The 115,343-nt window shown below is 57.9% G+C and carries 107 protein-coding genes, 1 tRNA gene and 1 CRISPR repeat array (2 of these 109 only partly in view); of the genes, 89 read left to right on the top strand and 19 right to left on the bottom strand.

Annotated elements, in window-relative coordinates:
• From MTP38_RS12430 to MTP38_RS12390, 9 genes are all read left to right on the top strand, one after another.
• Positions 1-44: the 3' end of an accessory gene regulator B family protein gene (locus tag MTP38_RS12430; protein WP_249233738.1), read on the top strand. It extends 580 nt beyond the left edge of the window; 44 of the gene's 624 nt are visible here — the last part of the coding sequence; its start codon lies off the left edge, out of view; its stop codon occupies positions 42-44.
• Between the two features lie 244 nt (positions 45-288).
• The gene (locus MTP38_RS12425) at positions 289-723 is read left to right on the top strand and encodes a sigma-70 family RNA polymerase sigma factor (protein WP_207676742.1); all 435 of its coding nucleotides are present in this window, start codon (positions 289-291) and stop codon (positions 721-723) included.
• Between the two features lie 254 nt (positions 724-977).
• Complete coding sequence (locus tag MTP38_RS12420) at positions 978-1,304, top strand: helix-turn-helix domain-containing protein (protein ID WP_207676741.1); 327 nt, start codon at positions 978-980, stop codon at positions 1,302-1,304.
• A gap of 507 nt (positions 1,305-1,811) precedes the next feature.
• The gene (locus MTP38_RS12415) at positions 1,812-2,057 is read left to right on the top strand and encodes a hypothetical protein (RefSeq protein WP_207676740.1); all 246 of its coding nucleotides are present in this window, start codon (positions 1,812-1,814) and stop codon (positions 2,055-2,057) included.
• Complete coding sequence (locus tag MTP38_RS12410) at positions 2,035-3,093, top strand: hypothetical protein (protein WP_207676739.1); 1,059 nt, start codon at positions 2,035-2,037, stop codon at positions 3,091-3,093. Before MTP38_RS12415 ends, MTP38_RS12410 begins: the two co-directional genes overlap by 23 nt.
• The gene (locus MTP38_RS12405; protein WP_207676738.1) at positions 3,090-3,887 is read left to right on the top strand and encodes a DUF6551 family protein; all 798 of its coding nucleotides are present in this window, start codon (positions 3,090-3,092) and stop codon (positions 3,885-3,887) included. Before MTP38_RS12410 ends, MTP38_RS12405 begins: the two co-directional genes overlap by 4 nt.
• Before the next feature lie 82 nt (positions 3,888-3,969).
• A complete protein-coding gene (locus MTP38_RS12400; protein WP_429966217.1) occupies positions 3,970-4,374 on the top strand; it encodes a type II toxin-antitoxin system PemK/MazF family toxin in 405 nt (134 codons plus the stop codon).
• A complete protein-coding gene (locus tag MTP38_RS12395) occupies positions 4,367-4,591 on the top strand; it encodes a hypothetical protein (protein WP_158387305.1) in 225 nt (74 codons plus the stop codon). Before MTP38_RS12400 ends, MTP38_RS12395 begins: the two co-directional genes overlap by 8 nt.
• Before the next feature lie 107 nt (positions 4,592-4,698).
• Positions 4,699-6,177, top strand: a complete 1,479-nt coding sequence (locus MTP38_RS12390) for a site-specific integrase (RefSeq protein WP_207676737.1) — start codon at positions 4,699-4,701, stop codon at positions 6,175-6,177.
• A 40-nt stretch (positions 6,178-6,217) separates the two neighbouring features.
• Here the strand turns inward: MTP38_RS12390 and MTP38_RS12385 are convergent.
• Together MTP38_RS12385 and MTP38_RS12380 are read right to left on the bottom strand one after the other, a co-directional pair.
• Positions 6,218-6,293, bottom strand: a tRNA-Ile gene (locus MTP38_RS12385).
• 258 nt (positions 6,294-6,551) lie between these two features.
• Positions 6,552-6,971, bottom strand: coding sequence for a hypothetical protein (locus tag MTP38_RS12380; protein WP_227620120.1), 420 nt, complete (start codon positions 6,969-6,971; stop codon positions 6,552-6,554).
• Between the two features lie 134 nt (positions 6,972-7,105).
• Here MTP38_RS12380 and MTP38_RS12375 point away from each other — a divergent pair, with 134 nt between their 5' ends.
• The 6 genes from MTP38_RS12375 to MTP38_RS12350 all read left to right on the top strand — a co-directional run bounded on the left by MTP38_RS12375 (position 7,106) and on the right by MTP38_RS12350 (position 12,560).
• The gene (locus tag MTP38_RS12375) at positions 7,106-7,600 is read left to right on the top strand and encodes a conjugal transfer protein TraD (RefSeq protein ID WP_249233737.1); all 495 of its coding nucleotides are present in this window, start codon (positions 7,106-7,108) and stop codon (positions 7,598-7,600) included.
• Positions 7,597-8,865: a glycoside hydrolase family 10 protein gene (locus tag MTP38_RS12370; protein WP_249233736.1), complete on the top strand. Its 1,269-nt coding sequence runs from the start codon at positions 7,597-7,599 to the stop codon at positions 8,863-8,865. The genes MTP38_RS12375 and MTP38_RS12370 overlap by 4 nt, the downstream gene beginning before the upstream one ends.
• An 84-nt stretch (positions 8,866-8,949) precedes the next feature.
• Positions 8,950-9,483: a hypothetical protein gene (locus MTP38_RS12365; RefSeq protein WP_249233735.1), complete on the top strand. Its 534-nt coding sequence runs from the start codon at positions 8,950-8,952 to the stop codon at positions 9,481-9,483.
• Positions 9,480-10,403 (top strand): DMT family transporter, encoded by a 924-nt coding sequence (locus MTP38_RS12360; protein ID WP_249233734.1) that lies wholly within the window; start codon positions 9,480-9,482, stop codon positions 10,401-10,403. Before MTP38_RS12365 ends, MTP38_RS12360 begins: the two co-directional genes overlap by 4 nt.
• Positions 10,385-10,933 carry a M48 family metallopeptidase gene (locus MTP38_RS12355; RefSeq protein ID WP_249233733.1) on the top strand — a complete coding sequence of 183 codons (549 nt, stop codon included), beginning with the start codon at positions 10,385-10,387 and terminating at the stop codon, positions 10,931-10,933. The genes MTP38_RS12360 and MTP38_RS12355 overlap by 19 nt, the downstream gene beginning before the upstream one ends.
• A gap of 133 nt (positions 10,934-11,066) precedes the next feature.
• A complete protein-coding gene (locus tag MTP38_RS12350) occupies positions 11,067-12,560 on the top strand; it encodes a lipopolysaccharide biosynthesis protein (protein ID WP_442900527.1) in 1,494 nt (497 codons plus the stop codon).
• Between the two features lie 116 nt (positions 12,561-12,676).
• On the opposite strand, the gene MTP38_RS12345 is transcribed toward MTP38_RS12350, so the two are convergent.
• Positions 12,677-13,603, bottom strand: coding sequence for an alpha/beta fold hydrolase (locus tag MTP38_RS12345; RefSeq protein ID WP_249233731.1), 927 nt, complete (start codon positions 13,601-13,603; stop codon positions 12,677-12,679).
• A 21-nt stretch (positions 13,604-13,624) separates the two neighbouring features.
• Positions 13,625-13,876, bottom strand: a complete 252-nt coding sequence (locus MTP38_RS12340) for an AbrB/MazE/SpoVT family DNA-binding domain-containing protein (RefSeq protein ID WP_227620128.1) — start codon at positions 13,874-13,876, stop codon at positions 13,625-13,627.
• 329 nt (positions 13,877-14,205) lie between these two features.
• Between MTP38_RS12340 and gltX the strand changes: the two genes are divergently transcribed.
• The 12 genes from gltX (at position 14,206) to MTP38_RS12280 (ending at position 27,259) form a co-directional block, all read left to right on the top strand.
• Positions 14,206-15,675, top strand: coding sequence for a glutamate--tRNA ligase (gene gltX, locus MTP38_RS12335; protein ID WP_256466380.1), 1,470 nt, complete (start codon positions 14,206-14,208; stop codon positions 15,673-15,675).
• A 34-nt stretch (positions 15,676-15,709) separates the two neighbouring features.
• Positions 15,710-15,982 (top strand): hypothetical protein, encoded by a 273-nt coding sequence (locus MTP38_RS12330; RefSeq protein WP_227620130.1) that lies wholly within the window; start codon positions 15,710-15,712, stop codon positions 15,980-15,982.
• The gene (locus MTP38_RS12325; RefSeq protein ID WP_249233730.1) at positions 15,966-16,244 is read left to right on the top strand and encodes a DUF4160 domain-containing protein; all 279 of its coding nucleotides are present in this window, start codon (positions 15,966-15,968) and stop codon (positions 16,242-16,244) included. Before MTP38_RS12330 ends, MTP38_RS12325 begins: the two co-directional genes overlap by 17 nt.
• A 133-nt stretch (positions 16,245-16,377) precedes the next feature.
• The gene (locus MTP38_RS12320) at positions 16,378-18,666 is read left to right on the top strand and encodes a PP2C family protein-serine/threonine phosphatase (protein ID WP_330221119.1); all 2,289 of its coding nucleotides are present in this window, start codon (positions 16,378-16,380) and stop codon (positions 18,664-18,666) included.
• A gap of 66 nt (positions 18,667-18,732) precedes the next feature.
• Positions 18,733-19,677, top strand: a complete 945-nt coding sequence (locus MTP38_RS12315) for a pectinesterase family protein (protein ID WP_249233729.1) — start codon at positions 18,733-18,735, stop codon at positions 19,675-19,677.
• Between the two features lie 15 nt (positions 19,678-19,692).
• A complete protein-coding gene (locus MTP38_RS12310) occupies positions 19,693-19,857 on the top strand; it encodes a hypothetical protein (RefSeq protein ID WP_227620132.1) in 165 nt (54 codons plus the stop codon).
• Between the two features lie 110 nt (positions 19,858-19,967).
• Positions 19,968-20,699: a DUF4830 domain-containing protein gene (locus MTP38_RS12305; protein WP_249233728.1), complete on the top strand. Its 732-nt coding sequence runs from the start codon at positions 19,968-19,970 to the stop codon at positions 20,697-20,699.
• A 241-nt stretch (positions 20,700-20,940) separates the two neighbouring features.
• Complete coding sequence (locus tag MTP38_RS12300) at positions 20,941-21,204, top strand: HPr family phosphocarrier protein (protein ID WP_227620134.1); 264 nt, start codon at positions 20,941-20,943, stop codon at positions 21,202-21,204.
• Between the two features lie 90 nt (positions 21,205-21,294).
• On the top strand, positions 21,295-22,935 hold the full coding sequence (ptsP, locus tag MTP38_RS12295) for a phosphoenolpyruvate--protein phosphotransferase (protein ID WP_227620135.1): 1,641 nt from the start codon (positions 21,295-21,297) through the stop codon (positions 22,933-22,935).
• 147 nt (positions 22,936-23,082) lie between these two features.
• A complete protein-coding gene (locus MTP38_RS12290; RefSeq protein ID WP_227620136.1) occupies positions 23,083-24,276 on the top strand; it encodes a cation diffusion facilitator family transporter in 1,194 nt (397 codons plus the stop codon).
• 19 nt (positions 24,277-24,295) lie between these two features.
• On the top strand, positions 24,296-25,480 hold the full coding sequence (locus MTP38_RS12285; protein WP_249233727.1) for a pyridoxal phosphate-dependent aminotransferase: 1,185 nt from the start codon (positions 24,296-24,298) through the stop codon (positions 25,478-25,480).
• 9 nt (positions 25,481-25,489) lie between these two features.
• A complete protein-coding gene (locus MTP38_RS12280) occupies positions 25,490-27,259 on the top strand; it encodes a glycoside hydrolase family 2 protein (protein ID WP_249233726.1) in 1,770 nt (589 codons plus the stop codon).
• Between the two features lie 62 nt (positions 27,260-27,321).
• Here the strand turns inward: MTP38_RS12280 and MTP38_RS12275 are convergent, their stop codons facing one another.
• From MTP38_RS12275 to MTP38_RS12260, 4 genes are all read right to left on the bottom strand, one after another.
• Positions 27,322-28,440, bottom strand: a complete 1,119-nt coding sequence (locus MTP38_RS12275; protein ID WP_249233725.1) for a foldase — start codon at positions 28,438-28,440, stop codon at positions 27,322-27,324.
• Between the two features lie 20 nt (positions 28,441-28,460).
• On the bottom strand, positions 28,461-31,946 hold the full coding sequence (gene mfd / locus MTP38_RS12270) for a transcription-repair coupling factor (RefSeq protein ID WP_249233724.1): 3,486 nt from the start codon (positions 31,944-31,946) through the stop codon (positions 28,461-28,463).
• A gap of 175 nt (positions 31,947-32,121) precedes the next feature.
• Positions 32,122-32,700, bottom strand: coding sequence for an aminoacyl-tRNA hydrolase (gene pth, locus MTP38_RS12265; RefSeq protein WP_249233723.1), 579 nt, complete (start codon positions 32,698-32,700; stop codon positions 32,122-32,124).
• 134 nt (positions 32,701-32,834) lie between these two features.
• Positions 32,835-33,587 carry a DapH/DapD/GlmU-related protein gene (locus MTP38_RS12260; protein WP_227620142.1) on the bottom strand — a complete coding sequence of 251 codons (753 nt, stop codon included), beginning with the start codon at positions 33,585-33,587 and terminating at the stop codon, positions 32,835-32,837.
• A gap of 417 nt (positions 33,588-34,004) precedes the next feature.
• On the opposite strand from MTP38_RS12260, the gene ppdK reads away from it, so the two are divergent.
• Both ppdK and MTP38_RS12250 read left to right on the top strand, forming a co-directional pair.
• Positions 34,005-36,671: a pyruvate, phosphate dikinase gene (ppdK, locus tag MTP38_RS12255; RefSeq protein WP_249233722.1), complete on the top strand. Its 2,667-nt coding sequence runs from the start codon at positions 34,005-34,007 to the stop codon at positions 36,669-36,671.
• A 232-nt stretch (positions 36,672-36,903) separates the two neighbouring features.
• Positions 36,904-37,500, top strand: a complete 597-nt coding sequence (locus MTP38_RS12250) for a hypothetical protein (protein ID WP_249233721.1) — start codon at positions 36,904-36,906, stop codon at positions 37,498-37,500.
• Between the two features lie 133 nt (positions 37,501-37,633).
• Here the strand turns inward: MTP38_RS12250 and MTP38_RS12245 are convergent, their stop codons facing one another.
• Both MTP38_RS12245 and MTP38_RS12240 read right to left on the bottom strand, forming a co-directional pair.
• On the bottom strand, positions 37,634-37,810 hold the full coding sequence (locus MTP38_RS12245) for a helix-turn-helix domain-containing protein (RefSeq protein ID WP_005920908.1): 177 nt from the start codon (positions 37,808-37,810) through the stop codon (positions 37,634-37,636).
• Between the two features lie 71 nt (positions 37,811-37,881).
• A complete protein-coding gene (locus MTP38_RS12240; RefSeq protein ID WP_249233720.1) occupies positions 37,882-38,991 on the bottom strand; it encodes a hypothetical protein in 1,110 nt (369 codons plus the stop codon).
• A 408-nt stretch (positions 38,992-39,399) separates the two neighbouring features.
• On the opposite strand from MTP38_RS12240, the gene MTP38_RS12235 reads away from it, so the two are divergent.
• The 26 genes from MTP38_RS12235 (at position 39,400) to MTP38_RS12115 (ending at position 69,631) form a co-directional block, all read left to right on the top strand.
• Positions 39,400-39,843, top strand: a complete 444-nt coding sequence (locus MTP38_RS12235) for a DUF4869 domain-containing protein (RefSeq protein WP_249233719.1) — start codon at positions 39,400-39,402, stop codon at positions 39,841-39,843.
• Positions 39,844-39,852: 9 nt separating this feature from the next.
• Positions 39,853-40,809, top strand: coding sequence for a hypothetical protein (locus tag MTP38_RS12230; RefSeq protein ID WP_249233718.1), 957 nt, complete (start codon positions 39,853-39,855; stop codon positions 40,807-40,809).
• A gap of 348 nt (positions 40,810-41,157) precedes the next feature.
• Positions 41,158-43,056, top strand: a complete 1,899-nt coding sequence (locus MTP38_RS12225) for a BglG family transcription antiterminator (RefSeq protein ID WP_249233717.1) — start codon at positions 41,158-41,160, stop codon at positions 43,054-43,056.
• Positions 43,049-43,366 (top strand): PTS lactose/cellobiose transporter subunit IIA, encoded by a 318-nt coding sequence (locus tag MTP38_RS12220; protein ID WP_097800916.1) that lies wholly within the window; start codon positions 43,049-43,051, stop codon positions 43,364-43,366. Before MTP38_RS12225 ends, MTP38_RS12220 begins: the two co-directional genes overlap by 8 nt.
• A 29-nt stretch (positions 43,367-43,395) precedes the next feature.
• Positions 43,396-43,701 (top strand): PTS sugar transporter subunit IIB, encoded by a 306-nt coding sequence (locus MTP38_RS12215; RefSeq protein ID WP_249233716.1) that lies wholly within the window; start codon positions 43,396-43,398, stop codon positions 43,699-43,701.
• Between the two features lie 35 nt (positions 43,702-43,736).
• Positions 43,737-45,029, top strand: a complete 1,293-nt coding sequence (locus MTP38_RS12210; protein ID WP_249233715.1) for a PTS sugar transporter subunit IIC — start codon at positions 43,737-43,739, stop codon at positions 45,027-45,029.
• 16 nt (positions 45,030-45,045) lie between these two features.
• Positions 45,046-46,473 (top strand): glycoside hydrolase family 1 protein, encoded by a 1,428-nt coding sequence (locus MTP38_RS12205; protein WP_249233714.1) that lies wholly within the window; start codon positions 45,046-45,048, stop codon positions 46,471-46,473.
• 113 nt (positions 46,474-46,586) lie between these two features.
• The gene (locus MTP38_RS12200) at positions 46,587-47,510 is read left to right on the top strand and encodes an AEC family transporter (RefSeq protein WP_249233713.1); all 924 of its coding nucleotides are present in this window, start codon (positions 46,587-46,589) and stop codon (positions 47,508-47,510) included.
• 205 nt (positions 47,511-47,715) lie between these two features.
• Positions 47,716-49,116, top strand: coding sequence for a Wadjet anti-phage system protein JetA family protein (locus MTP38_RS12195; RefSeq protein ID WP_249233712.1), 1,401 nt, complete (start codon positions 47,716-47,718; stop codon positions 49,114-49,116).
• Positions 49,113-49,760, top strand: coding sequence for a DUF4194 domain-containing protein (locus MTP38_RS12190; protein WP_249233711.1), 648 nt, complete (start codon positions 49,113-49,115; stop codon positions 49,758-49,760). The genes MTP38_RS12195 and MTP38_RS12190 overlap by 4 nt, the downstream gene beginning before the upstream one ends.
• Positions 49,711-53,094: an ATP-binding protein gene (locus tag MTP38_RS12185; protein WP_249233710.1), complete on the top strand. Its 3,384-nt coding sequence runs from the start codon at positions 49,711-49,713 to the stop codon at positions 53,092-53,094. The genes MTP38_RS12190 and MTP38_RS12185 overlap by 50 nt, the downstream gene beginning before the upstream one ends.
• On the top strand, positions 53,054-54,292 hold the full coding sequence (locus tag MTP38_RS12180) for a Wadjet anti-phage system protein JetD domain-containing protein (protein ID WP_249233709.1): 1,239 nt from the start codon (positions 53,054-53,056) through the stop codon (positions 54,290-54,292). The genes MTP38_RS12185 and MTP38_RS12180 overlap by 41 nt, the downstream gene beginning before the upstream one ends.
• 226 nt (positions 54,293-54,518) lie before the next feature.
• Positions 54,519-54,956: a DUF4869 domain-containing protein gene (locus MTP38_RS12175; protein WP_005920841.1), complete on the top strand. Its 438-nt coding sequence runs from the start codon at positions 54,519-54,521 to the stop codon at positions 54,954-54,956.
• A 14-nt stretch (positions 54,957-54,970) separates the two neighbouring features.
• Entirely contained in the window at positions 54,971-55,933 is a 963-nt protein-coding gene (locus tag MTP38_RS12170) for a translation initiation factor 2 (protein WP_249233708.1), read from the top strand.
• A gap of 1 nt (position 55,934) precedes the next feature.
• Entirely contained in the window at positions 55,935-56,057 is a 123-nt protein-coding gene (locus tag MTP38_RS13650) for a hypothetical protein (protein WP_256466379.1), read from the top strand.
• Positions 56,058-56,353: 296 nt separating this feature from the next.
• Positions 56,354-56,911: a hypothetical protein gene (locus MTP38_RS12165; RefSeq protein ID WP_249233707.1), complete on the top strand. Its 558-nt coding sequence runs from the start codon at positions 56,354-56,356 to the stop codon at positions 56,909-56,911.
• A gap of 88 nt (positions 56,912-56,999) precedes the next feature.
• The gene (locus tag MTP38_RS12160; protein WP_249233706.1) at positions 57,000-57,416 is read left to right on the top strand and encodes a potassium channel family protein; all 417 of its coding nucleotides are present in this window, start codon (positions 57,000-57,002) and stop codon (positions 57,414-57,416) included.
• A 455-nt stretch (positions 57,417-57,871) separates the two neighbouring features.
• A complete protein-coding gene (gene cas3 / locus MTP38_RS12155) occupies positions 57,872-60,583 on the top strand; it encodes a CRISPR-associated helicase Cas3' (protein WP_249233705.1) in 2,712 nt (903 codons plus the stop codon).
• Entirely contained in the window at positions 60,564-62,201 is a 1,638-nt protein-coding gene (gene casA, locus MTP38_RS12150) for a type I-E CRISPR-associated protein Cse1/CasA (protein WP_249233704.1), read from the top strand. The genes cas3 and casA overlap by 20 nt, the downstream gene beginning before the upstream one ends.
• A 12-nt stretch (positions 62,202-62,213) precedes the next feature.
• Complete coding sequence (gene casB, locus MTP38_RS12145; protein WP_249233703.1) at positions 62,214-62,834, top strand: type I-E CRISPR-associated protein Cse2/CasB; 621 nt, start codon at positions 62,214-62,216, stop codon at positions 62,832-62,834.
• Between the two features lie 2 nt (positions 62,835-62,836).
• Entirely contained in the window at positions 62,837-63,898 is a 1,062-nt protein-coding gene (cas7e, locus tag MTP38_RS12140) for a type I-E CRISPR-associated protein Cas7/Cse4/CasC (protein WP_249233702.1), read from the top strand.
• Positions 63,898-64,560, top strand: coding sequence for a type I-E CRISPR-associated protein Cas5/CasD (cas5e, locus tag MTP38_RS12135; RefSeq protein WP_249233701.1), 663 nt, complete (start codon positions 63,898-63,900; stop codon positions 64,558-64,560). The genes cas7e and cas5e overlap by 1 nt, the downstream gene beginning before the upstream one ends.
• Before the next feature lie 16 nt (positions 64,561-64,576).
• Complete coding sequence (gene cas6e, locus MTP38_RS12130) at positions 64,577-65,209, top strand: type I-E CRISPR-associated protein Cas6/Cse3/CasE (RefSeq protein ID WP_249233700.1); 633 nt, start codon at positions 64,577-64,579, stop codon at positions 65,207-65,209.
• A 1-nt stretch (position 65,210) separates the two neighbouring features.
• On the top strand, positions 65,211-66,164 hold the full coding sequence (gene cas1e / locus MTP38_RS12125) for a type I-E CRISPR-associated endonuclease Cas1e (RefSeq protein ID WP_249233699.1): 954 nt from the start codon (positions 65,211-65,213) through the stop codon (positions 66,162-66,164).
• An 8-nt stretch (positions 66,165-66,172) separates the two neighbouring features.
• A complete protein-coding gene (cas2e, locus tag MTP38_RS12120) occupies positions 66,173-67,033 on the top strand; it encodes a type I-E CRISPR-associated endoribonuclease Cas2e (protein WP_249233698.1) in 861 nt (286 codons plus the stop codon).
• 35 nt (positions 67,034-67,068) lie between these two features.
• A CRISPR array of direct repeats spans positions 67,069-67,829; the repeat unit is 28 nt; unit sequence CTTTTCCCCGCATACGCGGGGGTGATCC.
• 224 nt (positions 67,830-68,053) lie between these two features.
• Positions 68,054-69,631 carry a C69 family dipeptidase gene (locus MTP38_RS12115; protein ID WP_249233697.1) on the top strand — a complete coding sequence of 526 codons (1,578 nt, stop codon included), beginning with the start codon at positions 68,054-68,056 and terminating at the stop codon, positions 69,629-69,631.
• Between the two features lie 143 nt (positions 69,632-69,774).
• Here the strand turns inward: MTP38_RS12115 and MTP38_RS12110 are convergent, their stop codons facing one another.
• Positions 69,775-71,286: a xylulokinase gene (locus MTP38_RS12110; protein WP_249233696.1), complete on the bottom strand. Its 1,512-nt coding sequence runs from the start codon at positions 71,284-71,286 to the stop codon at positions 69,775-69,777.
• Between the two features lie 25 nt (positions 71,287-71,311).
• Positions 71,312-71,950, bottom strand: coding sequence for a class II aldolase/adducin family protein (locus MTP38_RS12105; RefSeq protein WP_249233695.1), 639 nt, complete (start codon positions 71,948-71,950; stop codon positions 71,312-71,314).
• A gap of 378 nt (positions 71,951-72,328) precedes the next feature.
• Here MTP38_RS12105 and MTP38_RS12100 point away from each other — a divergent pair, with 378 nt between their 5' ends.
• The 11 genes from MTP38_RS12100 to MTP38_RS12050 all read left to right on the top strand — a co-directional run bounded on the left by MTP38_RS12100 (position 72,329) and on the right by MTP38_RS12050 (position 87,269).
• Positions 72,329-73,093: a GntR family transcriptional regulator gene (locus tag MTP38_RS12100; protein ID WP_249233694.1), complete on the top strand. Its 765-nt coding sequence runs from the start codon at positions 72,329-72,331 to the stop codon at positions 73,091-73,093.
• A 197-nt stretch (positions 73,094-73,290) separates the two neighbouring features.
• Positions 73,291-74,346 (top strand): substrate-binding domain-containing protein, encoded by a 1,056-nt coding sequence (locus tag MTP38_RS12095; RefSeq protein WP_227620149.1) that lies wholly within the window; start codon positions 73,291-73,293, stop codon positions 74,344-74,346.
• Between the two features lie 44 nt (positions 74,347-74,390).
• The gene (locus MTP38_RS12090; protein WP_227620150.1) at positions 74,391-74,900 is read left to right on the top strand and encodes a TRAP transporter small permease; all 510 of its coding nucleotides are present in this window, start codon (positions 74,391-74,393) and stop codon (positions 74,898-74,900) included.
• Positions 74,897-76,189 carry a TRAP transporter large permease gene (locus tag MTP38_RS12085; protein ID WP_249233693.1) on the top strand — a complete coding sequence of 431 codons (1,293 nt, stop codon included), beginning with the start codon at positions 74,897-74,899 and terminating at the stop codon, positions 76,187-76,189. The genes MTP38_RS12090 and MTP38_RS12085 overlap by 4 nt, the downstream gene beginning before the upstream one ends.
• 253 nt (positions 76,190-76,442) lie before the next feature.
• The gene (locus MTP38_RS12080; RefSeq protein ID WP_227620152.1) at positions 76,443-77,153 is read left to right on the top strand and encodes a LytR/AlgR family response regulator transcription factor; all 711 of its coding nucleotides are present in this window, start codon (positions 76,443-76,445) and stop codon (positions 77,151-77,153) included.
• Entirely contained in the window at positions 77,150-78,451 is a 1,302-nt protein-coding gene (locus MTP38_RS12075; protein ID WP_249233692.1) for a GHKL domain-containing protein, read from the top strand. The genes MTP38_RS12080 and MTP38_RS12075 overlap by 4 nt, the downstream gene beginning before the upstream one ends.
• 413 nt (positions 78,452-78,864) lie before the next feature.
• Entirely contained in the window at positions 78,865-80,784 is a 1,920-nt protein-coding gene (locus MTP38_RS12070) for a glycoside hydrolase family 2 protein (RefSeq protein ID WP_249233691.1), read from the top strand.
• 63 nt (positions 80,785-80,847) lie between these two features.
• Positions 80,848-83,841: a glycoside hydrolase family 3 protein gene (locus MTP38_RS12065; protein WP_249233690.1), complete on the top strand. Its 2,994-nt coding sequence runs from the start codon at positions 80,848-80,850 to the stop codon at positions 83,839-83,841.
• Positions 83,842-83,940: 99 nt separating this feature from the next.
• Positions 83,941-85,506 (top strand): MFS transporter, encoded by a 1,566-nt coding sequence (locus tag MTP38_RS12060; protein ID WP_249233689.1) that lies wholly within the window; start codon positions 83,941-83,943, stop codon positions 85,504-85,506.
• An 80-nt stretch (positions 85,507-85,586) separates the two neighbouring features.
• Positions 85,587-85,859: a hypothetical protein gene (locus tag MTP38_RS12055; protein ID WP_249233688.1), complete on the top strand. Its 273-nt coding sequence runs from the start codon at positions 85,587-85,589 to the stop codon at positions 85,857-85,859.
• Positions 85,860-85,889: 30 nt separating this feature from the next.
• On the top strand, positions 85,890-87,269 hold the full coding sequence (locus tag MTP38_RS12050) for a hypothetical protein (protein ID WP_249233687.1): 1,380 nt from the start codon (positions 85,890-85,892) through the stop codon (positions 87,267-87,269).
• A 337-nt stretch (positions 87,270-87,606) separates the two neighbouring features.
• Here MTP38_RS12050 and lepA read toward each other — a convergent pair whose 3' ends face one another.
• The 4 genes from lepA to MTP38_RS12025 are packed head-to-tail and all read right to left on the bottom strand — an operon-like array spanning position 87,607 to position 91,972.
• The gene (gene lepA, locus MTP38_RS12040; RefSeq protein ID WP_249233686.1) at positions 87,607-89,421 is read right to left on the bottom strand and encodes a translation elongation factor 4; all 1,815 of its coding nucleotides are present in this window, start codon (positions 89,419-89,421) and stop codon (positions 87,607-87,609) included.
• Between the two features lie 16 nt (positions 89,422-89,437).
• Entirely contained in the window at positions 89,438-90,634 is a 1,197-nt protein-coding gene (gene alr, locus MTP38_RS12035; RefSeq protein ID WP_249233685.1) for an alanine racemase, read from the bottom strand.
• Entirely contained in the window at positions 90,615-91,406 is a 792-nt protein-coding gene (locus MTP38_RS12030; protein WP_249233684.1) for a tRNA 2-thiocytidine biosynthesis TtcA family protein, read from the bottom strand. The genes alr and MTP38_RS12030 overlap by 20 nt, the downstream gene beginning before the upstream one ends.
• Entirely contained in the window at positions 91,403-91,972 is a 570-nt protein-coding gene (locus MTP38_RS12025; RefSeq protein ID WP_227620170.1) for a hypothetical protein, read from the bottom strand. Before MTP38_RS12025 ends, MTP38_RS12030 begins: the two co-directional genes overlap by 4 nt.
• 296 nt (positions 91,973-92,268) lie before the next feature.
• Between MTP38_RS12025 and rplM the strand changes: the two genes are divergently transcribed.
• The 4 genes from rplM to MTP38_RS12005 all read left to right on the top strand — a co-directional run bounded on the left by rplM (position 92,269) and on the right by MTP38_RS12005 (position 95,107).
• A complete protein-coding gene (rplM, locus tag MTP38_RS12020) occupies positions 92,269-92,697 on the top strand; it encodes a 50S ribosomal protein L13 (protein ID WP_227620171.1) in 429 nt (142 codons plus the stop codon).
• 17 nt (positions 92,698-92,714) lie between these two features.
• The gene (gene rpsI / locus MTP38_RS12015) at positions 92,715-93,113 is read left to right on the top strand and encodes a 30S ribosomal protein S9 (protein ID WP_227620172.1); all 399 of its coding nucleotides are present in this window, start codon (positions 92,715-92,717) and stop codon (positions 93,111-93,113) included.
• A 947-nt stretch (positions 93,114-94,060) separates the two neighbouring features.
• Positions 94,061-94,252, top strand: coding sequence for a hypothetical protein (locus MTP38_RS12010; protein WP_227620179.1), 192 nt, complete (start codon positions 94,061-94,063; stop codon positions 94,250-94,252).
• Between the two features lie 306 nt (positions 94,253-94,558).
• A complete protein-coding gene (locus tag MTP38_RS12005) occupies positions 94,559-95,107 on the top strand; it encodes a hypothetical protein (protein WP_249233683.1) in 549 nt (182 codons plus the stop codon).
• 78 nt (positions 95,108-95,185) lie between these two features.
• Here MTP38_RS12005 and MTP38_RS12000 read toward each other — a convergent pair whose 3' ends face one another.
• Positions 95,186-95,437, bottom strand: coding sequence for a phage holin (locus MTP38_RS12000; RefSeq protein ID WP_227620182.1), 252 nt, complete (start codon positions 95,435-95,437; stop codon positions 95,186-95,188).
• 43 nt (positions 95,438-95,480) lie between these two features.
• Positions 95,481-97,076, bottom strand: coding sequence for an Ig-like domain-containing protein (locus tag MTP38_RS11995; protein ID WP_249233682.1), 1,596 nt, complete (start codon positions 97,074-97,076; stop codon positions 95,481-95,483).
• A 61-nt stretch (positions 97,077-97,137) separates the two neighbouring features.
• On the opposite strand from MTP38_RS11995, the gene MTP38_RS11990 reads away from it, so the two are divergent.
• From MTP38_RS11990 to atpC, 17 genes are all read left to right on the top strand, one after another.
• Positions 97,138-97,464, top strand: a complete 327-nt coding sequence (locus MTP38_RS11990) for a hypothetical protein (protein ID WP_249233681.1) — start codon at positions 97,138-97,140, stop codon at positions 97,462-97,464.
• Positions 97,465-97,676: 212 nt separating this feature from the next.
• The gene (locus MTP38_RS11985; protein WP_249233680.1) at positions 97,677-98,735 is read left to right on the top strand and encodes a 3D domain-containing protein; all 1,059 of its coding nucleotides are present in this window, start codon (positions 97,677-97,679) and stop codon (positions 98,733-98,735) included.
• A 286-nt stretch (positions 98,736-99,021) separates the two neighbouring features.
• A complete protein-coding gene (glgB, locus tag MTP38_RS11980; protein WP_249233679.1) occupies positions 99,022-101,244 on the top strand; it encodes a 1,4-alpha-glucan branching protein GlgB in 2,223 nt (740 codons plus the stop codon).
• A 75-nt stretch (positions 101,245-101,319) separates the two neighbouring features.
• Entirely contained in the window at positions 101,320-102,513 is a 1,194-nt protein-coding gene (locus MTP38_RS11975; protein WP_227620188.1) for a glucose-1-phosphate adenylyltransferase, read from the top strand.
• The gene (gene glgD / locus MTP38_RS11970) at positions 102,507-103,634 is read left to right on the top strand and encodes a glucose-1-phosphate adenylyltransferase subunit GlgD (protein WP_249233678.1); all 1,128 of its coding nucleotides are present in this window, start codon (positions 102,507-102,509) and stop codon (positions 103,632-103,634) included. The genes MTP38_RS11975 and glgD overlap by 7 nt, the downstream gene beginning before the upstream one ends.
• 144 nt (positions 103,635-103,778) lie before the next feature.
• The gene (locus MTP38_RS11965; RefSeq protein ID WP_249233677.1) at positions 103,779-105,197 is read left to right on the top strand and encodes a glycogen synthase; all 1,419 of its coding nucleotides are present in this window, start codon (positions 103,779-103,781) and stop codon (positions 105,195-105,197) included.
• Positions 105,198-105,417: 220 nt separating this feature from the next.
• Positions 105,418-105,966, top strand: coding sequence for a hypothetical protein (locus MTP38_RS11960; RefSeq protein WP_249233676.1), 549 nt, complete (start codon positions 105,418-105,420; stop codon positions 105,964-105,966).
• A gap of 343 nt (positions 105,967-106,309) precedes the next feature.
• Positions 106,310-106,570 (top strand): AtpZ/AtpI family protein, encoded by a 261-nt coding sequence (locus MTP38_RS11955; protein WP_249233675.1) that lies wholly within the window; start codon positions 106,310-106,312, stop codon positions 106,568-106,570.
• A gap of 20 nt (positions 106,571-106,590) precedes the next feature.
• The gene (locus tag MTP38_RS11950) at positions 106,591-107,091 is read left to right on the top strand and encodes an ATP synthase subunit I (protein ID WP_249233674.1); all 501 of its coding nucleotides are present in this window, start codon (positions 106,591-106,593) and stop codon (positions 107,089-107,091) included.
• Between the two features lie 3 nt (positions 107,092-107,094).
• The gene (locus MTP38_RS11945; protein WP_227621668.1) at positions 107,095-107,838 is read left to right on the top strand and encodes a F0F1 ATP synthase subunit A; all 744 of its coding nucleotides are present in this window, start codon (positions 107,095-107,097) and stop codon (positions 107,836-107,838) included.
• 52 nt (positions 107,839-107,890) lie between these two features.
• Complete coding sequence (gene atpE, locus MTP38_RS11940; RefSeq protein ID WP_015564615.1) at positions 107,891-108,172, top strand: ATP synthase F0 subunit C; 282 nt, start codon at positions 107,891-107,893, stop codon at positions 108,170-108,172.
• Between the two features lie 44 nt (positions 108,173-108,216).
• Positions 108,217-108,723, top strand: coding sequence for a F0F1 ATP synthase subunit B (gene atpF / locus MTP38_RS11935; protein ID WP_249233673.1), 507 nt, complete (start codon positions 108,217-108,219; stop codon positions 108,721-108,723).
• The gene (gene atpH / locus MTP38_RS11930) at positions 108,720-109,259 is read left to right on the top strand and encodes an ATP synthase F1 subunit delta (RefSeq protein ID WP_249233672.1); all 540 of its coding nucleotides are present in this window, start codon (positions 108,720-108,722) and stop codon (positions 109,257-109,259) included. The genes atpF and atpH overlap by 4 nt, the downstream gene beginning before the upstream one ends.
• A 140-nt stretch (positions 109,260-109,399) precedes the next feature.
• Positions 109,400-110,920, top strand: a complete 1,521-nt coding sequence (gene atpA, locus MTP38_RS11925; RefSeq protein ID WP_227621664.1) for a F0F1 ATP synthase subunit alpha — start codon at positions 109,400-109,402, stop codon at positions 110,918-110,920.
• 19 nt (positions 110,921-110,939) lie between these two features.
• Complete coding sequence (gene atpG, locus MTP38_RS11920; protein WP_227621663.1) at positions 110,940-111,788, top strand: ATP synthase F1 subunit gamma; 849 nt, start codon at positions 110,940-110,942, stop codon at positions 111,786-111,788.
• 166 nt (positions 111,789-111,954) lie between these two features.
• Positions 111,955-113,349, top strand: coding sequence for a F0F1 ATP synthase subunit beta (gene atpD / locus MTP38_RS11915; RefSeq protein WP_015564620.1), 1,395 nt, complete (start codon positions 111,955-111,957; stop codon positions 113,347-113,349).
• A gap of 3 nt (positions 113,350-113,352) precedes the next feature.
• The gene (gene atpC / locus MTP38_RS11910; RefSeq protein ID WP_227621662.1) at positions 113,353-113,754 is read left to right on the top strand and encodes an ATP synthase F1 subunit epsilon; all 402 of its coding nucleotides are present in this window, start codon (positions 113,353-113,355) and stop codon (positions 113,752-113,754) included.
• A gap of 60 nt (positions 113,755-113,814) precedes the next feature.
• On the opposite strand, the gene udk is transcribed toward atpC, so the two are convergent.
• Complete coding sequence (udk, locus tag MTP38_RS11905) at positions 113,815-114,444, bottom strand: uridine kinase (protein WP_227621661.1); 630 nt, start codon at positions 114,442-114,444, stop codon at positions 113,815-113,817.
• A 130-nt stretch (positions 114,445-114,574) separates the two neighbouring features.
• Here udk and MTP38_RS11900 point away from each other — a divergent pair, with 130 nt between their 5' ends.
• Positions 114,575-115,201 (top strand): C39 family peptidase, encoded by a 627-nt coding sequence (locus MTP38_RS11900; protein ID WP_249233671.1) that lies wholly within the window; start codon positions 114,575-114,577, stop codon positions 115,199-115,201.
• A protein-coding gene (locus MTP38_RS11895; RefSeq protein ID WP_227621658.1) for a phospholipase D-like domain-containing protein crosses the window boundary here: on the top strand, positions 115,198-115,343 show its start. The gene runs 1,471 nt beyond the window's last position; 146 of the gene's 1,617 nt are visible here — the first part of the coding sequence; it begins with the start codon at positions 115,198-115,200; the stop codon falls past the right edge of the window. The genes MTP38_RS11900 and MTP38_RS11895 overlap by 4 nt, the downstream gene beginning before the upstream one ends.

The following is a 115,343-nucleotide window of genomic DNA, read 5'->3' as shown; positions in this document are numbered from 1 at the left end:
TCCATGGAAATGAAAGTAAGAAATCTAATGAAAAAATCTCTTGAAAAAATGATGAAAAAAGATATGGAAGTCTGGCCGCCTGAGTGTTCCGGTTGGTTGTATCAACCGTGTCGTCCCAAATCACAGCTTATTAAAGATACTGACCCTCCCAAAAATCGATAACTTCATCAATTTTGTTTTTATTTTGAGGCTTTCTTAGACTCAAGGAAATCGCATTTTGAGTACATCATGCTAGACTTTAAGCCTAGTATGATGCACTTTTTGTTTACACTACGTTTGAGGAAAGCTATGCCGATTATCAACTTAAAGGAACACTACCCCACTGCGCATCCAAAAGACTTTTTTGTAGAAGTATCTGATGAAGTCCATCAGTTTCTCTTGTCTATGAAACGCAAAGAGGATGCTTTTGCCAGACAGGTGAGCCGTTACCACGCATATCACTCGCTAGACGATCCCGCTTTTTCTGCTGAGTCGTATCTTCTTGTGCCCACTCCAACACCTGCGGAGATCATAGAACGGCAACAGCATCTTGTGAACATCAACCATACAATTTTAGCTTTGTCTCCAAAACAAGCAAAGCGGTGCTACGATTACTTCTATTGTGGGATTTCCATGCCAAGCATAGCCGAAAAAGAGGGCACAACAGTAGGAAGTGTCTCGGGAAGTATTAAATCTGCTTTAATTAACCTCAGAGAAAAATGCAATTTGTTCATCAAACCCTAACTTTTACCTGTTTTTTGTCCTATATAGTATAGGGATGTTTTTCTCTATCACGGAAAAGTGCAACCGCATTTTCCATGCTCCGCCCGCCTTGCCATCATCGACAAAGAAAGGACGAAGAAACATGAAAAGGAGATTGATCGAGTACCAACCGAACCCCGGCAACCAAAACTTGGTCCGCCGCCGATTGCATCTTTGCACTCTGACCTTATGGCGCAGCTTGCGACTGCGTTGCTTTGTGGTCGGAGGGCTGGCTTATGTACTTTGACTCTTACATTACAGGAAAACGCATCCAGCAGCTGCGCAAAACCAAAGGCTTAACGCAAGAACAATTTGCCGCAAAGCTGAATATCAGTGACCGCCATTTGGGAAAGATCGAACGAGGGGAAGGAACTGCTTCCATAGATTTGTTGGTAGAAGTAGCCATTTCACTGAACACCACTCTGGACTTTTTGATTCTTGGCGTATTGGACACTCCACGGGAAAGGGAGCTTAATGCACAGATCAAAAAGCAGCACCAGAAAATCCAGATTATCAAAAATAAGCTGAGCAATCTTATTGACGAACTGGATGCATCTGTATAACCACCATAAAGAAGTCGAGAAGCGATTCTCGGCTTCTTTTTTTGCGCCATTTTTTCGACGAATCTACGAAAAATCGGAACTGGCAGTTCCAGTTTTTGAGAAAAATCCGCTCAAAAAAGTGGCAAAACCGGAACTACCAGTTCCTTAAAAAGACAGTGTTTCCACGATAAACTATTGTCACAGCAAGGGCAACACCCCAGACGGGGAGATACCCGAAGCTGTAAGACGTACCTTGAAAACTGAATATCATTCCCTCGGACAAAACAATGAAACTTCCGTAATTCGCGGCCCGGCCATAAAGAAGGCGGGGTGGCTGAAAAGCCAATGAGAGGAAGGGTGCAGTCCCCCTCACCGAGGTGTATTCCAACCCCCACCGGGCGTCGAGGACAAATAGGGTGGGACACTTAAAACAAAATCTTCAAAGCCCACCACCGGAATTCTTCTGAATCAAGGCAGTGGGCTTTTTCCATACCGAATATTCATTCTGATGACACGGAGGTAATGATTATGAGCCGTACTTTTACCCACAAGACCGATGAATCGACCCTGACCACCCTCTGCCCCCGCTGCCTGAATGCCTTTCGGAACACCCGTGGCATCCGTGTCCGCCGTGCTGACCCCCACCAGCTCACCAAGGAGCCTTGCACCTACTGCCAGACCAACTTTGGCTACGACTACTACATCCAGCCCACCAGCCCGAAATCCACCTACTTTAAGAAGGGACGGTTTGATGATGAATCTGAATGCGCTTAAGATCGACCCAGAGTTTCAGGGCAAGATCCCGCCGCTGAACGCCGAGGAGGAGCACATCTTAGAGCAGAACATGATTCAGGAGCGGCGGCTACTGAATCCGCTCATCATCTGGAACGGTTACATACTGGATGGACATTCCCGGTATCGCATCCTCAAGCATCACCCGGAGATCGCTTTTGAAGTGAAGGAAATCCAGTTGCCCGACCGTTACGCTGCACTGGCATGGATTTGTCAGAATCAGTTGGGGCGCAGAAACCTTGACCCGGAACGCCGGAAGTTCTTGATGGGGAAAACCTATGAAAACGAAAAGCTCTCTGTAGGTGGGTCAATTCATCGAGAACATGATGAATCTGGGAGATTCACCTCATGTGCTCAAAATGATCACATGAGGTCAGCCGAAGGACGCACCTGCGAACGTATTGCTGCCAAAAACGGCGTTACCCCAATATTTGTTCGTCGAGCTGAAAAGTATGCGAAAGGCGTTGATGCGGCGGAAGCTGCCGTCCCCGGTGCAATGGAGGAAATACTGACCGGGCATATCAAGGCTACCGATGCCGAGATCACCGCTTTGGCGCAAACCCCAAAAGAAGAAATCCCGGCAATCATTAAGGAGCTGCGCAAACCCAAGAAGGACCGGAAAGCAAAGAAGCCGACAAGCCCGGAAAAATCCGATGTTGCTGCCGACGATGCTTCTGATTCCGATGAAGTCCATACCGAGGATGAAATTGTGCCGGTAAGCAATTCGCCCCCGGATTTCAAAAGGAGTATCCAAGGTCACAAACGCTGTCTTACAGACGAAGATCGAAAACGACTTCGGCAATCCATTGACAACCGCCATCATAAAACGACCGTTGCGAACGGCTCAATTATGATGTGCGAAGTTCAGGGCGCAAAGGAGGATTTTATCCGCCGCTGGAATCTCGTATTCAAAGACTATCCCGATGTTTTTGAGGACAACGACTGCCGAAGTGCCATTCTTTTTCTGATTGATGACACTTCTGCCTATCTTCAGACGATAAAGGAGAGAGTGCTATGATGAATTCTAATCTGAACCTTGCCAAGCTGCCCGAATGTGTTTGCGAGATGCGCTACATCGACAGCGCACTCTTGACCCCCTGCGCGGAATACCAGCGTGTTTTGCGCACCAGAAAGGTGGAGGAGATTTCTGCTACCTTTTCGGAGTACGTTGCCAACGAACCGAGAGTCAGCTACCGTGATGGTCGCTACCATGTTTTTGATGGACAGAACACCATCGAAGCTCGTATCGCCTGCAACGGAGGTCATGACCTCCCGATCCTCTGCAAAGTCTTTCACGGTCTTTCCAAAAAGGATGAAGCCCTTTTGTTTGCTGTTCAGACGGGCATTTCCACCGATCTGACCGCAGGTGAGCGGCTTCGTGCTGACATCGTGGCAGAAGATGAGGATGCTTGTGCATTTGTTGCAGCCACCGAAGCAACTGGTGCTACTTTTGCACTGGATGGCATCCGAGCCGAGTGGAAGATCTACTGCATCCGCTCTGCCTATTATATTTACAAGAACTACGGTTCTGACATCTATCAGGAAGCCCTGAAGATCATCGTGGAGGCATGGTGGGGCGATTCCGATTCGTTCCTGTCTGGCATCCTCCATGGCGTTACCCGCTTTGTGGCAATGTACCGGGATGAGTACAGCCGGGAGCGTCTGATTGCACGGCTTTCTACGGTGCATCCGAAAACCATCACCAAAAATGCACGGAAGGACACGGGCAACACCGCCGACCGCCACATGAAGCAGATTCTGGAGATCTACAATGGCTCCAGCCGTTCTCTGAGCCTTCCTGTAAAACGTTGATGCTCTCGCCTTTATCGGCATACTCCTTTTTCCTGCAAGAGCCGCCTGCCATAAACGGGCGGCTCTTGCTACATATAGAAGGATAGGAGGTCTGATCGCTATCATACCAAAGGACTGGAAATACCTCAGAGGGGACATTTACTATGCAGACATGGAGCCGCACATCGGCTCCGAACAGGGCGGCACCCGACCTGTGGTGGTTCTGCAAAACGATGTAGGAAACCGCTATGCGCCTACCCTTATTGTGGCGACAGTGACTTCCCGCACCGAGAAAAAGAAATACCAGCCCACGCACGTTCTGATAGCCCACAATACAGCCTTTGAGAAGCCGTCTGTGGTTCAGCTGGAACAGATATTCACGATAGACAAAAGCCGCATACAGCGTTTCTTAGGACAGACTACACGGCATGAAATGCGCCGGATCGAAGAAGCCCTGATGAACAGTTTAGAAATCAATGAATGGGATAGGAGGAATGCCGATGAATGAAAAAGTGATGGTATCGCCGGAGATCCAGAGCGAAGCAGTCGTCTTGCCGCAGATCGTCAGCATCAAGCAGGCAAGCCAGCGTATGGGCTTACCTGAATATTACATCCGCCGTCTTTGCCGGGAAGTGCCGGGCATGGCGTTCCAGTCAGGCATCAAATGGTATATCAACCTTGGCAAGATGGCTGAGTATTTCAACGGGGGAACGACAACTTTGTGATTTGTCAAGGATGCGGGCATAAACTGCGACATCCTAAAAATTAACCGCCCGAACTGCTATACTCATCGTGACAGAGATAACCACCACACAGAAAGGAAGGTAAATATATGGCATCGTTTGAATTGCGAGAACCCAAAAAGAAGCCTCGTTATTATAAACTCATCGCAAATGTTCTGGTGAACGGCAAAATCGAACGCCGCTATGGTCGGTTTGATTTTGACCCTACCGAACTGAAAAATGCTCGTGCGCGCAACGCTGCTGCGAAAGTTGCCGCTGCCGAATTTGAACGGCGGGAACAGGAAAAGGCCGATAAAGAAGCCGGCAACGCAGGAAAGACCTTTGCGGTAGTGGCGCAGGAGTACATAGAATCTAAAAAGGCAAGACTTGCTCCTTCTGCTCGCTTAGAGGGCGATTATGACAGCCATCGTAATAAGGCGAACACAACGAGGGGCAAGGAAAACTACCTTCGGAAGATTCAGCAATTCCCTGAGTTTGCACAGAAGTCCGTTGATTCCATCAAAAAGGTGGATTGTGATTGGGTTCTGGAACAGATCGAAATTGGCGGCGCACGATGCCGCACCCATGCTGTTATCAATCAGCGTGGTCTGGAGATGAAAAAGGAATCTTGCCCGAAGCTGGCTAAGAGATGCGATTGCGGTGCAAAAACCATAGAAAAAGCATTTCGCAGCGAAGTGGTCGATATTAAAACAGCAGAACAGGTGGCGATTGCGCTGGGTTGTAAAGTGGACGATGCTTTTGATGTGGAAACCATTGCAAAACCTATGACCAGAAAGAGCATGAGAGAATACGCTCTGTTCATTCGTTCTACACTGGAATATGCGGATGAAAATTACGGTGTGAAGAATCCCATGCACAAAATTCCTGCACTGGGAAGCCGGAGCAGGTCGGTAGACACTATTAAGAAGCACCAGATCAAGCAGCTTCAGGACACCTTAAAGGAAAGTTCCATGTTGGAACAGGTGATCGTTCTGTCCCTGCTCAATTCTGGTGTGCGCCGTGGCGAACTGGCTGGACTGACATGGAAAGATGTCAACTTTGAAGAATGCACGATACATATTTCTAAATCGCTTCTGGTATTCAAAGATTTTGGGTATCAGTTGACAACGACCAAGGAAAGCAACATCCGGGATGTGGACGTTGCACCGGAGTACATGGACTTCCTCAAAGAATATTATAAGTATTGGAAGTCCCAGAAAAAATTGATGGGAGGGAGTTGGCAGAAAAGTCTGGATAAGAAAAGCAGCAAGTATGCACCCTCACTCCTTGCCCTTCGGGGGACGGACTTCGTGATCTGCAATGACCATGGGTTCCCCATCAACCCGGACAGCTATGGCGCACTGGTTCGCAGAATCGGACAGCGGGCAGGCATTGAAGGGCTGCATCCTCATATGTTCCGGCACACTTTTGTGAGCATCCTCTTGTCCAACCCGGAAATCGGTGTGGCGACAGTAGCCGCAGAAGCCGGACACGCACAGCCCAGTACCACCCTTGCAATTTACACGCAGGTCTATGACAAACGGCGCAAAGAAATTCGCAACCAGATGAGCAAGGAGCTGTACGAATGAGCAAAAAAGAAGCACGAAGGCCGGAACCTTCGTGCTTTTTTGGTGGGCCAGGCAGGACTTGAACCCGCGATAACCCCGTTATGAGCGGGGAGTTCTAACCACTGAACTACTGGCCCTTATGACGTTGTTTCAAAGCTCTGTAAAATGGCTTTCGTACCCAGAAAATACCCAAGTCCGATTTTCAAGCCACTCGCAAACCAAAAAACAACGGAAAAACGCTATTTGAAAAAGGTGGAAACGGTAAGGTCTGGCGGTTATGAGCCGCCAGCTCTGACCAACTGAGCTACTGGCCCGCGAACGCGGCGCGCTGCCGCGTGTGGACTGACTATAAGTATACCAAAAAAATCCGGAAATGCAAAGCCCTCCGGGCGAATTTATTTTGTGCGGCGGGCGTCGAGCTTGCCCAGCATGAACTCATCGAGCATCTCGGGCTGGAACAGCGGCTCCTTATAGCCGAAGGCCTCCCGGATGAAGATGAGGGTCACGACGGTCTGACGGCCCGGGTCCAGCCGGAGGGTGTAGAGGGTGTCCAGCGGCTGCTGGGTGGGCTGGTGGAGGGTCAGGTGAAGGGTGAAGCCGCCGTCGTTTTCCCGGCGGCACTCGTAGGCGAAAAGGTCATCGGGGCTGTGCTGGTCGAGCCGGTCGAAGCAGTCGTCCAGCGGCAGGTCGGTGCGGAACTCGGAAAGGCCGCTGGGGCCGTACTGGCTGCGGCGGCCTTTGTCCTGCTTCGCCAGCAGGAATACGATGAAGCCGAGGATAGCGGCCAGAAGCAGGATGGAAAAAACAGCGTTCATGGATGTCCTCCGATGGAATTTGAATCATGTTTTCCTTATTGTAACACAACCCGCCCCAAATTGTGTTATAATATTTGAAAAATTCCAAAAACTGATGGGGAGCCTGCGCCCTTTCTGCGGGCGGGAGGGACGATATGAAACTCAGATTCACGCGCAAGACATGGTATTTCCTGCTGCTGGCCTCGGCCGCAGCCTCCATGCTCAACGGCTTTGCCGTCCTGAGCGGGAACAGCTTCGGACTCATCGAGCAGATCGCATTTGCGATGGCGGGCATCTCGGCCCTCTTCCTCGCCGCCGAGAAAGGCTCGGCGGGCTGGGAGAAGCGGAACTTCACCGGTGTGTTCGTTCTGCTGATGGTCAGCTACATGGTCAACGGCTGGGCAGGCTACCTCTGCTCGGCGCTGGCGTGGCCGCTGCTGCTGAGCACCGAGTACAAGCGGGGAATGGCCGTCCAGCGTCAGCTCCAGCTGGTGGGTGCGGCGGAGGCCCTCCACCTGCTCTTCCTGCTGATGGCGAAGTACGGCGGCATGGCCGCGCTGGGCTTCTGGACGAATCTGCTCTGGGTGCTTCTGGCCTGCGCCCGGGGCTGGGCAGCACTGAGCCTCTACAAGATGCAGGAGGACGCATGACGCAGCGGCGGAGAAAGCGCCGCTGCCGCTTCGGGCGGCGGGCCTTTCTGGCGGGGGCAGGCTGTGCCGCGCTGGCCGGCGCGGGGCTGATGCTGCGCCGGGGGCAGACCGTCTCGGCCCTGTCGGTGCCTGCCCCGGAGGCAGAGCCGAACGCTGCTCTGCCCGCCGGGGAGTGGCGGGCTGTCTGGGTGAGCTATCTGGAATGGGCCGGGATGGATTTTTCCTCGGAAGAAGCCTTCCGGGCCGGGGCAGCGGCGCTGATGGACAACTGCCTGTCCATCGGGCTGAACACCGTCATCGTGCAGGTGCGGCCCTTCGGGGATGCCCTCTACCGCAGCAGACTCTTCCCGTGGAGCCATGTCTGCACCGGGGAGCAGGGGAAAGACCCCGGCTTCGACCCGCTGGACGTCCTCATCACCGAGGCCCACAGCCGGGGGCTTTCGCTGGAAGCGTGGGTCAACCCCTACCGTCTCCGTTCCTCGGCGAAGATGCCCGCTGTGCTGGCCGAGAGCAGCCTCGCCAACACCCACCCTGAGTGGGTCTGCGCCGTGGGCGAGGGGCTGTACCTGAACCCGGCCCTCCCCGAGGCAGCGGACTATGTGGTGCAGGGCGTGGCCGAGCTGGTGCAGAACTATGCCGTGGACGGCATCCACTTCGACGACTATTTCTATCCCACCACCGACCCGGCGCTGGACGCGGCCCAGTTCGCCTCCAGCGGCGCAGGGAACTTGGACGAATGGCGGCGGCAGAATGTCACGGCGCTGGTCAAGGCGGCCCACGACGCCGTGAAAGCCGCCGATGCCACCCTCTGCTTCGGGGTCAGCCCGCAGGGCAACCCCGACAACGATCTCTCGGAGCAGTACAGCGACGTCCGGGCATGGCTGACGGCAGAGGGGGAGGATGCCGTGGTGGACTACCTCTGCCCGCAGGTCTATTGGGGCTATGGTTACACCCTCCGGTCCGGCAGCACCCGCTTCGCCTTCGAGAACATCGTGCCCGAGTGGCTGGCCATGCCCCGGGCGGCGTCCACGGCCCTCTATTTCGGGCTGGGGGCCTACCGTGTGGGCAGCGGCGACGGCGGGGCCAATGAGGACAGCCTGAGCCAGTGGTGCACCGGCAGCGCCCTTGCCCGGCAGGTGGGCGACCTGCGCCGTCTCGGTGCGGGGGGATGGGCGCTCTACCGGTACGATTCGCTCTTCCGGCCTGCCCAGCCGGAGCCTGCCGCCGCCGAGCGGGCGGCGCTGGCCGCGCTGACTGTGGGCTAAGGCCTTGTATGGAAAATAAAAATGCGGTATACTATAGCAATCGTGAGCAATCGTGCAAAAACAATGTTTTGAGGATAAAAAGTCATGAAAAAGACAAAGCGAATCGTACTGCTCGTTCTGGCGGTGGTGGTATTGCTGCTGGGGGCGTATGCGGGAAAGACCGTGCTGGACCTGAAGAACAGCGCCGCCACGGAGGTGCAGGAGGAGGACAGCACCCGCTGGGCCGAGCTGACCAGCGACCCGCTCACCCTCGAGGGCATCGCCGACGGCTCGGCCAAATACGCCTCGGCGGCGGTGAACGGCAGCCTGAATCTTGTGTTCAACGGCATCTGGAGCCGCCAGACCGACTATTTCACCGTCCCGGGCGGCAGCCTGACCATCACCGGCTATGGCACCGCCGAGGGCACCCAGCGGTATAAAATATCCGTCTGGCAGAAGGTGGCCGGCGGCGCACAGTACGTCAACGACAGCACCTATTACTTCAAGACCGACGGACAGAACTACCGCTGCGTCATCTCCGGGCTGGACCCGGCGGCCAGCTACCGGCTGACCATCTCCTACGATTCCAGCCGCTACTACCTCTACGGCGGACTCAAGGTGGAGGGCATCGCGGCATGAAGACACAGACGAAAAATTCGCTCATGCTGATGCTCTGCGCCTTCATCTGGGGCACGGCGTTCGTGGCCCAGAGCGCAGGCTCCGGCATGGGGGCCTATTCCTTCCTCGCGGGGCGGAGCTGGCTGGCTGTCCTCGTGCTGCTCCCGACGATGGCCGCCTTTGATGCCCTGCGCAAAAAGCAGGGCGCGGCCTACGGCTGGCCCAAGGAAAGAGCGGAGCGGAAGACTCTGCTGATGGCGGGCCTCGTCTGCGGCACCCTTCTGTTTGCAGCCTCTGCGGCCCAGCAGATCGGCATCACCATCAACCCCTCCACGGCCAAGGCGGGCTTCCTGACGGCCATGTACGTCGTGCTGGTGCCGGTGTTCGGCCTGTTTCTGGGCCGGAAGGGCAGCGCCCAGCTCTGGGCCAGTATGGTCATCGCCGTGGTGGGCCTTTACCTGCTCTGCATGAAGAACGGCTTCGGCGGCGTCGAGACCAGCGACTGGATCCTGTTCTCCTGCGCGGTGCTGTTCAGCTTCCAGATCATGTCCATCGACCACTTTTCGCCGCTGGTGGACGGCGTGAGGCTGAGCCTCTTGCAGTTTATCGTGGTCGCAGTGGAGAGCACGGCGGCGGCGCTTCTCTTTGAGACGCCGACGCTGGCGGAATTTGGTGCCAATCTCCTGCCCATCGCCTATTGCGGCGTGCTGTCCAGCGGTGCGGGCTATACGCTCCAGATCTTGGGACAGAAAAACCTGAACCCCGCCATCGCCAGCCTCATCATGTGTCTGGAAAGCGTGTTCAGCGCCTTGGGCGGCTGGCTGCTGCTGAACCAGAGCCTTTCGCTGCGGGAGAGTGCGGGCTGCGCCCTCATCTTTGCCGCCGTCGTGCTGTCCCAGCTGCCGCTTGAGGAGCTGCGCGGATGCAAAAAGGGCGCGTGACGCTGCGGGTGGCCGGGGGCATCCCCTACGAGCTGACGCGGAAGAAGGTCAAATACTTCAACCTTCATGTCCGGCGGGACGGTTCTGTGGCCCTCAGCTCCCCTCTGCGCATATCGCCGGAGGCGGCGGATCACTATATCATCGGCCAGATGGACTGGATACGGGCGGCACAGGCCCGGCAGGCCGCCCGCGAGAAGCGGCAGGCGTCGCTGCCCGACAGGGATGTCGCGCTGGCCCACTTCACGGCCATGAGCGATAAGGTCTACCCGGCCTTTGCCGGGGTCCTGAACGGGCAGAAGCCCGCCATCAAGGTGCGCAGCATGACCAGCTGCTGGGGCGTCTGCCATATGGCCAAGCGCCAGATCACCTTTGCGCTCCAGCTTTACAATATGCCCGAGGCGGCGCAGATCTATGTGGTAGTACATGAGTACTGCCACTTTTTGCAGCCGAACCACAGCCCGGCGTTCTGGGCCGAGGTGGCCAAGCTGATGCCGGACTGGAAGGCCCGGAGAGATTTGTTGAAAAGATAACGGCCTTGCCCGCTCTGTTACCTTCGGGGACATCTCTCCCAAGGGGAGAGGCAGAAAGGCTCCCCCTCTGGGGGAGCTGACAGACCCGGAAGGGTCTGACTGAGAGGGCAAGCCACTGAAAAATAAGAGGAATATGTCATTGGAAAACGAAAAAAAGGCCGGCGGCGATAAATATTCGAAGCTCGCCGGAAACACCATCATCTTTGCCATCAGCAGCTTTTCGTCCAAGCTGCTGACGCTCATCGTCCAGCCGTTTCTGACCTATGCGATGGCCGAGATCTCCGACCTCGGCCTGTCCAAGATCCTGAGCCAGTACGCCAACCTGCTCATCCCCTTCGTGTCGATGGGAATGTCCAACGCCATCATCCGCTTCGGCCTCGACAAGGGCAACAGCGAAAAGCAGGTGTTCACCAACGGCCTGCTCACCATCCTCGGGGGCTTCGGCATCCTTGTGCTCTGCTGGCCAGTGGCGCAGTTCCTGCCTGACATGGCCCAGTACGGCCTGCTCATCTATATCTACGTCCTCATGAGCTGTCTGCGCACCCTCTGCACCCAGTTCGTGCGCAGCCGCCAGTGGAACAAGCTGGTGGCTGTGGACGGCGTGCTCTGCACCGTGGCGACCATGGCCTTCTATGTGCTCTATCTGGTGGGCTTCCGCTGGGGCGCGAACGGCTACCTGCTGGCCATCATCAGCGGCGATTTCGTCAGCGTGCTCTTCCTGATGCTGACCGGAAAGCTCTGGAACTTTATCGAGCTGAAGGGCCTCAACAAGACCCTCTGGAAGCAGATGCTCCGCTTCTCGCTGCCCATGATCCCGGCCCAGATCAGCTTCTGGATCATCAACGCCTCAGACCTGTTCTTCGTGCGCGAGATGTGCGATGGCCTCGACGGCCACAGCGGCGATGCATGGAGCGGCCTGCTCTCCACCGGCTACTTCCTGCCCACCATCCTCACCACGCTGGGCCTCATCTTCTACGATGCATGGCAGCTGTCGGCGGTGACGGAGGAGGAGGGAAGAGCCAAATTCTTCACCCAGATCTTCCGCACCTATTCCAGCGTGCTGTTCTGCTGCGCGGCGGGCATCATCTGGCTCTGCCGCCCGGTCATGCACATCATGAAGGCCAACTATTACTATGCGTGGCACTTCGTGCCCTTCCTCGTGATGGCCTCCACCTGCAGCTGCTTCAACCAGTTCATGAACAGCGTCTACGTCGTGAATAAGAAGTCCCAGCGGAGCATGGTCACGATGATGGCAGGCGCCGTGAGCAACTGCATCATGAACTACTTCTTCATCAAGTGGTGGGGCCCTGTGGGCGCGACCTATGCGTCCTTCCTCGGCCTCGGTCTGGTGTTCACCCTCCGTGCCATCGACGCCCACGGCATGATCGGGATGCGTGTCCATCCGGGCCGCGTCCTCGTCAACGCCGCCGCGCTGGTGTTCGAGGCCTTCGTGCTGCTGGCAGAGACGCCTCTGTACGGCCTCTGGACGGGCCTTATCACCGCCCTCATCATCCTGTACAACTTCTCCGGCGTCTGGGGCATGGCCCGCATCCTGCTGCCTAAAATTCTGGGCCGCCGGGGCAAGGCCCTTGTGGCTGTCGTGGACGGCTGGATGACGAAGAAATAAACGCTTCCCGGACAGGAAAAAAACGCACTCTCATCGATACCGCGATGAGGGGGCGTTTGGTTTGTCGCAAGTCAAAAAATCGAAAAAATGCGATAAAAGCGAGAGCCGCTGCCGGGTCACAGCTGTTTTTCGAGCCAGTCGGCGATGTCCGCAAACACTTCGGCTTTGTTCGTCTCCATCAGCAGCTCGTGGCGGGCACCGGGATAGAACTTCGCCTCGATGTTCCGGACGCCGATGTCCCGGAGGCTCTGGATGGCCCGCCGGACTCCGGCGGTGTGCTCGCCTACAGGGTCGGCGTCACCGGCGAGGAAGAGCAGGGGCAGATCCTTGGGCATTCCGGCCAGAACGGCGGGGTCGTACAGCCGCAGGATGCCGGAGAACATACTGTAGTAGGCGTTCAGGGTGAAGGTGAACATACAGCGCTCGTCGGCACGGTACTTGTCCACCTCGGCGGTGTCGCGGTTGAGCCAGTCGTGGGGTGTGCGGCCCTCGAGGCCCTTGTTGTAGCCGAGGAAGGAAAGGCTGGCCACGAGCCGGCTGCGGTGTTCCCAGCCGAAAAAGACGGCCAGCACCCGGCAGAGGGCTTTCGCTGCGGCGACCAGAGCTTTGGGCTGAAAGCCGGTGCCCATGAGGATGGCTCCGTCCAGCTCGCTGCCCCACTCGCAGAGGTACTGGCGGGCGTAGAACGACCCCATGCTGTGCCCCAGAAGAAAATAGGGGACGCCGGGGTAGAGCTGCTTGGTCAGGACGGTCAGGGCGTGGAGGTCGTTGAGGACGGCACGGTTGCCGTCCGGCTGGGCGAAGAAGCCGTAGTCATCCTTCGTGCGGATGGAACCGCCGTGGCCCAGATGGTCGTGGCCGGTGACGAGGATGCCCTGTCCGGCCAGATGCTCGGCCAGCGGCTTGTACCGGTCGATGAACTCCACCATGCCGTGGGATAGCTGCAGAACGGCCCGCACCCTGCCCTCCGGCACACAGCGGAATGCGTGGAGCGTCCGGCCCGGCACGCAGGAGGGGAGGGTGAAGTCGGTCATCTGACTCATGTGAGGATTCTCCTTTTCCGCTTACAGCGCGGCGATCTTGGCCCGGCAGGCGGGGCAGATGCAGTAGCCCTCATACTGGGCCATGCCGGCCACCAGCTCGCCGCAGAAGTCGCAGCTGCCGGCGGGACGGTGCTTTTTGAGGATGATCTGATCGCCCTCCACGAAGATCTCGAGCTTCGAGTCCTTGTCGATGTGCATATTGGTGCGCAGTTCCTTGGGAAGGACGATGCGCCCCAGAGAGTCGATGCCGCGAACGATGCCAGTTGTTTTCATATTCATTTCTCCTTTAGTAGTGTGTCCGGAAGAATGGCAGATATGGCACTGATTGCGACGATGCGACGCGAAAAATGTTCCTGTGCAGGAAAAACAGGAAAAAACTGCCAACTTCTTTCCTGCTCAGTATACAAAAAGTTGAGCCGTTCGTCAATCGAAACGCGGAGTTTCGACAAAAACTTCTCAAAGAAACCGCAAAATCAGGGTCAGGCGCTTCCGGGGACGCCCCTCTTTGCTGTCTCCGTTGACAAACAGGGCCGGAGAGGGTAAACTTAGGCAGAGATATTTGCAATTCATTTGCCTATGATAGATAAAAAGGAGAAATCATTATGCCGAATCCGAAGATCCGCACCCGATTTGCCCCCTCGCCCACGGGTTATATGCATGTTGGCAACCTGCGCACCGCGCTGTACACCTACCTGATGGCCAAGCACGACGGCGGCACCTTCATCCTCCGCATCGAGGACACCGATCAGGGCCGCTACGTCGAGGGCGCTGTGGACGTCATCTACAACACCCTGCGGGAGACCGGCCTGCTGTGGGACGAAGGCCCCGATGTAGGCGGCCCCGTCGGCCCCTACGTCCAGAGCGAGCGGATGGGGATGTTCAAGCAGTACGCCGAACAGCTGGTGGCAGAGGGCAAGGCCTACTACTGCTTCTGCACCGAGGAGCGTCTGGAGGCCCTCCACGCCGAGCAGCGCGCCCACGGCGAGATGACCCACTACGACGGCTGCTGCCGCGACCTGCCGAAGGAAGAGGTGGAAAAGCGCCTCGCCGCCGGTGAGCCGTACGTCATCCGCCAGAAGATCCCCCGCGAGGGCGTGACCGGCTTCGACGATATGGTCTACGGCCATATCGAGGTCAACAACAGCGAGATGGACGACCAGATCCTCATCAAGACCGACGGGATGCCCACCTACAACTTCGCCAATGTGGTGGACGACCACCTCATGGGCATCACCCACGTCATCCGCGGCAGCGAATACCTGTCCTCCACCCCGAAGTACAACCTGCTGTATCAGGCGTTCGGTTGGGACATCCCGAACTACATCCACTGCCCGCCGGTCATGAAGGACGCCCAGAACAAGCTCTCCAAGCGCAACGGTGATGCCAGTTATCAGGACCTCGTGGCCAAGGGCTACCTGACCGAGGCCATCCTGAATTACATCTGCCTGCTGGGCTGGAGCCCCAAGGGAGAGTATGCCGAGCAGGAGATCTTCTCGCTGGCAGATCTGGTCAAGATCTGGACGCCGGACGGTATCTCCAAGTCGCCCGCCATCTTCGACCCTCTCAAGCTGCGGGCCATCAATGCAGAGTATATCCGCCGTCTGTCTCCCGAGGAGTTCCTTGCCAAGGCCGAGCCGTGGATCGACAGCGCCGTCCACACCCCCATCGACAAGAAGCTGCTCTGCGCAAACCTTCAGCCCCGCTGTGAGGTGCTGGGCGAGATCCCCGAGCAGCTGGACTTCTTCGACGTCATGCCCGAGTATGACGTGAGCCTCTACACCAACAAGAAGCAGAAGACCACCCCCGAGTCCGCCAAGGAGGCGCTGGAGGCCCTGCTGCCCGTCCTGAGCGACGAGGCACTGGACTTTGGCGACCGCGACACCGTCTTTGATGCCTGCAAGGCCAAGGCCGAAGAGCTGGGCAAGAAGAACGGCTGGCTGCTCTACCCGCTGGGCATCGCCCTTTCGGGCAAGCAGCGCACCCCCGGCGGCGGCACCGACCTCGCCTGCATGATGGGCCGCGAAAAGACCCTCGAGCGGGTGAAGGCCGCCATCGGGAAGCTGAATGGGTAAAAAGACCTTATAAAAACGTAAGGAGGCAGTCTGTATGATGTATCCGTTCATGACGCTGGACGATAACACTGAGGTCGTCCATTCAGAAATGCTCCCGGACCATCGCGTCAAGGTTTATTTCGAGAAGCCGGATGCGAAGGATTGCTTCCATTCTGCGGTGTGTTATCTCCCCGACTATAAGTGGGAGGACATCAACGGCTTTACCCCGGCGGAGATCGCCCGGTATCAGGAGCTTGTGGAGTCCACAGCGCATCTGATCTTGCAGTTCTCCAAAGAGGGAGGCGTCGAAAATGCCGCAGGTTTTTAAGATCGGCTCCTACTGGGTCTATTTCTGGGCCAATGAGAACGAGCCGCTGGAACCGGTACACGTCCATGTGGCGCAGGGTGCACCCAGCGCCAACGCCACCAAGATATGGATCACCCGGGCAGGAAAGTGCTATCTGAGCAACAATAATTCTCAGATACCGCCCCGTGTCCTGCGCAACATCATGGCCATTATCGAAGCACGAAGCGCCGAGGTCGTCGCAAAATGGACGAGCTTTTTTGGCGAAGCACACTATTTCTGCTGAGATTTTATCCCATCCCATCACCCCGCCAAAAACCGCGCCGCGTCTGGGCTAGAGTATATGCAACAGGCGCGGGAAACAGAACAGCACAACGTGATATTGCAGAAGATCCCCGCCGGAAAGCGGGGATTTTTCTATGCAGGTGTCTTTTCGGACCATCCAGACCTCTACGGGCAGAAAGCCGGTGGGCGGCGCGCTCCGGGCGCGGGCGGCGGTGCGGCCCGCCCTGCGGCAGGGGTGTGCATTTCTGCTGGGGCTGGCCGGAGGCTGGGCTGTGCTGTACGGGGCGCTGATGCCCTTCGGGCTGGGGCTGACACTGGGCTTTGGGGAGGACTGCTTTGCCGTGGGGGCTGCCGGGGCAGCGCTGGGGCTGCTGGCGCGGAGCTTCGGAGCGCTGACGGTGGAGAGCATCTGCCTGCTCTGCGGGCTGGGCGCGGCGGTGGCTGCGCGGTGGCTCTGGCCGGGCCGGTTCGGCCCGGCGGTGCTGGCAGGCTGCGGCACGCTGGCGGGGAGCGCCGTCTGCTTCGCGGCGGGGGAGGAGAACGGCGTTCAGCTCCTGCTGCTCTGCGGCGGGGACGCCCTGCTGGCGGCGGCGCTGGGGCTGGGCCTCCGCCGCTTCCCGCCCGAAAAGCCGGGGATGGGCAGCCTGCTGCTGGCGGCCGCCGTGGCAGCCGCATGGGGCGGGGTGAGCTTCGGGCTTCTCCTGCCCGGGGTGCTGGTCTGTGCGGCGGCAGAGCTGGCCCTCTGCTGCAAGGGTCTGCCGCTGGCGGCACTGGCCCTCAGCGGGGTGACGGGGGCGGCGCTGGCGTCCGCCGACCCTTCTCTTGCCCCTGCCGCCGCCGGGCTGGCCTGCGGGTGTGCCGCTGCGGCGGTGCTTGCCCCGGCAAGGCGCATCGAGGGGCTTGCGGCCTACGGGGGCGGCTGTGTGGCGGGGGTGCTCTGCGTCCAGCCGCTGGCCGGGGCATTCGGCTTCCTGCTCAGCGCCGGGGCGGGCGCGGGGCTTTGCGCCCTGCTGCCTGCGGGCTGGCTGGCCCCTGCCGCCAAGGACGATGACCCGCCCGGGGACGAGCGGCCCCGCCTCTCCGCCGCCGCGACCCGGCTGGAAGCGGTGGCCGAAAGCCTCTCCTCGCTGGCGGAGACGGTGAACGAGGTATACGACGCCTTTCCGCGCCGGTGCGAGGACTTCCGCTGGGTCATCGACAACATCCACGACAGCCTCTGCGCCAACTGCGGGCGGCGGGAGGTCTGCTGGAAGCAGGAGCACGCCGCCACGCTGGAAGGGATGGAGGCCCTGCGCCCCATTCTGGAAGAGCGGGGCCATCTGGAGACCATGCTTTTGCCCGGACAGCTGGCCCGGTGCATCCACCCGGCAGCGCTCTGCGCGGCGGGAGACAGGGCCTTTGCCCTCTACCGCAGCCGCCGGGAGGCCCGCGTCCACTCCGAGGCCATGCGGACGGCCCTCACCGAGCAGTACAGCGCGGTGGCCGATGCGCTGGGCGTCCTCAGCGAGCAGCTGGGCCGTCCCGGAAGCCCCGAGCCGTATAAATCGGGCCGGGTGGCGGCGCTGTTTGCCCAGCTGGGCACGCCGCCGCTGGAATGCGCCGTCACGCTGGATGATCTGGGCCGCACCCGGGCGGCGGTGACGCTGCCCCGCACCCGCTTCAGCGAAAAGGAGCTGGCCGCGCTGGCCGGGGAGGTGGGGCGCATCTGCCGCCGCAGCCTTGAGCCGCCGCAGGTGCTCTCCTGCAAGGGGATGACCACCCTGCTCTTTGCGGAAAAGCCGCTGCTGCGGGCCGTGTTCGGGACGGCAGGCGCAGCGGCACGGGGCGAAATATCCGGCGACGCAGTGCAGCAGTTCTGCAGCGCGGCGGCGGCGCAGATGATCCTCTGCGACGGCATGGGGACGGGACGCCCTGCGGCAGTGGACGGCAATCTGGCCGCAGAGCTGACGGCCCGGCTGCTGAAAGCGGGCTTTACCGCCGAACTTGCGGCGAGGCTGGTGAATGTGGCGCTGGCCCTCAAGAGCGACGAGGAGAGCGGCGCGACCCTTGACCTCGTCAGCGTGGATCTCTACACCGGCACGGCACGGCTCTTCAAGGCCGGCGCGGCCCCGGGCTTCCTCGTCCACGGAGGCAAGGCCCGGGCCGTGGGCGAAGCCAGCCTGCCCATGGGCATTCTCGGGGGCGTCAGCGGCCAGAGCCGGGTGGTGCATCTGGCAGCGGGGGACTATGTGGTGCTGGTGTCGGACGGTCTGCTGGCAGACGGCCCGGGCTGGGTGCTCCAGCAGCTGGAGCTTTCCGCTGCCAAGGCCGAAGCCCCCGACCTGCTGGCGAAAAAGCTGGTGGAGGCGGCCCGTGCCCGTGCTGTCCAGCGGGGCAGGCCCGACGACATCACCGCTGCGGTGCTCCGGCTCGAGAACAGTTGAGATTGCTTTTTGGGCGGCAAGAGGGTATACTGAAAAGTATCCCAACTGACCATAGGAGAGATTATCATGCTGACGATCACAGTTGCACAGGACGGCAGCGGCGACTTCGCATCCATCGCGGAGGCGGTGCTGGCCGTACCCTATGAGGAGGAAGCATTGGTGCAGGTCGGCCCCGGACTTTACCGGGAAAAGCTGATCTGCGAGAAGCGCTGCATCACCCTGCGGGGGGCGGGTGCAGACCGGACACGGCTCGTGTGGGGCGACGGCGGAAAGCTGCCCCACAAGGACGGCCGCCCTACCCACACCTTCCGCAGCTACACCGCCTTTTTCAGCGGCGGGACGCTCTGCGTGGAGGACATGACCATCGAGAATGACGCCGGGCCGGGCGCACAGGCCGGGCAGGCCGTCGCGGCCTATGTGGACAGCGCCCGGGCGGTGTTCCGGCGGGTGAAGCTGCTGGGCAATCAGGATACCCTCTTCTGCGCCCCGCTGCCCGAAAAGGAGCGGGAGAAGGACGGCTTCCTCGGTCCGAGGGGCCTTGCGCCCCGCCGCCCGACGGCCCAGTACTATACCGAATGCGAGATCGCGGGGGACATCGATTTCATCTTCGGCGGCGGAGACGCGCTGTTCGAGAACTGCACCATCCGCACCGTGGACAACCACATCCCCCACAGCTATGTCACCGGCCCGTCGGGCAAAGCCGACGGGCTGGGCTTCGTGTTCTGGAACTGCGATTTCGTCTCCGACTGCCCGGCAGGCAGCGTCTATCTGGGCCGTCCGTGGCGTCCCGAGGGGAAGACGGCGGTGCTGGACTGCCGCCTCGGCGCCCACATCGCCCCGGAAGGCTTCATCGCGTGGAACGACCGCACGGACACCGGTCTCGCCACCTTCGCCGAGGCCGACAGCGCCGGCCCGGGCGCGGCAGAGCGTCCGGCGTGGGTGCGTGCCCTCTCCGGGCCGGAGGCGGCGGCGCTGCTGGCCCGCGCCCGCGCCCTCTGCCGCCCGGCATGACGGAGGATGTGACCGATGAAAAAACTGCCTGACTTTGTAAAATGGCTCATCATCGCTGCGGTGCTGGCCGGGATGGCCGCCCTGATGGTGGCCGTGAACGACCGGGCCTCCCGGGTGGAGATGCCGATGCCGGACAACAGCCTCGGCATCTACCGCACGACGCCCGCCGCCGGAAACTGAATCCTGAACCTTGAAACGGGACTGCTGCAAAGCGGCCCCGTTTTTTGCATAATCCTGCCCCGCTTTGCGTATGCTGTACGGACAAAACTGAATGGGTGGGAGGCATGGGTATGTTTGTGGTCACACTGAGTAAGGCAAGCGTCAAGAAGGTGGGCGTTGGGGCACTGTGCTGTGCGCTGGTGGTGTTCAGCGCCATGCTGGGGCGTTACATCAGCACCCGCGCGGTGGCCGTCGCGGCGGCGAACAATAAGATCGAAAGTGCACAGGACATCCAGACGTGGTTCACGGGCTACGGGCTGGACGTAGATGGGGCGTCCATCACCGCCGACAAGGTCAAGATCCCCCGGAAGTGGGACGACAGCTTCTCGGCCTTCAATGGAGTGGTGCAGCAGAGCGGGATGGACCTCACCCGCTACAAGGGCAAGACGGTGGAAAAGTGGACGGCGCTCATCCCTGCTGCCAGCCGGGGCGACGTGAGCAGCTACGGCGTGCTGCTGGTCTACCGGAAGAAGGCCGTCGGGGCGTATCTGCTGGAAAAGCCCTCCGGCGTCGTCACGGGACTGAAGGACGCCCAGACCGCCATGGCATTGCAGGAGGCCGAGCAGGTGTCCGGCGAGGACTTCAGCGGCGACTGGGGAGAGCGGCACGATGAGGAGCTGACCGACGAACAGGCCCGGCAGACCTCGGGCGAGGATTTCAGCGGGGACTGGGGCGAGCGCCACGACGAAGAGCTGACCAGTGAACAGGCGCAGCAGACCTCCGGAGAGCCGGAAAATGCACAGAGCCAGCCCGTGCAGTATACCGACCTGCCGCTGGACGCCGAGGGCTACCCTGTCGAATAGGTGTCATTTTGCACGAAAAAGTGCGGTGAAGCAGAAAAGATGTGCAATAGTGGTATTTCTGGAAAAATATTCTGTTCAATGTTACTAAAATTTTTGATAAAAAATCGGCAATATGGAAGGGTGAAAAAAGAACGACTAAGGTTTATAATAGAGATAGACATCCAGCAGCCAGAAGGTTCGAGTGCTGTGTCCCGATGGGCAGGGTGAGCTGCCCGGGAGGATCGGATGAAGTAAGGAGAAAATGATCATGAAGGAATTCCAGTACACCGTTAAGGATGCCTGCGGCATCCACGCACGTCCCGCCGGCCTGCTCGTTAAGGTGGCCAAGGGCTTTGCAAGCACCGCTACCCTCGAAAAGGCAGGCAAGACCTGCGACCTGCGCAAGCTGATGGCCCTGATGGGCATGGGCGTCAAGCAGGGCGACACCGTGACCATCAAGGTGGAGGGCGACGACGAGGCCGCCTGCGCCGAAGCGATCCAGAAATTCCTGAGCGAGAACGTCTGATCGCCCAGTGTGATGAGAAGCCCTTGCGGGGAATGCCTGCGGGGGCTTTTTGTTACGAAAATGAAAACGATGAAATAAGGAGAAAATGCAATGCAGGTAGGCACCGGTAAAAGCATCCTGAATGGCATTGCCATCGGAAAGCTGAAGATCTATAAGAAAAAGAATACCGTTATCTCCGCCGCTGAGGTGGCCGACACCGCCGCTGAACTCCAGCGCTTTGAGGATGCCCGCGCCAAGGCCATCGACCAGCAGACCGCCCTCTACGAGAAGGCTCTGGCTGAGGCCGGCGAGGACATCGCCGAGGTGTTCAACATCCACGCCATGATGCTGGACGACGACGACTTCGTGGACGCCATCAAAGAGATCATCAACGGCCAGCACCGCTGCGCCGAGTATGCCGTCAAGACCGCCGGAGACAATCAGGCCGCCGTCTTTGCGGCCATGGACGACCCCTATTTGCAGGCCCGCAGCGCCGATGTCATCGACATCGCGCAGGCCATCCTCGATATTCTGCAGGGGGTGGACAACGCGACGCTGCAGGGCACCGAGCCGAGCATCCTCGTGGCAGAGGACCTCGCCCCCTCCGAGACTGTCCGGATGGACAAGAGCCTGCTGCTGGGCTTCATCACCCGGGAGGGCAGCTCCAACAGCCACACCGCCATCCTCGCCCGCAGCATGAACATCCCCGCCCTCATCCAGTGCAAGGACATTCAGGACGACTGGGACGGCAAGATGGCGGTCGTGGACGGCTACAATGCCTGCGTCTACGTTGACCCCACCCCCGACCTGCTCAAGAGCCTGAAAAAGCGCCAGCAGGAGGACCAGAAAAAGCAGGCCCTCTTACAGGAGCTGAAGGGCAAGCCCAACACCACCCTTGACGGCAGGACCATCAACGTCTTTGCCAACATCGGCGGCATGGGCGATGTGGGGGCGGTGCAGCAGAACGACGCCGGCGGCGTCGGCCTCTTCCGCACCGAGTTCGTCTACCTCAACTGCAAGGACTTCCCGACGGAGGACTACCAGTTCGAGGCCTATAAGCAGGTGCTGGAGAGCCTTGCGCCCCGCAAGGTGGTCGTCCGCACCTGCGACATCGGCGCGGACAAGACCGTGGATTACATGAAGCTGGACCACGAGGACAACCCCGCACTGGGCTACCGCGCCATCCGCATCTGCCTGACCCGGAAGGACTTCTTCAAGACCCAGCTGCGTGCGCTGCTGCGGGCTTCGGCCTACGGCAACATGAGCATCATGTTCCCCATGATCACCAGCCTGCGGGAGCTGCAGGACGCCAAGGCTGTGCTGGACGAGTGCCGCGCCGAGCTGCGTGCAGAGGGCAAGAAGTTCGACGAGAAGATGGAAGTGGGCACCATGATCGAGACGCCTGCCGCCGTCCTCATCGCGGACGAGCTGGCGGAGGAGTGCGACTTCTTCTCCATCGGCACCAACGACCTGACCCAGTACACCTGTGCGCTGGACCGTCAGAACGCAAAGCTGGAGCCGTTCTTCAACCCCCACCACCCCGCTGTCCTCCGGGCCATCAAGATGACCATCGACGCGGGCCACCGCCACGGCATCTGGGTGGGCATCTGCGGTGAGCTGGGCGCAGACACCGCCCTCACCGAGACCTTCCTGCGGATGGGCGTAGATGAGCTGTCCATGAACGCCAAGAGCGTGCTGCCCGTGCGCAAGATCATCCGCAGCATCGACCTGAGCAAGCCTTCGGATAAATAAGGCATTCCACGCTGAACCCTCGGCCCCCGGCAGGGAACTTCCCCGCCGGGGGCTTTCTGCACCCGAAAAATTTGCAGAAATGCTTTAAAACCATAAAGTGCAGTGCTATACTGATAGCATTGGTACATCTGCTGAGAGGAAATATTTATGACACGACTGCTTATCCGCCTGTTCATCAGGCACCCGGAGGACACGAAGGACGCCGCCGTCCGCACGGCCTACGGCAATCTGGCCAGCCTTGTGGGTATGGCCTGCAATATTCTGCTCTGTCTGGGCAAGCTGACGGCGGGCACCCTTTTCGGCTCCATCGCCATCATGGCCGACGCGCTGAACAACCTTTCGGACGCTTCCTCCAACGTGGTGAGCCTTGTGGGCTTCCGGCTGGCAGCCAAAGGCCCGGACGAGAAGCACCCCTACGGCCACGCCCGGTATGAGTACCTCGCGGGCCTCGTGGTCTGCGTCACCATCCTCGCCATCGGGCTTTCGCTGCTGAAGGAATCGGTCCTGAAGGTGCTCCACCCCACGGCGGTGGTGTTCAGCTGGCTCAGCGTGGCGGTGCTGGCGGCGTCCATCGGCGTCAAGCTCTGGATGAGCCGTTTCAACAAGACCATCGGCCAGCGCATCGGCTCTGAGACCCTGATGGCCACCGCCGCCGACAGCCGGAACGACGTACTGACCACCAGCGCCGTCCTCCTGTCCACCGTCCTCTCCCGCCTGACGGGCTGGGACGTGCTGGATGGCCTCATGGGCGTGGCGGTGGCCGGGTTCATCCTCTGGTCGGGGTGGGGGCTGATGATGGATACCCTCAGCCCGCTTCTGGGCGAAAGCCCCTCGCCGGAGCTGGTGGAGCACATCGAGCGCACCGTCATGAGCTATCCCGGCGTGCTGGGCGTCCACGACCTGATGGTCCACGATTACGGCCCGGGGCATCAGTTCGCCTCGCTCCACATCGAGTTCCCGGCGGAGGCCGACCCCTTGGAGGCCCACGACATCATCGACAACATCGAGCGGGAATTTATGGAAAAAGACCGCCTGCAGGTCACCATCCACTACGACCCCATCGTGACATCGGACGCCGCCGTGGGCGTCCTGCGCAGCCGTCTGATGGAGAAAGCCCGCCAGATGGACCCGCGCCTGTCCGTCCATGACCTGCGCATCGTGCCGGGAGACAGCCACACCAATGTTCTCTTCGACCTTGTCTTCCCGGCGGGCTACACCGGGGATAAGGATGCCCGGCTGGCCGAGATGTGCAATTTCGTCAAGGAGCAGGACCCGAAATACTGCTGTGTCATAAAGGTGGAGCAGAGCTATGCGTCTGCCCCGCCCGAAGAGGAACAATAAGAAAAAGAGGGAAAGGATTATGCTGAACGAGACTTACCGCGCCATGCTGGGCCATAAGAGCGTCATCCGCGAGACTTTCATGTATGGCAAACAGCGCGCCGCCGAGATCGGCTATGAGAACGTGTTCGACTACTCGCTGGGCAACCCCAGCGTGCCCTGCCCGGACAAGTTCACCAAGACCATGCAGACCCTGCTGGCTGAGGAGGAGCCGGTGGCCCTCCACGGCTACTGCCCCAGTCAGGGCGACCCGGGCTTCCGCACCGCTGTGGCGGCCCATCTGGCCGGGACCTTCGGCCTGCCCTACGAGCAGAAGGATATTTTCCCCACCACGGGTGCGGCGGGGGCCATCGCCCACGCCATCCGCGCTGTGACCAAGCCCGGCGACGAGGTGCTGACCTTCGCGCCCTATTTCCCGGAGTACGGCCCCTATGTTGGGGGCACCGGCGCGGTCCTGAAGGTCGTGCCCCCGCAGGCCCCGGCGTTCCAGCCGAACCTCGACGCCTTTGAGGCGATGCTGAACGAGAAGGTCACCTGCGTCCTCATCAACACCCCCAACAACCCCACCGGCGTGGTCTACTCTGCCGGGACGCTGACCCGGCTGGCTGACATCCTGACCGAGAAAAGCAGGGCCTTCGGACACACGATCTTCCTCGTCAGCGATGAGCCTTACCGCGACATCGCGTTTGATGGCAGAAAGGTGCCTTACCCGGCGGCATTCTATCCCCACACCCTGACCTGCTTCTCCTTCTCCAAGAGCCTGAGCCTCCCCGGCGAGCGTCTGGGCTATGTGGCCGTCCGGCCCGGCTGCGAGGGCGAGGAGCTGCTGGTGGATATGATGGCCCAGATCTCCCGCTTCACCGGCCACAACTGCCCGCCCAGCATCATCCAGCGCGCCGTGGCCCAGTGCCTCGACGTGACCAGCGACCTTTCCGTCTACGAGACGAACATGAACCTGCTCTACGACAAGCTCACAGAGCTGGGCTTCGAGGTGGAGCGCCCCGGCGGCACCTTCTACATCTTCCCGAAGGCGCTGGAAGAGGACGCCAATGCCTTCTGCCTCAAGGCCCGGGAGTTCGACCTGCTGCTGGTGCCCAGCGACACCTTCGGCGTTAAGGGCTATGTCCGCTTTGCCTACTGCATCGACACCGAGAAAGTGGAGCGCAGCCTGCCTGCGCTGGAAAAGCTGGCTGCGGCCTATAAGTGAGGAAATAAAATGCATCCGCTCCCCGAATATCCCCGTCCCAGCCTGCGCCGGGACAGCTATCTGAATCTGAACGGCCTGTGGGATTACGCCATCACCAGAAGCCCGGAGTTTCCGGCCCGGTGGGACGGCAGCATCCTCGTGCCCTATTCGCCCGAGGCAAGGGCCTCCGGCGTGAGCCGCACCTTGCAGCCCGGCCAGTGGCTCCACTATCACCGCGCCTTCACGCCCCCGGCGGGCGAGGGCGGGCGGGTCCTGCTCCATTTCGGGGCGGTGGACTATGCCTGCGCGGTGGAGGTCAACGGCCGTCTGGCCGGGGGACACCGGGGCGGCTACTGGCCCTTCACGCTGGACATCACCGACCTGCTCCGCCCGCAGGGGCACAACACCCTCTGGGTGGCGGTCCAAGATCCCACCGGTGCGGGCACGCAGGCCAGAGGCAAGCAGACCCTCAAGCCCGGCGGGATGTTCTACCCGGCCCAGAGCGGCATCTGGCAGACCGTCTGGCTCGAGCGGGTACCGGAAAACTATATCGAAAGCCTCACCGTCACCCCGGACTATGACGCCCGGACTGTGACGGTCAGAGTCCATACCACAAAGCCCGGCGGCGCGGTAAATGTCTGGGCGGCTGTCCGGGCCGGAGGCGTGACCATCGCCGAGGACTGGGGCAGCGACGAGGCCGACCAAGACGGCGAAGTGACCCTGAATATCTCCGAGGAGCACTTTTTCCCGTGGAGTCCCGACAGCCCCTTCCTCTACGACCTGACCGTGGGCACGACGCAGGGCGAAGAGGAGGGGTTCGACACCGTACACAGCTACTTCGCCCTCCGCAAGTGGGAGTGCAGGGAGGATGGACGGGGCATCAAGCGCTTTTTCCTGAACGGAAAGCCTATCCTCCTCAACGGCCTGCTGGATCAGGGCTACTGGCCCGAGGGCCTTTACACCCCGCCCTCCGACGGGGCAGTGGAGCACGAGCTGCACACCGTGCGGGAGCTGGGCTTCAATCTGCTGCGCAAGCACGCCAAGATCGAGCCGGAGCGGTGGTATTACCACTGCGATAAACTGGGCATCATCGTCTGGCAGGACATGGTGAACGGCGGCGGGGCCTATCCCATGTGGTACGTCACCTACCTGACGAACGCTTTGCAGCCGCTGCTGCGCTATGCCCCGGACGGGAAGCTGCTCTGGGGACTGCTGGGCCGGGGCAGCGCCCACAGCCGGGAGGAGTACAGCCGGGAGCTGGCCGACACGGTGGCCGCGCTGGGCCAGCACCCCTCCATCGGATGCTGGGTGCCCTTCAATGAGGGCTGGGGGCAGTTCGACGCAGAGAAAGCGACGGAGGCCCTCCGCGCCCTCGACCCGACCCGTCTGGTGGATGAGGCCAGCGGCTGGTTCGACCGGGGCGGGGGAGATGTCCACTCCATCCACAACTACTTCTATCCGCTCCGCATCCGCCCGAAAGCGCGGACGGTGGCCCTCAGCGAGTACGGCGGCATCGCGTGGCCCATGCCCGGCCACGAGCCGCCCCGGAAGACCTACGGCTACGGTACAGTCAGAAGCCGGGCCGAGCTGACCGGGCGCTACCGTGACTTGCAGCTCAAGACCATTCTGCCCCAGCTGAGAAAGGGCCTCTCGGCGCTGGTATACACGCAGCTGACCGATGTGGAGGATGAGGTGAACGGCCTGTTCACCTACGACCGCCGGGCCATCAAGCCCGAGGCCGCTGCCATCCGGGCCGTCAATGAGGCGCTGGAAGCGGAATTTGAAAAGGTCGTATCCTGACAGCAAAAAAACTCCGGGAGCCGGAAGGCCCTCGGAGTTTTTTGCATCTTATTCCGGAAAAATTACTGATCGCTCTGGGTGTTCTTGATCTTGGAGGCCGGAAGCTTCTTCATGGCGGCGGTGTCCAGCGCATGAGGCAGCGAAGCGCCGAAGGACTGGATGCTGTCCTGCAGCTCGCTGCTCTTCATGTCGGAGAGGGCCTGTGCGCGGAGAGCGTCCAGCGTGTCGGCCTCCAGCGGGTCGAGGCGGACGAGGAGCATCAGCGCATAGCCGGAGTACTGCACCGCAGCTGCCTCGCCGGGCTTCAGGGCACGGACGGCGTCGGCAGCGCCCTCCTCAGAGAAGGTGGAGTCGATGTCGGCAGCACCCAGCAGGGCGGTGGAGAGAGAAGCAGCGTCGGAGGACGGCGTGCTGTCCAGCACGGCGTAGATGTCGGGCAGAGCGGCAGAGACGGCAGCGCCGAAGGCGGAGGTCTGCGCTGCGGCGTCAGCGTGGACGGCGGCGTTGTAGCTCTCGGCGGCGGTCTGGGCCAGCTCCAGCATCTGGGTGCTCTGGTCGTCGTCGGCGAAGGCGAAGGTGCTGGTATTGTACAGCGGGATGACGGTGTAGCGGATGTAGACCATATCGTCCTCGAGGTGGCTGGTCAGCTCAGCGTCAGAGACAGGGGTCTCGCCGTCGGTGCCGTAGCAGAGGGTGAGCAGGTCGCTGCTCTTGATGAGGATGCGCTCGAACCGCTTGAGGGTGTCGAGGCCGATGCCGTTGGCCTTATAGAGGTCGCCGTTCTGCTCCATCAGCTGGGAGGCGTAGCTGTCGGCCTGTGCCTCCTCGTCGGGGGTCAGCACGCCGCCCAGCGCGTCGAAGCGGGTCTCGATGGCGGCGTAGGACTCGAGGTTCTCGAGGGTCTTCTGGGCCACATAGTCGCTGACCACGGCGGTCTCGCCGGTGGCATCATCGACGGTGATGGTGGCTTTGAGGAAGCTGGACACCTTGGAGGCATCCTGCTCGTCGGAGGCGAGGTCGGCGGCGGTCTGGTAGGCGTCGAACTGGGCCAGCAGATAGAGGCCGGAGGGGATGTCCACATCGCCGATGGTGCCGACGGAATCCGGGGTGGAGAGGCTGCAGCCCACGAGGCCGACGGCCAGTGCGAGGGCGCAGACGAGCGCGATGAGTTTCTTTTTCATAAGTGTACTCCTGATAAAGTTTATTTTTTGCCGGAGGCATCCTCCTGCGGGGCGGCAAGGATGTCCGCCATCGCCCGGAGGATGCTTTGCAGCAGTTCCAGCGGCTTTTCGTCGGGCTGAAGGACCACTGAGAGGTAGGGTTTGGTACCCGCACCTGCCGTCACCCGGCCATTGAAGGCGATGAGCAGGCCGCGTATCATGGCGACGTCCAGCGTCTCGACCTGTAAGAGCAGGGTGTCCTTCTTCTGGGTGACTTCGTAGACGCCCACGGCGGCGGCTTGGACCCGCACCAGCGAGACGCTGACAAGGTCGCTGACCGAGGGGGGCGGGTCGCCGTAGCGGTCGATCAGCTCGTCCAGCACGTCGGCGGCGTCCTCGGGGGTCTGGATGGCGGCGATGCGCTTGTAGGCCTCGATGCGGCCCGGGCCGTCGGCGATATACTTCTCGGGGATGAAGGCGTCTACCCGCAGGTCCACGAGGCACTCGCTCTTGTCCCGCTGGATGGGTTCACCCTTGGCCCGGGCGATGGCCTGTCCCAGCATCTTGACATAGAGGTCGTAGCCCACGGCCTCCATGTGGCCGTGCTGGCTGTGGCCCAGCAGACTGCCTGCGCCGCGAATTTGTAGGTCGCGCATGGCGATGCGGAAGCCGGAGCCGAAGGCTGTGAACTCCCGGATGGCGGAAAGCCGCTTCTGGGCGATGTCGGTGAGGGTCTTGTCCCGCCGGAAGGTGAAGTAGGCGTAGGCTTTCCGGCCAGAGCGGCCCACACGGCCTCTGATCTGGTACAGCTGGGCGAGGCCCATCCGGTCGGCATCCTCGATGATGAGGGTGTTGCAGTTGCGCACGTCGATGCCCGTCTCGATGAGGGTGGTGCAGACGAGGATGTCGATCTCGCCGTTCAGCAGATGCTGCCAGACGGGGTTCAGCTCCTCCTCGGTCATCTTGCCGTGGGCGATGCCCACCCGTGCACCGGGCACCATCTGGCTGACATGGGCGGCTGTGGACTCGATGTTGTCCACACGGTTGTGGAGGTAGTAGACCTGACCGCCCCGGGCCAGCTCCTTCTTCATGGCCTCGGCGAGGATGACGTCGTTATATTCCAGCACGAACGTCTCCACAGGCTGGCGCTCGATGGGGGGCTGCTCGATGGTGGAAAGGTCGCGGATGCCGCTCATGGCCATGTTCAGGGTGCGGGGGATGGGGGTGGCCGAGAGGGTCAGCATATCCACGCCGATGAAGTTCTCCTTCAGCTTCTCCTTATGCTTGACGCCGAAGCGCTGCTCCTCGTCGATGATGACAAGGCCGAGGTCGTGGAAGCGGACGTCCTTGGAGAGGAGACGGTGGGTGCCGACGACGATGTCCACGCTGCCGGACTGTAAGCCCCGCAGCGTCTCCTTCTGCTGCTTTGCGGTGCGGAAGCGGGAGAGCATCCCGACCTTCACCGGGAAAGCCTCCATGCGGGAGATGATGGTGTTGTAGTGCTGCCACGCCAGCAGGGTGGTGGGGGCGAGGATGGCGCACTGCTTGCCGCCCATGACGCACTTGAAGGCCGCCCGGAGGGCGACTTCGGTCTTGCCGACGCCGACGTCGCCGCAGAGCAGGCGGTCCATGGGCCAGCCTTTTTCCATGTCCTTTTTGATCTCAGCGGTGGCGTTGAGCTGGTCGTCCGTCTCGTCGTACTCAAAGCGGGATTCAAAGTCGCTCTGCCAGTCGCCGTCGGCGGGAAAGGCGTAGCCCGTGGCCTGCCGTCGGCGGGCGTAAAGCTCGATCAGCTCCTGCGCCATCTCCTCGGTGGCCTTTTTCACCTTGGCGCGGGTGCGCTGCCACTCGGTGCCGCCCAGCTTGGCCAGCTTCACCTTCTCCTCGTCGCCGGGGGCGGTATAGCGGCTCAGCAGGTCCAGCTGGGTGACGGGCACATAGAGCACGTCCGAGCCGGAATACTGGATCTTGAGGTAATCCTTTATCGCGCCCTGTACCTCAAGGCGCTGGATGCCCGCATACATACCGATGCCGTGGCTCTGGTGCACCACATAGTCGCCGGGCTTGATGTCCGACAGGCTGGAGAGGGCGTTTTTATTTTTCTTGCGCTTTTTGGCCTCGGCGGCCTCGTCGCCCAGACCGTGGCGCCGGGACGAGAGGACGGCGGCATGGGCAAAGGGGAAGGTGCAGCCTGCCGTGAGGTGGCCGGGCAGGACCTGCACCAGCCCCTTTGTGGGCCGGACGTCCCGGCTCATGCTGACGGCGTAGCCCTTGTCCGCGAGATCCCGGGTGAGGGCCGCCGCGCCCTTGGGCGTACCGGCAAAGAGGACGACCGCGTACCCCTGTGCCACCAGCGGGTCGAGATCCTCCCGCAGGGAGGCAAGGTCGCCGCCCCAGTTGGGGGCAGCAAAGGCCTCGGCGTTGATGAGGTCTTTGAGTTTGAACTCATTCATGCCCCGCAGGAAGTTCTCGCAGAGCAGGGTGCTTTGCTTCTGGGCTGCGATGGCGAGGTCGTCCATGGTCTGGTAGAGCACATCGAGGCCGGGGCAGAGGACACCCTCTTCCAGCAGGCCGGTCAGCTCCTCGCTGCGGCGGAACTCGGTGGCCTTCTGGGCGTCCCGGATGCCGCCCACCTCGTCGAGGATGAAGATGGGGCTGCGGAGATGGTCAAGAAGGGTGGCGGGCGTCTCATACCGCAGGCCGTAGTATTTGTCCATGGCCTCGGGCATGACGCCGCTGTCCAGCTGGGCAAGGTCGGCCTCCATCGCCTTTTCAAGGGCGGTGCGGTGCTTGCCCCGGGCTTTTTTCTGGGCGGCGCGGAGGGCGTCCGCCGTGTCGGCCGTGCTGCCGAACAGCACCTCACGGGCAGGGGAAAGATAAATTTTCTCGAGTGCGCCGTCCCGCCGCTGGGTCAGCAGGTCGAAGGAGGCCAGAGAGTCGATCTCATCGTCCCAGTATTCCACACGGGCGGGCTGGTGCATATCCGGGGCGTAGATGTCCACGATGTCGCCCCGGACGCTGAACTGGCCCGGGCCGTCCACCTGACTGCGCCGCACATACCCGGCGGCGAAGAGCCGCTCCACCAGCGCTTCCCGGTTGTAGACCATGCCGGGCTTGAGGGTGAGGGTGTTTTTCAGGAACTCATCCTGCGGCACCGTGTATTGGAGCAGGGCTTCGGCGGGGACGCAGACGGCCTGCAGCCGTCCGCCCGCCAGTGCGCCCAGCACCGACAGCCGCCGGTACTCGTACTCGCGGCCCGCGCCCTCCACGGGGCGGAGCATGAAGTCCCGGGGCGGGAATACCGCCGCCGAAAGGCCCAGCGTCTTGAGGTCGTCGGCGAAATGGGTGGCCTCGGCCTCGCCGGGGGTGACGATGCAGAGGACGCGGCCTGTGTCCTTCTGGAGGGAGGCGTAGAGCAGCGCCCGGCCCGCCGGAGGCAGGCCGAACAGTGCCGCCGGCCCTGGCGACGCAAGGCTGGCCGCGACCTTCTGGTATTCGGGGGTGCTTTTCAGGAGCGCTTCGTACATGGGAGATCTCCTTTCTGGTGGGGTTAAACCTCTCCGTCACGGCTGACGCCGTGCCACCTCCCCTATCGAGGGGAGGCTTTGGCATACCGGAAAACTTTACCTCTTCGCCAGAGGCTCCCCTCGGTAGGGGAGCTGTCGAGCGAAGCGAGACTGAGAGGTTGCGTCAAGCGGAGCCTCACCCGTTATACTTGCTCTGCGCCAGACCGAGCTTGCCGTCCATGATGAGCTTGGCAGCGGCCTCGAGGTCGGGCAGGCGGTCGGCGAGGGCCTTGGCGTCGTCGGGCGGGAACTTACCCAGCACCCAGTCGGCGAGGTCGTAGTCCGGGCGGGGCTTTGCGCCCACCCCGATGCGGATGCGGGGGAAGTTTTCGCTGCCGAGGCGGGCGATGATGCTCTTGAGGCCGTTGTGGCCGCCTGCCGAGCCGGAGGGCCGGATACGCAGCTTGCCGGGGCTTTGGGTGATGTCGTCGCAGAGGACGATGACGTGGTCGGCGGGGATCTTGAAGAAGCCCGCCAGCGGGGCGATGGAGTCGCCCGAGAGGTTCATATAGGTCAGGGGCTTGAGGAGCACGACCTTATGGCCGTCCACCTCGCCCTGCCCCCACAGACCCTGAAACTTGGTCTTGGAGACGGAGATGCCCCATCTGCCCGCCAGATCGTCCAGCGCGGAAAAGCCTGCGTTGTGGCGGGTGCCGTCGTATTTTGGCTCCGGGTTGCCGAGGCCGGCAATGAGCCAGATGTCATTGGTATTCATACTGTATTCTGCCTTTTTGTGTCTGAGCTGTTTTTCGAACAGTATATTATTATAACATACGCGCGCGCAAAAAGATACACAAAAAGCGCAAAAAAGCCGCCGTGCGGGCGACACGGCGGCGTGGGAAGCGGGGGTCAGCCCTGCTCCTGTTCCAGTTTCTGCTTTTTTGCAATGTACGCTTCCATCTTCGGCTCGGCCCAGCCGTCGAGGTTGGTCTGGCGCTCGCGGGCGATGCCAAGTGCCTGCGGGGGCACGTCTTTGGTGATGGTGCTGCCGGCGGCGGTGTAGGCTCCGTCACCGATGGTGACGGGGGCCACGAGGTTGGTGTTGCAGCCGATGAAGCAGTAGTCGCCAATGGTCGTGCGGAACTTATCCTTGCCGTCGTAGTTGCAGGTGACGGTGCCGCAGCCGAAGTTGCAGTATTTGCCCACATCGCTGTCGCCGATGTAGGTCAGGTGGCTGACGGTATTGCCCCGGGCGAAGCTGGAGTTCTTCGTCTCGACGTAAGCGCCCAGATGCACGCCGTAGCCGGTGACGGTGTTGATGCGGACATGGGTAAAGGGGCCGATGTTGTTGTGGGGGCCGAGATGGCTGCTGTAGACCTGACTTGCGTTGACGGAGGTGCCCTCGTCCACGGTGCTGTCCTCGATGAGGGTGTTGGGGCCGATGACGCAGCCTGCGCCGATGACCGTCCGGCCCTTCAGGATGGTGCCCGCGAGGATGACAGCGCCCGGGGCGATGACGACCTCGGGGTCGATCTCGACACTGCGGCTGCGGATGTCCACGCCGTTTGCGATGTGGCGCAGCAGCACCTCTTCACGCTGTGCCTCGGCGGCGTCGAGCTTGGCCTTTGCGGCGGCCAGTGCGGATGCATCGATGTTCTGCATAAGGAAAAACCTCCTCCAACTCTGCCTTTCGCAGAAGCCAAACAGACTGCGACGGCCTCTGCGGAAGAGGGATTGTTGTATCCAAGATAAAAGAAATTCGAAAGGAAGAAAGACAAACAAAAGGGGCAATGAGTTTAATGGATAGAAAGTTGTATCCAACTGCCCAAAAGTGGCGTCAAAACTCGAAAATCCTCTTCAAATCTTTCCCATTTTATATTACCGAAAAAGAGAGTAAAATGCAAGAGTTTGCACAAAAAATATCAAACAAATTCGGTGATTTGCCCGATGGAATGGGCGCGAAATTCTGGTATAATAGTTTAGCATTCACAGAGAAATGTTTATCGTATGACAAGACAGAGCATCGATAAGACCGCCGGAGCATCGCGCCGGGGGCCATCATTTGGGAGGTAAACACGCATGAGCAAAAAGTATCTGTACTACTTCAGCGAAGGCAACGATGCCTTTGGCGGCGACAAGGTCACCATGAAGAACATTCTGGGCGGCAAGGGCGCTGGTCTGGCCGAGATGACTGCAGCCGGTATGCCGGTCCCGCAGGGCTTCACCATCACTACGGAAGCCTGCACCCAGTACTACGCAGACGGTCGTCAGATCAACGACGAGATCACCGCTGACATTTTCGAGCACGTCAAGGGCCTCGAGAAGATCACCGGCAAGACCTTCGGCGACAACGAGAACCCGCTGCTGGTCTCCGTCCGCTCCGGCGCACGTCAGTCCATGCCCGGCATGATGGACACCATCCTGAACCTCGGTCTGAACGACGAGGCAGTCGAGGGTCTGGCCAAGAAGACCAATAACGCCCGTTTCGCATACGACTGCTACCGCCGCTTCGTGCAGATGTTCGCCGACGTCGTCATGATGGTCCCGAAGAGCCTGTTCGAGGTCGAGATCGATAAGATGAAGGAAGCCAAGGGCGTCAAGAACGACGTTGACCTGACTGCCGAGGACCTGAAGGAGCTGGTCGGCACCTTCAAGAAGATCTACGAGGACAACGAGGGCAGACCCTTCCCGCAGGATCCCAAGGATCAGCTGATCGAGGCCGTCAAGGCTGTCTTCCGCAGCTGGGACAACCCCCGTGCAAACGTCTACCGTAAGATGAACGAGATCCCCTACGAGTGGGGCACCGCTGTCAACGTCCAGCAGATGGCCTTCGGCAACTCCGGCGACCGCTCCGGCACCGGCGTCGCATTCACCCGTGACCCCGCCACCGGCGCAAAGAAGCTGATGGGCGAGTACCTGATCAATGCACAGGGCGAGGACGTCGTTGCTGGTGTCCGCACTCCGTCCCCCATCAGCCACCTGCACGAGCAGATGCCTGAGGTGTACGATCAGTTCGTTGAGATCGCAACCCGTCTGGAGAACTACTTCCGCGATATGCAGGATATGGAGTTCACCATCGAGGACGGCCACCTGTATATGCTGCAGACCCGCAACGGCAAGCGTACCGCTCAGGCTGCCCTGCAGATCGCCTGCGATCTGGTGGACGAGGGCATGATCACCGAGCAGGAGGCTGTCCTGCGCGTTGAGCCCAAGCAGCTGGATACCCTGCTGCATCCCCAGTTCGATGCTGCTGCTCTGAAGGCTGCCGAGGTCGTCGGCAAGGGTCTGGCAGCTTCTCCCGGTTCTGCCTGCGGCCAGATCGTCTTCACCGCCGAGGAGGCTGAGGAGATGGTCAAGTCCGGCAAGATGAAGAAGGTCGTTCTGGTTCGTCTGGAGACCTCTCCCGAGGACATCGTCGGTATGCAGGTGTCTCAGGGCATCCTGACCGTCCGCGGCGGCATGACCAGCCACGCAGCCGTTGTTGCCCGTGGTATGGGCACCTGCTGTGTCTCCGGCTGCGGCAACGACAACGAGGTGAAGATCGACGAAGAGGCTAAGACCTTCGAAATCAACGGCCACAAGTTCGTTGAGGGCGACTGGATCTCCATCGACGGCTCCACCGGTAACATCTACGGCGAGCAGGTCGCAACCGTCGCCGCTACCGGCAACAAGAACTTCAATCGCTTTATGGGCTGGGCAGACGCTGCTCGTCAGCTGCTGGTCATGACCAATGCGGATAACCCGCGCGACGCACAGCAGGCAGTGGATCTGGGTGCTGAGGGCATCGGCCTGTGCCGTACCGAGCATATGTTCTTCGCAGAGGACCGCATCAAGGCTGTCCGCGAGATGATCTGCGCCCGTACTGTGGAGGAGCGCGAGACTGCTCTGGCCAAGGTCGAGCCGTTCCAGCAGAGCGACTTCGAGGCGATGTACCGCATCATGGGTGAGCGCCCGATGACCATCCGTTATCTGGATCCGCCTCTCCACGAGTTCCTGCCCACCAAGGACGAGGACATCAAGGAGCTGGCTGCCGATATGGGCATGACCTTCGATGACCTGAAGAATGTCGTTGCTTCTCTGCACGAGTTCAACCCCATGATGGGCCATCGTGGCTGCCGTCTGGCTGTCACCTATCCCGAGATCGCAGCAATGCAGACCCGCGCTGTCATCAAGGCAGCTCTGAACGTCTCTGCTGAGACCGGCTACGTCATCACCCCGCACATCATGATCCCGCTGGTCGGCGAGGTCAAGGAGCTGAAGTTCGTCAAGGACGTTGTTGTCAAGGTCGCTGACGAGCTGATCGCCGCCTCCGGTGTTGATATGAAGTATCTGGTCGGTACCATGATCGAGATCCCCCGTGCAGCTCTGACTGCTGGTGATATCGCCAAGGAGGCTGAGTTCTTCAGCTTCGGCACCAACGATCTGACCCAGATGACCTTCGGCTTCAGCCGTGACGATGCTGCAAAGTTCCTCGGCGCTTACTACGAGAACAAGATCTACGAGAGCGATCCGTTCCAGCATCTGGATCAGGTCGGCGTCGGCAAACTGATCAAGATGGCTGCTCACGATGGCCGTGAGACCCGTGCTGATCTGGGTCTGGGCATCTGCGGCGAGCACGGCGGCGATCCCTCCAGCGTCGAGTTCTGCCACAATGTTGGTCTGGACTACGTCAGCTGCTCTCCCTTCCGTGTGCCTATCGCACGTCTGGCTGCTGCGCAGGCTGCTATTAAAAACCCGAGAGCATAAGGATTTTGTGGCGAATTATCGTTAAAAATCGAGCATAAAATAAGGCTCACCGTCAATTTTGGCGGTGGGCCTTATTTGTTTTCTCATGTATGAGGTGAATTGCGTTTAACACAGGGCTGCTTTCCAGAAGCATCACAGATACACCTCCACAGTCAAGTCGGCCCACGCTGCACGGCGGAACTGGTGGGGCATCTTGTTGGCTTCCCGGTAACGCTTGGCGGTTTCAAAGTCGATGGTGAAGGGGAGGATAAAGCGAAGAGTAAATGTTATTTTATTTGGAGCGGTAAAGCCGGAAGATGATAGAAAAATCAAAATAGACAAAAGAGCGATGCTTACCGCTTCAAATATAGTTTTCTTTGATGAGTTGTTGAAAATAGATGTAGGGGACACGGATTCCAACAATTCTACCCAGACAGCTACCAGATCAGACCGTAAAGTTGTTAGCACGAATGGAATGGATACCTATTCGGAACTTTCTGGCGAGATCTCTGTAGACGTCAACTCCTATGAGTTTGGAGAAATGCTGGAAAGCACGAAAGAGTACTACCTCAGCTATGGGAGCGATTTTAAGACCGCATGGCTGAATGCAATGTATACGGACGTATACGAATACAGTGGAAAGTATAGCAATCAGGTCGCGTGGGAGCGTTTTACGGAGTATATGGTATTTTATGACGAGGTGGTGGATTATAACAATGAGCTAGCTCTGGCACCGGCGCTCTATGACGTATATTACGCATACGACCCCGCTACAGAGGAAGAAGCAGCTCTGTGCGTGGATGATGTGATCCAAATTGCGGAAGAGAACGGTGCCCAAATACAATTTTGATGAAAGTGCAAGACGTAAAAAATCCTTCTTGAAATTTGAGACGAACGTATTAAAAATCAATAAGATTAAATCCCGCTGGATTCCTGCTGCGGAGTCCAACGGGATTCTTTTTGCCCCAAACGAAGGATATGGTTTACTGACATTGGCTCATATACTGAATCAGGTCTTGTTTGTAAACCTTCCAGAGTTTTCCCATCTTGAAGGCAGGGATTTCGCCGCTGTTCAGAAGACGAAGCAGTAGATTTCTGCCAACATGCGTAATTTCCATGACCTGCCGGAAACTCAGGACATCGGGATAGTTGTCTAGCATTGAAAATCAACTCCATTCTTGTGATCTTGATGAATTTTTGCGCTTCATTGCATGGATTATTTTTTGTTTGCTCAAAGCCCTTGTACCCTTGTGCATAAGGGCGCACCTGGAAATCTGCCGCATTGACGATCGTTCAGGATGCGGCAAGGGATGATCACGTCGTTGATCTCTAATTTTTCCAAAGCCTTTGCGATTTTCTTTTTATGATGTATCTTATCGGTCAGTTCCGGCTCATCCTGCGCTTCGATATACGCACTGACAAGTTCTTTGGTATCGTCATCAAGGTTGCTCATTTGTACGGCTTTCAGGGCAGTTGGAACGTTATACCACGAATGCTTGCCAAAATAATCGACGGCATACCGATATAGAAAGAGCGGAATATCATCGCTGATTTTGTCAAAATAATGAAACAGCGCATGATTTTCAAACCGGAACTTTGAAGATTTCGATTCCAACTTATCGTGCTCAAATTCTTTCAGACTGGGGCGCTTTAATTGAATTTCATATCGAACCAGATTTTTTGAGCGTTTCAGATCATCCGGAGAAATCGGATAGCTCTCCTTTTCACAATTCAAGAGCTGCTGATGCTTGTCATAGAGTGCAAAATCGTACCACGTTTTTTCAAATTTACAGCTTCGGATCTCATTGTGCTGGTTATAGTGCAGTGCGCGACCTTTCCTGTACGGGTCAACGCTTCCTGCATAACGAATGATTTTTACCATCAGCGAGGGATCGCATTTCACATAGAAGTCTTGTGTAATATCCAACCGGTGCATTTTCCATTTAACAGAATCCTCAATTTCAAGGAGTCCAAGCTGCTCCAATTCATCCAGAAATGCCTGCTCTTGCATGGCCAAACCTTCTGGCGATAAATCTGTTAAGCTTAAACGAGATGGATCACCTGCGATCCGAGCGAGGTTCACACCAGATAACGTTATGTATCTCTTCCTGAAATCTGGGTATTCTGCCAGTGTGATGGTCAAACCGCCATCTTTTCTTTTACAAGAGTAGCCTTTTTTCGAGGAGCCATGATACGGAATCCGATAGTATTTTCCAGCGGATACCATTTTTTGAATTGCCGTAAATACAGTACGCTTCGCTTCGCAATCCGTGTACGTTCCATTCACTTCAAACGTATGAATGGAAGGTGCTAAAAGTGGGAGCTTCTTTGCCATTGTCATAAAAAACACCTCATTTTGTGATTTATCAGGATGTTATGAATCAAATAGAAATTGATCGGGAGGAACAACTATTATAAAAACGCATAGCATTCTATCTGGTGATTTATGACACTGTTATCCATAGATCGAAATCTAATAGGATGATAATAAACTACTTTTTGGGATTTCTTATAGGGCGATTTGATCAAAGGCAGCGTATTTTCGATCTCTGCCCTTCAAATTCATTATGCCGAATGAAAAAATCATTATAGAATGCAATAAATCCAGTTTCGACATTTGGGATGGTTTTCGTCTGATCGGACAGGTCTGGTTTTCTTTATCAAGAGCCAACGGGCATTTTGTGTCTTGTTTTGTGAGTAGAAAGAAGGTACAATAATAGCAAATGACTCACATCTGCGAGGTGATACCATGCTGAACATCTACTTTGGAGATATGCCGGAGGCTGTCTACAATACTTCGGTCTATTTTAACTATACCTACGAGGACGAGTGGCTGACTTCTGACTTTGCCAAAGAGGTCATCAAGAAAATTGACAAGTCCGATGTCAAAGGCCCTCATGCGGTGGAAAGCCCGGTTCTGGGGGTTATCTCGCCGGAAAAACTGTCTGGCGGCACGAAAACGCTTTTGCTGATGGCAAACGACTCGGAAAAGGTATTCAATGCCTCAACTTGCGGTGACAACTGTGCACCCTTTATTCTGAAGCTGGCGAAAAAGAAGGATTTGACTATCAACCTGCGGCATCTCATGGATTTCGGCAAGAAGAAATTCCCGGTGGACGTAAAAGTCCTGAATACCGGTGATGTGGTGCACAGCATGGAAGAACTGATGCCGATTGCATTTCAGTTTGTGTGAGGCGATAGGATGAAGGGAAAACATAAAATCGAAGTCCGAAGCGGACGGGTCGTTTTCACAATCGAACTGGAACGGAACATTACGATTCTGCGAGGGGACAGCGCCACCGGAAAAACAACGCTGGTAGAGATGCTGCAAGCATACGAGACCTATGGCCGACAGAGCGGCGTAACAGTGAGCTGTGATAAGCCGTGCCGGGTACTGTCGGGTGTCAACTGGGAATTGCAGCTGAATGCGACCCATGACAGCATCGTGTTTGTGGATGAAGGCAGTACCTTTGTTTCAAGTCTTGACTTTGCCCGTGCAATCCAGCATTCGGACAACTACTATGTGCTGGTCACAAGAGAAGATCTGAGCACCCTGCCGTACAGCGTAAACGCCATTCTGGAACTGAAAAAGACCACCAGTCGCTTCAAACGAACCTATAATAAGGCGTACCCGGTCTATGATTCGCTGACAGCCAGCAATGTGCAGCTGGAAGGTGTTGAAAAGATGCTGACAGAGGATGCAAATTCCGGGTATCAGCTGTTTACAAAAATCGGTGAGAAATACGGCATTGTCTGTATCCCTGCGGCAGGCAAAGATAACATCAAACAGAAGATCTTCCTAATGAAATCCGAGAAGGTTCTGGTAATTGCGGATGGTGCGGCGTTTGGCCCGCAGATGAACGACATTTATCGCCTGATGCAGGAGGACAACGCAAAGTTCAGCTTGTACCTGCCGGAATCGCTAGAATGGCTGCTTCTGAAAGCAGATTTGCTCGGACAGCCGGACATTCTTGAAATCCTGCAACATCCGGCAGATTTCATCGAGAGCAGCGAATTCTTCAGCTGGGAGCGGTTCTTTACCAACTTGCTGGAACAGCGAACGAAGGATGTTCCCTATATGCGGTATGATAAGGCAAAGCTGCCGGAATTTTATTTGCAGGAAGAAAATTTGGAGAAGATCATTGCGGAGATGGGGTAAAACACACTGGAAATTCACAAATAGCGTATCGTCGTTACTCCCGACGCTCTGTAATTTTGGCACCCGCTCAGGCTGCTATTAAAAACCCCCGCAAGTGATGGTGTGAGCACTTGAAAAGCGCGAATAAAAACCCATAAAGCAAACGAACCGCCCCGGTTTCCGAAGCAGGAAGCCGGGGCGGTTTTTGTGTTGACTGGTAGAATATCCAAACGGTAAAATATACATGCAACAATTTCCGGAGTGGATGTGGAAATTCTGGACGTGGAACGAATTGAGCGAAAATGCTATAATTTTAACAGTAATAAGAAAATAAATGTGCTAATCAACAGGATGGGGGGAGGTGAAAAGATGGACGAGCGAATCTGGACGATTGCTGAAATACTGGACAAAAGTGGCCCTATGACGGCGGATGAACTGGCCGCACAACTGAAACTCAGCGGCAAAACAGTGCGGAGCCTGATTAAGACCTACGCAAAGGAAATGCAGGAAAATGGCTTTTGCATCACAGCCAAACCCGGCAGGGGGTTCGGCATTGAGATCACGGATGCACAGACGTATGTGTCGGGCAGCAAACCACAGCAGGGAGAACAGACCGGCATCCCGCAGGACGCGCAGGAGCGGATACAGCGGCTGAGGCAGTATCTGCTGGAAAAGGATGGCTATTCCAAGCTGGATGATCTAAGCGAGCAGTTCTTCGTGTCGCGGCGGTCAATCTCCAACGATCTGCGCGAAGTGGAGCGGCAGCTGGCGGAATACGGGCTGAGCATCCGCCGCAAACCGGGCTACGGCATCTGCGTGGTAGGCAGTGAGACGAACCGTAGGATCTGCATTGCGGCGCAGCGGGACGAGAGCCGCCCGGTCGAGCAGCAGATACAGGAGCTGGTCAGCCGGGTGCTGGAAAAAGAAAAGTTCGCCATGTCCACGATGGCGCTGGATAATCTGGCGGTCCACCTTGAGGTCGCAGTAGAGCGCATCCGCACAGGGCACGCGATAGAAAGCTCGGATGGCATGCAGGCAGACCTTCCGGAGCGGATCCTAGAAGTGGCCAGCCACATCGCCGTGCAGATCGAAAACATGACGGGCGTGGCTTTTCCACTGCCGGAGGTCTGCTACATTGCTATGCATCTGAACGGCAAACAGATGTACCGGGCAAACGCAATGACCTCGGATGAAAATTTGGTGATTCCACAGGAGGTCAACCACATCGTATCGGATATGATCGAGCATATCTACGAGGCGTTCCGCATCGACTTCCGGGACAATCTAGAACTACGCATGGGCCTGTGCATGCACATGGTGCCCTTGCTAGCGCGGATCAAGAGTGGGATGCGGATGAAGAACCCGATCCTGCAGGATATCAAGCGGGAGTATCCGCTGGCCTACGAGATGGCCACGCAGGCGTGCAGCGTGCTGCGAAACGTCAGTCCGAACCCCATCAAGGAGGACGAGATCGGTTATATCGCCGTCAGCTTTGCGCTGGCACTGGAACGGCAGAAGGCCAAAGAGTGGGCACCTAAAAACATCCTGATCGTCTGCGCCAGCGGCAAAGGCAGCGCCCAGCTGCTGGCTTACCGCTACCAGCAGAAATTCGGCAAGAATTTGGGCCAGGTACAAACCTGTGACGTGATCGGGCTGCGGAGCGTGAACTTCAGTAAGATCGACTATGTGTTTTCCACGGTGCCTATTCCCATTTATGTCCCGGTGCCCATCCGACAGATCCAGTTCTTCCCCACCGAAAAAGAACTGACCCAGATGAAAAAGCTCTTGATGCAGGGCAAAAAGGGGACTGTGGAAGAATATTTCAGCCCGGAGCTGTTTCTGCCACATCTCAACTGCGAAACACGGGAGCAGGTACTGGAACAGATGTGCCGGTTCGTGTGTGGCAAAAAAAAGCTGCCGGATGATTTTTTTCAGCTCGTGAAAAAGCGGGAATCGCTGGCCGCCACTTCGTTTGGTGGGCTGGTGGCAATGCCGCATCCGTGGAAGGCAGTCAGCAAAGATACCTTCGTTTGTCTTGCCATTCTGGACAAGCCCGTGCAGTGGGGCGAAGCAAAGGTACAGGTGGTATTTCTGGTGTCCATCGCGGACGATGCCACCGCAAAACTGCAAAAATTCTATCAGGTTGTTGCGCAGCTTATGGTCGATGAAGCCTGCATCTGCAAATTGATCGCAGAGCGCCGGTTCGAGGTCCTGTTGGGGCTGCTGAGACAAAAAGAACAAGGACTGGAGGAACAAGAAAATGGTTGATGACGAGAAGTACGAAGTTGCATTTGAAATTATCGCCTGCGCTGGTGATGCAAAGTCGCTGGCACTGATGGCAATCGAGGAGGCCCGCAACGGCAATTTTGAACAGGCCGAAAAAAATCTGGCCGAAGCAAGAGAGCAGATGGCTAAGGCGCACGATGTGCAGAACGATATGCTGCAGAGCGAAGCTCAGGGCAAGAGCGTGGAACTGAACATCGTGCTGATTCACGCAGAGGATCACCTGACCATGGCAATCATGTCCATCGATTTTGCAGAAGAGTTCATTGAACTCTACAAGCAGAATCATAAATAAACACGGAACACAAGAAAGGAAGAATCGTTATGAAGATCATGCTGGCTTGTTGCTTGGGAATGTCCACGAGCGTCGTTGTCCAGAAGATGAAGGACGCTGCAAAGGAGCAGGGCAAGGACTATGAGATCTGGGCTGTGGATCAGAACAAGATTGCGGAGAACGTTGGCAACTTTGATGTGCTGCTGCTGGGTCCGCAGGTGCGCCATCTGCAGCGCAAGGTCAAGGCAACTGTGGGTGCCAGTGCACCGGTGGCGGTCATTGATGCACTGGCCTATGGCCGCTGCAACGGTGCTGCCATTCTGAAGCAGGCCGAGGATCTGGTGAACAACGGCTGAGTTGTTCGGAAAATCCCTTTTGGAGGAGAAAAAACATGAGTAAATTTAGCGACAAGTTCATTGATGGCATGAGCCTGGTGGCCGAAAAGGTGGACGAAAACAGGTTCCTTGGTGCAATCAAGGATTCGTTCACCATCTACATGCCGTTCGTTATCGTTGGCTCGTTCATGAACCTGTTCAACACCATCCTGTGCAGCACCACTACCGGCCTTGCCAAGTGGATTCCAGCACTGGAAGCACTGAAGCCTATCTTTACCGCTGCAAACTTTGCAACGCTGTCCTGCATGACCCTGCCCATCGTGTTCCTGATCGGCCTCAAGCTGGGCAAGAAGAACAACGTGCCGGAGCACATCTCCGCTATTATGGCGCTGGCTTCCTATCTGACCATCTGCCCGCAGATCATCTCTGTAGTGGTGGACGACAAGACTGGCACCGCCAGTGGACTGCCTGGTGCAGCATTGGGTTCTCAGGGTCTGTTCGTGGGTATGCTGGTCGCCATTCTGGCAAGCCAACTGTTCGCCTTCCTGATGACTTTTGATAAGCTCAAGATCAAGATGCCGGCATCTGTTCCCACTGCTATCACTACTTCTTTCAACGCTCTGATCCCCATCGTGCTCACCCTGTTGGGTGTTTCCGTTGGCGGTTACGCATTCCGTCAGATCAGCGGCCAGTACCTGACCGACTGGATCTACACCACCATCCAGCATCCTCTGGAGAATGCATTCCAGAGTCCTGCTGGTCTGTTCATCATCATTCTGGTCTGCCGTGCATTCTGGTTCCTGGGTATCCATGGTGACCTGATCATCAAGCCTGTGCGTGACCCGTTCTTGGCTGCTGCTCTGGCTGCAAACGTTGCTGCTGTTGCTGCTGGTCAGACTCCGTCCTCTCCCATCACCTACGGCTTCTGGGTCGCATTTGTGGTTCTGCCGGTTTCTCTGCCCGTCTGTCTGGCCATCTTCCTGGTGTCCAAGCGTGAAGATTATCGCGCTGTTGCCAAAGTTGCCATTGGCCCCGCACTGTTCGGCATCAGCGAGCCCATGGTCTTTGGCCTGCCTCTGGTTTTGAACACCACCATGCTGATTCCCTCCATCCTCTCTGTTATGCTGTGCTCCGGTACTGCACTGTTTGCAAGCACGATTGGCTTTATGCCCTGCAACACCGTTGACGTTGCCTTTGGTACGCCTGTGCTGCTGAGTGCACTGATTGGCCACGGCTGGCAGGGTGTTGTGGTGCAGATTATTGGTCTGGCACTGGCAACTCTGGTGTATACCCCCTTCATGATCATTGCCAATAAGCAGGCAGAAGCAGAGCAGGCCGCTCAGAACTGATAAAAGGAGAACTGCTGTGAAAGCCTTTGCAAAAAACTTCTTATGGGGCGGCGCACTGGCGGCAAACCAGTGCGAGGGCGCTTATCTGGAAGATGGAAAGGGCCTGGAGATCTGCGACCTGCTGGAAACCGGCAAAGATCGTTTCATCAAGCTGGACCCGGCACTGGAGCTGCATGAGGGCCGCGTCTATCCCTCCCATGAAGCCATCGACTTCTACCATCACTACAAAGAAGACATTGCCATGTTTGGCGAGATGGGCATGAAGTGCCTGCGCACCTCCATTGCATGGAGTCGCATTTTCCCGAACGGCGACGATGCCGAGCCCAACGAGAAGGGTCTGACCTACTACGAGGATATGTTCCGGGAATTGCACCGCTGGGGCATTGAACCGGTGATCACAATCTCTCACTTTGAGACTCCGCTGGCGCTGGTCAAAAAGTACGGCGGCTGGGACAACCGCAAGCTGGTCGGCTTCTTTGAGCGCTACTGCAAGGTGCTGTTTGAGCGCTACAAGGATCAGGTCAAGTACTGGATGACTTTCAACGAGATCAACAACACCCTCAAGCTGCCTTATCTGGCAGCCGGCATGGTGGTGGCAGATGATGCCAGTGCACCGCAGCGGCAGTATCAGGCTGCACACAATATGTTTGTGGCCAATGCACTGGCTGTCAAAGCCTGCCATGAGATGATACCGGGTGCAAAGATTGGCTGCATGCTGTCTTTGAGCACAGCATATCCCAACACCTGCCGCCCGGAGGATGTGATGGAAACCTATCAGCTTCGTCAGCGTTCGCTGTTCTTCTCGGATGTGATGCTGCGCGGCCGTTACCCCTCTTACATCGATCGCAAGTGGGAAGAGCTGGGCGTACAGGTGCAGATGGAGCCGGGTGATTTTGAGCTGATTGCACAGAACACCAACGACTATCTGGCTTTCAGTTACTACATGACCTCTACCCACATTGCCGGCATGAAGATCCGCTCCAATACGGGCGGTCACGTAGGTGCGGACAATCCCTATCTGGAAAAATCCAAGTGGGGCTGGCCAATCGACCCGGTGGGTCTGCGATTCGTCTGCAACGAACTGTATGACCGCTACCAGAAGCCCATGTTCATTGCTGAAAACGGCCTTGGTACGGCAGACACCATTGACTCGGATGGCCGCATCCGCGATACTGCCCGCATGGAGTACCTCAAAAAGCACATCGAAGCTTTGCAGCAGGCTGTGGCTGACGGCTGTGATATCTTCGGCTACACTTGGTGGGGGCCCATCGATATCGTGAGTGCCGGCACTGGCGAGATGGAAAAACGGTATGGCTTTATCTATGTGGATAAGGATAATCAGGGAAACGGAACCCTGCAGCGTCGGAAGAAAGATTCCTTCGAGTATTACAAAAAGGTGATCGCCTCCAACGGACAGGATCTGGAACTTCCCGCCGAGGACTAATCAAATAAAAAAGATCGGTGCAGTATTTTTCAAAACAACAAGAAAAATACTGCACTTGATTTTTTTGTGTGAGGGTGCAGCACGTACAACAGCTGCCGCAAAGGAATATCGATATGATAAGTTTGATTCTGGCAAAAAAGATCCTTTCGCTGTTTTTGGTCATGGCTTTGGGCATTGTGCTGGTGCGCTGCGGCATCGTCCGCAGTCGGGACAGCAAGGTGCTCTCCATGATTTCACTGTATCTGGTCATGCCATGTGTGATCATCTCGTCGTTTCAGGTGAAGTATCAGCCCGAGATTCTGAACGGTCTGCTGCTGGCACTGGCTACGGCAGTGCTGCTGCATCTGGTGCTGATCGTGGTGGTCGGCTTTCTGGGCAAGGTGCTGAAACTGGATGGTGTAGAGGAAACCTCGCTGATCTATTCCAATGCAGGAAACCTTATTATTCCCATTGTGACGGCCATTCTGGGCAAGGAATGGGTCATTTACACCAGCGCATTTCTTTCGGTGCAGCTTTTTCTGCTGTGGAGCCATGCTAAAATGAAGCTCTGCGGAGAAAAAGGAATCGACCTGAAAAAGATTCTGACCAATATCAACATGATCGCCATTTTTGCTGGGGTGCTGCTGTTTCTGCTGCAGATCCAGTTGCCTGCACCTGTGCAGGATGCGGTGGATTCGATCAGCAGTATGGTTGGTCCAATGGGAATGCTGATACTCGGTATGCTGATCGCAGAAATGGACCTGAAAAAACTGATGAGTTATCACAGACTATGGTGGATCACACTGCTGCGTCTGGTGGGCATCCCGCTGATAGGAATCGTACTGTTGAAATACAGCAGCCTTGCAGCACTAGTGCCGGAGGGCAGAACAATACTGCTGGTTACACTGCTTGCCATCTGCACGCCGTCCGCGTCCACACTGACCCAGATGGCGCAGGTGTACGGCAAAGATGCAGACTACGCCAGCGCTATCAATGTGGTAACGACCCTGCTGTGTATCGTCACGATGCCGCTGATGGTGGCACTGTACCAGATGTGAGTACGTGCGAACGCTCTGTAATTTTGGCACCCGCTCAGGCTGCGATTAAGTCTCCCCGGAAATAAAATCTGATAGGACAAAGAAGAAAAAAGCTCTTGGCTTCTGTAATGGAGGCCAAGAGCTTTTTGCATCTTGTTTTGTAAGAGGAAAGAGGTTACAATAATAGAAAAGAAAGCGTATATTAGTCGAATAAGGTGGTAGGCCTATGAAGTTTTTTGAAGCGGTTCCAAGCGAACTTTTCTCGCCGCTGGCTTCGCCCAACCGTATTTTATATGCGGATGCACTGGACGTACTGTACGCAGCATACCAAGAAAACCTGAAAATACGGGAAGATGTCTTGTATTCCATGCTGCGCGGCAGGCTGGAGCAGGAACTGGCGGATGCTACGTTTGAAGATGAAGACATTGACGAAGAGGAACTGAGGGATATCTCTGGCCGCGCTCGTTTTTTGATCCGCAAGCTGTGTAGTAAGGGGTGGTTTGAGAAAGAACGCGGGGACGACTTTGAAGAGTATATCACGATTCCTAATTACAGCAGCCGTTTGCTGGAATTATTCCACCAACTCTGCGATGATAGCCCGGCTCGTGGATATTCCTATGTGTTCGGAACTTTCTCAGTCTTAAAGACCGCCGACGACAGCAACAATGCTTACGATAAAATGACGGCTCTCTATAGTGCCTACGATAACACAACGGCGCTGATTAGCTTGTTGCAAATGGTCTATCATAATGTGAAGCATTATTTTCAGACGCAGATCGATATGCAGGATGTCAACCAGGTACTAGCTGCACACTTTAACGACTTCGGACAAAAGGTTGTGGAGGCATATATCCGTCCGCTGAAAATCAAAGATTCAGTGCCGAAGTATCGTGTGCCCATTCAGTCTGTGCTTAGGCGCTGGGAAGAGGATGATACCTTGCTGATTGCGATGGCAAATGAAGCATTGCGCGATAAGCGGGGCAAGACATTGGAAGACTGCCGTGCCGATCTGCTGAGGAAAATTTTCTGGATCGAAGAACGCTATGACAATTTAGAGAAGGACTATCTTGAAGAAATTGATACGCAGGTCCGGCGCTATACCAGGGCAGCAACACAGAAAATCGAGAATCTGACGAACCGAGATCAAAGCGTGCGCGGCAATTTGAATGTTTTGCTGACGGCACTGTCCAGAAACCGCAGGGCGTCTGAGCTGGTGGACCAGATACAACCGGCATTTCAATTGTATGAGCAGTCTTTTTTGTCAGAAAAAAGTCTGTGGTACCGTAAGCGCCCCGAAAAACGGACAAAAACCGCGTCGGTGCTGATACAAGATGATCAGGCACCGAATACGGAAGAACAGGTCAGAGCGGCACAGTTACTGCAATCGAAATATGGCCGAGCAGCAGTAAATGCTTACGTGCAGGAATGGCTGGGAGACGCTGACATTCGTTGCTCGGAGGAGTTCTCGCTTGAAGAGGACAAGGATTATATCATGAGTTTGCTGGCAATCCTTGGAAGCAAGGATGCATCTGCCGGTTATGTGGTCCAGGAACTCGATGGCATTTTTTGCAAAAATGGCTATTCGATCCCGCAAATGCAGATCCGGAGGAAGGAGAAGAAGCCGTGAATTTTGATTTTATTACCAATGCAACGGCAAAAGAACTGGAACAATTCAAATCTGTCTGCAATCAGCTGCTCAGTCGCACATACATTGTGCGAACCATCTACCAGCCGGGAAAAGGCAGGATGGATAACCCAGACTATCTTTTTCTATCACGGCACTATGAGGCTGTACAGGAGTACCTGAGCCTGCTGGACTGGGATTTGCGCAGGGATGAACTGAACGGATACTTTTATGTGTTGAACACAGACGAGGCTAACCGTTGCAACCTCAATAAAAAAGAAACGGCGATTTTGCTGGCATTACGGCTGATCTACGAAGAAAATATGGAGCGTTTGGGTTTGGAGCAGGATGCCGTGTGTACTGTGCGGGATGTGCTGGAAAAAGTGGTGACCGACTATCCAGTTTTTCCGGCTAAGCCGAATATGGAAGAGGTCAAACGCGCGTTTACGGTACTGGAAAACCATTCTGTGATTCAAAGACTGGAAGGAAAATTCAACCAGGGCAGCTGCAAGATTGCAGTACTGCCCACCATTCTCTCTGCGGTCTCCAGCGAAAAGCTGAACTTGGTGGTGTCTGTTTTAAAAAAGGAGGAAACAGATGAAGAAGCTGAAGAAGATCTTGCTGATCAACTGGCTCTATTTCAGTAAGGAACTGATTGAAGTGGGCGACATCAATTTCCTGACCGGCAAGAACGGCGCCGGAAAGTCAACGGTCATCGATGCACTGCAGATCGTACTGCTGGGCGAGACAAATTCTCGCAATTTTAATCAGGCAGCCAACGAAAAATCGCAGCGCACATTGGAAGGCTATCTGCGCGCCGACATGGATGATAACAGCCCGTATTCCCGCCGTGGTAAGGACTTTTCTACCTATATTGTCTGCGAATTTCAGGATGAGATGGAGGGCAGCAGCTTTGTGACAGGCGTTACTTTTGACTGCCGCAGCGATGGAAGTTACCGTGATACATTCTTTATTTACACGGGGACACTGCCGGAAAATTGCTTTATTGAGCAGGGCGAGGCAATGGAGATTTCTGCACTTCGCCGTTTTTTGAAGCAGAACTATGCACGGGCAGAATTTTACGATACCCAAAAAGAGTATCGCCGCAACATGCTTGCAAAGTGGAATGTCCACAACGAGCAGGTCTTACGGATGATGAAGAAGGCTGTTTCGTTCCGGCCAATTGTGGATATCCAAAAATTTATTACGGAGAACATCTGCGATATTCCGGATAAACCCAATATTGAGCTGATGCAGCAAAACATCCGGGATTATAAACGGCACGAATTGCTGGCGCAGCGTCAGCAGGAAAAGCTGGATGCGCTGCAGCAAATCAGCAGGCTGTATCAGGAGATGAACCAAGCTATAGACCGCTGCCAGATCCAGAAGTTTCTGGTACGGTGGGCCGAAAAAGAAGTTGCGCAGACAGAGATCGACCAGAGGGAATTGGAACGAACTGAATGCAAGGAGAACCTTGCAAATGTGAATGAGCAACGGGAAGAGCTTGAGCGGCAGATCGAACAGAAAGAAACGCGCCGCAGTGAGCTGGAGCTGGCCTGCAGGCAGAGCAATGTTTTCCAGGAGGAAGAGCGTCTGCTCAACATGGAAAAGGCTCTGAGAGATGAGCAGAAAAAGCTGGAACAGGGTCTGCAAAATCTTGAAGTGGAGATTAAGCGGGAAGCACGGCATTTGCAGAGATTCTGTGGGGAGATACAAGAACTGGAACCGGAAGAACTTCTCATACCGGTGCAGGAAGCGGCGAACACTGTGCAGAAAGCATATGCTGTATTTACTGGTGACGAGAAGGGATTGTTTGCCCGGCCTGCGGAGTTGTTTGAAACGGGGCAGCAGGCAGCGGTCGAATTGTCGGATGCTGTCCGCAGTGCGGCTCATAAAACAGAGGATCGTATTGCAGAGCTGAAGAAGCAAGCCGACCAGAAAAGTGCGGTGCTTGCAAATCTGCGCAGGAACATAAAAGATTATCCCCATGGGCTTCTGCTGTTCAAAGACCGGCTGGAAAAGGATCTGGCGGATAAAACGGGGCATGCGGTTTCCGTTTATATTCTGGCTGATGTGCTGGAAATGGCAGATGAGCGCTGGCGTGGAGCGGTAGAAGGCTACCTAAATAACCAGAAATATTATCTGCTGGTGGAGCCGGGACGTTATCAGAATGCACTTAACATTTACGACCGGCTGAAGCAGGAAGCAGAGTACCGTGCGTTTGGTCTGGTAGATATCGGAAAACTGCGGGAAAAAGAAACACTTCGACCGCTGCCCGGCAGTCTAGCAGAAAAGGTGGAGACAGAAAACAAGCTGGCACGCAGCTATGTGGACTATCTTCTGGGTCGGGTGATATGCTGCGACACGGCAGAACAGTTGCGCTGCTATAAAACGGCAATTACGGCAGAGGGAATGCTGTATCAGGGCTATGTGGCCCGCGCACTTCGGAAGGGCTGGATGGAAGACGCCTTCATCGGGCGGCGTGCGGTGCAGCTCCGCATCGACCATCTGGAAAAGGAACTGGCCTGTCTGCAGGAAGAGCTGCGGCATTGGCAGCCGCTCCAGAAGCAGCTGACCAGCCTGCAGGAGCCGCTTTTTACCCAAAGATTCGTCCGAATCGATGTGGCGCAAAAGCAGGAGGACTACCAGCGTGTCCAGACGATCATCAAGGAAATCGCAGAAGTCAAAAATCAGCTTTCCCAGCTGAATCTGTTCTGGTTGGATGAGCAGCGGCAGATCATTGAGCATCTGAAAGAGGAAATCCTTGCACTTAACAAGGAAAAAGATGCGAAAAATGTGCAAAGGGGCAATCTGGAAAGCCGCATCCACCAGCTGGAATACGAGATCTTGCCGGAAAAATACCAACGGTATGAGGCCATCGAAGATGTCTTGAACGAGGAGTTCACGAAGGAATACCGGGAAAACATCGGCGTTCCCCGCTACCAGCAGGAACTTGACCGATTGAAAAAAGCAGACATTATCCGTAAAAATTTCGGCGACAGTCTGGCGCAGAACACAAAGGCGATGGACGGGGCTCGGAAGAAACTGTTTGCAGCACGCAGAGAATATGCAGAACGGTTCAAACCCTGTGCATTCCAGATCGAGGTGATGGATAACACCGAATACGAGGAAGAACGGCGTACTCTGCAGGAAAGCGAGCTGCCCCGATACAAAGAAAAGATCCGGGCGGCACGGGAAAGCGCAATGGAGCAATTCCAGAACGATTTCCTTGCCAAACTGAAATCCAGCATCGACCAGGTGCAAGAACAGGTGCACAATCTGAACAAGGCCCTGCGCCAGGCACAATTTGGCACAGACAAGTACCAATTCCGCGTAGGGCCAAACCCGGATTATCTGGATTACTATAACATGATCACGGCAGATGAACTGATGGAAGGCGAATCCGGTCTATTCGCACTGCCCTTTCAGCAAAAATACGGCCCATTGATCGAAAAACTGTTCAGCCAGATCACAATGGCAGACGATACGCAGCTCAATGCCCGCAAACAGAGCGAACTGCAGGAGAATATCGTCCGCTATACAGACTTCCGGACGTATCTGAAATTTGATTTGGAAACGACCGATCAGAACGGTTCCAAGCAGCTGCTTTCTCAAACACTGAATATGAAGTCCGGTGGCGAAACACAAACGCCATTTTATATTGCGGTGCTGGCCTCGTTTGCCCAGCTGTACCGCGTCAACGACGCTACCCGTTTTGGTAATACGGTGCGTCTGGTGGTGTTCGATGAAGCTTTCAATAAAATGGATAGTGACCGGATCACGGAGAGTGTACTCCTTCTCCGAAAGATGGGGCTGCAGGCGATCATCTGTACGCCGCCGGATAAGGTCTCGGACATTATGCCCATTGCAGACCGCACATTATTAGTGGACAAATCCGGATACCGGATGCATATCATTCCATTTGGAAAGGAGATGCAGAATGAAGGAAGCACAGGTGATCCTGAATCGTCTGCTGGATAAGTTTGAAAACAGTAAGCATCTTTCTGAACCCAACACATCCAGACGTCGGGTAATGCTGCGCATTGATAAAAGGGAGTTGCCGGAGTATCAATACGAAGATGCGGTGGTTCGGGATGCTTACAATATTGCAGCGCGGGAGCTGGAGCAGCAGGCTTTGGTGCGTCTGGAATGGGCGAGAAAGCAGAGCGTTCTCGCCTGCATTGTGCTGGATCTGGAACGGGTCGCACAGTGCTATGAATGCGCCGACAGAGTGCATCCGCGAAAAAAGGCAGAAGAGGTTGCAAACATCATCATGCAGAAGCTGGCATACAATCCCGTTCCATGGATCGCGGCATGGAGGGATGCTGTATGTGCTCAGGTGCGGAACAGCATGAAAGTGCCGACGTATTGCAGAGAAAACGACGGTCTGCTGCAGGAGCTTTTGCTCACGTTTCAACGGTATGCGGAGCTGTCCGGCAGTGTGACGATGCGTGCATTCAGCAGCCAGTGTTTTCACGATACCAAGTATTTTGAGCGAAATGTACGGGAGCTGTTTCTTACCATTGCACGAAAGTACAATACCCAACTGGCGGCGGCCTGTACAGAAGCGGAACTTGGTGCGCGGGATCAGCTTGCATTTCTGGGAATCTATGCCCGCCCGGAGCTTTACGAACTCTCGGGCGATTGCGCAATCTGCTTGAAGAAGGGAGAACTACGGCTCAGCGCAGCAGAACCTTATGGATTGGCTTTGCCCAGTACACTTGTGTCAGAGATTGTGGACATTGAACTGAAAAACATCTGCTGCATTACCCTTATCGAAAATAAAACGAACTATGATGAATATTTGCTGGCGGAAAAACAGCCGGAAGAACTTGTTGTTTATCACGGCGGCTTTCTGAGCCCGCGGAAGAAAAAACTTTTTGAAAAACTGGCTGCTGCGGCAGGGGAAACCATGCAAATTCGATTCTGGGCAGATATTGATCTGGGCGGTTTTTGTATGTTTGAAAACCTGCAAACGGTGTTCCCACAGCTTGAGCCCATGCGTATGGAAGGGCGCTTTGTGGAACAGTACCACAAAAATGGCCTGAAGCGGCCGGAGCAGTATCTGAAGAAGCTGAAGGAAGAGCGGAATGCGGGAAGACATACGCTGTTTGTTGATGCAATTGATAAGATTTTGCAATATGGGGTCACAATCGAACAAGAAACATTTCTAGAGTAGAATTCGTGCGAAGATAAAAACGTACTATCATTCTTCCCCAATGCTCTGTAATTTTGGCACCCGCTCAGGCTGCAATTAAGTCTCCCCGGAAATAAAATCTGGTAGGACAAAGAAGATAAAAGCTCTTGGCTTCTGTAATGGAGGCCAAGAGCTTTTTGCATCTTGTTTTGTAAGCTGAAAGAGGGTACAATGATAGCAGAAGTACGCACATCGATGAGGTGATAAGATGCTGAACATTTTTTACGGTGATATGAAGGAAGCGGTGTACAATACGGCTTCTTATTTCAAATACGATTACGAGGAAGACTGGATCGTTGACCCGATGGTCAAGGAAATGATTCAGGATGTGGATAAGTCTACCGTTATCGACAGTGGTGTAATTGACAGCCCGGTCTTGGGTAAAATTCCACCGATTGGTTTGTCTGGTGGCGTAAAGACACTGATTTTGGTAAAGTTTGAGCCGGAGAAAGTGTTCAATGTATCGACTTGTGGCGACAACTGTGCAAAGTGGCTGCTCAAAATTGCAGAGCAGGAGGATCGCACGGTGAATTTGCGTCACCTGATGGATTTTGGCAAAAAGCCGTTTACAATAAAAGTGCTGAATACGAATCAAATCGTTCACAGTATGGAAGAGCTGATTTTGGCCGCAGGTGAGTTTGTGTAAAGGGGCTGACAGAAATGAAAGGCATTCATAAAGTGGTCGTTGGCACAAAGTACCTGAAATATGAATTTGAACTGCGACGCAACTTGACCATCATTCGTGGGGATAGTGCAACGGGTAAAACGACTCTCGTAGATATGATTCGTACGCATATGAACGATGGAGAAAGTGGGCCGGTCACTCTAAATTGTGATAAAGGCTGCTATGTGGTAGAAGGAAATCTGTGGAAGGGACAGCTCAACAACATTCAGGACAGCATTGTTTTTATCGACGAAGGAAACGAGTTTGTCAAGACCAAAGATTTTGCGCGTGCGATTCAGCAGACGGATAACTATTATGTTATCGTGACCAGAGAGGGTTTGCCGGCCTTGCCATACAGTGTGGAAGAAGTGTATGGAATCCGAACCTCTGGAAAGTATGGGACACTGAAACAGAGTTATCATTCGTTCTATCGAATTTACCCGGATAGCACAACGGAAAATATTAAGCCGGAGAAAATTTTGACTGAGGACAGCAATTCGGGTTATCAGTTTTTTGATGCGGTCTGTACAGAACATCAAATGCAATGTGATACCGCAAACGGAAAATCTAATATATTTTCCTATTTGAAGGTTCATAAGGATGAAAAGATTCTGGTGATTGCAGATGGTGCCGCCTTTGGCCCGGAAATGGACAGGGTGTTGCAGTTGGTGCAGACAAGAAAAAACCTGGCACTATATCTGCCGGAATCTTTTGAGTGTCTGGTATTATCTTCTGGAATTCTGAAAGATACAAAGGTTGCACAGATTTTGCAAACACCATCTGATTACATTGATAGTAAGGAGTATTTTAGCTGGGAGCGCTACTTTACGGCACTTTTGATAGAGAAAGCGGCTGGGACATATTTGAATTATACTAAGAAAACGCTAAACAAGGCCTATTTGAGTGATAGCACGAAGAATGCGATTCTGGGTCAGATGATGAAAGGAAAACCGGAGTAAATTGGAAGATGCACATGAAAAAGGTGCGAGGCAAAATATGAAACTTATAACGAAAGAAGTTTCAAATCCTGAGAAAAAATTCTGGATTTGGGATGAAAAAATCACAAATAAACAAGATGGGTGAATTTACCCTCATAATACAACGAACGTAGGATCCGGGAAAAGCGTTGCGGTATACCAACTAAGCGAGAGTGGCAAGGAAGAACAGATTGCACAACTAGAAATTCCAGATTATAAAAAATTGGAGGAGTATTATTGGCAAGAAAAAGAGATATGTTTGGATTATACGTATATAGATGAATTTGAGTGGCTTGGAGATAAAGCACCTTATGAAGTAGAAGGAAATCCTTATAGAGAATATGAAAAATAACAGCTAGGGCAGCGATTTTTTATTCTGAAGAGCCAAAACTGATTCATCTTATGCAGTTAAAGATTCAAAGTGAAGATTTGGATTTTTCATATGCAGGATTTTATAATCTAAATCTTGATATAGGCGATATTACCCTTGTAAATGGAAATGTTGAATTTAGCGATGCTCATATTATAGAAACGGAGATTTCATTAGGAGGAATTGAGTGTGGCGGAAGTAGATATTTTACACCAGAAGTATCATTTCGTTACATAAAAGCCCGCAAATCGAAAATTTTAACGATGCTAATGACGCAATCTTTAAGTTTGGATTTTTCATGTGCCAAAACAGAAGAAACAGAGGTTTGCTTGGATCCGCTGCCGAAGACTTTTGAAAATTTGTGTTTTGTGAAATCAAATATTTCTCAAGTAAAGTTGTCTAATGCGTCAATAAAAGAATTAGACATTAGAGAAGCAAGATTTGATTGCTTGGAATTGCTGCGTTGTGAAATTTTGGGTAAAAGTAATCTTAGTGGAAGCATAAAAAGATTTCTATTTAATGATTGCATAAATAATAAATACAAATATTTTAAGGATTGTATTAGAAGATACAGAAGAAGTATCATTTGAGGATGCAATCAATAGTGGGAGAATTTATTTTAAAGACTTCCCTAAACTAGTTGAAAAGATTACCGAAAAAAAGAATGAACAACTCTTGATGCTAAAGGAAAATTTTAGACAGCTCGGGGAATATGATAATGAAGATATTTGTCATCTTCATTATCAAAAAGCGAAAACGAAAGAAGAAAAAAGATATTATATAAGAGGATTACGCAGGCTGCTGGATTGGATTAGCGGATATGGAACCAAACCGTGCCGAACATTTTTAACTATAATTCTTCTGATTTTAATATTCGGAACGGCATATTATGTAATACCATGTTTACAATATCAAGGAGTAAGTGGATGGCTAGAGTGCATTTATGCAAGTGCCATTACTTTTTTTGCAGTAGGCTATGGCGATCTTTTTCCTGCTACACTTGCAACGAAGATGGTTTCATTGGTAGAGGCGTTCTCTGGAGTGACAATGACAAGCTATTTCTTGGTGCTTCTTTCGAGAAAGGTCATTCGATAATGATTAATGTCATGGTGGAGTAAAACGAACGCTCTGTAATTTTGGCACCCGCCCAGGCTGCGATCAAGAACCCCCGCAAGTAACTGCGTGAGGCGCTGAGAGCATAAGGCTCAATAAAATATTATAAACGCCCCGGTTTCCGCAACAGGAAGCCGGGGCGTTTTTGCACAAAAAAGAAGGCACGATTTTGGGGCTTTGACGAATTTGTGCCGGGCCATTGACAGCAGAAGGGCAGAGGCGTATTTTTGGTGCAGTAAGCGGGACAGAGGATCGTGAAGCTGCCGCTTTTTTGCCCTGCAAAGGTGCTTCTGCTTGGCTGGGGCCTGACCCGATGAGCTTATTTTTTGCATCTGCGGGACAAAAACAATGAAAGTACAGATTATGGGACGCCTTATCTGGTATGCTTGCCGTACCGAAAACACGGACGATCGGAAAAGGAGCAGAGAATGCGATGGATGCTGAATAAAACAAAGTTTCTGGCAGGAAAAACAGACCCGGAAAACACCAGCCTATGGCTGCCGCTCTGGATGCACCTGCGAGATACGGCAGAGATCATGGAGCTTCTGGTGCGGAAATGGCTGCCCGACAGCGTAAAAAAGGCATCCGGGTTGGAAGAGGAAGAATTGGTGTGTTTGGCTCGCTTTTTGGGCTGGGGGCACGATTTGGGCAAAGCGATTTTAACCTTCCAGAGCATGATCATGCAGTGTTTCCCCGAAGCGAAACAACGGCTGGAACGCCTGACACCGCTGAGCTGCCCGGTGCAGAACCGCAAACAGTCGCCTCATGCCCGGGCGAGTGAAGCAATCTTGAGAGAATTGGGGTGCCCTGTCGGAATCGCTTCGGTCGCGGGTGCCCATCATGGTAGGCCGCAGAATGGCGAGGCAGTCGATAAGCAGCTGGACGGCTGGGAGAGCAACTATTACCCGAAAGAGCAAAAGTGCTTATGGGAGGGCTTTTGGAACGAATTGCTTCAGGCGGCACTGCAGGACAGCGGCTATTCCGGGGTAGATGCGCTGCCGGTGCTCAACCAGCCCGAAGAGATTTTGCTGACGGGACTTTTGATCATGGCAGACTGGATCGCCAGTAACACGGAGTATTTCCCGCTGATCCCAGTGGAAGAGCTGGGCAGCAGGGGGGATTATCCGGCGCGGGTGGACAGGGCGTGGAAAAAGCTGGCGCTTCCCTTCCCATGGGAGGCGCAGCAGGGCATTGCAAAACCGCAGGAGTTTGAGGTGCGGTTCGGCTTTGCGCCCAACGCCGTGCAGCGAGTGGTTCTGGATGCGGTGAGTGCTGCGGCAGAACCGGGCATCCTGATTCTGGAAGCGCAGATGGGCGTGGGCAAAACAGAGGCGGCTCTGGCCGCTGCGGAGATCATGGCCAGCCGGTTCAGTCTGGGCGGCATCTTTTTCGGACTGCCCACGCAGGCTACGGCAAACGGCATCTTTCGTCGGCTGCTCCACTGGGCAGATACCCAGTCGGAGGAGGTGCCGCAGGCCATCCAGCTGGCCCATGGCATGGCAGAGCTGAATGAGAACTATCTTCGGCTGCAAGGGGGCAGGGTGCAGCTGGAAGAGGATGCGCCGGAAGAGCATCAGGTACAGGTGCATCAGTGGTTCCGGGGCAGCAAGCAGGCATTGCTGGCCAGCTTTGTCGTCGGCACAGTGGACCAGCTGCTGATGGCAGCACTGACCCAAAAGCACGTGATGCTGCGGCATCTGGGGCTTGCGGGCAAGGTGGTGATCATCGACGAGTGCCATGCCTACGATGCTTACATGAACTGCTATCTGGATCGCGCACTGGAATGGCTGGGCTGGTACAAGGTGCCGGTAATTCTGCTGTCGGCCACCCTGCCCGCCCGGCGGCGTGCAGAGCTGATCGAAGCGTATCAGCAAAAGCACAGGCCTGACCCGGATGCCCCGTGGAGATTTAGCTGCGGCTATCCGCTGCTGACATGGACGGACGGCGCAGAGGTAAAGCAGACCGTCATCCCGCTGGACACACCCGGACAAACGGTGCAGCTGACCCCGCTCACAGAGGCAGAGCTGCCCGGGCTGCTGCGCCGGAAGCTGGCGGAGGGCGGCTGTGCGGGGGTGATCGTCAACACAGTTAAAAAAGCGCAGAAGATCGCGCAACTGCTGCGGGAGGGCTTGCCCGACAAAGAGGTGCAGCTGTTCCATGCACAGTTCCTGATGCCGGACCGTGCCGCGCGGGAAGAGCAGCTGATGGAACGCATCGGCAAGGATTCTGTGCCGGAGAGCCGGAACGATCTGATCGTGGTGGGCACGCAGGTGATGGAGCAGTCTCTGGACCTTGATCTGGACGTTCTTGTCACCGAGCTTTGCCCTATGGATCTTCTGTTGCAGCGCATCGGACGGCTGCACCGCCATTGCCGCAGCCGCCCAAAGCCCTTACAGCAGGCCTGCTGTGCGGTGCTGGACACCGGAGAAGAGGCTTTTGATGCGGGCAGCGAGGCGGTGTATGGTCAGTGGCTGCTCTGGCGCACCCGGAAGTATCTGCCCCGGAGCATCCGGCTGCCGGAGGACATTGCCCCGCTGGTGCAGCAGGTCTACGGCTGGGAACAGGAAGCCCCCGAAACGGAGCAGGGGGAGAAGCTGCGAAGTGAGTACGAGCAGACGCAGAAGGAAAAGAAAGGCCGCGCCGGGGCGTATCTTGTGCAGCAGCCTGAGGTCGATGAAGATTTTCAGGAACTCAATACGTTGGATGACTGGATGCAGAACGTGGGCGCAACTTCTGATGCAGCTGCCCGGGCGGCGGTGCGGGACGGCGACCCCTCGGTGGAGGTGTTGGTGATGCAGCGACGGACGGACGGAAGCATCCATTTTCTGCCATGGCAGGAGGGCGGCAGCGCCGTAGCCGCCGACAGCCCGCCCCCGCCGGAGACGGCGCTGAAGATCGCCCGGCAGAAGCTGCGGCTCCCGGCGGTGTTCGGCAAAGCGTGGAAGGTGGACGAGGTCATCCGGGAGCTGGACGCAGACGACCGCAGATGGCTTGCAGTGTGGCAGCTGTCACCGCTGCTGCACGGAGAGCTGGTCCTGCTGCTGGATGAAGACCTGACCGCCCATCTTGCGGACATGGAGCTTTGCTATGACCGCGAGAATGGTCTGGAATATCGGAAGGAGGAGAAGGATGAAGGAGATCGAATTTGACCTGTTGACCGAACCATGGATACGGGTACGGCTGAAGGACAATACGGTGCAGGAGGTGTCCCTGACCGAGGCGCTGGTGTCGGCGCAGGACTATGTGGATCTTGCGGGTGAGATGCCGACACAGGATGCCGCCGTGCTGCGGCTGCTGCTGGCGGTGCTGTTTACTGTGTTCTCCCGCGTGAATGTAAAAGGCGAGCCAGAACCTTTGGAAAAAAGAGGTCAGGCGTTGCGGCGATGGAGCGAGCTGTGGCAGCTGGGGCATTTCCCGGCAGAACCTATCCGGGACTATCTGGAACAGTGGAAGGACCGCTTCTGGCTCTTCCACCCGACGCACCCCTTCTGGCAGGTGCCGGAAGCAAGAATCGGCACGGAGTATGGGGCGGCCAAGCTCAACGGCGAAATGTCGGAAAGTAGCAATAAACTTCGGCTCTTTCCGCTGTATGCAGGGCAGAGCAAGGAGCAGCTGAGTTATCCGCAGGCGGCGCGGTGGCTGCTGTGCGTGAACGGTTATGACGATACCTCTGCGAAGCCCAAAGGAAAAGGCTTGCCGTCCGTCGGTGCCGGATGGCTGGGCAAGATCGGCTTTATTCAGGCACAGGGCAACAGCCTGTATGAAACGCTGATGCTGAACCTTACACTGTTGCGTGATGGACGGGAATGCTGGGGAGAAAACAAGCCCTGTTGGGAATTGGAAGTGCCAAAAAGTGCGGAGCGAACTGGAATTTGCTGCCCGGACAATCCGGCAGAGCTGCTCACCCTGCAATCCCGAAGGCTGCTGTTGCACAGGACGGGGGAGAACGTGGATGGGTTCTATTTGCTGGGAGGCGATTTCTTTCCCAGAGAAAACGCCTTTGCCGAGCAGATGACCATCTGGCGCACGAAACCGATAAAGAAAAATGAGCCGGTGGTGTTCGTGCCCCACCGCCACGACCCATCCAAGCAGTTCTGGCGGGAGTTCCCGGCGGTCTTTTGTCAGGACAGCGGGCATCGCCCGGGCCTTGTATGTTGGATCGAAGCATTGCAGGATAAGAGACTGAGGTTTCTGAATCCTCGCAGGAAGATCCATTTTCGAATCTCTGGGGTTCAGTATGGGGATAAGGACTTTTTTGTAAACGATTCTTTCAGCGACAGCCTGACCTTTCAGGCGGGGCTACTGGACGAACTGAGCAGGCCATGGACGGTGCGGATAAATCAGGAAGTAGAGCGCTGCGAGAAGGCCGCAGAGAGCATTGGAGTCCTGTGCAAGGAGCTGAAGCTTGCCGGAGGACTGGACTACAATCAGGTGAAAGGCTTCAAAGAAACGCAGAAAGTGACAGAAGATGCCCGTGCACAGTTCTACTTTGCAGTGGACCAGCCCTTCCGGCAGTGGCTGCAGGAGATCGACCCGGAGCAGGACGACCCGGACGAGGCAGTGCTGCGCTGGCAGGCACAGGCGCGCAGCATCGCGGAAAAGCTGGGAAAACAGATGGTGATGGAGGCCGGAAATGCCGCCCTGAAGGGACACCGCATTGCGGTTGGGGACAAAAAGACCGAGCGCACCATCCTGTATACATCGCCAAAGGCCTATAATCGTTTCCGCGCAAGTCTTTGGGAGATCTATCCCAAAACAGAACCATAAAGGGGGAATCGTATGAAAACACAGGACGTCAGAACGTATACAGAGCAGCGGCTGCGCAGGCTTCAGAACCTGCCGGACAACCAGCGGCGGGCCGAGCTGGCAAAGCTGCGGCGGGGCGTCGGACACCGGCCCGGCGAGCTGCCGGAGCTGTGGGGGAGTTTCCTGCTGGGAATGCCGGAAGGCTTTCAGGGTAACAACGGCCCCTCCCACGCAGAGTGGGCGATCTACCTTGCCCTGACCCTGTACGCCGTACATCAGCAGGGGAATGACCAGCCCATGAACCGCCAGCACAGCACGCTGGGGTGGGCTGTGCGGCAGCTGGCAGAGCGGAATACTTCTGCCGGACAGGACTGGACCGAGGCCAGCGTGCTCCGGCGGTTCAACGCACTGGCCACCGCAGAAGAGATCACCGAGATCAGCCACCATCTGAGGGGGATGGTCCAGCTGTTGAGCGCGGCAAAGGGTGGCGCGATCCCGCTGGACTATCCGCAGCTTGCGGTGGACCTGTATGAATTGCAGTGCACCGACCCGCAGTACACACAGATCCCCGCCAACGTCCGTCTGCGGTGGGGCCAAGACCTGTACTGCGAAACGAAGAATGCATCGTCGGAAGAGGAAGAAAAGGAGAATTGATCATGAAAAAGCGCCTGTATGTTGATTTTCACGTTTTGCAGACCGTCCCGCCCAGCTGCATCAACCGGGACGACACCGGCAGCCCCAAAACGGCCATGTACGGCGGCGTGCTCCGGGCCAGAGTCTCCTCGCAGGCGTGGAAGCACGCCATGCGCAAAGACTTTGCGGAAAATACCCCGCTGGATGTGGGCAAGCGCACCAAAAAGGCGGCAGAGCTGGTGAAGGAGCAGATCCTTGCGCTGGACTCGGAACTGGATGCAGACAAGCTGGCAAAGAAAGCACTGGAAAATACGGGGATCAAGAGCGACGACAAGGGCACCAAGGCCTTGTTCTTCATGAGCACTGCGCAGGCAAAAGCGCTGGCAGCGCTGGCTGTGGCAGGCAGCACCGACAAAAAAGAATACCAAAAGGCTTTGAGAGCGGCTCCCTCGATGGATATGGCGTTGTTTGGCCGCATGGTGGCAGATGATCCCTCCCTGAACTATGACGCCGCAGCGCAGGTGGCGCACAGCATCTCCACCCATGCGGTGAAGAACGAGTACGATTACTTTACCGCAGTGGATGATTGTCCGGCAGAGGACAACGCCGGTGCAGGCCATCTGGGCACAGTGGAGTACAACTCCTCCACCCTGTACCGCTATGCCACAGTGAACGTGTTGGAGCTGGCCGGGCAGCTAGGCGCAGAGCAGGCCGCAGAAACGGTACGGGCTTTCGGCGAGGCGTTTCTGTTCTCCATGCCCACCGGCAAACAGAACACCTTTGCAAACCGCACCCTGCCGGATGCGGTGTATGTGACCATCCGGGAAGATCAGCCGGTGAACCTGTGCGGCGCATTCGAGCGTGCGGTGTCCCGCGGCGAGCAGGGAGGCTATGCCGAGGCTTCCAAGGCTGCGCTGGCCCAGTATGCGCAGCAGGTGTATGCCAGCTTTGCCGAGGCTCCGGCCCAGAGCTTTACTGTGGGCGGCGGGCTGGAAGCACTGGCTCCGGCACAGACGGCAAAAGCCATGCTGGACGCGCTGGAAAAGGCTGTCCGGGATGCGCTGTCCGGAAATGAGGTGGAGTAATGGCAACGCTGTTGCTTCGGCTGGCAGCGCCTTTGCAGGCGTGGGGCGCGGACTCCAAATTTGAGACCCGTAAGACCAACCGGGAACCCACCAAGAGCGGCGTCATCGGCCTGCTGGCGGCGGCTCTGGGGCTGCGGCGGGACGAGAGCGAAGGGCTGGCCCGGCTGACCGGGCTGCGGTTCGGCGTCCGTGTGGAACGGGAAGGGCAGCTGCTGGTGGATTACCACACCGCAAAGACGCAGGATGAAAAGAACTCGTATGTGACCTATCGCCATTATTTGCAGGACGCCGTGTTTCTGGCCGGGCTGGAAAGCGAGGACACTGCCCTTTTGCTGCAGCTGCAGGATGCGCTGCAGCACCCGGCTTTTCCGCTGTATCTGGGCCGCCGATCCTGCCCGCCTGCCCTGCCCCTCTGTCTGGGGCTGCGGCAGGGCAGTTTGCAGGAGGTGCTGCAAACTGAACCGCCCCTGTGCCCGGGGAAGCTCTGCCGGATGGTGCTGGACGCCGACCCGCAGGAGCCGGGCGCGGCAGTGCAGAGGGATGTGCCGGTCTCTTTTGACCCACATCACCGGCAGTACGGCTACCGCTCGGCGCAGGAGCTTTGGCTGACCATGTCGGATGGCCCGGAGAGCACCGGGCATGACCCGTTCCGGGAATTGTAAAAAAGGGGGAGAGAGGATGTATTTATCACGGGTAGAACTCGATCTCACCCGCCGCAGCACCATGGAAGCACTGGCCGCACCGCAGAAGCTGCATGGCGCAGTGGAAAGCGCCTTTGCAGGGGAGCGCCGCCGCAGACTGTGGCGGCTGGACCGTCTGGGAGAGCGGCTGTATCTGCTTCTCCTCAGCGAGGACGCGCCGGACCTGTCCGGCGTGGTGGAGCAGTTTGGCACCGGGGCGGCGGCCGAGACCCGCAGTTATGACCCGCTTTTGGAGCGGGTGGTGCCGGGAAGCTGCTGGCAGTTCCGGCTGACCGCAAACCCCACCAAAAGCCGCAAAGACCCCAAGGCACCCGCAGAGCGGGGGAGCGTGATGGCCCACTGCTCGACGAAGTATCAGAAGCAGTGGCTGCTGGATCGGGCGGCAAAGCACGGCTTTGCCCTGCGGGAGGAGGAATTTACCGTGACCCGAGTGCAGTGGCAGCGCTTTGCCAAGCGCGGCACCCGGCCAGTGACCCTGCTGGCCGTGACCTACGAGGGTGTTTTGCAGGTGACGGATGCAGAGCAGTTCCGGGCGATGCTGTGTCAGGGGATGGGGCGCGGCAAGGCCTATGGCCTTGGACTGATGACCGTCATGCGCGGAGGAAACTGAGATGGACGAGATGCCGGGCATGATCCGGCCCGACCTGCAGGCACTGCCGCAGGTAAAAGACCGGATGACTTTTCTGTATCTGGAGCACTGCACTCTTGGCCGACAGGACGGCGCGATCACGGTCACGGACGAAAAAGGGGTGGTCTCCATCCCGGCGGCGGGCATCTCGGTGCTGCTGCTGGGGCCGGGTACGCGAGTGACCCACCGCGCCATGGAGCTTATGGGCGACACCGGAGTGGGAGCTGTCTGGGTGGGAGAGCACGGCGTGCGGTATTACGCCCATGGCCGCCCGCTGACGACCCACTCGCAGCTGCTGCTGCGGCAGGCAGAGCTGGTCACTCACACCCGCAAGCATCTGGAGGTGGTGCGGAAAATGTATCAGCTCCGCTTTCCGGAGGAGGACATCTCTCGGCTGACCATGCAGCAGCTGCGGGGCCGCGAAGGCAGCCGTGTGCGGCAGGTGTACCGCAAAGCGTCCAAGGATACGGGCGTTCCGTGGAACGGCAGGCTGTACCGTCCGGAGGATTTTTCGGCGGGAGATGCAGTCAATCAGGCGCTTTCCGCCGGGCACGCCTGCCTGTACGGTCTGGCGCACGCGGTGATCGTGGCGCTGGGGTGTGCACCGGGCCTCGGCTTTGTCCATGTGGGGCACGAGTGCTCTTTTGTGTACGACATTGCAGACCTGTACAAGGCCGAAGTGACGATCCCGATCGCCTTTGAGGTGGCGGCGCAGGCCCCGGAGGACCTGTCATCCGTGGTGCGCCGCCGGGTGCGGGATGCCATGGTGGAGCACCATATTCTGGAGCGGATGGTGCGCGATATTCGGTATCTGCTCCTGAATGCAGACGAGCCGGAAGCAAAGCAGGAGACCGTTTACCTGTGGGACAACAAGATAGGCACCGTGGCCAACGGCATCAACTATTTTGAGGAAGAGGAAGGTGAGGAGACATCGTAGTTCTCACGATGACGAACTGCCCGCCGAAGCTGCGCGGGGATCTGTCCAAGTGGCTGTGCGAGATCAACACCGGCGTCTATGTGGGCAACGTGAGCAGCCGGGTGCGGGATGCGCTGTGGGAGCGGGTGTGCCAGAACCTGAAAAACGGGCAGGCGACAATGGTGTTCACAACGGCGGGAGAACAGAGGATGGACTTCCGCACCCACAATACCACATGGGAGATGGTGGATTTTGACGGCATCAAACTGATGCGGCGGCCGCTGCCGCAGATGGAGCAGAACCAGCTGGATCTGAAGCCCGGGTTCAGCAAGGCAGCGCAGTGGCAGGCGGCGCGGAAAGCGGGCAGAACGCAGCGGGGCAGAGCGGATTACACCGTGATCGATCTGGAGACCACCGGACTGAAAGCCGCGTCGGACGCCATCATTGAGTATGGAGCGCTGCGGGTACGGGATGGCGTGCCGGTGGAGGAGCTGACGATGCTGGTCTGCGGGGTGGAAAAAGTCCCGGCAGAGATCACGGCGCTGACCGGCCTCAGCGCTGCGGAGCTGCAGCAGGGAACAGAGCCTCGGGAAGCATTGCAGCGCTTTTTGACCTTCCTTGGCAAAGACCCGCTGGTGGGGCACAACATTGCCTTTGATCTGGAGTTCCTCCGCATGGCCTGCAAGCAGTATGGTTTCCCGATATTGACCAACCATCAGACGGACCTTGCACAGCTCGCCCGCAGAAAGCTTTCAAGGGTCGCAAACTATAAGCTGGCAACGCTGGCGCAGCATTTTCAGCTGGCAGAAAAGGTGGAGCATCGCGCTCTGCCGGATTGCCGCCTGATCCAGCAGGTCTATTGCAAACTGAAGGAAACGGCAGTACAATAGCAGCAGGAGGCACGGTGCTACGGGATCTTTTTAGTCTTTTCCCCGCATACGCGGGGGTGATCCCAAGACGGCCATCGAAAAGGCCAGCGCGGTAGCCTTTTCCCCGCATACGCGGGGGTGATCCCTTCTTCATGCCCCCACTCTTTAATATTTTTCTCTTTTCCCCGCATACGCGGGGGTGATCCTACGGCGACAACACAGCAAGGCCGCACTACCACACTTTTCCCCGCATACGCGGGGGTGATCCTCAATTACGACCCAGATCTCATTGCCGTTGCATCTTTTCCCCGCATACGCGGGGGTGATCCTGTTTGCTGAAAATGCAAAGTACGGCGTTCAGACTTTTCCCCGCATACGCGGGGGTGATCCCGAGGGGTTGACAGCCCCCCGGCTTTGTGGTATCTTTTCCCCGCATACGCGGGGGTGATCCGTGGGACGTGTCCATTGAAGATGCCGGGATAGACTTTTCCCCGCATACGCGGGGGTGATCCCAGGCAGTGCTCAATCAGGAAATCTATGCACAGCTTTTCCCCGCATACGCGGGGGTGATCCCTCATGGTTGCGGATGTGGTGCGCAAGTATAAGCTTTTCCCCGCATATGCGGGGGTGATCCTGATTGAATTGAACGGGTACAACGTAACGGCGGCTTTTCCCCGCATATGCGGGGGTGATCCCGGGTTCTTGGTCACGTTCGTGCCGAACTTCAGCTTTTCCTCGCATATGCGGGGGTGATCCCATGACCGGCAACGGGTATGTGGCAAAAGATTACTTTTCCCCGCATATGCGGGGGTATTTCTGGTTCCAGCAGAACGCCGTCGGTCTTGCGGGGCGGTCGTGCATCCGAGTACCGGCAGGCCCAGCGGGCCAGAGCTAATTTATAACCGAAATTATGCATATATTCTGTTAAATATGAATAAAAGCTAAGAAAATGCGAATATGTACTTGCATTTTCCGCGCAAAAGGTGTATTATCCCTCTATCGACGTCATACGCCGACAATAAATGAGAGAGGGATTGGAACATGATGTCTTTTAAGAAAATCGCTGCGGCGGTCATGGCGGCTGCCATGACGCTGGCCGTAGTGCCTTCGGCTTTTGCCTGCACGGCGCTCTACGTCGGCAGTGACCTCACGGAGGACGGCACGACGATGTTCGGCCGCATCGAGGATCTGGGAACCAACGACAACAACAAGCTGTTCTATGTCAGCGCAGCCGGGAATCACAAGGCAGGCGAGGTCTACGATGGCTGCTACGGCTTCACCTACACCTTCACCCACGACAGCTACAGCTACACAGCGCGCCGTGACGACAATACCTCGGGCGTCTGCCCGGACTGCGACGGCACCCACGACCACACGCCGTATGAGGAGGCTGGCACCAACGAGAAGGGCGTCATGGTCTCTGCCACCGAGTCGCTGTACGGCAAGGACGCTGCCCTTGCAGTTGACCCCTATGTGGACGACGGCATCGAGGAGGCCGAGATCACCACGGTCCTGCTCAGCGAGGCAGGCACGGCCCGCGAAGGCGTCGCCCTGCTGACATCCATCTATGAAAACGCCGGTGCAGCCGGTGGTTCCGGCGTATTCATCGGCGACCAGAACGAGACGTGGTTCGTCGAGAACCTGACGGGCCACACCTACGTCGCCCTCAAGCTTCCAGACAGCGTCGTGTTTATGCAGCCGAACGTCTCGGCCATCGGCAAGATCGACCTCGACGACACGGATAACGTCATCGCATCGGCAGATGCCATCTCCGTCGCACAGAAAGCCGGTACCTTCGTGGGCGATGCAGCGGCGAACGTCATCGACTGGAACGCTTCCTATAATAATGAGGACAACGCCCGGATGCCGGCCGGTCTGAACTATCTGAACGGCGTCGATACCTACACCGAGGACAACTACACCGAAGCAGACTACGCGATGAGCAACATCGGCGGGGACGGCAGCATCGTCCCGCTCTACTCCAACATCAAGCTGACCAAGAAATTCGGCGTCGAAGACGCGCTCAACTTCTTTAGGGTCGAACCCATCGGCAAGACCAACAACGTCGAGACCCACCTGTTTCAGGTCAGCTCCACCGGCGAGCTGGATACGGCCATCGTCGAGTGGACGGCCTTTGACGACGACGTGTACAACGCCTTCGTCCCGTACTATCCGCTGCTGACCACCGACACGGCAGATGTCTACAAGTACTCTCCCGCGAAGGTCGTCCGCTCGGACGAGCAGCCCACCGAGGGTGTTTGGTACAAGGACCAGAAGGGCAGATACTACACCTACCCGGAGGACTGGACCAAGTCCTTCTACGGCGCACGGGATGCCCTGTCGAACCTGCTGACCTACGGCGATGTCTCCGAGAAGGACAAGGCTGCGGCCAAGGCAGACTATGCCGCCCTCCAGAAGGACATCATGGAGGAGTTTGCAGAGATGAAGGCTGCTGTCGCTGCTGCCGATACGAAGGAAGCAAAGCAGGCTGCCGCCACCACTGCAAGCAACAAGATGAGCGAGAAGGTCTACGAAAAGACCGTCAAAATGTACAATAAGCTTCAGAAGAAGCAGGAGGTCCGCGCATGGTTCGGGTCTCTGCTGAATAAAAACTCTTAAACTGAATCAGAATCGACTCCCCGGGAAGCGGAACAGCTCCCCCGGGGAGTCCTTTTTGTACAAAGAAATACCCCGGCTACCCTGCATCTGCGCAGAAAGCCGGGGCAAGGAGAAAAGGGAGAATGAAAAATGAAGAAGGTAACTTAGAATAGCGTTTTCGTGTTCTGATAAACAGCCTTATACTTCTGATAGGTCTTATCATAGACCGATGCTGCCGCAGAATCGGGATAGAGGACTTCGCTCTCAGCGGCCAGCTTCTTACCGAAGTCGCGGGTGACGTCGGAGAGGCCGACGCTCTCGGCGGCGATGATAAAATCGCCCAGAGTTTCCGTCTCACCGCTCTTGAGGCGGACGATAGGACGGTTCAGCACGTCGGCGAAAATTTGACACCAGACGCGGCTGTTGGCTGCGCCGCCGCCCAGAGGAATGGGGGAAATAGACTTCTTGGCAGCAGGCATAATTTCCATGCAGTCCCGCATAGAGAGTGCGACGCCCTCCATGATGGCGCGGACGAAAGCACCGTAATCGGTGGAAAGGCTCATGCCGAAGAAGACGCCCCGGGCGTCGGAGTCCCAGATGGGGGACTTTTCACCGGCCAGATAGGGAAGATAGACCAGACCGTTGCAGCCTGCGGGAACCTTCTCAGCCAGCGTGTTCATGTAATCGTAGACGGACAGGCCCGCAGCCTCGGCCTTCTGCTGGACGGCGTCGCCGAAGACATCACGGAACCAGCGCAGGGAGATGCCGGCGTTGTCGGTGGTCTGCAAAATGGTGTACAGGCCCTGATAGGGGCTGCGGCAGTTCAGCAGACGCTTATCGTAGATGGGCTCGCTGCCGATGTAGCAAATGCGGCCGCTGCTGCCGATGGTGAGGGCGACATCGCCCTCCTGCACAGCGCCTGCGCCCAATGTGGCCACTACGCTGTCCAGACAACCGGCAGACACCGGTGTACCGGCTTTTAATCCGGTGATGTGGGCAGCCTCCTCGGTGACGCCGCCCACGATGTCGCAGGGGTCGTAGGGGGTAGGCAGCAGCGAGAAGGGAATCTCCGCCTTTTTGGCGATCTCGCGGCTCCACTCGCCGGTGCGGATGTCGGACAGCGAGGTGAGGCTCATCCGGGGGCGGTTCATGGAGAACTTTCCGGTGAGCTTCTGGATGATGTAGCCGCTGGGCATCAGCATTTTATACGCCCGAGCCACCAGCTCGGGGCGGTTGTCGATGAGCCAACGCAGAGAGGGCAGGCAGAACGAGCCCTTGTCCAGCTTGTCCGCCGTGACGCGGAGGACGAGCTCCTCGCCGACATGCTCACGCAGCCACGCCACCTGCGGGTCGGCGCGCTTGTCGTGGTGGCCGATGGCGTTGTACACCGGCTCGCCTGCCTCGTCCACCAGCGTCATGGCATTGGTGCAGCTCAGGCCGATGGAGGCGATGCGGCTGCTGTCGATGCCTTGCTGCTCAAAGCAGTCGCGTAGATTCGTCTGGACGGCGTTCCACCAGCGATGGGGATCCTGCTCGGCCCAGGACGGCTGCGGGTGTATCATGGAGTACTCCTGATAGGCGTGGGCGACAAGCTCACCCTTCAGGTCATAGATCGCACATTTCGTGCCGGTAGTGCCGATGTCGATGCCCAGCAGCAATGTTTCGTTTTGAGTCATATCCGTGACTCTCCTCCTTTACCAATCAAAAGCGCAGTCCGTGGGAGGGCAGAGCATCCTGCTGTGCTTTCGTCATAGCGATGCCACGGTCACCCAGAAGCAGGAAAAGCTTCGCCTCGTCCTCAATCTCCTCGATGATGTTCAGCGCCTCCTCCATGCTGCGGCCCACGGCCAAAGGACCGTGATTTGCCAGAAGCACCGAGTTGCGCTCTGCGATGAGAGGGAAGACGTGGTCGCACAGTTCTACCGAACCGGGCGTCATATAAGGAAGGATGGGCAGCTCGCCCACGCGCATGCTGTAGCCGGGGGTATACACCGGGATAGCGCAGGAGGAGTCTGCATTCTTCATACAGGAAACGGCCACAGCATTGCTGCTGTGGACATGGACGAGGGCCGAGACGTCCGGGCGGGCGCGGTAGCAGGCCAGATGCATCCGCCACTCTTTCGACGGGATGCCACCGTTGGGGCAGGTGTAGCTTCCGTCCATCTGCAGCAGGACGAGGTCTTCTTCCTTTAAGGATTCCAAGCTCCGGCCGGAGGGGGTGATGAGGATGCCGTCGTCGCAGCGCAGGCTGATGTTGCCGCCGGAGCCGCTGACCAGCCCCTTGGCGTGGATGAGGTGGCAGGTATCGAGAAAAAGCTGTATAGAGCCGGTATGGTTCATAAAAGTAGCCTCTTTCTTTTTCGGTGCCCTTCTATACTATACCATAAAAGACGCGCCGCGCGCGAGTACAGGACAGAAAAGGCACAGGATAGGGCCGGACGGGAGGCCCGGCAATGAAACGTGAAATGGAAGCAAAAATTTTTAGGTAAATTCTGAATTGATTGTAGCAAGTTGCAGGACAAAACGCAAGCGGCAAAACGCTCAAAATGGTGGCCTTTCTCGAAGCGATTTGCACAAAACGACGCGAAGGAGGCCGTCTGGTTGGCAATATCCACAAGAAATTTTCGATTTTCTTGTGAAAAAGACATCTTGTGCCACTGCGCGAAGGTGTGATATGATAAGGCCAGAAAAATCTTTAGGTAAATTTGAGGAAGTTTCATGAACACAGTACAGAACATCGAGTGCGTTACGGATCTCAGCCTGCTGGTCAATACCTCTTTAGTAGATGTGGTGGCAGACAAGATCCGGCAGAATATTTATACCGGCAAGTATGAGGCCGGAAAGAAGCTTATCGTCCGGGAACTGTCCGAGGAATTTGGTGTGAGCCATACGCCAGTGAAGGATGCATTGAACCGTCTCATCTCCGAGGGCTATGTGGAGGCGCTGCCCCGCCGTAGCATGGTGGTGCGTACCTACACGAACGCCGAACTGCTGGATGCGCTGGAAGCTCGCATGATGTGCGAGGTTTTTTACGCAGATGCGATTATTGAGATGTCAAAAGGACACCCTGAGCTGGTGAAGGAGCTGAAGGAAGTGATGGCAACGACCCGCCGTTTGGTGGCGGAGCGCGGCGAACACTTCAACGCCGATTGGGTCGCAAATGAGGTGCGGTTTCATCGCTGCTATATGCTTTACTGCGGCAACGCCCGTGTGGTCAAAATGCACCAAGACCTTGGGACCAACCGCATCACATTTCTGGCCTATCTCGGTGTCAACCATACTCCGCTCAAGCTGAGTACACTGGAGTGCAACCTCATGGAGCATCAGGCCATCGTGGATGCTATCGCAGCTGCAGACTCTGCCCGCTTCATCAATGCAGTCACCCGCCACATCGCCCGCGCCACCGACGACTACGCCACCGATGACGAATGCCGTGCCAAGGCTGCCCGTATCAAGGCGCTGAAAGCAAAATACGAAGTTTGATACAGATTGATTTTTATTTTTGGATCAAATGCAGGAGACCTGAATAGAAAAGGGCCTTTTCGCTCTAATATTTACCTAAAAATTTAAAATTTTAGAGCGAGATATAGCCTGCGCGCAGCAAATACACTGAACCCAACCTGTTGAGAAAGACTCCGCAGGTTCAAAAAGGAATAAGAAAATTTAGGAGGACATCGATTATGAAAATCTCTCGCAGAAATTTCCTGAAGGTTCTTGGCTCTGCAACAATGGCAGGCGCTCTGGCAGCCTGCGGCGGTTCTTCTTCCACCAGCGCTGCTGTCTCCGGCGCAGCATCGACTGCCGCAGCGGCAGCTCCCGGCACTACTTATACGATGAATATCGGCTCGGTCATGAGTGCATCTCACCCCTCCATCGTCGCGCTGCAGAGCTTTGAAAAGGCTGTTGAGGAGCGCACTAACGGCGGCATTCAGGTCGAGATCTACACTGATAGCGCGTTGGGCGGTGAGAGCGACCTGATTGAGCAGGTGCGTGGCGGTTCCACAGAGGCCTGCATGCAGATGGGTGCTGCAAACTTCGAGGGCATCAACGCAGAGGTCAACGTGGCCCTGTTGCCCTTCCTGTTTACCAGTCTGGACAATGCTCGTAATGCATGGGGCGGCGATTTCGGCGCTCAGTTCGCCGAGAAGCTCATTGAGCCCATGGGATTCAAGGTCCTGTCCATCTGGGAGAGCGGCTACCGTCACATGACCAACAACACCCGCCCGCTGGAAAAGCCCGAGGATCTGAAGGGAATCAAGTTCCGCACCAACGAGAACAGCATGAAGGTCGCCATGTACGACGCACTGGACGCTTCCATCGTCATCATGGCCTTCTCTGATGTTTACACCGGCCTGCAGAACGGCACCATCGATGGTCAGGAGAACCCGCTGTCCAACATCTACTCTTCTTCTCTTCAGGACGTGCAGAAATACCTGTCCCTCACCGGCCACATGTATGACGCCGCTCCTTTCGTCTGCAATATGGACTGGTTCAACAGCCTGCCCACCGAGTATCAGGAAATCTTGATGGAAGAGGCCAAGAACGCCCGTGAGATCGATCTGGAAGAGAACGATGAAAACAAGTACCTCGACCTGCTGAAGGAAGCAGGCATGGAGGTCAACGAGGTCGATAAGGCTGCCTTCCAGGCCAAGATGGACGGCGTGTGGGCCGATTACGCCTCTCAGTACGCCGACGGCCAGAGCTGGATCGACTTGGCCACCTCTTTTAATAAGTAAAGATAAGAGCCTGTCGGCCTCCGAGAGAAAGGAAGGAATAGACTTTGGCAAAGAAGCTTCTCGATACCATCAAATTCCTGCTGCGGCTCATCAGCTGCGTCTCCATCTGCCTGCTGGTGGTCATCGTGTTCATGCAGGTCATCAACCGCAACTTCTTTGACCACTCATTTACTTGGGTGGAGGAAGTGGCCAGCATGGCGATGGTTTTCATCACCTATCTGGGCGCGGCAATGGCTACCATCAACAACGGCAATACCCGCATCGATTTCTTTATCCGCAAGCTCCCGACCCCGGTGTATAACGCTTTCGAACTGCTCGACGACGTCATCTGCATCGTGTTCCTTGTCATCGTGTCCACCATTGCCTATAAGCAGATGCTGACCAGCTGGTCCATGCAGACCCCCGCCCTCCGTCTGCCTCAGGGTATCAATTATCTGGCCATCCTGCTGGGCTGCGTGCTGATGATCGTCTTCTATGTGGTTTGGGCCATCCTGCACCTGATGAAGCTGATGGGCAGGGATACCTCTAAGGAAGAGGAGGAATTGAATCGATGAATACTGGATTGATCCTGATGTTTGTTGCGCTGGCGGTCTGCCTCCTCATCGGCGTGCCGGTCGCATTCTCCATCGGCATCAGCTGCATGACTCTGCTCTACGTCAACGGCGGCCCCTCGATGGACATTCTGCTGCAGCGCATGGTCAGCGGCGCAAAGAGCTTTAATATGCTGGCGATGCCCATGTTCATCTTTGCCGGTGCCTTGATGGTCTACGGCAGTACACCGCGATTGATAAAGCTGGCGAATATGCTGCTTCGTAAATTCCCCGGTGGTCTGGGTGCAACGGCTATGGCTGCCTGCGGCTTCTTCGGTGCCGTTTCCGGTTCCGGTGTCGCCTCTGCTGCCGCCATCGGCAAGATCATCGGCCCCTCCATGCTGGAGGAGGGGTATCCCAAAGGCCTGACGGCCGGCCTTATCGCAGCCGGCGGCACGATGGCCTGCATCATCCCGCCAAGCATCGTCATGGTGGTCTACGCCCAGTCGGCCAGCGTCTCCGTGGGCGATATGTTCCTCGGCGGCGTGGCCCCCGGCCTGTTGACCATCATCGCCCTCATCGCCCTGAATAGCTTCTTCGCTGTCCGTCGGCAGAAGAAGGAGAACAAGGACCCTCACGAGTACACCGTCAATGAGCGCATGAAGATCATTCTGGATGCTCTGCTGCCCCTGCTGATGCCCGTGGCCATTCTGGGCGGCGTCTTTTCCGGTCTGTGCACCGCTACCGAGGCCGCTGTCGTGGCTGTGGTCTACGCGCTGTTCCTCGCCGTGTTCGTCTACCGCGAGCTGACCCTGAAGGACTTCTTCAAGGTGTCTGCTGACGCTGTCGTTTCCACCGGCGTCATCATGCTCATCATCTCCGTCGCTTCTCCCTTCGGCTGGCTCATGTCCACTCAGAAGGTGCCCCAGATGTTTGCAAGCTGGCTGATGAGCATCACCGACTCCAAGTTCCTTATCCTCGCCTTCATCTTCCTGCTGCTGATGATCCTTGGTATGTTCATGGAGACGGTCTGCATCATCATCCTGACCACCCCCATCCTGTTGCCCATCGCGGTATCGGTCGGCCTGACTCCGCTCCACTTCGGCATCGCCCTGCTGATGACCCTGATGGTCGGCAGCCTGACCCCGCCGCTGTCGGTCAACCTGTTTACCTCCTGCCGTGTGCTGGGCATGAAGGTGGACGAGGCCTTTCCCGATACGCTGTACGTCATCGGCACGGTGGCACTCATGGCGATTCTGACCTTCACTATTCCCGGATTGGCGGAATTCCTGCCCGCTGTTCTGGGCGGCTAATAAAAACGCAGCTGCGCTACCATTGCATGACAAGCCCCCGGTCTCTGTTTTCAGAAGCCGGGGGCTTTTTGCGTCTTCTCCGTTGCATTTCGCCCGAAAGTATGTTTCAATAAAAAGCAGTGAATAGCAGTTTGCGTTTTGAATGCACAAGCAGCATCCGCAAACTGCATATCGCAAATATGCCGTTTTGATAGGCACTATTTTTGAAAATTGCGATAAAAATGAGTCAGAACGGGGAAAAGGAGGCTGCGGGATGCTGAAGATCGCGGTTGTCGAAGATCAGCAGGAGGTGCGGGACGAGCTGTGCCGGTTCATCCGGAAGTACGCCGCCGAAAACAGCCTGCAGGTGGAGGCCGTGCCCATCGAGGACGGGGCGGTCATCGCGGCCCATTACGAGCCGGGCTGGGACATCATCTTTATGGACGTGGAGATGCCGGGGCTGGACGGCTTCGGCGCGGCGGAAAAGATACGGGCCGTGGACGGGGACGCCGTGCTGGTGTTCGTGACCAACATGGCGCAGTACGCAATCAAGGGCTATGAGGTGGATGCGCTGGACTATGTGCTCAAGCCGGTGAACTACTACCAGTTCTGCACCAAGCTCTCCCGGGCCGTCCAGCGGGTGGAGCGCCGCCGGGGCGGGCAGGTCGTTCTGCAGCTGGCAGGCGGCGGAATGCAGGTGCTCTCCACCAACGACATCTATTATCTGGAGACCCGTGACCGGCTGCTCTGGTATCACACTGCAAAAGGGGAGTTTTCGGTCCGGGCCAGCCTCGCCAGCGCCGAAAAGCAGCTGGCACAGTACCATTTCTCCCGCTGCAACCAGTGCTATCTGGTCAACCTGCAATACGTCAAGGCCGTGGAGAACGACTTCGTCCACGTCAACACCGACCGCTTGGAGATCAGCCGCCGCCAGCGCGCAGCCTTCCTCACGGCGGTGGCGTCCTACATTGGAGGTGTGCTGTGAGCATCGTTTTCCACCATGTCATCTTCCGGGCGCTGCTGCGCTGGGGTGCGGCGCTGGCCTTCTGTCTGCCGCTCAAACACCGGCCCGGCTTCCGCCTCCGTGCACTGGGGATGCTGCTGCCGCTGATGGGCCTGACCTATGTGCTGGATCCTTCGGCCCAGAGTACCAACCTCCACGAGCTTCAATTCTCGCTGCTGGCGCTCTATGTGTCCTTCTTCGTCCTGCTGGGCATGATGATCTACGCCTGCGTCGAGATCGACCGGAAGGGGGCACTCTACTGCGCGGTGTGGAGCCTGCTCACCTCCCAGACGGCCTATGAGGGCTGGCGGCTGGCGGAGGTGTTCTTTGAGCGCCGCGGCACCCCCCTCGATATCGATGGGCTTCCGGTCCGGCTGGCCCAGCTCACCACAGGTGCGATCTTTTATTTTGTCATCTGTAACGCCCTCTCCCGGAAGATGTCTTATAAAGGAGAGTACCACATCGGCCCGCGCCAGCTGACCAGCGCTTTTTTCATCGGCATCCTCTTCATGTTCCAAGCTGCGCTGCTGAGCAGCAGAGAGATGTTCGAGATGCCCGCCAGCCTTGCGGGCACGGTGCTCATCGGACAGTTCTACTTCCTGACCCTGCTCTACTTCCAGACCGAGGTGTTCAAGAAGTCGGCCATGCAGAAGGAGATGGACACCCTCAACCTTTTATATGAGCGCCAGCGGGAGCAGTATCAGGTGGCGCGGCAGAACGTCCAGATCATCAACAAGCGCTGCCATGAGCTGAAGCTTCAGATCGCCGCCCTCCGCCAGATGTCGGGCGCGGCGTCCGACCCGCCCGACCCGGAGCTGAAGGCCCACATCGACGAGGCCGAGAAGGCGGCACAGCTTTACGACGCCAGCCGCAACACCGGCAACGAGGTGCTGGACGTGGTGCTCACCGAAAAATCGCTGCTCTGCGAATCCCGCCGCATCCAGCTCAATGCGGTGACGGACGGCAGCTGTCTGGGCTTTTTTGAGGCCAGCGACCTCTACGCCCTCTTTGCCAATATGCTCGACCACGCCATCGAGAGCGCCGTGCAGGTGCCCGAGCCGGAGCGCCGCTGCATCGACCTGCTGGTCTGCACCCGTCAGAGCTTCGTGGTGGTGAACATCATCAGCCCCGACCGTCCGCCGGAGGCCGCCGACACCCGCGCCACCCACTACGCCGTCAAAGTGACGAACCGCATCGTCCAGAAATATAAAGGTACTCTGACCACCGAGAGCCAGAACGGTTTCTTTGCGGTGAAGATCATTTTTCCGCAGGGGAAGTAACCTCTCCGTCAGCGCTGACGCGCTGCCACCTCTCCTATCGAGGAGAGGCCTTGGCATTCCGCAAAGCTTCGTCTCTTCGCCAGAGGCTCCCCTACAAGGGGAGCTGTCTGCGAAGCAGACTGAGAGGTTGTATGAGGGAGAGCCTGCCCCACGCCGCAGGCGTAGCGAAGAGGTTTAAGACCGTCTCACAAAATAAATGTGGGGCGGTCTCTTTCTTTGTTGTATCCATCTATTTGTGAGAGATGCACAAATATATTAGTTTTGATTTGGCGGCGCAAAACCGAATATCCCCGCCATCCGACCGATTATCGCAACGCTCTTGCGAAAGAAAAAGTCTTTGATAAAATAATAGCGAAATCAAAAAACGACCGCACAACAGAGAAAACACCACGATACACACGGGAGGAAAACGAATGCGAAGCATTGCCAAGCTTATGCAGAACTGGCAGTTCACCGGGCCGGACGGCTCCACGGCAGCCGTCGTGCTGCCCCACACATGGAACGCGAAGGACGGTCAGGACGGCGGCAACGACTACTGGCGCGGCACCTGCACCTACAGCACTGCCTTCGCCGCCCCGGCGTTCGACGCGGCTTCGCAGCAGGTCTGGCTCCAGTTCGAGGGCGTCAACTCCAGCGCCAAGGTCCTGCTGAACGGCAGGACCATCTGCGCCCACGATGGCGGCTACTCCACCTTCCGTGTCCACATCTCTGAGCTGCTGGAAAAGGATAACCGTCTTACCGTCGAGGTGGACAACAGCATCAACGACCGCATCTACCCCCAGAAGGCCGACTTTACCTTCTACGGCGGCATCTACCGCGACGTCAGCCTGATGGTGGTCCCGAAAGACCACATCGCGCTGGGACACTTCGGCGACACCGGCGTGAAGATCACCCCGGCCCTCAAGGACGGCAAGGCCGACATCCGGGTCGAGACCTTGGTCGAGGGCGAGGGCGTCCTCTCCGTTGAGCTGCTGGATGCGGCCGGAAACATTGTCGCCACCGCCGAGGGTGCAGACGCCAAGCTCCACCTCGAGACGCCCCACCTCTGGGACGGCGTGAAGGACCCCTACCTCTACACCTGCGTCGTCCGCCTGAGCCGGGACGGCAGGGTGGTGGATGAAGTGTCCAACCGCGTAGGCCTGCGCACCTTCTCGGTGGACGCCAAGAACGGCTTCTTCCTCAATGGCCGTCCCTACCCGCTCCACGGCGTCTCCCGCCATCAGGACCGCAAGGGCGTAGGCAATGCCATCACCCGCGCGATGCACGACGAGGATATGGCCCTCATCCGGGAGCTGGGTGCGAACACCGTCCGTCTGGCCCATTACCAGCACGACCAGTACTTCTACGACCTCTGTGACCAGTACGGCATGGTGGTCTGGGCGGAGATCCCCTATATTTCCGAGCATCTGCCCAATGGCCGTGCCAACACCATCAGCCAGATGAAAGAGCTGATCTGCCAGAACTACAACCACCCCTGCATCGTCTGCTGGGGCGTCTCCAATGAAATCACCATCTCCACCAAGGACAAGGCCGATATGCTCGACAATCACCGGGAGCTGAACGACCTGTGCCACAAGATGGACTCCACCCGCCTGACCACGCTGGCCTGCTATGCCATGTGCGGCCCCTTCAACCCGGTGGCCCACATCACCGACCTCGTCAGCTGGAACCTCTACCTCGGCTGGTATGTGCCGGGCCTGTTCCTGAACGACCTGTGGATGGACTTCTTCCATCTGGTCTACCCCGACCGTCCGCTGGGCTTCTCCGAGTACGGTGCCGAGGGTATGCCGAACCTCCACAGCGCGAAGCCCCGCCGCGGCGATCACACCGAGGAGTATCAGGCTGTCTACCACGAATATATGCTCCGCTGCTTCGACCGGCATAAGTGGATGTGGGCCACCCACGTCTGGAATATGTTCGACTTTGCAGCCGACGCCCGCGATCAGGGCGGTGAGCCGGGCATGAACCACAAGGGCCTCGTCACCTTCGACCGGAAGACCAAGAAGGACAGCTTCTACCTTTATAAAGCATGGTGGAGCGAAGAGAATTTCGTCCACATCTGCTCCAAGCGGTTCACCGACCGCACCGAGAGCGAGATCGAGGTCAAGGTCTACTCCAACCAGAAGTCCGTCGCCCTCTACTGCAACGGGAAGAAGCTCTCGGAGCAGACGGGCGAGCACGTCTTCCGGTTCCGTGTGCCGCTCACCGGCAACATCGAGGTCAAGGCCGTGGCCGGGGACTCCATCGATACCGCGTCCTTCCGCCATGTGGACACCCCGAACCCCAGCTACAAGCTGGTCAAGACCAAATCCAAGAGCGCGAACTGGGTCTGATAATGTTCCGTGAAACATTCCGCCGGTTGGCGGTTGTTGTATAGAAAATAAGGAGGAGAATCCGTGAAAAACACCAAACCGAAAGTACGGCTGTGGTCTGTTCTCACCGGTCTGACGGCCATCCTGACCGTCGCTGCCATCGTGGGCAACATCATCGCAAACCAGTACGCCACCACCCTCAACGTCGCCCTGAATGCATCTACCTACAAGATCATCAAGGGCGAAACCACCGGAGATACCGAATACTTCAAGAAGGGCTTTGCTTCCGATGAGGAGCGCGAGGCTTACGAGGCCGAACTGTGCGCGACGGTCGAGGCCGAGGGCGCTGCCCTGCTGAAGAACGAGAACAACGCCCTGCCTCTGGCAAGCGGCGCTAAGGTCAGCCTGTTCGGCCACGGTTCCGTGGACCTGATGTACGGCGGCACCGGTTCCGGCTCGGTCGATACCAGCAAGGCCCCCAGCCTGAAGGACGCTCTGGAGGCTCAGGGCATCACCATCAACCAGACCCTGTGGGACCTGTACAAGTCCGACAGCATGATGAGCAAGTACAGCCGCATGACCCCTGCTTCCATCTCCGATACGCTGGAAGCCAACACCCAGTATGCGGTCAACGAGGCTCCCTGGAGCGCTCTGTCCAGCGCTGAGAGCAGCTTTGCCGAGTACGGCGACGCTGCCATCGTGGTCCTCTCCCGCTCCGGCGGCGAGGGCGCAGACCTCCCCAGCGGCGCCAACGGCACCAACGACAGCTGGATCTCCGGTCAGGAGGGCGACGGCAACTACCTCGCCCTGTCTGCTGAGGAGATCGAGCTGCTCCAGAACCTGAAGGCTCTGAAAGACAACGGCACCTTTAAGAACATCATCGTCCTGATCAACAGCTCCAACGCCATCGAGCTGGACTTCCTCAACCCCGCGATCTGCGGTGAGGACTACGGCATCGACGCTGCAATGTGGATCGGTGACGTGGGCCAGACCGGCATCAACGGTGTGGGCCAGCTGCTCTCCGGCGCTGTCACCCCCTCCGGCTCTCTGGTCGATACCTACCTGTACGACAACATGGCCAACCCCGCCATGTACAACTTCTACACTCAGGCCTACCCCAACGCAGCAGAGTACAACCTGCTGACCGAGGGTGCTGACGTGCAGGGTATGTACAGCGTCTATCAGGAAGGCATCTATCTGGGCTACCGCTACTTCGAGACCCGTTACGAGGACGTCGTCATGGGCACCGCCAAGGCCGGCGACTACAACTGGGCGACCACTGTTGCTTACCCCTTCGGCTACGGCGACAGCTACACCACCTTCGCATACTCCAACTTCAATGTGACCGAGTCTGACGATGCCTTCACCGTCACCCTGAAGGTCACCAACGCCGGCAAGACCTTCTCCGGCAAGGAGACCGTCCAGATCTACTTCCAGTCTCCCTACACCGCTTACGACAAGGCCAACGGCATCGAGAAGGCCGCTGCAGAGCTGTGCGGCTTTGCAAAGACCGATGTGCTGGCTCCCGGCGCTTCGGAAGACGTGACCATCACTGTCCCGAAGAGCGAGCTGCGCACCTACGACGCAAACAACGCCAAGACCTACATCGTGGACGCCGGTGACTACTACTTCACTGCTGCCACCGACTCCCACAACGCAGTCAACAACATTCTGGCTGCCAAGGGCTACACCGTCGAGAACACCAACGGCCGCATGACCGAGAACGGCGACGAGTCTCTGGTCTGGAAGTGGACCAACGACACCCTCGACACCACCACCTTCGCCACCAGCGCAAACGGCACTGCCATCACCAACCTGTTTGACGAGTCCGACCCCAACAAGAGCAGCGACGCTCCCGGCAGTGTCACTTGGATGAGCCGCTCTGACTGGACCGGCACCTTCCCCACCGCTCCTGCACAGCTGACCGCCAACGAGCATCTGGCTGCAAGCCTCGCTTTCACCCAGTACGACGGCTCTGAGGCCAACAGCGTCGAGATGCCCACTCTGGGCGCAAAGAACGGCCTGACCCTCGCTTCCATGATCGGCAAGAGCTTCGACGATCCCGAGTGGGATACCCTGCTCGACCAGCTGACCTACAGCGAGATGGTCCAGACCATCACCCTCGGCTTCCACAACACCGCAGCTGCTGCCTCCATCGGCAAGACGGCCACCAAGGACGAGAACGGCCCGCAGGGTCTGACCGCTGCCCTGACCGGCGGTGCATCCGCAATGTGCTACACCTCCGAGGACGTCATGGCCGCAACCTTCAACACGGACCTCATCAATGAGGTCGGCCGCTGCATCGGCGAGGACTGCCTTGCAATGGGCTACTCCGGCCTGTATGGCCCCGGCATCAATATGCACCGCACCGCTTACTCCGGCCGTAACTTCGAGTACTACTCCGAGGATCCGTTCGTGGCCGGCACCATCTGCGCTGCTGAGGTGCAGGGCATCCAGTCCAAGGGCGTCTATGTCTACCTGAAGCACGTGGCCCTGAACGACTCCGAGACCAGCCGCCGCGGCGTCAACACCTGGCTCAACGAGCAGACTGCCCGCGAGATCTATCTGGAAGTCGCCGACAAGGCCATCACCGACGGCGAGGCTTGGAGCGTCATGACCGGCTTCAACCGCTGGGGCGCTACTTGGTGCGGCGCGAACGCCAACCTGCTGACCGGCTACCTGCGCGGCGAGCTGGGGATGCGCGGCATGTGCATCACCGACTTCTCCGGCTCCAGCCAGTACATGGATCTGGTGGACGGCCTGATCGCCGGCTCCGACATCTGGGACAGCCCGATGCCCAAGATCCACACCACCAAGGCTGCAAACTATGAGAACGATGCCTACATCGTCACTCAGATGCGCAATGCGATGCACCACATCCTCTACACCGTGGTCAACTCCAACGCCATGAACGGCTGGTCTTCCACCGATACCCTGAAGACCGTCACCCCGTGGTGGCAGACTGCCATCTATGCGCTCATCGCAGTGATGGCCGTCCTGACCATCCTGTGCGCATGGCAGCTGTCCAAGGCCAAGAAGGGTATGGTCGATACCGCTCCCGCAGCGGACCAGAAGTAATTCCCCCACAGAGTTCCGCAACTGTTAAGACCAACGGCAGCCTGTCCCCCAAAATCGGCGGGCAGGCTGCCGTTTTCTGTAAAAAAGGAGACACCGCAAATGGGTGAACAAACCGCAAAGGCGTCGGGCCTGAACCGCGCCAAGACCTACCAGCTGGTGCTGTTCCCGCTGAACAACGGCGCGACGAACGTGTACTATGTGCTGGTGCTTTCCTACATCGCCACCTTTGGCAGTAAGGTGCTGGCCCTGTCCATGATCTTCGCTTCGGTCATGGTCACGGGAATGCGCCTGTTCGACGCCATTACCGACCCCATCATCGGCGCATTGATGGACCGCACCAACGGCAGATTTGGCAAGTTCCGGCCCTTCATGGTCATCGGCAACCTCATCATGGCAGCCAGCATCCTCGTGCTGTACTGTCTGACCCCCCTCATCCCCGCCAGCTCGATGGGCCTGCGCTATGCCGCCTTTGTGGCCCTGTATGCGGTCTGGGTCATCGGCTATACCTTCCAGACCAGCTGCACCCGCTCCGGCCAGACCGTCCTGACCAACGACCCCAAGCAGCGCCCCCTCTTTACCATCTTCAACACCGTGGGCAGCCTGCTGGGCATGGGCGCGATGCAGTTCTTCGCCCCCATCCTCGCCAAGAACTATGAGGGCGGCTACGCCTCCGCAGGCTTCTTCCGCACACTGGCCCCTGTGGGCATCGTCATCTCTATCCTGCTCACCATTCTGGCCATCATCGGCATCTGGGAGAAGGACCAGCCCAAGTACTTCGGCATCGGCGGCGAGGCCAGCGAAAAGGTCAAGCTGCACGAGTACGTTCAGATCATCAAGAACAACAACCCCATGCAGCGCCTGATGGTGGCGGGTGCCGGCTGCAAGCTGGCCCTCTCCATCGCCACCAACACCACCGTCCTCTGTATGCTGTACGGCTGCATGATGGGCAACTACGACGGCCTCTACCTGCCCATGATGGTGCTGGGCTATGTCTTCAGCGTGCCCTTCTTCCTGCTCACCGTCCGCACCAGCCAGAAGGAGGGCCAGAAGGCCAGCCTGATGAAGTACGTCAGCGTGGCATTTATCTGCTACATCGGCGTGCTGGTCCTGCTGCTGCTCTGGGGCCGCAGCGACGCCTTCACCCTGTCCATCATGGGAGAGAACGGCCTGTCCATCAACCTGTACACCATCCTCTTCATCGCCTTTTTCGGCATCGGCTACGGCGCATACTACGCCACCGCCGATATGCCCATCCCGATGGTCGCCGACTGCTCGGACTATGAGACCTACCGCAGCGGCAACTACATCCCCGGCATCATGGGCACCCTGTTCAGCCTCGTGGACAAGCTGGTGTCCAGCCTGTCCGCTACCGTCGTGGGCATCGCGGTGAGCTTCATCGGCCTCGAAAGCCTGCCCACTCAGTACGACCCCTACACCCCCGGCATGAACTGGGTGGTCATCGTGCTGTTCTGCATCATCCCGATGGTGGCTTGGGCCGCCACCCTCATCGCCATGAAGGGCTACACCCTGACCGGCGAGAAGATGAAGGAGATCCAGGCCGTCAACGCCTGCCGCCGCGACGCGGTGGCCAAGGGCATGAAGCTGGACGAGGCCATAGCCAAGTGGCAGAGCATGGACCAGCTGCCCGCCGAGTACCGCAGCTGAGGCGCTCTTCCTCTGCCTGCGCGGGCGTAGAATAGAACCATGAGAAAAAGCACCGGTTTTCGTGAGAAAGCCGGTGCTTTTTGCGCGCTTCAGGACTCTTTTTCGGGGGTCTGCTGCCGCTGCCCGGCGCTCCCGACGGCTGCTTCCTCGTTCTCGGCACCTTCTTCTCCAACTGCGGCGGCGATGTCCTGATCGACGGCGTCATGAAGCTCAGCGATAAGACAGTCGGCGGCCCCGCAAATGCCCTGAAATGCGGCAGAACGGAGGTGAAAAATTCCGGAGTAGTTGTAATTAAGAACGGATTGCGGTATTATATAATAGTTGAATTATACGCACCTGTCAGCAGGGCGTGACCATAAAGAGAGTGAAAAGGAAAACTGCGAATGAGATCTGCGGGAAGAAAACCGAAGCATGAGAGAAAAGTCGGCCCGGAAGAGAGACAGGGGCGCGGCTCTGGGTCGGCGCGTCCGCCTGAGCAGGAGAGCGCCGCTTGGGCAGAGCTGAACATCGTCGAAGAGGGCGGCGAGCCGGAAGAAGACAGCGAAGCCGAGGAGACAGAAGCTCCCCGGGAAAAGCGAGGACGCTTCCGCAGACATTGGAAGCACCGCCTGAAGAGGAGACCGGCCTTTTCGTCCGTTCACGACTTCCTCAACAGCCTTCTCTCCTTCCGCCTTCTGTTCGAGGTCTTCGTGCAGAAGGTGCGCTGGCTCTTTGCCGTGGGCGTGGTGTGCACGCTGGGGTTCATGTTCGTACTTACCACCGTCAAGAGCTTTGGGGCCAGCACCACCATGTCCCTGAACTATGAGGAGAGTGTCACCGGCAAGACGCCCAACGGCGCACGCTTCAGCGAGTCGGAGTTCCTGACGCAGGAGTATCTCGAGGCCATCTTACAGGCCACCGGCCTGCAGGACGACCTGACGACCGCCGACCTCGCGGACTGCATCTCCATCAGCCCCACCACCAGCCGGATCGTGACCAAGGAGGACGATTATTACATCAGCTCGTCCTATTATCTCTCGGTCAAGCTGCCGTGGACGCTCTGGGGGAAGATCACGGTGCAGGACTTCCTCGACGAGATATGTCGGGTATACCTCAAGCGGTTCACCGCAGATTACCGGGTCAACGCCACCTCGCTGGACATCGACGATGACTACAGCGACATGGACTACGAGGAGATCGGCTCCTACTTCAGCATGATGATCGACCGGGTCAACAACTACCTCACGGTGCGCAACGATCAGGATGGCTCCTATCTCTCCGCCAGCGGCCAGAGCTACAGTGCCATCAAGAAGCAGGTACAGAACCTGCAGGGCTATACCCTCCGGGAATACCAGAGCTACATCTGGGAAAAAGGCGTGGCCAAGAACAATTTCCGCTGCATCGACGACCTCAACGAGCTGAACCGCACCCTGCGGTGGGACGAGATGAGCGACTCCCAGAAGAGCGCGATCTACATGACCATTCTGGACAACTACAACAACAAGATGGTCTCCTCGGTGCTCATCCCCACCTATGACAACGACGGTGCGTTCTATATGTCCCGCACCAAGATCGGCATCGACGATCTGGCCCTGCAGGCCAACGATCTGCTCAGCTCGGCGGTGGAGGCCCAGAAGAGCATCGCCACCAACAACACCAAGGTCACGGAGCTGGAACAGTCTACCGCCGCAAGGCCCTTGCGGTCGATGGTGGGCACCCGCTTGAGCCGGATGCCACGGTATTCGTCGAGGTGCTCGATGTCGTATTCTTTTCCGCTGACGTGATGGCCGGTGCGGTTGTAGCAGGTGACGCTGTGGCCGTGCATCACCATCCGCGCGGCCAGCTCCTCTACAACGACCTCGATCCCTCCTTCCCGTGAGGGCACCCGCTTGTGCCCTACCATAGCGATCCGCATAGTTGCATCAACTCTTTCTTGTTTCATGTATGATTCTAGGAATACAAAGTGGAAATATTTGACTACAAGTGACAGAAAATGACAATTTGTTTCAATGTTATGTATATTTTACACAATTTTGATGCAAAGGTCAATACTCGGGGATAAGAATCTTAGCCAAGCCGTCAAAAAAATCCCCTCCGGATGGGAGGGGAAGGGTGTGCGGATCAATCGTCGTCGCTGTCGAGCTTGAGGACTGCGGTGAAAGCCTCGCTGGGCAGGGAGACAGAGCCGAGCTGGCGCATCTTCTTCTTGCCTTCCTTCTGCTTTTCCAGCAGCTTCTTTTTGCGGGAGATGTCGCCGCCGTAGCACTTGGCCAGCACGTCCTTGCGCATGGCCTTGACCGTCTCGCGGGCGATGATCTTGCCGCCGATGGCTGCCTGAACGGGGATCTCGAAGAGGTTGCGGGGGATGTTGTCCCGCAGCTTCTCGCAGATGCGGCGTCCCTTGGCGTAGGCGTTGTCCCGGAAGACGATCATGGACAGGGCATCCACAGGGTCGCCGTTGAGCAGGAAGTCCAGCTTGACCAGATCGCTCTCGCGGTACTCCTTGAACTCGTAATCGTAGCTGGCGTAGCCGCGGCTCCGGCTCTTGATGGCGTCGAAGAAGTCGTAGACGATCTCGCCCAGCGGCAGGGCGTAGTGCAGGTCCACGCGGACGTCGTCCAGATACTTCATGTCGATGAGGACGCCGCGCTTGTTCTGGCACAGGTCCATCAGGCTGCCCACATATTCGTTGGGGGTGTAGAGGTGGACGTCCACGAACGGCTCCTCCTGCTTGACGATGTTGGAGGGGTCGGGGTAGCTGGAGGGGTTGTCGATCAGCTCCACTGTGCCGTCGGTGAGGGTCAGACGGTAGCGGACGCTGGGGGTGGTGGTGATGAGGTCGAGGTCAAATTCCCGCTCAAGACGCTCGGTGATGATTTCCATGTGGAGCAGACCGAGGAAGCCGCAGCGGAAGCCGAAGCCCAGCGCGGCGCTGGTCTCCAGCTCGAAGGTCAGGGAGGCGTCGTTGAGCTGCAGCTTTTCCAGCGCGTCCTTCAGGTCGGGGTACTTTGCGCCGTCGGCGGGGTAGATGCCGCAGAAGACCATCGGCTTGACCTGACGGTAGCCGGGCAGGGCCTCGGCGGTGGGGTTGTCGGCCAGCGTGACGGTGTCGCCCACGCGGGTGTCCTGCACAGTCTTGATGCTGGCGGTCAGGTAGCCGACCTCGCCGGCCTGCAGCTGGGCGCAGGGGGTCAGGCTGGTGGCACCCATGTGGCCCACCTCCACCAGCGTGAACTGTGCGCCGGTGGCCATCAGACGGATGGTGTCGCCGGGCTTCACCGTGCCCTCAAAGACGCGGATATAGACGATGACGCCCTTGTAGCTGTCATAGATGCTGTCGAAGATGAGGGCCTTGAGGGGGGCGTCGGGGTCGCCGGTGGGGGCGGGGATGTCGCTGCTGACCACCCGCTCCAGCACCTGATCGATGTTCAGACCGGTCTTGGCCGAGACGCGGGGGGCGTCGAGGCAGGGCAGGCCGATGACATCCTCCACCTCCTGCGCCACCTCGTCTGGATGGGCCGAGGGCAGGTCGATCTTGTTCAGGATGGGCACCAGCTCGAGGTCGTGCTCCAGCGCCATATAGGTGTTGGCGAGGGTCTGGGCCTCCACGCCCTGCGTGGCGTCCACCACGAGGATGGCACCTTCACAGGCGGCGAGGCTGCGGCTGACCTCGTAGGCGAAGTCCACATGGCCCGGGGTGTCGATGAGGTTGAACTCGTACACCTTGCCGTCCTTGGCGGTGTAGTTCATGGTGACGGCGCGGGCCTTGATGGTGATGCCGCGTTCCCGCTCAATGTCCATGTTGTCGAGGATCTGGTCCTCCATCGTCCGCTCGTCTACGCTCTTGGTCAGCTCGAGGATGCGGTCGGACAGGGTGGATTTGCCGTGGTCGATGTGCGCGATGATGCAGAAGTTGCGGATGTTGTCTCTTGCCATGTAGTTCCTCCGAAATTTATAGGATCCAGTCTTCGACGGCCTTGACGCCGCCGTTTTCCAGATAAACGCGGGGCACCCGGCGGGAAACGCCGCAGAGCACCTCGTAAGAAATGGTATCGGTCTTGCGGGCGATGGTCTCGGCGCTGTCGCTTACCGTGCCGCCCCAGAGGATGGCCTCATCCCCCTCCCGCACGTCGGGCAGGGCGGAAACGTCCACCATCAGCTGGTCCATGCAGACCCGGCCCAGCACCGGGCAGGGTCTGCCCTTGATCTCCACGATGCCCTTGCCGCAGCTCAGCAGGCGGGGGTAGCCGTCGGCGTACCCGGCGCAGAGGGTGGCGACCTTGGTGGGCTTTTCGGCGGTGAAGCGGCGTCCGTAGCTGGCCGACTGGCCGGGCTGCATTTCCTTTACCATGCTGACGATGGTCTTCAGCTTCATCACCGGGCGGAAAACGCCGAAGCGCACCTCGTCGCTGGGGTCGAAGCCGTAGAGGATGATGCCGGGACGGGCCATGCAGCGGGTGCGGGGCAGACCGGCGGGCCAGTCGGGGTGGAGCATCACCCCGGCGGAGTTGTCGCAGTGGACGATGGCAGGTTCGGACCCGGCCTCGGCGAGGCCCTGACAGGCCCGGACGAAGAGGGCGTGCTGCCCGCTGGTGTAGGCGATGCTGTCGGCGGTGTCGTCGTCGGCAACGGCAAAGTGCTGGAACAGGCCCGTGACCCGGAGACCGGGCAGGCGGCAGACTTCCAGCATCCCGGCCAGCGCGGCGTCAAAGTCGGTGCGGAGCGCAAAGCCGATGCGGCCCATGCCGGTGTCGGCCTTGAGGTGGACATCCACCGTCCCGCCTGCGGCGGAGGCTGCCTCGCTGAGGGCCTTGGCCTGCGACAGGGAGTAGCAGGCGGCGGTGATGTTCTGCTCCATCAGGACCGCTGCGCAGCCCGGCTCCACATGGCCCAGAATGAGGATGGGCAGGCGCAGCCCGGCCTGACGGAGCTGACGGGCCTCGGCCAGACAGCTCACGGCCAACCATGCGGCCCCTTCCTCGGCGAAGACCTTGGCGCATTCCACTGCGCCGTGGCCGTAGCTGTCCGCCTTGACGACGGCACACAGCGGCATCTCGCCGGCCCGGGACTTCACGATACGGAAATTGTGGCGCAGGGCATCCAGATCGATCTCGGCCCAGACGTGTTTTTCAAAGAGTGGTGTCTGCATGGGCAGGGTCCTCCTTATTTGATGTGCGGGCCGGGTGCAGGGGACGCCAGCCGTCGATGCCGCTTTCCTGCAAGGCGTGGAGCGTCTTCTGCCGGAAAGCCCGGTCGGTGCGGCAGCGCTCCCGGACGAAGTCCTTTGTGTCCTCCCGGGTGGTCACGCCGTCGGCGGGGCAGCGGCTTTTCACGATGGGGAAGCCCGACTCCTTCACGGCAGTGCGCACCTCCTGCTCGGTGGCGAGGAGGAGCGGCCGGATGAGGGTCAGGCCCCGGTCGGACAGCTCCGTCACCGGCGAAAAACAGCCGATGCGGCCCTCCCGCCAGAGGTTCATGTAAAAGGTCTCGATGGCGTCGTCGAGGTGATGGCCCAGCGCCACCTTGTTGCAGCCCAGCTCTTCGGCGGCGGCATGGAGAGCGCCCCGGCGCAGATTGGCGCAGAGAGAGCAGGGATTTTTCTCCTTCCGGTAGTCGAAGACGATGGGGCCGATGAGGGTGCGGCGCACCTCGTAGGACACACCGTACTGCCGGAAAAGGGCTTCCAGCGCGGAGTAGTCCACCGGCTGGCCCCCAAACTGGGGGTCGAGGGTGACGGCTGTCACCTCAAAGGGAAAGCCGAGGTACTGCCGCAGCTGCGCAAGGCCCACCGTCAGGGCCACGCTGTCCTTGCCGCCCGAAACGCCCACGAGGACGCGGTCGTCGGGGGAAAGCATCTCATATTGCTGGACGGCTTTGCGCATCAGGCCGCAGAGCCGCTGCATCGCTTTCGTGCCGCTCATGACAGGCTCACGCTCTCCACGAGGTTCACGATGTCGCTGATGGAGGCCAGCTTGGTCAGCGCAGAGACGTAGATGACATCGCCGGTGTCGTATTCGATGGTGGCCAGCACGGCGTAGTAAGCCTGAATGTCACAGCGCACGGCGGTGACGGCTGCACCGTCGATGTTCAGGTTGACCTTCCGGGGGCTGATGACGCCGTAGGCCTGCTTGAGGTCGCGCTCCGACTGGCCGATGAAGTCCTCGTAGGAGTCCTTCGTGCCCCTCTGGAGCAGCACGACCTGATAGTTGGCGTCGTCGCTGCTCTGGGCGGAGGCCAGCTCCAGCGCACGGCCAAGGGTGGCGTCCTCGGTCATCTCGCAGACCGGCCAGACGGCGGACTCATAATAGACCGAGATGCCGTTTTCGGCGGTATAGCGGGTGTCGGGAGAAGCGGGGGTGCGGCGGTTGACCGCGAGGGTCAGAACAAAATAGGCCAGTGCGCCCAGCAGGACGATGATGCCCATGGCGAGCAGCAGGCGGAAAGAGCGCTGCTGTGCGCTGTCGCGCTGGTGGATGTCTTTCGGCATGAGGGGGTATCCTCCTTATAAAAGTAGGGGTCGGCCCCGGGGTGGGGCTGTATCCTTTTTAGTATAACATACTCAGCGCCAAAATTGTAGCGCCGTGCCGCAAAAAGCAGACCGAAAATACGATTCGAGAAAACATTAGATTTCGAGAGAAAACAAGAGAAAACAAGAGATTCAAAAAACTGAGCCGAAAAAATCGAAAAATGCTGTTGACAGGCGGCTCCCGGGGATGTATACTAACACTCGCGCCCCCAAAAGGCGCATTGAACCGTTGAAACACTTATCAGGAGGAAATAGATATGAGCACTACTCTCGTCAAGCCCGCTGAAGTCGAGCGCAAGTGGTATCTGCTCGACGCTGCCGGCAAGAGCCTGGGCCACGTCGCTGCTGAGGCTGCTGTTCTGCTGCGCGGCAAGCAGAAGGTCGATTATACCCCCAATGTTGACTGCGGCGATTACGTCGTCGTCATCAACTGCGACAAGGCTGTCCTGACCGGCAAGAAGGCCGAGCAGAAGTTCCACATCACCCACAGCAAGTTCATTGGCGGCCTGAAGAAGGTCCAGTACAGCAAGCTGATGGCTGAGAACAGCGATCTGGCTATGACCTACGCTGTCAAGGGCATGATCCCTTCCAACACCATCGGTGCTAAGGCCCTGACCCGCCTGCACTGCTACCAGGGTGCCGAGCACGCTCACGCAGCTCAGAAGCCCGAGAAGATCGAGTTCTAAGAAGGAGGCAATCGAACATGTACGAAACCAAACCTTATTTCTACGGCACTGGTCGTCGTAAGGATTCCGTTGCCCGCGTTCGCGTTTATCAGGGCACTGGCAAGGTCACCATCAATGACCGTGACATCGACAACTACTTCGGTCTGGAGACCCTGAAGCTGATCGTCCGCTCTCCGCTGGTCCTGCTGGGCCTCGAGGGCAAGTATGACGTCGTCGTCCGCGTTTCCGGCGGCGGTGTTTCCGGTCAGGCTGGCGCTATCCGCCACGGCCTGAGCCGCGCCCTGCTGCAGCAGAGCGATGAGAACCGCTCTGTCCTGAAGAAGGCTGGCTTCCTGACCCGCGATCCTCGTATGAAGGAGCGCAAGAAGTACGGTCTGAAGGCTGCACGTCGTGCACCCCAGTTCAGCAAGCGCTGATTTTACCGGTACTGCGATTTTACGGCTCTGCTTCAGCAGAGCCGTTTTTGTTTGTCATACGCTTTTCCTGCTGGACTGGGGGGCACGACTGCGCAGGTCTGTCGGTTGCCCCGAAGGGGCGAGACAGACGCGCGTTTCAAATCGTTGCTCAAGCATCGCGTGGGCGGCGGGGCTGCCCCAGCGATGCACCCCAGTTCAGCAAGTGCAACAGCGACGACCGCCGCCAGCGGCGGAAACAGGGAGGAGCTGTTGGGGCTGCGGCCAGCAGGATATGAGGCCCGCTCAAGGGCCGAAATAGACGCTGGGAACCGCAACCCGGGGAAGACTGCCCGGAGATGCGGTTTTAGTAGGGCTATCATGTCCGTAAAAGTAAACTTTTTTCCAGATGGCTTGACATTTTTGCTGTTTGGCATATAATGAAAGTAGCCAAAGGAAACTGGCTGGAGAGTTCATTTGCGCACCAAAAGCGAACCCCCTCGGAGTGTGAGTCCGAGGGGGTTCTTTTTGGGCTTACTTACCCTTGCGGTGGCTGTCAAGCCACTTGCAGATGTAGTACGAAACTACATTCGCTGCGACAGTCACGAGGAAACTGTTGAACAGAGAGTCCATTTTGCACACCCCCTCCCTGTTGCCAGAGTAGGTAAGGGCAGCGATACCAGTATAACACAGCAGCAAAAGGAACGCAAACTTTGTCGAAGCGGGGCAAAAGAGAAAAATCGAACTTCCTTTCTCCCCCTCTTGACAAAAGCGAAAAAAGAGGCTATTATAACCTGTAGACAGACAATGGAGCCTGGGGTGTGTTCGCCCTAGGCTTTTTTCTTTGGAATGTCTTGGGAAATGCCTCACTGCGGGCCGATAGAGGGGGTCCGCAGCGAAGAAAACTGGAATGTGGGACCGCGGCAGAAAGGTGTCTGCCGGGCCGCAAAAGAGGAAAAGGAGAAGGTATTATGAACGAGAATGTTGATAGTCTGATGATTCGTCTGGTCGGTCTTGCACTGGCTGTTCTGATGATGGCAGGTATGACCATCTATACGGGCCTTTTCCCGAAGGCATCTGCAAAGGCCGCTGACACCCACGCCGCTGTCATCAGCGTGCAGGAGGGCTATGTGGCAGCAGAGGACGTTCAGCAGAACGTCTGAGCGGTTCATTCTTCAAAGATAAGAGAGGCGCACCCCGGAGCAGTTTGCTCCGGGGTGCGCCTTTTTGGCGGCAAAGAAGGCGGCGGTACTGTGCTGTAAAGCATCTCACAGTTGCGATGAATAGAGTCGAAAAGCTTCTGTTTTCGTTAAAACGCCAAAGAAAATCTTGGAGAACTGTGCGCAACTCCGAATCTGCGGAAAAATATTGACAGTGTTTGGTCAGAAAGTGTAGAATGCGGACAAGAGAGACTGCTCGAAAACGGCAGTCTACAACGGACGAAAACGCAGATAAAGGAGGAATTTTCCATGAAACTGTTCAGGAAGCTCGCGGCCGCCGCACTGGCTGGTGTGATGGCACTGTCCATGCTGACCGGCTGTGCCCTCGGGGACGCCGCGAAGGAGAATGCGATGCTGAAGGCATTGCAGACGATTGGCAATTCGTATCAAGTCAAGGTCTCTGAGAGCGACAGCTTGAGCAAAAAGGCCAGTGGCATTTTTGCTAAATTCAAAGAAGCAGGAGAAGAAGCTTGGGATGTTGAGAATCTTCCTGATGACTTTAGCCCAACTGGTAAAAAGGTAACATATAACGACGTTGAGTATATGATTGTTGTTCTCAAGATGCCCAAAAATGCAAAGGATTCCACAAAATGGGGCTATCCGGCCAATTTGATTTATAGTGGCCTTTGGGACTGCGTCGAATGGGATGATGAAGACGAAACGAGCGGCAAACTGAAAGTCGGCTTTGATGTCATGAACGATACCAAGCTGACCGACACGCAGGAAAAGGCCGAAGACTACATGATCGTCTTTGCAAAGCTCCCGGACAGCGGCACGGGCAGCGGCTCCCGAACCTGATCGTTTTCGGATGCGATAACTTTCTCCAATAAAGAGGCAGCGCCCCGGGGCCGACCGCTCCGGGGCGCTGCTGCGTTTTCAGCGTTTCTGCTGCTTGAGGCGGGTCATGAAGTCGTCGGCTTCGATGGCCTCGGGGGTAAAGCTGTTGTTGTTCCACCAGCTGGCGAGGGCGGCGGCGACGGTGAGGCCGCTGGAAATGAGCTGTTCCAGCTGGGCGCTCTCGATGGGCAGGATGGGCTTGCCCACGGCGCTGAGGACCTGATTGGTCAGGGCCAGAGCCAGCGCAGCGGTGCGGGCCAGAGTGGATGCAGAGATGTTGTGATGAGTCATAGGGAGTACCTCTCTTTCTGATTTCATGATATGTGTGTTGTTGTCAGTCGGCTTCCCGCAGCACGACAGTGCCCGCGAAGATGAGGGTGGCGTCGCCGTCGTAGTAGGCGCTGCCGTGGGCGATGTCGATGAAGCCATTCTCCTCCACCCACCCGGCCTCCACCGAGGGCGGATAGAAGTTGTTGACGGCGGACAGGTACAGCTGATACTCCACGCCTTTTTCCAGCGGAAAACCGCCCATGTCGAGGACGACATCGTTGTAGCCTCGGATGAGTTCCAGCGAGAGGTCCACCAGCGGGGTGGTGGAGCCGTACCGGCGCAGGATGGCCCGCATCTTTCCGGCCACAAAGCCTTTGATGCGGAATTCCAGCGCGCGGAGCAGGAGGCCGGACTTTTTGGCGGTCAGGGGCATGGAAAACTCGGCGTGGGAGGGAGCGGCGTCCCACGCGGGGATGCTGCCGCTGGCGTCGTGGGCCGTCTCGATGCGGTAGACGGCGGGGGTCACGGTGACGGTGCAGCCGTCGCTTTTGGTGTCAGAGACGGCGGTGACGACGGCGGTGCCCTTCTTGAGGCCGGTGACGCGGCCTGCCTCCACCGAGACGACGTCCTCCGGCGAAGCGCTCCAAAGCACCGTCTGGTCGGTGGCGTCCGGGGGCGTGATGGAGACGCTGAGGTCGGCGGAGCTGAGCCGGGGCAGCTCCAGAGTGTGCTGGCTCAGAGCCACCTTCTGGACGGGGATGATGTCCGGCTCAGGCAGGGGCGTGGGCGGCGTGGTGTCCCACAGCTTTTTCAAGGCGGTCAGGTCGTCCTGTGCGCTGCTGCCGGTGTAGTTGGCGGCGTCCAGCAGCTTGAGCAGAAGGGCTTTTTCCTCGCTGCCCAGCCCACTGAGGCGGTCGGCGCTCACGGTGTCGGTGGTCAGTGCGCCGGTGGCGGCATCCACCTTCACCACCCGCACCAGCTGGCCCGCCTGCGGCAGGACGGGGCGGGGCGTCGCCCAGACGTCCAGCGCGTTCAGCCGGACCGCGCCGCTCCTGCCGTTGACGCTCAGGACAGCGCCCTCGCCGGGCGCGTAGGAGGCCGCACGCTCGGCAGCGGCCTCTGCCTGTTCGGCATAGCCTGCGGCCAGCGTGGCGCTGGCGGCGGTCTGCTGGGCCGAGGCTGCCGCCTCGCGGGCGCTCTGCTTGGCGTTCTCCTCGCCGGAGGCCGCCCGCTTGGCGGCCTCGGCGGCGGCGTTGGCGCTGGCGACCACCCGGGCGATGAACTGCTCGTAGACCGAGGGCGTCAGCTCCTCGCCCCCGCCCTCGGTGGGGAGGATGTCGTGGACGTCATATTGGCCGGGCCGGGTGTAGGCGGTGTAGCCCTCGCCGTTGGCGGCGGCCAGCATCCACTCGCCGCTGGCCCAGCCGGTGAAGCTGCGGCCCACCCGGACGCGGCCCGCTTCGTCCAGCTCCAAAGGCTCGGCCAGTGTGCCGTCGGCGTGGCGGATGTGGAGGGTGACGATGCACCCGGCCCACTGCCGGGGCAGGGCAAATTCCAGCCAGTCCACGCCTTCGGCCTTCTGTGCGCCCAGATGCAGCCGGTGGGGCTGGGCGAGAAATTCGGTGCCGCCGAAGTCCCGGGCGGTAATGTTGATCTGCATGGTGAAAACTCCTTTCGTTTGGTTTTGCATCTGGCCTGATTGTAGCGCAGAGCGGCAAGGCGTGGGAGAGTACACTTTTTTATTTGGAATTTGGTGGGTTCGGCATTTTGCCAAACGGCATTTTCGGGGAGAAATTACTCCCTGTTTTTGGCCGGAAAATAAGGGGAAAACAGCCCGTGATTTGTGTCGGAAATGGGCCTGTCAAGGCCGGTTTGACGCCGCAAAGATGCTCTGCGATACTGCAAAAAACGGCCCGGAAAGCGCGGCGGAAATGTTAAAAATATATGAACGGATAAGAGCCGAAAATTGCGAAAAAATCGGAGAGAAACCATTGAATTTCATGAAATCGAGTGAAAACTATGTACAGATTGCACAAAAAACTATGTGAAGCAATTATCAAACCCGAAGCCCTCGATTTGACAAAACGGCTCCGGTCTGCTAAAATAACGTCCGCTCAACACACGTTGCAGCGCATAAAATTCATCACGGTGAAGTGAAAAGCCGCATTTGCGGCGCCCGCTGTGCGGGGTAACTGCGCACAGTTTGGCGGGCCTTGAGATACAGGCCCGCTGTCCATTCCAAAATCTGAAAAGAGAGGAGTTGTCTCGTATCGCTTCCGTCAAATTTAAAAAAGCATTGTCTGGCTGCACCCGTGCAGCCTCGTCCCGTGTGCTGGCGTTCTGCGTCATGGCTGTGTGCCTTCTGTTCACGCTGGCCGTGACCGCCGCAAATCTGCGGCTGACCTACGTCACAGACTCCCACGGTGCGCGGCAGGTGGTCCTCACCTCTGAGAGCGACCCCGCCCGCGTTATGAGCCTTTCCGGCATCGAGGCCGAGGAGGGAGACGAAGTCTACTACACTGCCTTCGCCGGCAGTCTGGCATCCCTGAACATCGAGCGTGCCTTCAGCGTCACCATCGAGGCAGACGGGCAGGAATACCCCGTCCGGATGGTGATGGGCACGGTGGCCGACGCGCTGGAACGCGCCGGCATCACGCTGGATGCGGATGACTACACCGAGCCGGCGCTGAGTGCGCGCGTCACGGCGGGCAGCAAGATCGAAGTCCACCGTGTCGAGTATCAGGATAAGGTGGAGACGCAGGCCGTCCCCTATGACACCGAATATGTCTACACCAGCCTCTACTTCCGCAACACCGGCCGCGCCACTACGATGCAGCACGGCGCGGAGGGCCAGCAGACCGTCACTACCCGCGAGCGCTGGGTGGACGGTGAGCTGGAGAACAGCGTCGTCACCGATGTGACCACCACCGTGGAGCCGACCGACCATGTGGTCAAGACCTACGGCGCAGGTGCGCCTGTCTCGCCCCTGACCGGCCCGGACGGCACCACCAACGCCCCCGCCAGCTACAGCAAAGTCCTCACCGGCAAGGCCACCGGCTACTATTCCAAGTCCGGCAAAGGCTCCTCCGGTCTGGGTCTGGGGTACGGCACCGTGGCCGTTGACCCCAGCGTCATCCCCTACGGCACCCTGCTGTATATCACTTCCACCGACGGCAGCTTCGTCTATGGTTACGCTGTGGCCACGGACACCGGCATCGCCGTGCAGGATGGCCGCATCCTCGTGGACCTGTTCTACGAGACCTACGCGGAGTCGGTCATCAACGGCGCCATCAACGTCAACGTCTATGTCGTGGGCTGATGGGCCTAGAGAAAAACTGAAGCAAAAGAATGGAAAAGCATCCGCTCTGTTTTTGTGCCAAATGCGCGAAAACCGGGGCGGATGCTTCTTTTTTGCCCGGAATCTGTCATGTTTGCTGATAATTCTTGTCTAAAATTGGAGATGTTGTATATATAAGAAAAATATCAACGAAAAGATTATGGTATATTTTCCAAGAAAACCCTTGAAAAATCCGACGAAATTCTTTAATATAAGAGAGTAAAAGGCACAGCGCTGCCCATGCGGCCTGTGCGGGGAGGAGCTGTTTATGAAACCGACTGAGGAAAAGACCCACAGCAATCCATCGGATCTTCCGGTGTATTTGTTCAAGCAGGGCAACAACTGTGAAGCATACCGCTATTTTGGCGCACACATCGAGCAGCGGGCCGGGGAGACGGGCGTGGTGTTCCGCGTCTGGGCACCGCACGCGACGGCCATCAGCGTGGTAGGCGATTTCAATAGTTGGAAACCGGGCAGCCACCCGATGCGCAAGGTGGACGGCGATTCCGTATGGGAGCTGTTCATCCCGGGCATGAAGGAATATGACGTATACAAATACTGCGTGACCACCCGTTCGGGCGACCTCGTCTACAAGGCCGACCCCTATGCGTTCCACGCCGAGACCCGCCCCTCGAACGGCAGCAAGGTCTATGACCTGAACGGTTTTGTCTGGCACGATACGGCATGGCAGAGCGCCCAGAAGAAGGCGGACGTCATCAACGGGCCGATGAACATTTACGAGATGCACGCCGGCAGCTGGAAGATGAAGGAGGGCGGCCTGCCCTACAACTACTCCGAGCTGGCCGACGAGCTGATCCCCTACATCACCGAGATGGGCTACACCCACGTCGAGCTGCTGCCCGTCATGGAGTACCCCTTCGACGGCAGCTGGGGCTATCAGGTGACAGGCTACTTTGCCCCCACCAGCCGCTACGGCACCCCGAAGGACCTGATGGCCTTCGTGGACAAGATGCACGAGGCGGGCATCGGCGTCATCATGGACTGGGTGCCGGCCCACTTCCCGAAAGACCAGTTCGGCCTGTACAACTTCGACGGCGAGGCCTGCTATGAGGACCCGAACCCCAAGCGCGGCGAGCACAAGGAGTGGGGCACGATGGTGTTCGACTTCGGCCGCAGCGAGGTGCAGAGCTTCCTCATCTCCAGCGCCCTCTACTGGCTGGAGCAGTACCACATCGACGGCCTGCGGGTGGATGCCGTGGCCTCCATGCTCTATCTGGACTACAACCGCAAGCAGGGCGAGTGGGAGCCGAACAAGAACGGCGGCAAGGAGAACCTTGAGGCCGTGGCCTTCCTGCAGAAGCTCAACAACACGGTTCTGGGCCGCCACCCCCACAAATACATGATCGCGGAGGAGTCCACCGCATGGCCGATGGTCACAAAGCCTGCTTCGGACGGCGGCCTCGGCTTCAACTTCAAGTGGAACATGGGCTGGATGAACGATATGCTCAGCTACATGAAGACCGACCCGCTCTTCCGCGCAGGCAACCACAACAAAGTCACCTTCAGCTTCTTCTATGCCTTCAGCGAGAACTTCGTGCTGCCCATCAGCCACGACGAGGTCGTCCACGGCAAGGGGAGCCTCATCAACAAGATGCCCGGAGATTATGAGGCCAAGTTCGCAAACCTGCGCACCTTCTTCGGCTACATGATGGCACACCCCGGCAAGAAGCTGCTGTTCATGGGTCAGGAGTTCGGCCAGTTCACCGAGTGGAACGAGGCCAAGCCGCTGGACTGGATGCTGCTGGGCTACGACAAGCACACCGAGCTGCAGACCTACGTCAAGACCCTGAATAAATTCTACAAGGACAATCCCGCCTTCTGGCAGATCGATTACAGCTGGGAGGGCTTCCAGTGGATCGTCCCCGACGACTCACGGCAGAGCGTCGTGGCCTTCCTGCGCAAGGACGCCAGCGGCAAGCAGATCCTCGTGGTCTGCAACTTCAACCCCGTCCTGCGCGAGGGCTATACGCTGGGCGCACCGAACTCCGGCACCTACAAGGAGATCCTGAACAGCGACGACGAGGCGTTCGGCGGCTCCGGCAGCGTCCACAACAAGGCTGTCCGCACCAAGAAGAAGCCGCTCCACGGCTTCGAGCAGAGCATCACCATCACGCTGCCCCCCATGAGCGTGCTCTACTTCGAGGTGCCTGCAAAGCGCACCCGCAAGACGGCGGAGGACAAGGCTGAGGCCAAGACCGAAAAGGCCGCATCCAAGAAGACCGCAAAGACCGCCAAGGCCGAAAAGGCAGAGGAGAAGACCCCTGCAAAGCGCACCCGCAAGCCCAAGGCAGCCCCGGCGGCGGAAGAGAAAGCTCCTGCCAAGCGGGGCCGCAAGCCCAAGACCGAGGCCGCCCCGGCAGAGGAAAAGGCTCCGGCAAAGCGGGGCCGGAAGCCCAAGGCCGAGAAGGCGGAGGAGGCAAAGCCTGCCCGCAAGCCCCGCGCCAAAAAGGCGGATAAGGCCGAAAAATAAGGCAGACGGACCGACCAACATTGTTGAACCATTTCCACCAAATATCAGGAAATGTTTAAAGGGGAGAATAAAGCTATGGCTAAAGAAATCGTGGCAATGATCCTTGCCGGCGGACGTGGCTCGCGCTTGTACGCGCTGACACAGAAAACGGCAAAACCGGCGGTGTCCTTCGGCGGCAAATACCGCATCGTGGACTTCCCGCTGTCCAACTGCGTAAACTCCAGCATCGATACCGTTGGTATTGCGACCCAGTATCAGCCCCAGAAGCTGAACGAGTACATCGGCAACGGCCAGCCTTGGGACCTCGACCGTCTGTACGGCGGCGTCCACACCCTGCCTCCTTATGAGCAGGCAAAGGGCACCGACTGGTACAAGGGCACCGCAAACGCCATCTACCAGAATATCAGCTTCATCGACAGCTATGACCCGGAGTACGTCATCATCCTGTCCGGCGACCAGATCTGCAAGCAGGACTACGCCGACTTCCTCCGTTTCCACAAGGAGAAGGGCGCAGAGTTCTCTGTGGCCGTCATGGAGGTCGATTGGAAGGAAGCATCCCGCTTCGGCCTGATGGTCGCAGACGAGGACGACAAGATCACCGAGTTCCAGGAGAAGCCTCCTGTCCCGAAGTCCAATCTGGCTTCCATGGGCATCTACATCTTCAACTGGGACGTCCTCAAGAAGTATCTGGAAGAGGACGAGGCAGACCCCAACTCCAAGAACGACTTCGGCATGAACATCATCCCCGCGCTGCTGCGGGACGGCCGCAAGATGTATGCATACCACTTCAACGGCTACTGGCGTGACGTGGGCACCATCGACAGCCTGTGGGAAGCCAACATGGAGGTCCTCGACCCCGAGAACTCCGGCATCGACATCTTCGACGAGAAGTGGAAGATCTACAGCCGCAACCCCGTGCTGCCCGCCCAGAAGATCGGCCCCCGCGCCGTGGTGCAGGACTCCCTCATCACCGAGGGCTGCCAGATCTACGGCCGCGTCGAGCACTCTGTCCTGAGCGCCGGCGTCGTGGTGGAAGAGGGCGCAACGGTGAAGGATGCCGTCCTGATGGATGGCGTCGTGGTCAAGGCAGGCGCAGTGGTCAAGCGCTGCATCCTCGCTGAGAACGTCGTGGTGGGCGCAGGTGCCAAGGTCGGCGGCGACGGCCCCATCGCACATGTCGGCACCGGTCTGACCATCGGCGCAGGCGCTACCGTCAAAGAGGGCGCCAAAGTATTTGATTCCGTCAAGGAGGGCGAGGAAGTATGCTGAGCCAGAACAACAATGCGTTGGGCATCATTTTCCCCAACAGCTATGATAATACCGTCCCTGAGCTTGTGACCGAGCGCGCAATGGCCTCGATCCCCTTCGCAGGCCGTTACCGCATGGTGGACTTTGTCCTGTCCAGCATGGCCAACTGCGGCATCTCCAACGTGTCCATCGTGGTGCGTAAGAATTACCACTCTCTGATGGACCATCTGGGCACCGGCCGCGAGTGGGATATGGCCCGCCGCCATGGCGGCCTGAACATCGTCCCGCCCTTTGCAGAGAAGGGCGTGCGCATCTACTCGGGCCGCGTCGAGGCTCTTGGCTCCATCCTGAGCTTCCTCGAGAACCAGAAGGAGCGCTATGTGGTCATGAGCGATGCCAACATCGCCATCAACTATGATTTCAACGCCCTGCTGGCTGCCCATCAGGCCAGCGGCGCAGACGTCACCGTGGCCTACCAGAAGACCGAGATCCCCGAGGGCCGCAAGAACGACAACTACACCCTGACCGTCGATGCCGACGGCCGCGTGACTGAGCTGCTGTTCAACGACTACCGCCCCGGCAAGCAGAACCTCGACCTGAACATCTACGTCATGGAGCGCCAGACCCTCATCAAGCTGGTCAAGGACGCTGCCGCCCGCGGCCTCATCTACTTTGAGCGCGACATTCTGGCCCACAACGTCAACATCCTGAACATCCACGCTCTGGAATACACCGGCTATGTGGCCCATGTCTGCGACATGAAGAGCTACTTCGACGAGAACCTGAAGCTCATCGACGAGAAGAACCTGAACGCCCTCTTCCCCAAGAAGAACCCTGTCTACACCAAGATCCGCGACGACAACCCCACCCGCTATGTCACCGGCTCCAACGTCAGCAACTCCCTGCTGGCCGACGGCTGCGTCATCGAGGGCACCGTCGAGAACTGTGTGCTGTTCCGCGGTGTCAAGGTCAAGAAGGGTGCCGTCGTCAAGAACTGCGTCCTGATGCAGGACACCGTGGTGGAGGCTGGCGTCGAGCTTGACTGCGTCGTGACGGACAAGAACGTCCGCATCACCGCCGACAAGAAGCTGAGCGGCACCAAGAGCTTCCCCGTCTACGTTCAGAAGAGCCACATCGTCTGATCGACCTTGAATCTCCCATAGGGGCGGCTCCCTCCCCGGTAGCCCCTCTTAAAGAGGGGCGGGGGCACTGTGTGCCCCCGCCCGCTCTTTTTGCCGCAGCGGGAGGAGATACGACATCTGTTTTATCAGGAAGGAGCGAATCTTATGAAGATCCTGTATGCTGCTTCGGAAGCAACCCCCTTTGCGAAGTCCGGCGGTCTGGCCGACGTGGCTGGCTCTCTGCCCAAGGCTCTGGTCAAGGACGGCGTGGACGCCCGCGTCATCATGCCCCTGTACGGCGACCTGAAGTTCCGCGACAAGCTGGAATATGTGACCAACTACTCCGTCCCTGTGGGCTGGCGCAGCCAGTACTGCGGCCTGTTCAAGGCTGAGGTCAACGGCGTGACCTACTACTTCCTCGACAACGAGTATTACTTCAAGCGCCGTGGTCTCTACGGCTTCTACGACGACGGCGAGCGTTTCGCCTTCTTCTCCCGCGCCGTGCTGGAGACCCTGTTTTACATCGACTTCACCCCCGACATCATCAACTGCAACGACTGGCAGACCGCTCTGGTGCCGGTGTACCTGAACCTGTACTATCGCCATCTGGACAAGTTCAACCGCATCAAGACCATCTTTACCATCCATAACATCGCCTATCAGGGCAAGTACGGCACCGAGATCCTGGAAGACACCTGCGGCATCGGCCGCCGCGACCAGCATATCGTGGAGTACGATGGCTGCGCCAACTTCATGAAGGGCGCCATCGAGACGGCGGATAAGATCACCACCGTCAGCCCCACCTATGCACAGGAGATCCTCGACCCGTGGTTCAGCTACGGTCTGGACGCCCTGCTGCGGGAGAAGCAGTACAAGCTCTGCGGCATCCTGAACGGCATCGACATGGAGGCCAACGACCCTGCCACCGACCCCCACATCGCCTGCAACTACGACATCAACAGCTTCGAAACGGGCAAGGCAAAGTGCAAGGAGGCCCTGCAGGATAAGTTCGGCCTCCACAAGGACGGCAGCCCCGTCTTTGCGATGGTCAGCCGCATGGTCGGCATGAAGGGCTTCGACCTCGTCCAGAGCGTGGCTGACGGCCTCGTGGACCGCGGCATCGAGCTGGTCATTCTGGGCAGCGGCGAGAGCCAGTACGAGAACTTCTTCTCGGACCTGTGCGGCCGTCACCCGGGCCGTGTGGGTACCTACATCGGTTTCGAGCCGACCCTGTCTCAGGAGATCTACGCTGGTGCAGACGCCTTTATCATGCCGTCCAAGAGCGAGCCTTGCGGTCTGGCCCAGATGGTCGCCTGCCGTTACGGCACGCCTCCTATCATCCGCGAGACCGGCGGCCTGCGGGACTCCATCCACGACTGCACCCTCGGCGAGGGCAACGGCTTCACCTTCGCGGGCTACAGCGCCCACGAGCTGTACGACGCCTGCTGCCGTGCACAGGATCGCTACTACAGCAAGGAAGACTGGCATAACCTCGTCAAGTACGATATGGAGTGCGACTTCAGCTGGGATGTCTCCGCCAAGAGCTATGAAGGCCTCTACAACGAGACCGCAAACCTCTGGTAAGGGATAGACCAAAGACTCATTTCCGCCCCGGCGGGTACTGCAATGCGCAGCGCCCGCCGGGGCTTTTTGCATCTATCGGCGATTTGACGAATCGGGGCGGTGAAATTTGTCAAATCGACAAATTTTCTCTGGGAACTTGACAAAAGTGCAGGGGGGGGGGTAAACTGCGGATAGAACATCCGTCCGAAACGATGGATGAAAAAATGGGGAGGAATTTTTTATGAAACTGTGGAAAAAAGCTGCTGCTGCCGTTCTGGCCGCAGTCATGTCTCTCACCCTTCTGACGGGCTGCTCTGGCGGCGGTGGTGGTGCAAGCGTGACTTATACCCGTGATACGGAAAAAGAGAAACAGGTCACGGAGTGGATTCAGAACTATGCAAAGTCTGCCGCAGGGATTACATTGGTAGAGGATGCAGATGTGGTGGATGCGTCTGACAAAGTAGTGGCGGATGCTATCAACGCTGTAAATCTGAATAGGACAAAACCGAACAGCCCGGAAGCGAAACAGGCTCAGATTAAAATGTATGCAAATGTAGCGAATGTATTAGGACCGAAGAAAAAAGCTGGTATGCCGATGGCTGCTGCGTTTGCTGCAAAAGTGACCCCAGAGGGAATGAAAAATTTACTTGATGAATATGGCAAGCAGGTATGGAAGTCGTTTAAGGACGCAGGTATAAAGCCTTCTATGATTGGAGTGGTTGTAACATCTGTAAATGATGACGGTTTGGTTTATGTGATTGTTACGATTGCGGGGAATACTACAACGTAAGAGTCCTAAGAGCAAAGTGTGAAAAATCTGGCGTACTGAAGTGTGCGCCAGATTTTTTGTGTTTTCAACAAATCGAATTTAAAAAGCGCTTTTTCTGCCTCAAATGGGGAAGAATGATGGAAGAGGCGGAGAAGATGAGGGCCGGGGCGGAAAAACTTTTGGTTAGAAGTGACGAACTTCTCCGCATTTATAGAATTTTGCTAAAAATAGGTGGAAAATTGATTGAATTTTACAGCCGGTTTGAGTATAATGGGGAGTAAAGAATCTTCGTTCAATGCTTAACATCCCGGTCCGGAGAAAAAACAGAGCGTGCCGGGAAGCGCACACAGAGGGGGGCCGGACGGTGAAGGGCTGGTATAAAGCGCTGGAAGATCTGGTCTGGCTGACCCAGCTGGGGCTGAATATGCTGCTGCCGCTGGTGATGTGTCTGGGCGGCTGCTGGTGGGCCGTCAGCCGCTGGGGCTGGCCTATGTGGGTGTATCTGCCCGCTGTGCTGCTGGGGCTTGCCGCCGGGGCGCAGAACTTCTGGGTCTTCGTCAAAGAGCGGCTCGACCGCACCAAAAAGGACAAGCCCCGCCGGACGGGCTTCAACTCGCATCTATGAGATAAGGGAGACATCGATCTATGAAATTACAGCCGGAATCCAAAAAGGAGCTGCTCCGCATCGCGGGCGGCACGGCATTCTGCACCGTCGTTTTGTGGGTGCTTTTCGCGGCGCTGCATCTGGTGGGCTGGGTGAGGTTCGACTACACCGTCATCCTCGGCAGCCTCGTGGGCGCGGCCGTCGCCGTCGGCAACTTTGCGGGCATCTGCTTCGTGGTCCAGAAGATCATCGACGAGCCGGACGAGAAGCGCCGCAAGGCAACATTACAGCTTTCCTACAACAGCCGGATGCTCCTGCAGGCGCTGTGGGTGGTGGTGGCCATCGCGGCCCCCTGCTTCCAGCCCTTTGCCGGTGTGCTGCCGCTGTTTTTCCCTCGTGTCACCATTTATTACCTGCAAATAACGGGTAAGTACAAACCGCTCGCGCCGAAGGCAGAGCCGGTGGACGTCTCGGTGGAGGACGACCCCGCGCCTGCCGACGCACAGCAGTCCGCACCCGATGAAAAAGGGGGTGAAACGTAACAAATGGAACTGAACGGCGCAAAGATCCTGTATACCATCCATACCAATATCCCTGTGCTGGGCGATTTTAAGATCACCCAGACCCTTGTGAGCACATGGATCGTCATGGCGCTGCTCTCGGCTCTGGCTTTCTGGCTGGGGCGTGACCTCAAGCTGGAAAACGTCTCCAAACGGCAGGCCGCCGCCGAGTTCATCGTGGAACGGCTGGACCAGTTCGTCCACGACAACATGGGCTATCACTTCGATAAGTTCATCCCGCTGGTGGGTGCTATCTTTGCACTCAGCATCGGCTGCAACCTCATCAGCGTGGTGGGCCTGTGGAGCCCCACGGCAGACCTGAACACCGAGGCGGCATGGGCCATCGTGGTGTTCATCATCATCATGTACTACAAGATCAAGACCAACGGCATCCTCGCCTACCTGAAGGGCCTGCTGGACCCCATCTTCCTGATGGCGCCCATCAATGTGCTGTCGGAGGTATCCACCCCCGTCAGCATGGCCTTCCGTCACTTCGGCAACATCCTGTCCGGTACCGTTATCTCCACCCTGCTGTACTGGGCACTGGCGAGCCTGAGCCATGTCATTTTTGGCTGGCTGCCCGGCTTCCTGAGCCAGCTTCAGCTGTTCCAGATCGGCATCCCGGCCTTTACGGGCCTCTATTTCGACTGGTTCGGCGGCTGCATTCAGGCGTTCATCTTCTGTACCCTGACCACCATCTTCATCAAACGTGCTGCCGGTGAGGAGTAAGCCTCCCGCCCGGCATCCCCCAAAAACAAACATTTTCAGGAGGACACAAACTATGACTGACTTTCAATTCCTTGCTCGTGGTATCGCTCTGGCTGGCTGCGGCATCGGCGCAGGCTGCGCACTGATCGCAGGTATCGGCCCCGGCATCGGCGAAGGCAACGCTGCCGCTGCTGCCTGTGAGGCTGTCGGTCGTCAGCCCGAGTGCAAGAGCGACGTGACCAGCACCCTGATCCTCGGCGTCGCACTGTCTGAGACCACCGGTATCTACGGCTTCGTCACCGGCCTGCTGCTCATCTTCCTCGCACCCGGTATGTTCATGAACTACCTGCAGTAAGCGCTCCTTTCTGAGCTTGATTTCAAGAGAAAGGGGAGACGCTTATGCAACTTTATCAGGCACTGATCACGCTGGATGGCTGGACGTTTCTGGCTCAGGTCTGCAACCTGATGATCCAGCTCGTGATCTTCAAAAAGCTGCTGCTGAACCCGGTCAAAAAAGTCATCGCGGAGCGCAAGGCCAAGGCGGACAGCCAGATCGCAGACGCCGAAAAGCTGCGCGCCGAGGCTGAGGCCATGAAGGCGGAGTATGAGCAGAACCTGCAGAATGCCCGCGCCGAGGCCGGCCAGATCGTAGCTTCCGCCCAGAAGACGGCTGCCGCCCGCGGCGAGGAGCTGCTGGGCGAGGCCCGTGCTCAGGCCGCTGCCCTCAAGCAGAAGGCCGAGGCCGACATTGCGCAGGAGCGCAAGAAGGCCGTCAACGAGGTAAAGGACGAGATCGGCGGCATGGCGATGGAGATCGCCTCCAAAGTGGTCGAGCGCGAGATCAAGGAAGCCGACCATCAGGATCTGATCGACGAATTTATCAAAAACGTGGGTGAAGCATCATGACCGAGACTGCAAGGATGTACGGCGGGAGCCTGTACGACCTGGCCGCGGAGGAAGGGCTGGACGAGCGCATTCTGGGTGAACTGGAAGGCGTGACCGCCCTGCTGAACGGGGACGCTGAGTATCTGCATCTGCTCAGCATCCCCAGCATCCCCAAGAAAGAGCGCTGTGCGCTGTTGGACGAGGCCTTCCGCGGGCAGGTCCACCTCTATGTGCTCAACTTTATGAAGCTGCTGTGCGAAAAGGGCGCTCTGCGGGAGCTGCCGGGCTGTGCCCGGGCCTACCGTCTGCGCTACAATGAGGCCCACGGCATTCTGGAGGCCACCGCCGTCTCCGCTGTGCCCCTCACGGCAGAGCAGACCACCCGCCTCCACGAAAAGCTGGAAAAAGTCACCGGTAAGCACATCGACCTCAAAACGAAGGTCGAGCCTGCCGTGCTGGGAGGCATCCGGCTGGACATCGAAGGCACCGAGCTGGACGGCACCGTCCGCAATCGTCTCGCCGGCCTGCGCAGCAGCATCGCGGCGGCAACGCTGTAAAATCAATACGAAGCTCTCCGGCGAAAGCGAGGCCCGGCTGCTCTCAGAGCCGCAAGGCGATGAGATGCAGCAAGACCGGCTTTGGCTGAGAGGGCATCCACCCGAAAGTTTACAAAGAATTGAGTGGTGAAGACACAACAATGCAACTGAAACCTGAAGAGATCTCCAAGATCATCCGTGCTCAGATCAAGCATTACGAAAATGTCATCGAGCAGAGCGAGGTCGGCACGGTCATTCTGGTGGGCGACGGCATCGCCCGCGCCAGCGGTCTGGAAAAGTGCATGGCAGGCGAGCTGCTCCAGTTTGAGAACGGCGAGTACGGCATGGCGCAGAACCTCGAGGAGAACACCGTCTCCATCGTTCTGCTGGGTTCCGACGTCGGCATCAAGGAGGGCAGCACCGTCAAGCGCACCGGCAAGGTCGTGTCCGTCCCGGTGGGCGAGGCACTGATCGGCCGCGTCGTCAACGCACTGGGCCAGCCCATCGACGGCGCCGGCCCCATCGAGACGACGGAGTTCCGCCCCATCGAAAGCCCGGCCCCCGGCATCATCGAGCGCCAGCCCGTCAAGGAGCCGCTCCAGACCGGCATCAAGGCCATCGACTCCATGATCCCCATCGGCCGCGGCCAGCGTGAGCTGATCATCGGCGACCGCCAGACCGGCAAGACCACCATCGCGTCCGATACCATCATCAACCAGAAGGGCAAGGACGTCATCTGCATCTACGTCGCCATCGGCCAGAAGCGCTCTACCGTGGCAAACCTCGTCCAGAGCCTCACCGAGGCCGGGGCCATGAGCTACACCATCGTGGTGTCGGCCACGGCCTCCGAGCTGTCGCCGCTGCAGTATATCGCGCCCTACTCCGGCTGTGCCATGGGCGAGTATTTCATGCACAAGGGCAAGCACGTCCTCATCATCTACGATGACCTGTCCAAGCACGCCGTCGCTTACCGTGCCCTGTCGCTGCTGATCCGCCGTCCCCCGGGACGTGAGGCCTACCCCGGCGACGTTTTCTATCTGCACTCCCGTCTGCTGGAGCGCGCGGCCAAGCTCTCCGACGAGCTGGGCGGCGGCAGCCTGACGGCTCTGCCCATCATCGAGACGCAGGCGGGCGATGTGTCCGCCTACATCCCCACCAACGTCATCTCCATCACCGACGGCCAGATCTTCCTTGAGACGGAGCTGTTCCACTCGGGCGTCATGCCGGCCGTCAACCCCGGCATCTCGGTCTCCCGTGTCGGCGGCAACGCCCAGATCAAGGCCATGAAAAAGGTGGCCGGCACCCTGAAGCTCATCTACTCCCAGTACCGCGAGCTGCAGTCCTTCGCACAGTTCGGCTCCGATCTGGACGCCGACACCAAGGCCCGTCTGGCACAGGGCGAGCGCATCGTGGAGGTGCTGAAGCAGAACCGCTCGGCCCCCGTTGCGGTGGAAAAGCAGGTGGCCATCCTCTACGCGACCATCCACGACTACCTTGTGAACATCAAGGTGCCCGCCGTGGCAGAGTACGAGAAGGGCCTGTACGAGTATCTGGATGCCGATGCTGCCGGTGCCTCTGTGATGGAGACCATCCGCACCACCGGCAAGCTGGAAAAGGACGCCGAGGAAGCTCTGAAAGGCGTGCTGTCCGCTTACACTGAGAGCTTTATCAAGGCGCACTGACAGGAAGGAGGCGTAACGCATGGCAGGTTCCATGAAGGACATCAAGCTGCGCATCAAAAGCGTAGAGAGTACCATGCAGATCACCAAGGCTATGGAGCTGGTGGCTTCCTCCAAAATGCGCCGTGCCAAGGAGCGGGTGGAGCACAGCCGCCCCTACTTTGAAACGCTGTATGAATCGCTGACCAAGATCGCGGCGGCGGACCCCCGTGCCCGCAACCCCTATCTGCGCCGGGACGAGATCAAGCGCACCCTGCTGGTGGTCATCGCGGGCGACCGCGGACTGGCGGGCGGCTATAACGCCAATGTGTTCAAGCAGGCCGACGCTGCCGGAGGTCCCGCCATCGTCCTGCCCATCGGTAAGCGCTCGGCGGAGTATTTCGCCCACCACGAGGCCGACCTGTTCACCCACGAGGTGCTGCTGGCGGCGGACGTGTCCGTGAGCGAGTGCTTCACCCTGTCCCACCAGATAACGGAGGGCTTCCTCAAGGGCGAGTACGACGCGGTGAAGCTCTGCTATACCCGCTTCGACTCCATGATGACCCAGACGGCCATCACCCTTGAGGTGCTGCCCCTGACCATCGAGCCTACAGAGGCCCAGAAGGCCGAGGCACGCCGGAGCCAGATCCTGTACAAGCCCAGCAGCGAGGAAGTGTTCGGCGCGATCATCCCCGAGTATGTGGCCGGTGTCCTCTACGGCGCAGTGTGCGAGAGCGTAGCCAGCGAGCTGGCCGCCCGCCGCACGGCCATGGATGCCGCCACCAAGAACGCCGGTGAGATGATAGAGCATCTGAATCTGTATTACAACCGCGCCCGTCAGGCCGCCATCACGCAGGAGATCACCGAGATCGTGGCTGGTGCGGAGAATTAACAAATGAATCAACCTCTCAGTCTCGCTATCGCTCGACAGCTCCCCTACCGAGGGGAGCCTCTGGCGAAGAGGTAAGGCTTTGCGGAATGCCAAGGCCTCCCCTCGGTAGGGGAGGTGGCAGCGCGTCAGCGCTGACGGAGAGGTTTAAGAGAAGGAGTTGTAGCCTATGTCCGAAAAACACATCGGCAAGGTGATCCAGGTCATCGGCCCGGTGCTGGACATCCAGTTCAAGGATGGCGAGCTGCCGGATCTGCTCAACGCCATCGAGATCGACAACCACGGCCAGAAGCTGGTGGTCGAGGTGGCGCAGCTGACCGGTGACAATGTCGCCCGCTGCATCGCCATGAGCAGCACCGACGGTCTGGTGCGCGGCACCGAGGCCGTGGACACCGGCGAGTCCATCAAGGTGCCCGTCGGCGACCAGTGTCTGGGCCGCGTGTTCAACCTGCTGGGCGAGCCGGTGGACAACAAGCCCGCCCCCACCCCGGAGGCCTACTGGCCCATCCACCGCCCCGCTCCCAGTTATGAGGAGCAGCAGTCCACCACCGAGATCCTCGAGACCGGCATCAAGGTCGTTGACCTCATCTGCCCCTACGCCAAGGGCGGCAAGATCGGCCTGTTCGGCGGTGCCGGTGTCGGCAAGACCGTCCTCATTCAGGAGCTGATCTATAACATCGCCACCGAGCACAACGGCTACTCGGTGTTCACCGGTGTCGGCGAGCGCACCCGTGAGGGCAACGACCTTTACGGCGAGATGACCGAGAGCGGCGTCATCAACAAGACGGCGCTGGTCTACGGCCAGATGAACGAGCCTCCCGGAGCGCGTATGCGTGTGGCACTGTCCGGCCTGACCATGGCGGAGTACTTCCGCGATGTCAAGAATCAGGACGTGCTGCTCTTCATCGACAACATCTTCCGCTTCACGCAGGCTGGCTCTGAGGTGTCGGCTCTGCTGGGCCGTATGCCCTCCGCCGTCGGCTACCAGCCCACGCTGGCCACCGAGATGGGCGCGCTGCAGGAGCGCATCACCTCCACCCGCAAGGGTTCCATCACCTCGGTGCAGGCCGTCTACGTCCCCGCCGACGACCTGACCGACCCGGCCCCTGCCACCACCTTCACCCATCTGGATGCCACCACCGTTCTGAGCCGCGACATCGCCTCTCAGGGCATCTACCCCGCTGTGGACCCGCTGGACTCCACCAGCCGCATCCTCAGCCCGGAGGTCGTGGGTCAGGAGCATTATGAGATCGCCCGCGCCGTCCAGAAGGTGCTGCAGCGCTACAAAGAGCTGCAGGACATCATCGCCATCATGGGCATGGACGAGCTGAGCGAGGAAGACAAGCGCACGGTCAGCCGCGCCCGCAAGGTGCAGCGCTTCCTGAGCCAGAGCTTCCACGTTGCAGAGCAGTTTACCGGTATGCCCGGCCAGTACGTCCCGCTGAAGGAGACGCTGCGCGGCTTCCGCATGATCCTGAACGGCGAGTGCGACGACCTGCCCGAGAGCGCCTTCCTGTTCGCGGGCACCATCGACGATGTGTTCGCTAAGGCGAAGAAGGGGTAAACCATGACGACCTTTCATCTGACGGTGGTCACACCGGACGGCTGCGCCTTTGAGGGGCAGGCCGAGCGTGTGGTCTGCCGCGCCATCGACGGCGACCTCGCCATTCTGGCCAAGCACGGCGACTACTGCACCGCGCTGGGCATGGGTGAGGCGCACATCGTCGATGCCGACGGCCAGCGCCGCTGTGCCGCCTGCATGGGCGGGATGCTCACCGTGCTGGACGGGGAGGTGCGTCTGGTGGCCACCACATGGGAGTGGGCCGAGCAGATCGACCACGCCCGCGCCGAGGCGGCGAAAAAGCGTGCCGAAGAGCTTCTGGCCCGCAAGGATCTCGACCGCCGCGAGTACGAGATGGCACAGGCCCGCCTCAAGCGTGCGCTGGTGCGTACCTCCATCAAGAATTGACCACAGGAACGAAAAAACCGGGGTCCCGTCAGGGATCCCGGTTTTTTGCGGTAGAGCAGCTCAGAGCATATTTGCTTTCTCGATGAGGCTGCGGATGTGGTGGGCCAGCATCTCGATGGCGGTGGTGTTCTCGCCGCCATTGGGGACGATGATGTCGGCGTTCCGCTTGCTCGGCTCGACGAAAGCCTCGTGCATGGGCTTGACGGTGGTGAGATACTGATGGATGACGCTGTCGAGGGAGCGGCCGCGCTCCTTGACGTCCCGCACCAGACGGCGCAGGATGCGCTCGTCGGCGTCGGTGTCCACGAAGATCTTATAGTCGAACATGGCGCACAGCTCCGGCTCCACGAAGGGCAGGATGCCCTCCACGATGAGGACGGGGGCCGGCTCGATGTGCTGCACCTCGTTGCTGCGGTTGTGGTCGGCGTAGTCGTACACCGGGCAGTCGATGGCGCGGCCGGCCTTCAGCTCCTGTAAGTGGTAGATGAGCAGGGCGTTGTCGAAGGCGTCCGGGTGGTCATAGTTCAGCTTGCAGCGCTCCTCAAAGGGCAGCTCGTCGTGGCGCTTGTAGTAGCTGTCGTGGGAGATGAGGCGCACTTCGTCCTCCCCGAAAAGGGCCTTGAGCCGACAGGCCAGAGTGGTCTTGCCGCTGCCGGAGCCGCCTGCGATGCCGATGATGAGATTGTTCATGTTCCAAAAACCTCCGCGTGCCGATTGTGGTAGAAAAAATCCCCCAAATGGGGTATAATATCCTTACCCTACATAATAACACATTTCGCTCTGTTTTGACAGGGCCGAATACCTGCTGGGAGGCATTTTGATGAAAAAAATCGTTCCTGCCCCGTACATCGACCAGACCGAGCGCTGGGTCAACGGCTGCGAGAGCATCAGCAGTGTCATGCTGCTGCAGGCTGTGGGCATCGGCATCGACCCCGATACCTTCATCGCCCGCGACCTGCCCCACGCCCCCTACTGGGAGCAGGACGGCAGGCTCTACGGCCCCGACCCGTGGCAGGTCTACCCCGGAGACCCCCACGACCACACCGGCTACGGCTGCTACGCGCCCTGCATCGTGAAAGCGCTGAACAGCGCCTTGGAGCACGAGGGCGCAGCCGACCGGTTCGAGGTCGTGGACGAGAGCGGCAAGACGGCGGCCCAGCTGTGCAGCTACCTCGACGCAGGGATGCCGGTGGTGTTCTGGGCCACGCTGGACTTCCAGCCTGTGCCCGAGAAGCGGGACCACTGGCTGCTGGCCGACGGCACCGACTTTGCATGGAAGTGCAACGAGCACTGTCTGCTGCTGGTGGGCTATGACGAGGAAAATTACTGGTTCAACGACCCATGGCACGACCACGGCGTCTGCCCCCAGCCCAAGCAGCTGGTGGAGGACTGCCACGCGGCGCAGGGGATGTTTGCCGTCACCCTCCGCCCGAAAGGAGAAGCATGAAGAAGGAAAACTTTTCGCAGAACATGAAAGACCGGATGCAGCAGTTTGAGGACGGCGGCCTCCGGCTCCTGAAAAAGGGCCAGAAGGGGATCGTCCACGCCATCTTCAGCCGCTTCGGGCTGGTGCTGCTGCTGATGCTGCT

Source organism: Faecalibacterium sp. I3-3-89, assembly GCF_023347275.1.
GTDB lineage: Bacteria > Bacillota > Clostridia > Oscillospirales > Ruminococcaceae > Faecalibacterium > Faecalibacterium butyricigenerans.
This window is presented reverse-complemented; position numbering and strand designations above follow the sequence as displayed.

Excerpts from the sequence above, each read along its gene's own strand:
- atpA (WP_227621664.1), top strand. The coding sequence starts at position 109,400 with ATGCAACTGAAACCTGAAGAGATCTCCAAGATCATCCGTGCTCAGATC.
- MTP38_RS12215 (WP_249233716.1), top strand. The coding sequence starts at position 43,396 with ATGAAGATCATGCTGGCTTGTTGCTTGGGAATGTCCACGAGCGTCGTT.
- MTP38_RS12340 (WP_227620128.1), bottom strand. The coding sequence starts at position 13,876 with ATGAAAACAACTGGCATCGTTCGCGGCATCGACTCTCTGGGGCGCATC.
- MTP38_RS11965 (WP_249233677.1), top strand. The coding sequence starts at position 103,779 with ATGAAGATCCTGTATGCTGCTTCGGAAGCAACCCCCTTTGCGAAGTCC.
- MTP38_RS12260 (WP_227620142.1), bottom strand. The coding sequence starts at position 33,587 with ATGCAGAACATCGATGCATCCGCACTGGCCGCCGCAAAGGCCAAGCTC.
- MTP38_RS12320 (WP_330221119.1), top strand. The coding sequence starts at position 16,378 with ATGCAGGTGTCTTTTCGGACCATCCAGACCTCTACGGGCAGAAAGCCG.
- MTP38_RS12010 (WP_227620179.1), top strand. The coding sequence starts at position 94,061 with ATGAACGAGAATGTTGATAGTCTGATGATTCGTCTGGTCGGTCTTGCA.
- MTP38_RS12250 (WP_249233721.1), top strand. The coding sequence starts at position 36,904 with ATGGTGAAGGGGAGGATAAAGCGAAGAGTAAATGTTATTTTATTTGGA.
- casA (WP_249233704.1), top strand. The coding sequence starts at position 60,564 with ATGAAGGAGATCGAATTTGACCTGTTGACCGAACCATGGATACGGGTA.
- cas7e (WP_249233702.1), top strand. The coding sequence starts at position 62,837 with ATGAAAAAGCGCCTGTATGTTGATTTTCACGTTTTGCAGACCGTCCCG.
- MTP38_RS12285 (WP_249233727.1), top strand. The coding sequence starts at position 24,296 with ATGCTGAACGAGACTTACCGCGCCATGCTGGGCCATAAGAGCGTCATC.
- MTP38_RS12195 (WP_249233712.1), top strand. The coding sequence starts at position 47,716 with ATGAAGTTTTTTGAAGCGGTTCCAAGCGAACTTTTCTCGCCGCTGGCT.
- MTP38_RS12425 (WP_207676742.1), top strand. The coding sequence starts at position 289 with ATGCCGATTATCAACTTAAAGGAACACTACCCCACTGCGCATCCAAAA.
- MTP38_RS11900 (WP_249233671.1), top strand. The coding sequence starts at position 114,575 with ATGAAAAAAATCGTTCCTGCCCCGTACATCGACCAGACCGAGCGCTGG.
- atpE (WP_015564615.1), top strand. The coding sequence starts at position 107,891 with ATGACTGACTTTCAATTCCTTGCTCGTGGTATCGCTCTGGCTGGCTGC.
- MTP38_RS12345 (WP_249233731.1), bottom strand. The coding sequence starts at position 13,603 with ATGAGTCAGATGACCGACTTCACCCTCCCCTCCTGCGTGCCGGGCCGG.
- MTP38_RS12280 (WP_249233726.1), top strand. The coding sequence starts at position 25,490 with ATGCATCCGCTCCCCGAATATCCCCGTCCCAGCCTGCGCCGGGACAGC.
- MTP38_RS11960 (WP_249233676.1), top strand. The coding sequence starts at position 105,418 with ATGAAACTGTGGAAAAAAGCTGCTGCTGCCGTTCTGGCCGCAGTCATG.
- cas2e (WP_249233698.1), top strand. The coding sequence starts at position 66,173 with ATGACGAACTGCCCGCCGAAGCTGCGCGGGGATCTGTCCAAGTGGCTG.
- atpC (WP_227621662.1), top strand. The coding sequence starts at position 113,353 with ATGACGACCTTTCATCTGACGGTGGTCACACCGGACGGCTGCGCCTTT.
- udk (WP_227621661.1), bottom strand. The coding sequence starts at position 114,444 with ATGAACAATCTCATCATCGGCATCGCAGGCGGCTCCGGCAGCGGCAAG.
- lepA (WP_249233686.1), bottom strand. The coding sequence starts at position 89,421 with ATGGCAAGAGACAACATCCGCAACTTCTGCATCATCGCGCACATCGAC.
- MTP38_RS12105 (WP_249233695.1), bottom strand. The coding sequence starts at position 71,950 with ATGAACCATACCGGCTCTATACAGCTTTTTCTCGATACCTGCCACCTC.
- MTP38_RS12240 (WP_249233720.1), bottom strand. The coding sequence starts at position 38,991 with ATGACAATGGCAAAGAAGCTCCCACTTTTAGCACCTTCCATTCATACG.
- MTP38_RS12355 (WP_249233733.1), top strand. The coding sequence starts at position 10,385 with ATGCAAAAAGGGCGCGTGACGCTGCGGGTGGCCGGGGGCATCCCCTAC.
- MTP38_RS12160 (WP_249233706.1), top strand. The coding sequence starts at position 57,000 with ATGCTAAAGGAAAATTTTAGACAGCTCGGGGAATATGATAATGAAGAT.
- MTP38_RS12025 (WP_227620170.1), bottom strand. The coding sequence starts at position 91,972 with ATGCCGAAAGACATCCACCAGCGCGACAGCGCACAGCAGCGCTCTTTC.
- MTP38_RS12235 (WP_249233719.1), top strand. The coding sequence starts at position 39,400 with ATGCTGAACATCTACTTTGGAGATATGCCGGAGGCTGTCTACAATACT.
- MTP38_RS12305 (WP_249233728.1), top strand. The coding sequence starts at position 19,968 with ATGTTTGTGGTCACACTGAGTAAGGCAAGCGTCAAGAAGGTGGGCGTT.
- MTP38_RS12325 (WP_249233730.1), top strand. The coding sequence starts at position 15,966 with ATGCCGCAGGTTTTTAAGATCGGCTCCTACTGGGTCTATTTCTGGGCC.
- MTP38_RS12165 (WP_249233707.1), top strand. The coding sequence starts at position 56,354 with ATGCAGTTAAAGATTCAAAGTGAAGATTTGGATTTTTCATATGCAGGA.
- MTP38_RS12275 (WP_249233725.1), bottom strand. The coding sequence starts at position 28,440 with ATGAAAAAGAAACTCATCGCGCTCGTCTGCGCCCTCGCACTGGCCGTC.
- pth (WP_249233723.1), bottom strand. The coding sequence starts at position 32,700 with ATGAATACCAATGACATCTGGCTCATTGCCGGCCTCGGCAACCCGGAG.
- MTP38_RS12095 (WP_227620149.1), top strand. The coding sequence starts at position 73,291 with ATGAAAATCTCTCGCAGAAATTTCCTGAAGGTTCTTGGCTCTGCAACA.
- ppdK (WP_249233722.1), top strand. The coding sequence starts at position 34,005 with ATGAGCAAAAAGTATCTGTACTACTTCAGCGAAGGCAACGATGCCTTT.
- gltX (WP_256466380.1), top strand. The coding sequence starts at position 14,206 with ATGCCGAATCCGAAGATCCGCACCCGATTTGCCCCCTCGCCCACGGGT.
- mfd (WP_249233724.1), bottom strand. The coding sequence starts at position 31,946 with ATGTACGAAGCGCTCCTGAAAAGCACCCCCGAATACCAGAAGGTCGCG.
- MTP38_RS12085 (WP_249233693.1), top strand. The coding sequence starts at position 74,897 with ATGAATACTGGATTGATCCTGATGTTTGTTGCGCTGGCGGTCTGCCTC.
- MTP38_RS11945 (WP_227621668.1), top strand. The coding sequence starts at position 107,095 with ATGGAACTGAACGGCGCAAAGATCCTGTATACCATCCATACCAATATC.
- glgB (WP_249233679.1), top strand. The coding sequence starts at position 99,022 with ATGAAACCGACTGAGGAAAAGACCCACAGCAATCCATCGGATCTTCCG.
- MTP38_RS12175 (WP_005920841.1), top strand. The coding sequence starts at position 54,519 with ATGCTGAACATTTTTTACGGTGATATGAAGGAAGCGGTGTACAATACG.
- MTP38_RS12415 (WP_207676740.1), top strand. The coding sequence starts at position 1,812 with ATGAGCCGTACTTTTACCCACAAGACCGATGAATCGACCCTGACCACC.
- MTP38_RS12115 (WP_249233697.1), top strand. The coding sequence starts at position 68,054 with ATGATGTCTTTTAAGAAAATCGCTGCGGCGGTCATGGCGGCTGCCATG.
- MTP38_RS12005 (WP_249233683.1), top strand. The coding sequence starts at position 94,559 with ATGAAACTGTTCAGGAAGCTCGCGGCCGCCGCACTGGCTGGTGTGATG.
- MTP38_RS12225 (WP_249233717.1), top strand. The coding sequence starts at position 41,158 with ATGGACGAGCGAATCTGGACGATTGCTGAAATACTGGACAAAAGTGGC.
- ptsP (WP_227620135.1), top strand. The coding sequence starts at position 21,295 with ATGCAGGTAGGCACCGGTAAAAGCATCCTGAATGGCATTGCCATCGGA.
- atpF (WP_249233673.1), top strand. The coding sequence starts at position 108,217 with ATGCAACTTTATCAGGCACTGATCACGCTGGATGGCTGGACGTTTCTG.
- casB (WP_249233703.1), top strand. The coding sequence starts at position 62,214 with ATGAAAACACAGGACGTCAGAACGTATACAGAGCAGCGGCTGCGCAGG.
- MTP38_RS12230 (WP_249233718.1), top strand. The coding sequence starts at position 39,853 with ATGAAGGGAAAACATAAAATCGAAGTCCGAAGCGGACGGGTCGTTTTC.
- MTP38_RS12410 (WP_207676739.1), top strand. The coding sequence starts at position 2,035 with ATGATGAATCTGAATGCGCTTAAGATCGACCCAGAGTTTCAGGGCAAG.
- MTP38_RS12395 (WP_158387305.1), top strand. The coding sequence starts at position 4,367 with ATGAATGAAAAAGTGATGGTATCGCCGGAGATCCAGAGCGAAGCAGTC.
- MTP38_RS12000 (WP_227620182.1), bottom strand. The coding sequence starts at position 95,437 with ATGACTCATCACAACATCTCTGCATCCACTCTGGCCCGCACCGCTGCG.
- MTP38_RS12315 (WP_249233729.1), top strand. The coding sequence starts at position 18,733 with ATGCTGACGATCACAGTTGCACAGGACGGCAGCGGCGACTTCGCATCC.
- MTP38_RS12375 (WP_249233737.1), top strand. The coding sequence starts at position 7,106 with ATGAAACTCAGATTCACGCGCAAGACATGGTATTTCCTGCTGCTGGCC.
- MTP38_RS12300 (WP_227620134.1), top strand. The coding sequence starts at position 20,941 with ATGATCATGAAGGAATTCCAGTACACCGTTAAGGATGCCTGCGGCATC.
- MTP38_RS12100 (WP_249233694.1), top strand. The coding sequence starts at position 72,329 with ATGAACACAGTACAGAACATCGAGTGCGTTACGGATCTCAGCCTGCTG.
- atpH (WP_249233672.1), top strand. The coding sequence starts at position 108,720 with ATGACCGAGACTGCAAGGATGTACGGCGGGAGCCTGTACGACCTGGCC.
- MTP38_RS12220 (WP_097800916.1), top strand. The coding sequence starts at position 43,049 with ATGGTTGATGACGAGAAGTACGAAGTTGCATTTGAAATTATCGCCTGC.
- cas6e (WP_249233700.1), top strand. The coding sequence starts at position 64,577 with ATGTATTTATCACGGGTAGAACTCGATCTCACCCGCCGCAGCACCATG.
- rplM (WP_227620171.1), top strand. The coding sequence starts at position 92,269 with ATGAGCACTACTCTCGTCAAGCCCGCTGAAGTCGAGCGCAAGTGGTAT.
- cas5e (WP_249233701.1), top strand. The coding sequence starts at position 63,898 with ATGGCAACGCTGTTGCTTCGGCTGGCAGCGCCTTTGCAGGCGTGGGGC.
- MTP38_RS12310 (WP_227620132.1), top strand. The coding sequence starts at position 19,693 with ATGAAAAAACTGCCTGACTTTGTAAAATGGCTCATCATCGCTGCGGTG.
- MTP38_RS12050 (WP_249233687.1), top strand. The coding sequence starts at position 85,890 with ATGAGATCTGCGGGAAGAAAACCGAAGCATGAGAGAAAAGTCGGCCCG.
- MTP38_RS12110 (WP_249233696.1), bottom strand. The coding sequence starts at position 71,286 with ATGACTCAAAACGAAACATTGCTGCTGGGCATCGACATCGGCACTACC.
- MTP38_RS12330 (WP_227620130.1), top strand. The coding sequence starts at position 15,710 with ATGATGTATCCGTTCATGACGCTGGACGATAACACTGAGGTCGTCCAT.
- MTP38_RS12185 (WP_249233710.1), top strand. The coding sequence starts at position 49,711 with ATGAAGAAGCTGAAGAAGATCTTGCTGATCAACTGGCTCTATTTCAGT.
- MTP38_RS12060 (WP_249233689.1), top strand. The coding sequence starts at position 83,941 with ATGGGTGAACAAACCGCAAAGGCGTCGGGCCTGAACCGCGCCAAGACC.
- MTP38_RS12360 (WP_249233734.1), top strand. The coding sequence starts at position 9,480 with ATGAAGACACAGACGAAAAATTCGCTCATGCTGATGCTCTGCGCCTTC.
- MTP38_RS12420 (WP_207676741.1), top strand. The coding sequence starts at position 978 with ATGTACTTTGACTCTTACATTACAGGAAAACGCATCCAGCAGCTGCGC.
- MTP38_RS12180 (WP_249233709.1), top strand. The coding sequence starts at position 53,054 with ATGAAGGAAGCACAGGTGATCCTGAATCGTCTGCTGGATAAGTTTGAA.
- MTP38_RS12170 (WP_249233708.1), top strand. The coding sequence starts at position 54,971 with ATGAAAGGCATTCATAAAGTGGTCGTTGGCACAAAGTACCTGAAATAT.
- MTP38_RS12210 (WP_249233715.1), top strand. The coding sequence starts at position 43,737 with ATGAGTAAATTTAGCGACAAGTTCATTGATGGCATGAGCCTGGTGGCC.
- MTP38_RS12380 (WP_227620120.1), bottom strand. The coding sequence starts at position 6,971 with ATGAACGCTGTTTTTTCCATCCTGCTTCTGGCCGCTATCCTCGGCTTC.
- MTP38_RS12390 (WP_207676737.1), top strand. The coding sequence starts at position 4,699 with ATGGCATCGTTTGAATTGCGAGAACCCAAAAAGAAGCCTCGTTATTAT.
- rpsI (WP_227620172.1), top strand. The coding sequence starts at position 92,715 with ATGTACGAAACCAAACCTTATTTCTACGGCACTGGTCGTCGTAAGGAT.
- MTP38_RS12405 (WP_207676738.1), top strand. The coding sequence starts at position 3,090 with ATGATGAATTCTAATCTGAACCTTGCCAAGCTGCCCGAATGTGTTTGC.
- MTP38_RS11995 (WP_249233682.1), bottom strand. The coding sequence starts at position 97,076 with ATGCAGATCAACATTACCGCCCGGGACTTCGGCGGCACCGAATTTCTC.
- MTP38_RS12350 (WP_442900527.1), top strand. The coding sequence starts at position 11,067 with ATGTCATTGGAAAACGAAAAAAAGGCCGGCGGCGATAAATATTCGAAG.
- MTP38_RS11975 (WP_227620188.1), top strand. The coding sequence starts at position 101,320 with ATGGCTAAAGAAATCGTGGCAATGATCCTTGCCGGCGGACGTGGCTCG.
- MTP38_RS12370 (WP_249233736.1), top strand. The coding sequence starts at position 7,597 with ATGACGCAGCGGCGGAGAAAGCGCCGCTGCCGCTTCGGGCGGCGGGCC.
- glgD (WP_249233678.1), top strand. The coding sequence starts at position 102,507 with ATGCTGAGCCAGAACAACAATGCGTTGGGCATCATTTTCCCCAACAGC.
- MTP38_RS12030 (WP_249233684.1), bottom strand. The coding sequence starts at position 91,406 with ATGAGCGGCACGAAAGCGATGCAGCGGCTCTGCGGCCTGATGCGCAAA.
- MTP38_RS12200 (WP_249233713.1), top strand. The coding sequence starts at position 46,587 with ATGATAAGTTTGATTCTGGCAAAAAAGATCCTTTCGCTGTTTTTGGTC.
- MTP38_RS12245 (WP_005920908.1), bottom strand. The coding sequence starts at position 37,810 with ATGCTAGACAACTATCCCGATGTCCTGAGTTTCCGGCAGGTCATGGAA.
- MTP38_RS12290 (WP_227620136.1), top strand. The coding sequence starts at position 23,083 with ATGACACGACTGCTTATCCGCCTGTTCATCAGGCACCCGGAGGACACG.
- alr (WP_249233685.1), bottom strand. The coding sequence starts at position 90,634 with ATGCAGACACCACTCTTTGAAAAACACGTCTGGGCCGAGATCGATCTG.
- MTP38_RS12070 (WP_249233691.1), top strand. The coding sequence starts at position 78,865 with ATGCGAAGCATTGCCAAGCTTATGCAGAACTGGCAGTTCACCGGGCCG.
- MTP38_RS12365 (WP_249233735.1), top strand. The coding sequence starts at position 8,950 with ATGAAAAAGACAAAGCGAATCGTACTGCTCGTTCTGGCGGTGGTGGTA.
- MTP38_RS12080 (WP_227620152.1), top strand. The coding sequence starts at position 76,443 with ATGCTGAAGATCGCGGTTGTCGAAGATCAGCAGGAGGTGCGGGACGAG.
- cas1e (WP_249233699.1), top strand. The coding sequence starts at position 65,211 with ATGGACGAGATGCCGGGCATGATCCGGCCCGACCTGCAGGCACTGCCG.
- MTP38_RS11950 (WP_249233674.1), top strand. The coding sequence starts at position 106,591 with ATGAAATTACAGCCGGAATCCAAAAAGGAGCTGCTCCGCATCGCGGGC.
- atpG (WP_227621663.1), top strand. The coding sequence starts at position 110,940 with ATGGCAGGTTCCATGAAGGACATCAAGCTGCGCATCAAAAGCGTAGAG.
- cas3 (WP_249233705.1), top strand. The coding sequence starts at position 57,872 with ATGCTGAATAAAACAAAGTTTCTGGCAGGAAAAACAGACCCGGAAAAC.
- atpD (WP_015564620.1), top strand. The coding sequence starts at position 111,955 with ATGTCCGAAAAACACATCGGCAAGGTGATCCAGGTCATCGGCCCGGTG.